90 protein-coding genes and 3 tRNA genes (1 of these 93 running past the window's edge) are annotated in these 115,343 nt (G+C 74.1%); 53 read left to right on the top strand and 40 right to left on the bottom strand.

The features are described from left to right. Positions 1–185, top strand: partial view of an AfsR/SARP family transcriptional regulator gene (locus tag AB0E83_RS01925; RefSeq protein ID WP_362104425.1) — the 3' end only. 829 nt of this gene lie to the left of the window's left edge; only the last 185 of its 1,014 coding nucleotides appear in the window; its start codon lies beyond the left edge, outside the window; the stop codon is at positions 183–185. A gap of 155 nt (positions 186–340) precedes the next feature. Then, entirely contained in the window at positions 341–2,386 is a 2,046-nt protein-coding gene (locus AB0E83_RS01920) for a helix-turn-helix domain-containing protein (protein ID WP_362104423.1), read from the top strand. Positions 2,387–2,494: 108 nt separating this feature from the next. On the opposite strand, the gene AB0E83_RS01915 is transcribed toward AB0E83_RS01920, so the two are convergent. Then, the gene (locus AB0E83_RS01915) at positions 2,495–3,754 is read right to left on the bottom strand and encodes a transposase (protein WP_362104421.1); all 1,260 of its coding nucleotides are present in this window, start codon (positions 3,752–3,754) and stop codon (positions 2,495–2,497) included. Positions 3,755–4,248: 494 nt separating this feature from the next. On the opposite strand from AB0E83_RS01915, the gene crcB (AB0E83_RS01910) reads away from it, so the two are divergent. Beyond that, a complete protein-coding gene (gene crcB, locus AB0E83_RS01910; RefSeq protein ID WP_362104609.1) occupies positions 4,249–4,662 on the top strand; it encodes a fluoride efflux transporter CrcB in 414 nt (137 codons plus the stop codon). After that, a complete protein-coding gene (gene crcB / locus AB0E83_RS01905) occupies positions 4,659–5,006 on the top strand; it encodes a fluoride efflux transporter CrcB (RefSeq protein WP_362104420.1) in 348 nt (115 codons plus the stop codon). The genes crcB (AB0E83_RS01910) and crcB (AB0E83_RS01905) overlap by 4 nt, the downstream gene beginning before the upstream one ends. 12 nt (positions 5,007–5,018) lie before the next feature. On the opposite strand, the gene pucL is transcribed toward crcB (AB0E83_RS01905), so the two are convergent. From pucL to AB0E83_RS01890, 3 genes are all read right to left on the bottom strand, one after another. After that, on the bottom strand, positions 5,019–5,939 hold the full coding sequence (gene pucL / locus AB0E83_RS01900) for a factor-independent urate hydroxylase (RefSeq protein ID WP_362104418.1): 921 nt from the start codon (positions 5,937–5,939) through the stop codon (positions 5,019–5,021). A gap of 283 nt (positions 5,940–6,222) precedes the next feature. Then, positions 6,223–7,395: a winged helix DNA-binding domain-containing protein gene (locus tag AB0E83_RS01895; RefSeq protein WP_362104416.1), complete on the bottom strand. Its 1,173-nt coding sequence runs from the start codon at positions 7,393–7,395 to the stop codon at positions 6,223–6,225. 87 nt (positions 7,396–7,482) lie between these two features. Then, positions 7,483–8,697 (bottom strand): saccharopine dehydrogenase C-terminal domain-containing protein, encoded by a 1,215-nt coding sequence (locus AB0E83_RS01890; RefSeq protein ID WP_362104607.1) that lies wholly within the window; start codon positions 8,695–8,697, stop codon positions 7,483–7,485. 128 nt (positions 8,698–8,825) lie between these two features. On the opposite strand from AB0E83_RS01890, the gene AB0E83_RS01885 reads away from it, so the two are divergent. Beyond that, entirely contained in the window at positions 8,826–9,584 is a 759-nt protein-coding gene (locus tag AB0E83_RS01885) for a TetR/AcrR family transcriptional regulator (RefSeq protein WP_362104414.1), read from the top strand. Here the strand turns inward: AB0E83_RS01885 and AB0E83_RS01880 are convergent. Beyond that, positions 9,517–11,526, bottom strand: coding sequence for a heavy metal translocating P-type ATPase (locus AB0E83_RS01880; protein WP_362104412.1), 2,010 nt, complete (start codon positions 11,524–11,526; stop codon positions 9,517–9,519). The two genes, AB0E83_RS01885 and AB0E83_RS01880, sit on opposite strands and share 68 nt — an antisense overlap. A 94-nt stretch (positions 11,527–11,620) precedes the next feature. Here AB0E83_RS01880 and AB0E83_RS01875 point away from each other — a divergent pair, with 94 nt between their 5' ends. Together AB0E83_RS01875 and AB0E83_RS01870 are read left to right on the top strand one after the other, a co-directional pair. After that, a complete protein-coding gene (locus tag AB0E83_RS01875) occupies positions 11,621–12,004 on the top strand; it encodes a metalloregulator ArsR/SmtB family transcription factor (RefSeq protein WP_362104410.1) in 384 nt (127 codons plus the stop codon). Positions 12,005–12,120: 116 nt separating this feature from the next. Continuing rightward, entirely contained in the window at positions 12,121–13,386 is a 1,266-nt protein-coding gene (locus AB0E83_RS01870; protein ID WP_362104409.1) for an ABC transporter substrate-binding protein, read from the top strand. A 94-nt stretch (positions 13,387–13,480) separates the two neighbouring features. Here AB0E83_RS01870 and AB0E83_RS01865 read toward each other — a convergent pair. After that, positions 13,481–13,553: transfer RNA gene (locus AB0E83_RS01865), tRNA-Arg, on the bottom strand. A 297-nt stretch (positions 13,554–13,850) separates the two neighbouring features. Between AB0E83_RS01865 and AB0E83_RS01860 the strand changes: the two genes are divergently transcribed. The 7 genes from AB0E83_RS01860 (at position 13,851) to AB0E83_RS01830 (ending at position 22,798) form a co-directional block, all read left to right on the top strand. After that, positions 13,851–15,479: a dynamin family protein gene (locus AB0E83_RS01860; RefSeq protein WP_362104408.1), complete on the top strand. Its 1,629-nt coding sequence runs from the start codon at positions 13,851–13,853 to the stop codon at positions 15,477–15,479. A 49-nt stretch (positions 15,480–15,528) separates the two neighbouring features. Then, positions 15,529–17,358, top strand: coding sequence for a GTP-binding protein (locus AB0E83_RS01855; protein WP_362104605.1), 1,830 nt, complete (start codon positions 15,529–15,531; stop codon positions 17,356–17,358). Positions 17,359–17,592: 234 nt separating this feature from the next. Further along, positions 17,593–18,141, top strand: a complete 549-nt coding sequence (locus AB0E83_RS01850) for a single-stranded DNA-binding protein (protein ID WP_362104406.1) — start codon at positions 17,593–17,595, stop codon at positions 18,139–18,141. Positions 18,142–18,365: 224 nt separating this feature from the next. Then, positions 18,366–19,832, top strand: a complete 1,467-nt coding sequence (locus AB0E83_RS01845; protein WP_362104404.1) for a Cys-Gln thioester bond-forming surface protein — start codon at positions 18,366–18,368, stop codon at positions 19,830–19,832. Positions 19,833–20,041: 209 nt separating this feature from the next. Further along, positions 20,042–21,706 (top strand): energy-dependent translational throttle protein EttA, encoded by a 1,665-nt coding sequence (gene ettA, locus AB0E83_RS01840; RefSeq protein WP_362104402.1) that lies wholly within the window; start codon positions 20,042–20,044, stop codon positions 21,704–21,706. Positions 21,707–21,713: 7 nt separating this feature from the next. Then, positions 21,714–22,139, top strand: coding sequence for a thioesterase family protein (locus tag AB0E83_RS01835; protein ID WP_362104401.1), 426 nt, complete (start codon positions 21,714–21,716; stop codon positions 22,137–22,139). Next, positions 22,136–22,798, top strand: a complete 663-nt coding sequence (locus tag AB0E83_RS01830) for a hypothetical protein (RefSeq protein WP_362104399.1) — start codon at positions 22,136–22,138, stop codon at positions 22,796–22,798. The genes AB0E83_RS01835 and AB0E83_RS01830 overlap by 4 nt, the downstream gene beginning before the upstream one ends. Positions 22,799–23,046: 248 nt before the next feature. Here AB0E83_RS01830 and AB0E83_RS01825 read toward each other — a convergent pair whose 3' ends face one another. The 19 genes from AB0E83_RS01825 to AB0E83_RS01735 form a co-directional block, all read right to left on the bottom strand. Further along, positions 23,047–23,655 (bottom strand): hypothetical protein, encoded by a 609-nt coding sequence (locus AB0E83_RS01825; protein WP_362104397.1) that lies wholly within the window; start codon positions 23,653–23,655, stop codon positions 23,047–23,049. Positions 23,656–23,701: 46 nt separating this feature from the next. Beyond that, positions 23,702–24,649: an ABC transporter ATP-binding protein gene (locus AB0E83_RS01820; protein WP_362104396.1), complete on the bottom strand. Its 948-nt coding sequence runs from the start codon at positions 24,647–24,649 to the stop codon at positions 23,702–23,704. Next, positions 24,646–27,516, bottom strand: a complete 2,871-nt coding sequence (locus AB0E83_RS01815) for an FtsX-like permease family protein (protein WP_362104394.1) — start codon at positions 27,514–27,516, stop codon at positions 24,646–24,648. Before AB0E83_RS01815 ends, AB0E83_RS01820 begins: the two co-directional genes overlap by 4 nt. Further along, the gene (locus tag AB0E83_RS01810; protein WP_362104392.1) at positions 27,516–30,860 is read right to left on the bottom strand and encodes an FtsX-like permease family protein; all 3,345 of its coding nucleotides are present in this window, start codon (positions 30,858–30,860) and stop codon (positions 27,516–27,518) included. The genes AB0E83_RS01815 and AB0E83_RS01810 overlap by 1 nt, the downstream gene beginning before the upstream one ends. Before the next feature lie 224 nt (positions 30,861–31,084). Continuing rightward, positions 31,085–31,492, bottom strand: a complete 408-nt coding sequence (locus AB0E83_RS01805) for a globin (RefSeq protein ID WP_362104391.1) — start codon at positions 31,490–31,492, stop codon at positions 31,085–31,087. 83 nt (positions 31,493–31,575) lie between these two features. Further along, a complete protein-coding gene (locus tag AB0E83_RS01800; protein WP_362104389.1) occupies positions 31,576–32,130 on the bottom strand; it encodes an FHA domain-containing protein in 555 nt (184 codons plus the stop codon). A gap of 1,560 nt (positions 32,131–33,690) precedes the next feature. After that, a complete protein-coding gene (locus AB0E83_RS01795) occupies positions 33,691–35,016 on the bottom strand; it encodes a VWA domain-containing protein (protein ID WP_362104387.1) in 1,326 nt (441 codons plus the stop codon). A gap of 58 nt (positions 35,017–35,074) precedes the next feature. Next, a complete protein-coding gene (locus AB0E83_RS01790) occupies positions 35,075–36,457 on the bottom strand; it encodes a PP2C family serine/threonine-protein phosphatase (RefSeq protein WP_362104385.1) in 1,383 nt (460 codons plus the stop codon). Beyond that, entirely contained in the window at positions 36,454–38,994 is a 2,541-nt protein-coding gene (locus tag AB0E83_RS01785; RefSeq protein WP_362104383.1) for a tetratricopeptide repeat protein, read from the bottom strand. Before AB0E83_RS01785 ends, AB0E83_RS01790 begins: the two co-directional genes overlap by 4 nt. Next, positions 38,991–40,268, bottom strand: coding sequence for a hypothetical protein (locus AB0E83_RS01780; RefSeq protein ID WP_362104604.1), 1,278 nt, complete (start codon positions 40,266–40,268; stop codon positions 38,991–38,993). Before AB0E83_RS01780 ends, AB0E83_RS01785 begins: the two co-directional genes overlap by 4 nt. Positions 40,269–40,321: 53 nt before the next feature. Then, entirely contained in the window at positions 40,322–41,353 is a 1,032-nt protein-coding gene (locus tag AB0E83_RS01775; RefSeq protein ID WP_362104382.1) for a glutamate ABC transporter substrate-binding protein, read from the bottom strand. An 11-nt stretch (positions 41,354–41,364) separates the two neighbouring features. Beyond that, positions 41,365–42,660: a hypothetical protein gene (locus AB0E83_RS01770; RefSeq protein WP_362104602.1), complete on the bottom strand. Its 1,296-nt coding sequence runs from the start codon at positions 42,658–42,660 to the stop codon at positions 41,365–41,367. 576 nt (positions 42,661–43,236) lie between these two features. Next, a complete protein-coding gene (locus tag AB0E83_RS01765) occupies positions 43,237–44,214 on the bottom strand; it encodes a BadF/BadG/BcrA/BcrD ATPase family protein (RefSeq protein WP_362104380.1) in 978 nt (325 codons plus the stop codon). After that, positions 44,205–45,470 carry a 6-phospho-beta-glucosidase gene (locus tag AB0E83_RS01760; protein ID WP_362104378.1) on the bottom strand — a complete coding sequence of 422 codons (1,266 nt, stop codon included), beginning with the start codon at positions 45,468–45,470 and terminating at the stop codon, positions 44,205–44,207. Before AB0E83_RS01760 ends, AB0E83_RS01765 begins: the two co-directional genes overlap by 10 nt. Before the next feature lie 7 nt (positions 45,471–45,477). Next, complete coding sequence (locus AB0E83_RS01755; RefSeq protein ID WP_362104376.1) at positions 45,478–46,350, bottom strand: carbohydrate ABC transporter permease; 873 nt, start codon at positions 46,348–46,350, stop codon at positions 45,478–45,480. A gap of 3 nt (positions 46,351–46,353) precedes the next feature. Continuing rightward, positions 46,354–47,352 carry a sugar ABC transporter permease gene (locus tag AB0E83_RS01750; protein WP_362104374.1) on the bottom strand — a complete coding sequence of 333 codons (999 nt, stop codon included), beginning with the start codon at positions 47,350–47,352 and terminating at the stop codon, positions 46,354–46,356. Between the two features lie 16 nt (positions 47,353–47,368). Beyond that, positions 47,369–48,715, bottom strand: coding sequence for an ABC transporter substrate-binding protein (locus AB0E83_RS01745; RefSeq protein WP_362104373.1), 1,347 nt, complete (start codon positions 48,713–48,715; stop codon positions 47,369–47,371). 50 nt (positions 48,716–48,765) lie between these two features. Further along, a complete protein-coding gene (locus tag AB0E83_RS01740) occupies positions 48,766–49,974 on the bottom strand; it encodes an ROK family transcriptional regulator (protein WP_362104371.1) in 1,209 nt (402 codons plus the stop codon). A gap of 215 nt (positions 49,975–50,189) precedes the next feature. Further along, positions 50,190–51,254, bottom strand: coding sequence for a mechanosensitive ion channel family protein (locus tag AB0E83_RS01735; RefSeq protein ID WP_362104369.1), 1,065 nt, complete (start codon positions 51,252–51,254; stop codon positions 50,190–50,192). Between the two features lie 258 nt (positions 51,255–51,512). Here AB0E83_RS01735 and AB0E83_RS01730 point away from each other — a divergent pair, with 258 nt between their 5' ends. Then, on the top strand, positions 51,513–52,076 hold the full coding sequence (locus tag AB0E83_RS01730) for an HNH endonuclease (protein WP_362104367.1): 564 nt from the start codon (positions 51,513–51,515) through the stop codon (positions 52,074–52,076). 60 nt (positions 52,077–52,136) lie between these two features. Here the strand turns inward: AB0E83_RS01730 and AB0E83_RS01725 are convergent, their stop codons facing one another. Continuing rightward, positions 52,137–55,346 (bottom strand): beta-N-acetylglucosaminidase domain-containing protein, encoded by a 3,210-nt coding sequence (locus tag AB0E83_RS01725; RefSeq protein WP_362104600.1) that lies wholly within the window; start codon positions 55,344–55,346, stop codon positions 52,137–52,139. 345 nt (positions 55,347–55,691) lie between these two features. On the opposite strand from AB0E83_RS01725, the gene AB0E83_RS01720 reads away from it, so the two are divergent. Genes AB0E83_RS01720 through AB0E83_RS01710 form a run of 3 tightly spaced genes read left to right on the top strand, consistent with a single transcriptional unit; the run spans position 55,692 to position 58,232 of the window. After that, entirely contained in the window at positions 55,692–55,892 is a 201-nt protein-coding gene (locus AB0E83_RS01720; protein ID WP_362104598.1) for a hypothetical protein, read from the top strand. 1 nt (position 55,893) lies between these two features. Continuing rightward, positions 55,894–57,981 (top strand): 4-alpha-glucanotransferase, encoded by a 2,088-nt coding sequence (gene malQ, locus AB0E83_RS01715; RefSeq protein WP_362104365.1) that lies wholly within the window; start codon positions 55,894–55,896, stop codon positions 57,979–57,981. A gap of 20 nt (positions 57,982–58,001) precedes the next feature. After that, positions 58,002–58,232 carry a hypothetical protein gene (locus AB0E83_RS01710; protein WP_169084754.1) on the top strand — a complete coding sequence of 77 codons (231 nt, stop codon included), beginning with the start codon at positions 58,002–58,004 and terminating at the stop codon, positions 58,230–58,232. 68 nt (positions 58,233–58,300) lie between these two features. On the opposite strand, the gene AB0E83_RS01705 is transcribed toward AB0E83_RS01710, so the two are convergent. After that, positions 58,301–58,834, bottom strand: coding sequence for a MarR family transcriptional regulator (locus AB0E83_RS01705; RefSeq protein ID WP_362104363.1), 534 nt, complete (start codon positions 58,832–58,834; stop codon positions 58,301–58,303). Between the two features lie 178 nt (positions 58,835–59,012). On the opposite strand from AB0E83_RS01705, the gene AB0E83_RS01700 reads away from it, so the two are divergent. From AB0E83_RS01700 to alc, 4 genes are read left to right on the top strand one after another with little or no spacing between them, the layout of a single operon-like run. Then, positions 59,013–59,954, top strand: coding sequence for an EamA family transporter (locus tag AB0E83_RS01700; protein WP_362104361.1), 942 nt, complete (start codon positions 59,013–59,015; stop codon positions 59,952–59,954). A gap of 5 nt (positions 59,955–59,959) precedes the next feature. Then, positions 59,960–60,901: an EamA family transporter gene (locus tag AB0E83_RS01695; RefSeq protein ID WP_362104359.1), complete on the top strand. Its 942-nt coding sequence runs from the start codon at positions 59,960–59,962 to the stop codon at positions 60,899–60,901. A gap of 10 nt (positions 60,902–60,911) precedes the next feature. Further along, positions 60,912–61,838 carry a LysR family transcriptional regulator gene (locus AB0E83_RS01690; protein ID WP_362104357.1) on the top strand — a complete coding sequence of 309 codons (927 nt, stop codon included), beginning with the start codon at positions 60,912–60,914 and terminating at the stop codon, positions 61,836–61,838. A 58-nt stretch (positions 61,839–61,896) separates the two neighbouring features. After that, positions 61,897–63,021, top strand: coding sequence for an allantoicase (gene alc, locus AB0E83_RS01685; protein ID WP_362104355.1), 1,125 nt, complete (start codon positions 61,897–61,899; stop codon positions 63,019–63,021). Between the two features lie 70 nt (positions 63,022–63,091). Here alc and pepN (AB0E83_RS01680) read toward each other — a convergent pair whose 3' ends face one another. Both pepN (AB0E83_RS01680) and AB0E83_RS01675 read right to left on the bottom strand, forming a co-directional pair. After that, positions 63,092–65,671 (bottom strand): aminopeptidase N, encoded by a 2,580-nt coding sequence (gene pepN / locus AB0E83_RS01680; protein ID WP_362104353.1) that lies wholly within the window; start codon positions 65,669–65,671, stop codon positions 63,092–63,094. 143 nt (positions 65,672–65,814) lie between these two features. Further along, a complete protein-coding gene (locus AB0E83_RS01675) occupies positions 65,815–66,831 on the bottom strand; it encodes an aspartate-semialdehyde dehydrogenase (protein WP_362104351.1) in 1,017 nt (338 codons plus the stop codon). 174 nt (positions 66,832–67,005) lie between these two features. Here AB0E83_RS01675 and AB0E83_RS01670 point away from each other — a divergent pair, with 174 nt between their 5' ends. Together AB0E83_RS01670 and AB0E83_RS01665 are read left to right on the top strand one after the other, a co-directional pair. Further along, entirely contained in the window at positions 67,006–67,476 is a 471-nt protein-coding gene (locus AB0E83_RS01670) for a sigma-70 family RNA polymerase sigma factor (protein ID WP_362104596.1), read from the top strand. 1 nt (position 67,477) lies between these two features. Next, positions 67,478–68,182, top strand: coding sequence for a hypothetical protein (locus AB0E83_RS01665; protein WP_362104349.1), 705 nt, complete (start codon positions 67,478–67,480; stop codon positions 68,180–68,182). A gap of 54 nt (positions 68,183–68,236) precedes the next feature. On the opposite strand, the gene AB0E83_RS01660 is transcribed toward AB0E83_RS01665, so the two are convergent. Continuing rightward, on the bottom strand, positions 68,237–71,557 hold the full coding sequence (locus AB0E83_RS01660) for a S8 family serine peptidase (protein ID WP_362104347.1): 3,321 nt from the start codon (positions 71,555–71,557) through the stop codon (positions 68,237–68,239). Between the two features lie 204 nt (positions 71,558–71,761). Next, complete coding sequence (locus AB0E83_RS01655; RefSeq protein ID WP_362104346.1) at positions 71,762–72,304, bottom strand: CGNR zinc finger domain-containing protein; 543 nt, start codon at positions 72,302–72,304, stop codon at positions 71,762–71,764. Positions 72,305–72,439: 135 nt separating this feature from the next. On the opposite strand from AB0E83_RS01655, the gene AB0E83_RS01650 reads away from it, so the two are divergent. The 5 genes from AB0E83_RS01650 to AB0E83_RS01630 all read left to right on the top strand — a co-directional run bounded on the left by AB0E83_RS01650 (position 72,440) and on the right by AB0E83_RS01630 (position 76,235). Then, entirely contained in the window at positions 72,440–72,895 is a 456-nt protein-coding gene (locus AB0E83_RS01650) for a VOC family protein (protein ID WP_362104344.1), read from the top strand. 42 nt (positions 72,896–72,937) lie between these two features. Then, positions 72,938–73,819, top strand: coding sequence for a pyridoxamine 5'-phosphate oxidase family protein (locus AB0E83_RS01645; RefSeq protein WP_362104342.1), 882 nt, complete (start codon positions 72,938–72,940; stop codon positions 73,817–73,819). A 54-nt stretch (positions 73,820–73,873) separates the two neighbouring features. After that, positions 73,874–74,446, top strand: a complete 573-nt coding sequence (locus tag AB0E83_RS01640; RefSeq protein ID WP_362104340.1) for an HPP family protein — start codon at positions 73,874–73,876, stop codon at positions 74,444–74,446. Between the two features lie 38 nt (positions 74,447–74,484). Beyond that, positions 74,485–74,952 carry an NUDIX hydrolase gene (locus tag AB0E83_RS01635; RefSeq protein WP_362104338.1) on the top strand — a complete coding sequence of 156 codons (468 nt, stop codon included), beginning with the start codon at positions 74,485–74,487 and terminating at the stop codon, positions 74,950–74,952. 131 nt (positions 74,953–75,083) lie between these two features. Continuing rightward, positions 75,084–76,235, top strand: coding sequence for a serine hydrolase domain-containing protein (locus tag AB0E83_RS01630; RefSeq protein WP_362104336.1), 1,152 nt, complete (start codon positions 75,084–75,086; stop codon positions 76,233–76,235). Between the two features lie 3 nt (positions 76,236–76,238). Here AB0E83_RS01630 and AB0E83_RS01625 read toward each other — a convergent pair whose 3' ends face one another. Continuing rightward, complete coding sequence (locus AB0E83_RS01625) at positions 76,239–77,246, bottom strand: hypothetical protein (protein ID WP_362104334.1); 1,008 nt, start codon at positions 77,244–77,246, stop codon at positions 76,239–76,241. Positions 77,247–77,439: 193 nt separating this feature from the next. Continuing rightward, entirely contained in the window at positions 77,440–79,986 is a 2,547-nt protein-coding gene (gene pepN, locus AB0E83_RS01620; protein ID WP_362104332.1) for an aminopeptidase N, read from the bottom strand. A 140-nt stretch (positions 79,987–80,126) separates the two neighbouring features. Between pepN (AB0E83_RS01620) and AB0E83_RS01615 the strand changes: the two genes are divergently transcribed. After that, on the top strand, positions 80,127–80,762 hold the full coding sequence (locus tag AB0E83_RS01615) for a DsbA family protein (RefSeq protein ID WP_362104330.1): 636 nt from the start codon (positions 80,127–80,129) through the stop codon (positions 80,760–80,762). 113 nt (positions 80,763–80,875) lie between these two features. Here AB0E83_RS01615 and AB0E83_RS01610 read toward each other — a convergent pair whose 3' ends face one another. Continuing rightward, positions 80,876–81,523 (bottom strand): superoxide dismutase, encoded by a 648-nt coding sequence (locus tag AB0E83_RS01610; RefSeq protein WP_362104328.1) that lies wholly within the window; start codon positions 81,521–81,523, stop codon positions 80,876–80,878. Between the two features lie 187 nt (positions 81,524–81,710). Between AB0E83_RS01610 and AB0E83_RS01605 the strand changes: the two genes are divergently transcribed. Further along, positions 81,711–82,673: a hypothetical protein gene (locus AB0E83_RS01605; protein ID WP_362104326.1), complete on the top strand. Its 963-nt coding sequence runs from the start codon at positions 81,711–81,713 to the stop codon at positions 82,671–82,673. A gap of 72 nt (positions 82,674–82,745) precedes the next feature. Here the strand turns inward: AB0E83_RS01605 and AB0E83_RS01600 are convergent, their stop codons facing one another. After that, positions 82,746–84,167, bottom strand: a complete 1,422-nt coding sequence (locus tag AB0E83_RS01600; RefSeq protein ID WP_362104324.1) for an amino acid permease — start codon at positions 84,165–84,167, stop codon at positions 82,746–82,748. Positions 84,168–84,283: 116 nt separating this feature from the next. Further along, complete coding sequence (locus AB0E83_RS01595) at positions 84,284–85,678, bottom strand: amino acid permease (RefSeq protein WP_362104322.1); 1,395 nt, start codon at positions 85,676–85,678, stop codon at positions 84,284–84,286. A gap of 260 nt (positions 85,679–85,938) precedes the next feature. Here AB0E83_RS01595 and AB0E83_RS01590 point away from each other — a divergent pair, with 260 nt between their 5' ends. Next, entirely contained in the window at positions 85,939–86,571 is a 633-nt protein-coding gene (locus AB0E83_RS01590; protein ID WP_362104320.1) for a biotin transporter BioY, read from the top strand. 74 nt (positions 86,572–86,645) lie between these two features. On the opposite strand, the gene AB0E83_RS01585 is transcribed toward AB0E83_RS01590, so the two are convergent. Then, complete coding sequence (locus AB0E83_RS01585; protein WP_362104318.1) at positions 86,646–88,079, bottom strand: amino acid permease; 1,434 nt, start codon at positions 88,077–88,079, stop codon at positions 86,646–86,648. 209 nt (positions 88,080–88,288) lie between these two features. Between AB0E83_RS01585 and AB0E83_RS01580 the strand changes: the two genes are divergently transcribed. Both AB0E83_RS01580 and AB0E83_RS01575 read left to right on the top strand, forming a co-directional pair. Then, positions 88,289–88,783 (top strand): ribose-5-phosphate isomerase, encoded by a 495-nt coding sequence (locus AB0E83_RS01580; RefSeq protein ID WP_362104316.1) that lies wholly within the window; start codon positions 88,289–88,291, stop codon positions 88,781–88,783. After that, a complete protein-coding gene (locus AB0E83_RS01575; RefSeq protein ID WP_362104314.1) occupies positions 88,783–89,589 on the top strand; it encodes a DNA-formamidopyrimidine glycosylase family protein in 807 nt (268 codons plus the stop codon). The genes AB0E83_RS01580 and AB0E83_RS01575 overlap by 1 nt, the downstream gene beginning before the upstream one ends. A 13-nt stretch (positions 89,590–89,602) precedes the next feature. Here the strand turns inward: AB0E83_RS01575 and AB0E83_RS01570 are convergent, their stop codons facing one another. Continuing rightward, on the bottom strand, positions 89,603–90,832 hold the full coding sequence (locus tag AB0E83_RS01570) for a GNAT family N-acetyltransferase (protein WP_362104312.1): 1,230 nt from the start codon (positions 90,830–90,832) through the stop codon (positions 89,603–89,605). 106 nt (positions 90,833–90,938) lie between these two features. Here AB0E83_RS01570 and AB0E83_RS01565 point away from each other — a divergent pair, with 106 nt between their 5' ends. Continuing rightward, on the top strand, positions 90,939–92,084 hold the full coding sequence (locus AB0E83_RS01565; RefSeq protein ID WP_362104310.1) for a PP2C family protein-serine/threonine phosphatase: 1,146 nt from the start codon (positions 90,939–90,941) through the stop codon (positions 92,082–92,084). 159 nt (positions 92,085–92,243) lie between these two features. Further along, the gene (locus AB0E83_RS01560; protein WP_362104308.1) at positions 92,244–92,438 is read left to right on the top strand and encodes a hypothetical protein; all 195 of its coding nucleotides are present in this window, start codon (positions 92,244–92,246) and stop codon (positions 92,436–92,438) included. 72 nt (positions 92,439–92,510) lie between these two features. Here AB0E83_RS01560 and AB0E83_RS01555 read toward each other — a convergent pair. Beyond that, a tRNA-Gly gene (locus tag AB0E83_RS01555) sits at positions 92,511–92,581 on the bottom strand. A 131-nt stretch (positions 92,582–92,712) separates the two neighbouring features. On the opposite strand from AB0E83_RS01555, the gene AB0E83_RS01550 reads away from it, so the two are divergent. From AB0E83_RS01550 to clpX, 5 genes are all read left to right on the top strand, one after another. Beyond that, a tRNA-Pro gene (locus AB0E83_RS01550) sits at positions 92,713–92,789 on the top strand. A gap of 176 nt (positions 92,790–92,965) precedes the next feature. Then, complete coding sequence (gene tig, locus AB0E83_RS01545; RefSeq protein WP_362104306.1) at positions 92,966–94,351, top strand: trigger factor; 1,386 nt, start codon at positions 92,966–92,968, stop codon at positions 94,349–94,351. A gap of 262 nt (positions 94,352–94,613) precedes the next feature. Further along, on the top strand, positions 94,614–95,231 hold the full coding sequence (locus AB0E83_RS01540; protein ID WP_362104304.1) for an ATP-dependent Clp protease proteolytic subunit: 618 nt from the start codon (positions 94,614–94,616) through the stop codon (positions 95,229–95,231). Positions 95,232–95,293: 62 nt separating this feature from the next. After that, a complete protein-coding gene (locus AB0E83_RS01535) occupies positions 95,294–95,956 on the top strand; it encodes an ATP-dependent Clp protease proteolytic subunit (RefSeq protein WP_132914107.1) in 663 nt (220 codons plus the stop codon). Between the two features lie 165 nt (positions 95,957–96,121). Then, positions 96,122–97,405, top strand: a complete 1,284-nt coding sequence (gene clpX / locus AB0E83_RS01530) for an ATP-dependent Clp protease ATP-binding subunit ClpX (protein WP_030494070.1) — start codon at positions 96,122–96,124, stop codon at positions 97,403–97,405. A gap of 71 nt (positions 97,406–97,476) precedes the next feature. On the opposite strand, the gene AB0E83_RS01525 is transcribed toward clpX, so the two are convergent. After that, positions 97,477–98,418, bottom strand: a complete 942-nt coding sequence (locus AB0E83_RS01525) for a hypothetical protein (RefSeq protein WP_362104302.1) — start codon at positions 98,416–98,418, stop codon at positions 97,477–97,479. A 138-nt stretch (positions 98,419–98,556) separates the two neighbouring features. Here AB0E83_RS01525 and AB0E83_RS01520 point away from each other — a divergent pair, with 138 nt between their 5' ends. The 12 genes from AB0E83_RS01520 to AB0E83_RS01465 all read left to right on the top strand — a co-directional run bounded on the left by AB0E83_RS01520 (position 98,557) and on the right by AB0E83_RS01465 (position 115,241). Beyond that, positions 98,557–101,184 (top strand): valine--tRNA ligase, encoded by a 2,628-nt coding sequence (locus AB0E83_RS01520; protein ID WP_362104300.1) that lies wholly within the window; start codon positions 98,557–98,559, stop codon positions 101,182–101,184. A 159-nt stretch (positions 101,185–101,343) separates the two neighbouring features. Then, positions 101,344–102,486: an ATP-binding protein gene (locus tag AB0E83_RS01515; protein WP_362104298.1), complete on the top strand. Its 1,143-nt coding sequence runs from the start codon at positions 101,344–101,346 to the stop codon at positions 102,484–102,486. A 347-nt stretch (positions 102,487–102,833) separates the two neighbouring features. Further along, the gene (locus AB0E83_RS01510; RefSeq protein ID WP_362104296.1) at positions 102,834–104,354 is read left to right on the top strand and encodes a folylpolyglutamate synthase/dihydrofolate synthase family protein; all 1,521 of its coding nucleotides are present in this window, start codon (positions 102,834–102,836) and stop codon (positions 104,352–104,354) included. 6 nt (positions 104,355–104,360) lie between these two features. Beyond that, positions 104,361–104,729 (top strand): DUF4233 domain-containing protein, encoded by a 369-nt coding sequence (locus tag AB0E83_RS01505; protein ID WP_362104294.1) that lies wholly within the window; start codon positions 104,361–104,363, stop codon positions 104,727–104,729. A 64-nt stretch (positions 104,730–104,793) separates the two neighbouring features. Beyond that, positions 104,794–105,207: a nucleoside-diphosphate kinase gene (gene ndk, locus AB0E83_RS01500; protein ID WP_362104292.1), complete on the top strand. Its 414-nt coding sequence runs from the start codon at positions 104,794–104,796 to the stop codon at positions 105,205–105,207. A 257-nt stretch (positions 105,208–105,464) separates the two neighbouring features. Next, positions 105,465–106,484 carry a rod shape-determining protein gene (locus tag AB0E83_RS01495; RefSeq protein WP_019886273.1) on the top strand — a complete coding sequence of 340 codons (1,020 nt, stop codon included), beginning with the start codon at positions 105,465–105,467 and terminating at the stop codon, positions 106,482–106,484. Between the two features lie 77 nt (positions 106,485–106,561). Further along, complete coding sequence (gene mreC, locus AB0E83_RS01490) at positions 106,562–107,620, top strand: rod shape-determining protein MreC (protein WP_362104290.1); 1,059 nt, start codon at positions 106,562–106,564, stop codon at positions 107,618–107,620. Then, on the top strand, positions 107,617–108,285 hold the full coding sequence (gene mreD / locus AB0E83_RS01485; protein ID WP_362104288.1) for a rod shape-determining protein MreD: 669 nt from the start codon (positions 107,617–107,619) through the stop codon (positions 108,283–108,285). The genes mreC and mreD overlap by 4 nt, the downstream gene beginning before the upstream one ends. Positions 108,286–108,304: 19 nt before the next feature. After that, positions 108,305–110,497 (top strand): penicillin-binding protein 2, encoded by a 2,193-nt coding sequence (mrdA, locus tag AB0E83_RS01480; protein WP_362104287.1) that lies wholly within the window; start codon positions 108,305–108,307, stop codon positions 110,495–110,497. Between the two features lie 4 nt (positions 110,498–110,501). Further along, positions 110,502–111,701, top strand: coding sequence for a rod shape-determining protein RodA (rodA, locus tag AB0E83_RS01475; RefSeq protein ID WP_362104285.1), 1,200 nt, complete (start codon positions 110,502–110,504; stop codon positions 111,699–111,701). Positions 111,702–111,733: 32 nt separating this feature from the next. Beyond that, complete coding sequence (locus AB0E83_RS01470) at positions 111,734–113,260, top strand: CYTH and CHAD domain-containing protein (protein WP_362104283.1); 1,527 nt, start codon at positions 111,734–111,736, stop codon at positions 113,258–113,260. A 52-nt stretch (positions 113,261–113,312) separates the two neighbouring features. Then, positions 113,313–115,241: a TIGR03960 family B12-binding radical SAM protein gene (locus tag AB0E83_RS01465; RefSeq protein ID WP_362104281.1), complete on the top strand. Its 1,929-nt coding sequence runs from the start codon at positions 113,313–113,315 to the stop codon at positions 115,239–115,241. The last annotated feature ends 102 nt before the right edge of the window (positions 115,242–115,343 follow it).

Below are 115,343 nucleotides of genomic sequence, written 5' to 3'. Positions count from 1 at the left end.
GCTCCTTCGCCGGGGGCGTCTTCGGGGACGGAGCCGGACACGGGACCGGGTACGGATCCCCCGCCGCGCCCGCCGACGGGACGCCGACCGTCACCTGGTACGGCTCCGCCCTGCCGCGCGTCCCCGTCCAGCAGCAGCCCGGCCGCGCCGAACCGGTGACGACGGGCGTGGCCGTCGCCGTCTGACGCCCCGTCGGCTCTCCCGGTGGCGGGAACCCGACCTCGGGGAATGAAGTGCCGCACGTCACCGTTGACCCGCTCCCGGGACCGAATTAGTTTCGGCCGTCAGGACGGGTTTCCTCCGAGGTGCCCGATTTAAGCTCGACGACGGGGGTGGGGCCATGGAGACGCACGACGCCGACGCGGGCGCCGACGCGCTGCTCGCGGTCCTGGAACTGCTCGCCGGGCAGGGCCCGCCCGGCCAGTTCGAGACCCTGCTCGACGAGGCCCGGCTCGCCGGACTCGACGAGGCCGGACTCGGCAGGCTGGAGCGGGCCGTCACCCTCGCCCGCTCCCTCCACGACGAGCGCGCCGCGGACCGCGCCCGGGCCGCCCACAGCGGCGCCTCCCTCGCCGTCCTCACCGACACCGCGCGCGATCTGACGCTCAGCTACGACCTGGACGGCCTGCTCCGGATCGTCACCCGCCGGGCCCGCCACCTCCTCGGCCTCGACATGGCGTACGTGACCCTCCGCGGCCCCGAAGGGGCCTGCTACATCCGCGTCACCGAGGGCTCCCGCACCGGCGGGGACACCGGCGACGCCGCGGGACCCGGGCTCAGCGTGGGACTGCGCATCGGCACCGGCAACTGCCTCGGCGGCGTCGTCCAGCGCGCCGGCGAACCCGTCTGGACCCCCGACTACCCGGCCGACGAGCGGTTCTCCAACGGCGAGGCGCCCGACCCGGCCGCCGCGCTCGACGGCGCCGAGGTCGTCGACCCCGGGGACGAGGCCGTCCGCGCCGAGGGACTGCGCGCCATCGTCGCCGTACCGCTCCGCAGCGGGGACTCCGTCATCGGCGCCCTCTTCGGCGCCGACCGCCGGGTCCGCGACCACACCCCGCAGGAGATCGCCCTGCTCGGCGCCCTCGCCGACCTGGCCGCCCTCGCCGTCGAGAAGGCCGGCCTCCTCGACCGCACCCGCGCCGAACTCCTCGAACTGGAACGGGACAGCGCGCGCGTGCGCACCAGCCTCGCCCGGATGCGGCACGTCAGCGAGGCCCACGGCCGGATCATGAACCTGGTCCTCGCCGGCGGCGACCTCCCGCACGTCGCCAAGGCCGCCGGCGACGCCCTCGACGCCACCGTGATGGTCCGCGACCCCGGCGGCCGCCGCCTCGCCGCCAGCGACGACTTCCCCGGCCTCGACGAGGACGCCGTCGCCAAGGCGTCCCTCGACGCCCACGCCCGCCGCCGCCCCGTCCCCGCCGCCGACTCCGTCTGGGTCGCCCCCGTCATCGCCGGCTCCGAGGACCTCGGCGGCCTGGTGGTCCGCGCCGAGGGCGGCCTCACCGACGAGGACGAACGGCTCCTCGAACTCGTCGCCCAGTCCGTCGCCCTGCTCCTCCTCATGCAGCGCTCCACCGCCGTCGCCGAGGGACCCGTCCGCGACGAACTCCTCGACGACCTCATCGCCGACCCGCCGCACGCCCCGCAGCAGATCGCCCGGCGCGCCCGGCGCCTCGGCGTGGACCTGCGCAAACCGCACGTCCTCGTGGTCGCCCGGCCGGAGGGCGGCGAGCAGGGCCGGGCCGTGGTCTGGGCGTCCTCGTACGCGTACCGCCTCTCCGGCCTCAAGACCGTGCAGGGCGGCTGCATCGTGCTGCTGCTTCCCGGCGTGGACGCCTCCGCCGCGGCCTCCGCCGTCTCCGAGGAGCTCACCCCGCTCCTCGGCCACCCCGTCTCCGTCGCCGCCGCCGGCCCCGGCGGCAGCCCCGACGCCGTCGGACCGCTCTACGCGGAGGCCCTGCGCTGCCTCGACGCGATGAGCGCCCTCGGCGGCACGGGCTCCGCCGCCGCCGTCGCCGACCTCGGCTTCCTCGGGATGCTGCTCTCCGACGACCACGACGTGGACGGCTTCGTGGAGAACGCGATCGGACCCGTCCTCGACTACGACGCCGAACGGCTCACCGACCTCACCCGCACCCTGGAGGCGTACTTCGCCTCCGGCTCCAGCCCCACCAACGCGGCCGAGGCCCTGCACGTCCACCCCAACACGGTCTCCCGCCGCCTGGAGCGCATCGGCGAACTCCTCGGACCCTCCTGGCAGAAGCCCGGCCAGGTCCTGGAGGTCCAGCTCGCCCTGCGGCTCCAGCGCACCCGCGAGGTCCTGGCCCGCCGCCGCGCCGCCACCGCCCCGCCCCGCCCCGCGGCCGGCCCCGCAGACTGACCCCGCCCCGCGCGCGTACGTCACGGAAACCGGTGCGCACCCGCCACGCGCGCGTGCGCGAGGCCGCCCGCCCGCGGACCGCGGACGGGCGCCCCCGGCGGGAAGGGGTCAGCCGGCCGCGCGGCCCGTGCCGTACCCCGCCGCCTCCCACGACGCCCCCAGCACCGTCGCCGTGTGCGCCGCCGACGCCAGCGTGATGTGCCGGTGCCAGCCCCGGTACGAGCGGCCCACGAAGTCCCGCAGCCCCGCCTCCTCGCCGACCGCGGCGAAGTCCCGGTCCACCCGCTGCGCCAGCTTCGTCAGCCGCAGCAGCGAACCGACGGTCGCCTGCGTCAGATCGCTGATCCACACCCGGGCCGGACCCCGGCGCGGGTCGTCCCACTCGCCGAGGAGCATCAGCGGCCGCATCCGCTCCCCGCCGGGGGAGGGCAGCGCGACCCGCACGGCGGTGGCCAGCGAGGTCCGCGAGGTCCGCGCGCCGCCGACCGTGTCCACCCAGCTCACCGGCCTGCGCAGTCCCTTCAGGGACTCCAGTATCTGCGCCGCCGGCAGCGGGCCCGCGCCGAAGCCGGGCAGCGAGCGGTCCGCGATCGCCAGCCGCGAACCGGTCCCGATCCGCGCCACCACCGGCACCCCGGCCGCCGCGAGCCGGGACAGCGCCGCCCGGCCCGCGCCGCCCCGGATGTCGAGGAGCACCGGCTTGCGGGTGATGTCGGTCCAGCGGGCGGTGTCGAGCGCCGCGGAGACCGCGCACTCCTCCAGCGTCTCCTCGGCGGCCTCGTCGGGGACCTCCGCGCGGTCGCGCCGCGTGCGGTCCTTCACCCACGGATCCGGCAGGAACAGCCGCCAGTTGACCGGCGCGCTCAGCTCCTCGCCCGCGAACCACACGCCGAACGCCTGCTGGCCCTGGAAGACCTGCCCGCGCTCCGGGTCGAAGCGCCGGTCGACGCCCACCGAGTGCTCGCCTGCCTTCGGGATCGGCATCGGCCGCACCACCCACGCCTGCGGGTGCCCGCCGCGCTCCAGGAACCGCCCGAGCGAGGCCCGCATCGGCTGCCAGTCCCAGGTGGAGCTGGAGATGAAGTGGTGCAGGCTCTGCTCGGCCGCCGGACCGCCGATCTGCGCGGCGATGTTCCGGATCGACTTGCGGCCCTGCGCGGTCAGCAGCCCGTGGAGGTACTGCTCGGCCTTCATCCGCTGGTCGCGGCGGGCGAAGCCGGAGAAGAGGGCGGAGGTCAGCTCGGTGTAGACGTCCTCGCCGGGACGCGGGGCGGCGGCCCGGGGCAGGGCGCGGACCCGGGGCCGCGGCACGGTCGGCGGGACGGCCACGCCGGCCGGCCCGCGCTTGATTGCGACGGATGTACTCACGACACTCCTGCCCGTCCTGCCCGAAGGATGCGCAGCTGCCTCCCGCTGCCCCTCCACGGTCGCCCGTCACCACCCCTCCCGACGAGGTGGACCCGGCACCCGAAACGGCCGCCTGATGGTGGCCGGACCACCGCCCCGCCCCTGACCTGCGCTTCCGGCCCGCGCGGAGGGGCCGCGACGGCCCCCGGAACCGGCCCCCGGAGGCCCCCGGGAGGCTCCGCGCACCCCCTCCCGGGGCCGGGACGGTGGTCCGGCCACCTCCCCTCCGCCGGGACCGGGGTGGCCGGTACTCACCCTCGGGGCGACCGGTTCCGGACAGCTCCCGGACGCCTCGCAGGGGAACTGACAGACTCGCCGGACGGGCTTTGACCCGTCGCGCTCCGTCGCCGGACCATCGCGGAGCGAGGCGACACGGGCAGGCCCGGTTAATGCCCCAGGCCGGGACCGCGCCCGTGCGCCTCGCTCCGACGGCTCCCCCGTACCCTGGAGCCGTGATGTCGCGCGGTCCGCTGCCGGTCGCCCTGGCGGTCTCCGCGGGGGGCGCGATCGGCGCTGCCGCGCGCTACGGGGCCTCGCTCCTGTGGCCCGTCCCGGGCGCCGGCTTCCCCTGGACGGTCCTCCTCGTCAACGTCTCGGGCTGCGCCCTGCTCGGCGTCCTCATGGTGCTGTTCACCGAGACCCGCGCCGCCCCGCACCCGCTCCTGCGGCCCTTCCTCGGCACCGGGTTCTGCGGCGGGTTCACCACCTTCTCGACCTACGCGCTCGACACCCAGCGGCTGCTGGACGCGGGCCACACGGCGCGCGGGCTGCTCTGCCTCGGCGGGACGCTCCTCGCCGCCCTGGCCGCCGTCGGGGCCGGGACCGCCGCCGCGCGCGGCCTCGTCCGCGACCGGGCGGAGCCCGCGTGAACTGGCTGCTCGTCGTCGCCGGCGCCGCCGTCGGCGCGCCGCTGCGCTGGTACGCGGACCTCGCCGCGAGGAGGCGCTTCGGGCCGGGCTTCCCCTGGGGCACCCTGGCGGTGAACGTCGCCGGCTCCCTCGCCCTCGGCCTGGTGGCGGGCCTGGCCTCGGCGCGGGCCCAACTGTTCCTCGGCACCGGCCTGTGCGGCGCCCTCACCACGTACTCGACGTTCTCGTACGAGACGCTGAAGCTGTACGAGGACGGCGCGAAGGCCCGCGCCGTCCTCTACGTGCTGGTCAGCCTGGCCGCTGGGCTCGGAGCCGTCTGGCTCGGCGTGGCGGCCGGGCGGTGACCGGGGGAGCGCTCAGGCGGTGATCCAGTCGCTGGTGGCGATCACCGGCTGGACGCCGTCGCGGTGCACGGTGCCCTCGATGAGGCCGTACATGCGGTCCGCCGCGAAGTACACCTCGTTGTCGTTCTTCAGGCCGAAGGGCTCCAGGTCCACCAGGAAGTGGTGCTTGTTCGGCAGGTTGAGCCGCACCTCGTTGACCGTCGGCACGTGGTCCAGGACCCGGCAGGCCATCGCGTGCAGGGTCTGCTGGAGCGAGTAGCTGTACGTCTCCGCGAACGCCTCCAGCATGTGGCGGCGGGCCTTGGCGTACGAGCGGTCCCAGTCGTGCTCCGGATCCGCCGCCGCCGTGGCCGAGTTGGCCCAGCGGGCGGTGACCTTGGTGGCCAGGATCCGGTCGTAGGCCTCCTGGAGCGTCGTGTACTCGTCCTTGATGAAGCCGTGGAACTCGGAGTTGGTCGAGTTCATCACCGTCAGGTCCTTCAGCCCGGACAGCACCTGGAGGCCGGTGGTCTCGCTGTAGGTGACCTGCGCGGTGCGCACCTCCTGGCCCTTGCGGACGAAGGAGTGCTGCTCCTTGCGGGTCGGGACCGGGATCCGCTCCCAGGCGAACTCCTCGACGCGGATCTGCGCCTCGCGGATCACCGACTGGGAGGTCACGAAGTGCTTCGCGAGGAGGATCGCGAACGCCTCGGGGGAGGCGATGCCGTGCTCCTTGGCGAAGGCGTAGACCGTGTTCTTGGTGGTGTCGGTCGGCAGGCAGTTGGCGTTGTCGCCGGTCAGGTGGACGTCGCGGTACTCGCCGCGCAGCGCCACCGACACGTTCAGGTCGCGGATCTCGTGCCAGGCGCCGTCCTCGCCGCCCTTGCGGGCGATCCTGACGATGCGGTTCTCGGCCTTGCCGTACTGGTTCTGGGCCAGGACGTGCTTGCTCATGCGGTTCAGCTCCTGCGGGTACGCGGATACGGATATCCCGTACGCCCGGCGTCCAGCGCGCCCGCGTCCCGCGGTGGTGCGCTCCCCGCCGTCCGGCCCGTGAACGGCGGACCGCCCCGGGACTGACGAGCATCCCGGTCCGTAGGTGTGGCTCGAAGATAAGTGGCTTCCAGGTGACTGGCAATGGGGGAGGCCCGCGGGGCCCGCCCGTACGGGACGCGCCGGGGCGGGCATTCGCCGCGTCAGGGGCATACCGGCGCCGGCCGCGGGCCGGCGGGCGGGCTCAGCAGGGCAGCACCCGGGTCTCGACCGCGGGGAGGCCCTTCGCCCACCAGTGGTCGTACCGGCCGTACACCCGCGGGTCGCGGTCGGCGAGCAGTCTCCCCAGCGACGCCGCCTCGGCCGCGAGCCCGTCCCAGTCGCCGGCCGTCAGCGGGTGGAAGGCCGCCGCCTCGATCCCGCCCCCGACCGGCCGCCAGGCCCCGGCGACGTACCCGTCGACCAGGAGCGTCGGCAGCACGTCGCCGTTGACCCGTATGACGTGCTTGCGGTGGGCGGCCGGGACGATCCGGCCGCGGTCCGCGTACGCCAGCAGGGTGCTGTCCCACATCGCCATCAGCCGGGGCGGGGCCGGCGTGTCGCCGTCCGGGCGGGCCGCCCCCGGCAGGTCGTACAGGACCGTCCCGTCCGGGCCCGCGAGCACCTCCGCCTCGTCGCCGAGCGCCGCCAGGGCCGCCCGCGCCCGGCCGCGCTGCACCAGGGCGAACCGGGCCAGGTCCGCCGCCGACGCGGGGCCGAAGCCCGCGAGGTAGCGGCGGGCCAGCGCCTTCAGGCCCTCGGCGGCCGTCTCCGGGTCCGTCCCCACCGGCTCGGGGCCGGCCGCGACGAGATCGGGGGAGGTGCCGTACTGCCACGGCGGGCCGTCCGGCACGTGCCACAGCGGCGCGTACTGCCGCAGCAGCCGCCACGCCGTGGGGGTGAGGCTCCCGCCGCCCCAGAGCTCCTCCGCCCGCGCCCGCAGCACTTCCCCGCGCCGGGGCCAGGCGGCGCGGGCCAGGAGCTCCGGCAGCAGCGCGTCCGCGTCCTCCGGCATGATCCCGGTCTCCGTGAACCTCCGGTCCCGCAGCCGGCTCCCGCGCAGCGTCGGCTCCACCGCCGCCCGGAACGGCGGGTAGTCCTCGACGTGCACCAGGTGCAGGGTGATCCGCATCAGCGTCGAGCGGACCAGCCGGAACCCCTCGACCGCCGCGTCCAGTCCGGCGGGATCGAACTCCGCGATCCGGTTCCACAGCGCCACGTACGGCGAGCCGGGGAGCTGCGCCTGGAGCGCCACCACCCGCCGGACCGCCTCCTCGACGCCGACCGGCTCACGGGCCAGCAGCAACTGGCGGGCGAGCGTGGCCCGGTTGAGGGCGCGGGCGGTGAGGACGGGCGGGGGCGGCGCGGTCGCGGTCATGGCTCCGATTGTGGCGCGGGGGTCCGACAACGGGCCCCGCGCCGCCTCCAGGGCGGGCCGGCGAGGGAGCCCGCCCCCGCCGTCCGGTCACTGCTCGCGCAGCCCCCACGGGGACCCGTACGCGGTGAGGAGGTCCAGGAAGGGGCGCGGGTCGAGGGCCTCGGGGCCGAGGACGCCCGCGCCGGACCAGACGCCGGTGGCGAGCAGTTCCAGCGCGACGACCGGGTTGACGGCGGTCTGCCAGACCACGGCCTGCGAGCCGTACTCGCGCATCGACCACTCGTTGTCGACCACGTGGTACAGGTACACCTCGCGCGGCGCCCCGTCCTTGACGCCCTTCACCCAGGTGCCCGCGCAGGTCTTGCCGCGCATCCGGTCGCCGAGCGCGGCCGGGTCGGGCAGGCAGGCCGCGACCACGTCGCGCGGGGAGACCCGCGTCCCGTCCGGGAGCGTCACCGGCTCCGTGCGGTCGAGCCCCACCCGGCGCAGCTCCTTCAGGGTCCGGATGAAGTCCTCGCCGAGGCCGTACTTGAAGGTCACCCGGCGGGCGTCCACCCAGCGGGGGATCAGCAGCACCTCCTCGTGCTCCACGTTGACGCACTCCACCGGCCCGATGCCCTCGGGGAAGTCGAAGACCTCCGGCTCGCTGAACGGCGGCGTGGTGAACCAGCCGCGGTCCGCCTCCCAGACCACCGGCGGGTTCAGGCACTCCTCGATCGTCGTCCAGATGGAGAACGAGGGCGCGAAGCCGTGGCCTTCGACGGTGAGGTTCGCGCCGTCGCGGACGCCGATCTCCTCGATGGTGTCGAAGAGTTCCTCGGCGGCGTAGCGGGCGAAGACGTCCGACAGGCCCGGCTCGACGCCGAGGCCGACGAGCGCCAGCCGGCCCGCCTCCTCCCACTCCGCGGCCCGCTCGAACTGGGCGTCGCCGAGCTTCACCCCGCACTCCTCGTACGGGCGTTCCGGGTGCGGCCGGGACAGCGACATCGCCATGTCGAGGTAGTGCGCGCCGGCGGCCAGCGCCGCCTCGAAGAGCGGCATCACGAACCGCGGATCGGTCGCGTTGAGGAGCACGTCGCAGCGCTCGCGTTCGAGGAGCGCGGTGACCGCCTCCCGGTCGGCGGCGTCGATCCGGGCGGCGCCGAACCGGCCGCCGGCCTCCCCGCCGAGCGCGGCGACGGCCGCCTCCGCCCGGGACGGGTCGTGGTCGGCCACCACCATGTGGTCGAAGAAGGAGCGGCGGGCGGCGATCCGGGTGACGGCGGTCCCCACGCCACCGGCCCCGACGAGCAGGATGCGCATAACCGATAAACCAGCTTTCATCAGCGCGAACGTGACGGTTCCCGGGAGTGCGCCCATGAAAGCCGCCCGCCGGGGAAGGGGTCAACGGCGTTGACATAACCTCGGAAGGGAAGGGGAAAGGGCCGCTCATGGCTAAGAAAGTGGTGCCGGAGGCGGAGCGCCGCCGTAGAAAGCCCGTCAAGGTGGGAGGGGTCGTGCTCTCGGAGCGGCTCTACATCGAGACCGCCCTGCGGATGCTCCAGGAGCACGGGAGGGACGGGCTGACCGTGCGCCGGCTCGGCGCGGCCCTCGGCGCCGACCCCAGCAGCCTCTACCGCTACTTCCGCTCCACCGACGACCTCCTCCTCGCCGTCGGCGACGAGCTCATCGGCCGCGCCCTGCGCGGCTGGACGCCCGCCGGCGACTGGCGGGCCGACCTGCGCGACCTCGGCCTGCGCATCCACTCCGCCTACCTGGCGCACCCGCAGGCGGCGATCCTCACCGCCAGCCGGGTCAGCGGCCGGTCCCACGAGATCGCCGCCGACGAGGCGATCCTCGGCGTCCTGCGCACCGCCGGCCTCCCCGACGCCGAGGCGGCCCGCGTCTACCACGCCTTCATCGACCAGGCCCTCGCCTTCGCCGCCCTCGACGCGGCGGCGCTCGCCCTCCCGCACACCGCGCGCGCCGCCGACGAGGCCGTCTGGCAGGCCACGTACGCCCGCCTCCCCGCCGCCACCCACCCGCACATCGCGGCCACCGCCCCCCGCCTGGTCGCCCGCATGAAGGACAGCGCCTATCCGACGGCCCTGGACATGCTCCTGGAGAGCGCGGCGGGGGTCCTCACGCGCGTGAGGGGGCGGACGCCGGACCCGGCCAGGCCGCGGAGCGGAGGAGACGCAGGCCGTTGAGGCCGACGAGGACGGTGGAGCCCTCGTGGCCGGCGACCCCGAGGGGGAGGGGGAGGGTGCCGAGCAGGTCCCAGGCGACGAGGACGGCGATGAACGCGCCCGCGATCACCAGGTTCTGGACGACCAGCCGGCGCGCGGCGCGGGAGAGGGCGACGACCGCGGGGACGGCGGCCAGTTCGTCGCGCACGACGACGGCGTCGGCGGTCTCCAGGGCGAGGTCGGACCCCGCCCGGCCCATGGCGATCCCGCTGTGGGCGGCGGCCAGCGCGGGCGCGTCGTTGACGCCGTCGCCGACCACGAGCACCCGGCGGCCCTCCGCCTCCCACGCGCGCACGGCGGCCACCTTCTCCTCGGGCAGCAGTCCGGCGCGCACGTCGGTGATGCCGACCCGCTCGGCCACGTGCCGCGCGGCCCGCTCGTTGTCGCCGGTCAGCAGGGTCGGGGCGCGGCCGGTCAGCCGGGTCAGCGCGGCCACGGTCGCGGCGGCGTCGGGCCGGAGCCGGTCGGCGACGCCGAGGACGCCCACCGGCTCCCCGTCGCGGACCACCGCCACCGCGGTCCTCCCCGACTCCTCCAACTCCCGCACCACGCGCGCGTGCTCACCGCCGGACAGCAGCCGGGCGGGCGAGCCGACCTCGATCCGCCGGCCGTCGACGGTGGCGGTGACGCCCCGGCCGGGGGCGGCGGCGAAGTCCTCGGCGGCGGCCAGGACGAGGCCGCGTTCCCGGGCGGCGCCGACGACGGCGCGGGCCAGCGGGTGCTCGCTGGGGTGCTCGGCCGAGGCGGTGAGCCGGAGCAGGGCGTCGGCGTCGAGTCCGCTGCCGGGCAGCGGGCGGAGCTCGGTCAGGCGCGGGGTGCCCTCGGTCAGGGTGCCGGTCTTGTCGAGGGCGACGGCGTCGACCTGCCCCAGGCGCTCCATGACGACGGCGGACTTGGCGAGGACGCCGTGCCGGCCGGCGTTGGCGATGGCGGAGAGCAGCGGCGGCATGGTGGAGAGGACCACCGCGCACGGCGAGGCGACGATCATGAAGGTCATCGCCCGCAGCAGCGCGGACGTCAGGTCGTCGCCGAGGGCGAGCGGCACGCCGAAGACGGCGAGGGTCGCGAGGACCATGGCCAGCGAGTACCGCTGCTCGACCTTCTCGATGAACAACTGGGTGGGCGCCTTGGTCCGCGACGCCTCCTCGACCATCCGCACGATCCGGGCGATCACCGAGTCCGCCGCGTCGCGCCCGACCCGCACGCGCAGGGCGCCGGTGCCGTTGACGGTCCCGGCGAACACCTCGTCGCCCGTCTCCTTGACCACCGGCAGCGGCTCGCCGGTGATGGTGGCCTGATCGACCTCGCTCGTCCCGCCGACGACCCGCCCGTCCGCGCCGATCCGCTCCCCGGGCCGCACCAGGACCGTGTCCCCGACCGCGAGCAGCCCCGCGTCGACGGTCTCCTCGGAGCCGTCGGCGAGCAGCCGGGTCGCGGTGGCGGGCGCGAGGTCGAGCAGACCGCGCACCGAGTCCGCGGTCCGCGCGGTCGCGACCGCCTCCAGGGCGCCGGAGGTCGCGAAGATGACGATGAGCAGCGCGCCGTCGAGGACCTGCCCGATCGCGGCGGCGCCGAGCGCCGCGACCACCATCAGCAGGTCCACGTCGAGCGTCCGCTCCCGGAGCGCCTTCAGTCCCTCCCACCCCGGCTCCCAGCCGCCGGTGGCGTAGGAGGCGGCGAAGAGCGTCCCCCACAGCCAGGCGGGGCCGCCGGCCAGGTACGGGAGGAGGGCGAGGAGGAACAGGCCGAGCGACGCCAGCGCCCAGCGGACCTCCGCCAGCGCGAGCGCGCGGGTACGGCGGCGGGGCGGGGGCGCGGGGGTCGCCGTGGGCGGGGGCGCGGACGCGGGTTCGGGGGAGGGGTGCCGGTCCTGCCGGGTCGGACGGTCCAGGGGAGTGGGCATGACGGAGCGACCCTTCGCGGGGCGGGGGCATCGACACGTCCACCATACTGGAACATCTGAAGAGGTCTTCATATGTCATCCGTATGATGGGCGCATGGGCCACGGAATCGACACCACCACCGGTGCCACCTCCCGCGAGCGACTCGACGCCGTCGGCACCGCCGACGTCGCCGCCACCCTCCAGGCCCTCGCCACCCCCTCCCGCCTGTACATCCTCGCCAGGCTCCAGGAAGGCCCCTGCTCGGTCGGCGACCTCGCCGAGGCCGTCGGCATGGAACCCTCCGCCTGCTCCCACCAGTTGCGCCTGCTGCGCAACCTCGGCCTGGTCACCGGCGAGCGCCACGGCCGCTCGATCGTCTACGCCCTGTACGACAACCACGTCGCCGAACTCCTCGACCAGGCCCTGTACCACGTGGAACACCTCCGCCTCGGCGTCCGCGACGCCCTCCCCGAGGCCCCCGGGGGCCGGTCCTCCTGACAGGGGGCGGCGCCGCCCGCGGCCCCTCGGCCGGCAACCGCCCCGCGGAGGGCGGGACATGGACGAGAATCGAGCGGTCCGCGCACCCCGTCGACCGCCTCCGGGAGGCCCCGCCCATGCGTACCCGACCCGCGTCCCCCGTCCGGATCGGCGCCCTCGCCCCGCTGACCCGCCCCGGCTGGACGGAGGCGGGCCGGCACCTGCTCGCCGGCCTCGAACTGGCCGTCGCGGAGGTCAACGGCGCCGGCGGGATCGACGGACGCCCGCTCGACCTGGTGGTCAGGGACACGGCGGCCGACCCGCGCCGGGCCGAGGCGGCCGTGGACGAACTGGACCGCCTGGGCGTGACCGCCCTGGTCGGCGAGTACCACAGCGTCGTCGCCCGCGCCGCGGCCGCCCGGGCCGACGCCCTCGGCCTGCCCTACCTCTGCTCCTCGGCGGTCCTCGACGCGCTCACCGAACGGCCCGCGGAACGGGTGGCGCGCCTGGCCCCGGCCCAGTCCCACGGCTGGCGCGTCTACGCGGACTTCCTCCTCGCCGCGGGCCACGCCCACATCGCGGTGGCCGCCGAACCGAGCGCGTACTGGACGGCGGGCACCCGCCTCCTCCGCGACCACCTGACCCCCCACGGCGGCACCGTCACCGAACTCGCCGCCCGCGACCTCACCCCCGAGGAACTCTGCGACGCCCTGGCGGGGCGGCCCGCGACGCCCGGAGGGGACGGGCCGACCGGAGGGGACGGAGGACCGACCGGAGGGGACGGCGCGCCCGGCGGCGGACCGGCCGATGGGGGACCGGCCGGCAGCGGACAGGCCGGCGGGGGACCGACCGGCGGGGAACCGGTCGGCAGCGGACAGGCCGGCGGGGGACCGACCGATGGGGGACCGACCGCGCTCCTCCTCCTGACCGGTTTTCCGGACCCGGCGGTCCCGATCGTCAAGGCCGTCCGCCGGGACCCCCGCCTCGCCGGGCTGCTGATCGGCGCGCCGGCCGGGCAGCCGGAATTCGCGGAGTGGGAGGCCCTCCTGGGCGGCGACGGCGCCGCGGTCCCCTTCCTCCGCTACCTCCCCGCGCGCCCGGGCCCCCTCGGCGCCCGCGTCGAGCGGGCCCTGCGCGCCCGCCTGGGCGAGGAACCCTCCTTCGTGGCCTTCGAGGGCCACGACACGATCACCGTCCTCGCGGCCGCCCTCCGCGCCCGTGGCACGGACCGCGGGGCCCTCGCCGGGGCGTGGTCCGAGGTGACCGTCGAGGGCACCCGGGGCGAGATCCGCTTCACCCGCCCCCAGGGCAGCCCGGTCCACCAGTGGGCCTGGCCCCCCGTCCAGGTGGCCGACCGCGACCCGGCCGCCCCCACTCGCTTCCGCACCCTCCGCACCGGCTGACGCCCACGACCGCACGGCCGACCGCCCCGCCACCGGCCACCGAACACCCCTCGACCAGCAAAAAGACCCTCCCGAAGGAGGGTCTTCCGTCGTGCGCCCCCGGCAGGACTCGAACCTGCGGCCAAGTGCTTAGAAGGCACCTGCTCTATCCGCTGAGCTACGGGGGCCCGGTGGGCCCGGGGCCGGTGGCCCGGGTGGGTGGGGTGGGCTTGCGGGGACAAGGATAGGGGTCTTGTCGCCGCGGCCCGGTTGCTTCACCTGCGTGGCACGATGTGGAGGTTCGGTGAAGCGAACCGATAATCGCAGGCAGGTGCGATTCGCGCAGCGCTTTTCGCACCGCTCGCGGCGGGTGTTGTGCAGTCGTTATGCCCGGGGCCGCGAGCCCCCTCCCCTTCTTCGGCGCGCAGGGCCCCCATACGCTTCAAAAACGCTCATAAATTGGGCATTCTTCGCATGTGGTGACCTTGGACGAACGGCCTCAGCTGATCGACGCACTCTCCGCCCTGCGCGACCGAGTCGCGGCCGTGCGTCTGCCCCTGCCCCTGCCGGACGCGCCGCGCGCCCGGCAGACCCGGGCCGAGCTGCTCGCCCAGCTCGACGACTACCTGGTGCCGCGGCTGAAGGACCCGGACGCGCCGCTGCTCGCCGTCGTGGGCGGGTCGACCGGGGCCGGGAAGTCCACGCTGGTGAACTCGCTGGTCGGACGGCGGGTGAGCGAGGCGGGGGTGCTGCGGCCGACCACCCGGACGCCGGTGCTCGTCTGTCACCCGCAGGACCACCACTGGTTCGCGGGGCTGCGGGTGCTGCCGCAGCTCACCCGCGTCTGGCTGCCGCAGGCCGACGAGACCGACGAGGACCACCCCGCCAGGGACGTGGAGGCGGGGGACAACGCCCTGCGGGTCGAGACCGCCGCCACCCTGCCCCGGGGGCTCGCCCTCCTCGACGCCCCCGACATCGACTCCCTCGTCGTCGAGAACCGGCTGCTCGCCGCCGAGTTGATGTGCGCCGCCGACATCTGGGTCATGGTCACCACCGCCTCCCGGTACGCCGACGCCGTGCCCTGGCACCTGCTCCGTACCGCCAAGGAGTACGACGCCACCCTCGTCACCGTCCTCGACCGGGTGCCCCACCAGGTCATCGGCGAGGTCTCCCGGCAGTACGCGGCGCTGCTCGACAAGGCCGGGCTCGGGGACGTACCGAGGTTCACCATCCCCGAGCTGCCCGAGTCGACCGGGGACGGGAGCGGGCTGCTGCCCGAGAGCGCCGTCGCCGCGCTCCGGGGCTGGCTCGCGCACCGCGCCGAGGACCCCGCCGCGCGCCAGCAGGCCGTCTCCCGCACCGCCACGGGCGTCATCGACTCCCTCGACACCCGGCTCCCCGAACTGGCCGGGGCCGTCGCCGCGCAGTACGCCGCCGCCGTACGCCTCGGGGGCGCCGTCGAGGACGCCTACCGCCGGCAGGGTGCGCGGGTGCGCAAGGAGCTCGGGAAGGGGGCCGTGCTCGCCGGGGACGCCCGGACCCGCTGGCGCGCCTATCCCCGCGACAGCACCGGCGACGAACTCCTCGACGCCCTCACCGAATCCCTCGCCGCCCTCCTCCACTGCGCCGTCTCCGCCGCCGAGGAGGCGATCCGCGAGGTCCACCGCCGGGAGCCCGCCGCCGGCGCCCTCCGGGGCGCCCCCGCCGTCGGCGACCGCGAGGTCGCCGAGCGGATCGGCCTGGAGGCGCGGCGCTGGCGGCGCGTCCTGGAGGAGCTGGCCGAGGAGGAGGTGCGGAACGTGGAGAAGCCCGCCGGGCGCGGCGCCGCCCGCGCCGCCCTCCCCGACGCCGAGACCGTCGCCGCCCTGCTCGCCGCCTCCCTCCTCGGCGGCCGGCGCGCCCGCCCGGCCGGCGAGCGCCTCGCCGAACTCCTCGGCGCCCAGGCCGCCCTGCGCCTGCGCGACCGGGGCGGCGACCTCGTCCTCACCCACGTCGACCGCGTCCTGCACGCCGAGCGCGACCGCCGTCTCGCGCCCCTCGACGCCCTCGACGTCACCCCCGAGCCGCAGGCGGAGCTGATCGCCGCGCTCTCCGTACTGCAGAAGGAGAAGTGACGTGGCCCAGAAGCCGGAGAAGGCCGTCCGGGAGCAGGAGCGGGACCGGATGCGCGACCGGGGCCGCGAGCGCGGACGCGAGCGGGAGCGGGACCGCGACCGCGACCGGGAGCGGTGGGACGACGGGCTGATCGCCCGGCGGGCCGCCCGGCGGGCCGCCCCGGACGAGCCGCCCGCGGCGGAGGACGAGGGCGGGGCGGAGGAGACCGAGAGGTTCGGGGGGAGCTACGGCAGCGGGCTGCGGACCCGGCTCGACGCCCTCCACGAGCTCGTCGGACTCTCCCGCACCCGGGTCGAGAGCGAGGCCCTCGCCGAGGCCGGGCGGGTGCTCGACGAGGCCGCCGCCCGCCAGCGGCTCTCCTCCCGGCACACCGTCGTCGCCCTCGCCGGCTCCACCGGCAGCGGCAAGTCGACCCTCTTCAACGCCCTCGCCGGCGTCGCCGTCTCCGAGACCGGGCTGCGCCGCCCCACCACCTCCGCGCCGCTCGCCCTCACCTGGTCCGAGGGGGCCGCGGGGCTCCTCGACCGGCTCGGCGTGCCCGGCCGGCTGCGACGGCGCCCCCTCGCGGGCGGGGCCGCCGACGCCGAGCTGCAGTCCCTCGTCCTTATCGACCTGCCGGACCACGACTCGGCCCTCACCGCCCACCGCGACCAGGTCGACCGGGCGCTCGGCCTGGTCGACGCCGTCATCTGGGTGGTCGACCCGGAGAAGTACGCCGACGCCGCCCTCCACGAGCGCTATCTGCGGCCGCTCGCCGGGCACGCCGAGGTCACCTTCGTCGTCCTCAACCAGATCGACCGGCTCGGCACGGAGGCCGCCGAGCTCGTCCTCGACGACCTGCGCCGGCTGCTCGACGAGGACGGCATGGCCCTCGGCGAGCACGGCGAACCCGGCGCCACCGTGCTGCCGGTCTCCGCCCTCACCGGCGAGGGCGTGCCCGAACTCCGCGAGCTCCTCGCCCGGTTCGTCCAGGAACGCACCGCTCCGGAGCGGCGCATCGCCGCCGACATCGACGCCGCCGCGGCCAAGCTGCGGCCCGCCTACGTGGCCGACGGCCGGCCCGGGCTCGGGGAGCGGAGCCGCGAGCAGTTCGCGGGCCGGCTCGCCGTCGCCGTCGGCGCACAGGCGGCCGGCGAGGCCGCCGAGCGGGTCTGGCGGCGGGGCGCCATCCGCGCCTGCGGCTCGCCCTGGCTGCGGCTCCACCGCTGGTACGAGCGGAAGCGCGCGCACGGCTCCACCGACCCCCGGCTCGAACCGCCCGTCGAGGACGAACTGACCGCCCGGCAGCGCGTCGAGCAGGCGGTGCGGATCGTGGCCGACGAGGCCTCGCGCGGGCTTCCCGCGCCCTGGGCCCACGCCGTGCGGGAGGCCGCCGCGCGCGGCGCCGAGGGGCTGCCCGAGGCGCTCGACGAGCTGACCGTCACCCTCGGCGACCCGGCCGCCCGGCCGCCCCGCCCCGCCTGGTGGCCGGCCGCCGTCCTCGCCCAGGCCCTGATGACGCTCCTCCAGCTCTTCGGCGCCCTGTGGCTGGTGGGCCAGATCGTCGGCGTCGTGGAGCCGGGGCTGCTGCCGCCGGTGCTGATCATGGTGGCCGGCATCGCCGGCGGTCCGCTCGTCGAATGGGCCTGCGAGAGCGCGGTGAAGGGGCCGGCCCGGCGGTACGGGCAGGAGGCCGAGCGCAGGCTCGCGGAAGCGGCCGCCGCCTGCGGCCGGGCCCGGGTCCTCGACCCCGTCTCGGCCGAACTGCTGCGGTACCGCGAGGTGCGCGAGCAGTACGCGAAGGTGGCCGGGCCCCGGCCCTCGCCGCGGATCGTCGGCGGCGGCCGCGGCGGCGCCCTGCGACTGGGCGCGACCCGGACGGGGGCCCGCGTCCGCTAGGAGCGCGGCCCCGGGCCACCTCCCCGGGCCACCTCCCCGGGCCACCTCCCCGGGCCACCTCCCCGGGCCACCTCCCCGGGCCGCCTCCCCGGGCCGCCTCCCCGAACCACCCTCCCGGGTGAGCGAGTTGTCCACAGTCCGTCGGTCGTCCACAGGCGCCGGCGGGCTTCTCGCCGCCCCGCCAGCATGGTCCTCACCAGGACGGGAGCAGGACTCGGGGAAGGGGTACGAGGGATGAACGACACGACGGTGACGCTGGTGGGGAACGTGGCGACGGCGGTGGAGTACCGGGACACGGCGGCCGGGGCGGTGGCCCGCTTCCGGTTCGCGGTGACCGCCCGGCGGTGGGACCGCGAGCGCGCGGTGTGGGCCGACGGGGCCACCAGCTTCTACACGGTCTCGGCCTGGCGGACGCTCGGCGCCAACCTGGCCGCCTCGGTCTCGGTGGGGGAACCCCTGGTGGTGCACGGCCGGCTGAAGGTCCGTGAGGACGAGCGGGACGGGCAGCGCAAGACCTTCGTCGACGTCGACGCGCTCGCCGTCGGCCACGACCTGACCCGCGGGACCTCGGCCTTCCGCCGGACGGTACGGGCCGAACCGAGGCCCGGGACGGAGGCTCCTCCCGGCGCCCCTCCGGGCACCCCGCCGGACGTCCCCCCGGGTGCCTCCCCGGGCGCGGGGGAAGGCGACTTGACGGATCGACGGGAGGCCCCGCGGCTCGTCCCGGCGGACGGGACGGACCCCTGGACGGCCGCGGCGCACCAACTGGTAACCGCTTCCTGACCTTGTGTTGTGGGGATTTGTCGACCAACTCGCCAGGGGTATAACGATTTCGAGACGGAATGGTTATCTCACCGCAGGACCGGGGACCGGACTCTTCCGTCTCCCTAGGATTCCCGAGTACTCATGAGGCACATGAGCCCATCGAGTCAGTGAGTCTGCAGGCGGGCGCTCCCCCCACGCGAATCGACCACGTTCGCGGAGCGACTCGCCCGGAGGGGAAAGCAATGTTTTCAGTTCGTGGGCGCGGTGCTGCCCGTTCGGCCGCCGTGGCGCTGGTCTCGGGTCTGGTCGCCTCCAGCGCGATAGCCCTCGCCGGCCCGGCGATGGCCGAGGACGGCGGCGGCGCCGCCGCGACGCTGGGCGGCCTCAAGGAGTCCGGCAAGATCCAGATCCAGAGCGACCGGGGCGACTCGACCGAGCGGGGCGGCCTCTTCGAGCTGACCGTCGAGGGCGGCGGCTCGCTCCAGGCGTACTGCATCGACCTGTGGACGTCCACCGACGCGGGGACGAAGTACCGGGAGACCGACTGGGACAAGTCGACCCTGCACGAGAACCCGAACGCGGGCAAGATCCGCTGGATCCTGCAGAACTCCTACCCGCAGGTGAACGACCTCAACGCGCTGGCCGGCAAGGCCGGCGTGCCCGCCCTGACGGGCGACGAGGCCGCCACCGCGACCCAGGCCGCGATCTGGAAGTACTCGGACAACGTCACGGCCACCCCGGAGGACCCGGAGGCCAAGAAGCTCGCCGAGTACCTGGTCGCCGAGGCCGCCAAGGCGCCGGACCAGGAGGAGCCGAAGGTCTCCCTGGCCGCCTCCCCGGCGTCCGTCGCGGGCAAGGCCGGCGAGAAGCTCGGCCCGGTCAAGGTGGCCACCACGGCCGCCGACGGCGCCGTCAAGATCGCCCTGCCCGCCGACGCCCCGGCGAACGTCAAGGTCGTGGACAAGGACGGCAAGGCCGTCACCTCCGCGGGCAACGGCACCGAGCTCTTCCTGGACGTCCCGGCCGGCACCCCGGACGGCTCGACCAAGATCGCCCTTCAGGCCGAGACCGAGGTCGCGATCGGCCGCGTCTTCGGCAGCGTCGAGGGCCACGAGCAGACGCTGATCCTGGCCGGCAGCAGCAAGTCCTCGGTCAACGCCGAGGTCACCGCCGCCTGGGCGAAGAAGGGTGCGGTCCCGGCCGTCACCGTCGCCGAGAACTGCGCCAAGGGCGGCCTGGACGTCACCGCCTCCAACGAGGGCGACGAGCCCTGGACCTTCGAGGTGAAGGGCGTCTCCTTCACGATCGCCGCCGGCGAGACCAAGACCGTCACGGTCCCGGTGCCCGAGGACACGGCGTACGACTTCACCATCACGGGTCCGAACGGCTTCTCGAAGACCTTCCAGGGCGTCCTGGACTGCAAGACCGCCCCGAGCCCGGAGCCGTCCACCGGCACCCCGTCGGAGACCCCCTCCACCGGCACCCCGTCCGAGACCCCCTCGGCGAGCCCGTCCACCCCGGCGCCCGGCACCACCACGGAGGCCGGCACGACCGGCTCCACCGGCTCCACCGGCTCCACCGGCGGTGACCTGGCCGAGACCGGCAGCTCCAACGCCACCCCGATGATCGCCGGCATCGCCGTCGCGCTCGTCCTGGTCGGCGGCGGCGCGGTGTTCTTCCTCCGCAAGAAGAAGGCCGCCGGCCAGTGAGCCGCTCCGCGTGACGTCACGGGGTGACCGCACCCCGTGACCACGACGGCCCCGGACGCACCCGCGTTCGGGGCCGTCGCGCGTCCGGGGCCCCGCGGCCCCCTCCGCCGTCCCGGCGGCCCGCGCCCGGGGTACTGGTTTCCGCCTGGGGGCGGCGGTGCGGCAAGATGGGTGTATCTGCCCACTCACTCTTTGCCGGACGGTTTCCTTTGGCTGAGTACATCTACACGATGCGCAAGACGCGCAAGGCGCACGGCGACAAGGTCATCCTCGATGACGTGACGCTGAGCTTCCTGCCCGGTGCGAAGATCGGTGTGGTCGGCCCGAACGGTGCCGGTAAGTCCACCGTTCTCAAGATCATGGCCGGCCTCGAGCAGCCGTCCAACGGCGACGCCTTCCTCGCCCCCGGCTACTCGGTCGGCATCCTCATGCAGGAGCCGAAGCTCGACGAGAACAAGACCGTCCTGCAGAACGTCGAGGACGGCGTCGCGGAGATCAAGGGCAAGCTCGACCGGTTCAACGCCATCGCCGAGGAGATGGCCACGAACTACACGGACGCGCTCATGGAGGAGATGGGCAAGCTCCAGGAGGACCTGGACCACGCCGAGGCGTGGGACCTGGACGCCCAGCTGGAGCAGGCCATGGACGCCCTGGGCTGCCCGCCCGGCGACTGGCCGGTCAACAACCTCTCCGGTGGCGAGAAGCGCCGCGTGGCGCTCTGCAAGCTGCTCCTGGAGGCCCCCGACCTGCTGCTCCTCGACGAGCCCACCAACCACCTCGACGCCGAGTCGGTGAACTGGCTGGAGCAGCACCTCGCCAAGTACAAGGGCACCGTCGTGGCCATCACCCACGACCGGTACTTCCTCGACAACGTGGCCGAGTGGATCCTGGAGCTCGACCGCGGTCGCGCCCACCCGTACGAGGGCAACTACTCGACCTACCTCCAGAAGAAGGCCGAGCGCCTCAAGGTCGAGGGCAAGAAGGACGAGAAGCGCCAGAAGCGGCTCAAGGAAGAGCTGGAGTGGGTGCGGTCCAACGCCAAGGGGCGTCAGGCCAAGTCCAAGGCGCGCCTCGCCCGCTACGAGGAGATGGCTGCCGAGGCCGAGAAGATGCGGAAGCTGGACTTCGAGGAGATCCAGATCCCGCCGGGCCCCCGCCTGGGCTCCGTCGTCGTCGAGGTCAGCAACCTCAACAAGGCCTTCGGCGACAAGGTCCTCATCGACGACCTCTCCTTCACCCTGCCCCGCAACGGCATCGTCGGCATCATCGGCCCGAACGGCGCCGGCAAGACCACGCTGTTCAAGATGATCCAGGGCCTGGAGAAGCCGGACTCCGGCGAGATCAAGATCGGCGAGACGGTCAAGATCTCCTACGTCGACCAGGGCCGCGCCAACATCGACCCGAAGAAGACCCTCTGGGCGGTCGTCTCGGACGAGCTGGACTACATCAACGTCGGCCAGGTCGAGATGCCGTCCCGCGCCTACGTCTCCGCGTTCGGCTTCAAGGGCCCGGACCAGCAGAAGCCGGCCGGCGTGCTCTCCGGCGGCGAGCGCAACCGCCTCAACCTCGCGCTCACCCTCAAGCAGGGCGGCAACCTGCTGCTCCTCGACGAGCCCACCAACGACCTCGACGTCGAGACCCTCTCCTCGCTGGAGAACGCGCTCCTCGACTTCCCCGGCTGCGCCGTGGTCGTCTCCCACGACCGCTGGTTCCTCGACCGGGTCGCCACCCACATCCTGGCGTACGAGGGCGACTCCAAGTGGTTCTGGTTCGAGGGCAACTTCGAGTCGTACGAGAAGAACAAGGTCGAGCGGCTCGGCCCGGACGCCACCCGTCCGCACCGCGCCACCCACAAGAAGCTCACCCGGGGCTGAGGACGCCGTGGCGAGACACCTCTACAGCTGCCCCCTGCGCTGGTCGGACATGGACGCCTTCGGGCACGTCAACAACGTGGTCTTCCTCCGCTACCTGGAGGAGGCCCGGATCGACTTCATGTTCCGGCTGGCGCCGGGGGACGGCAGCCCGTCCTTCTCCGGCGGGTCCGTCGTGGCCCGCCACGAGATCGACTACCTGCGCCCGCTGGTCCACCGGCACGAGCCGGTGACCATCGAGTCGTGGGTCACGAAGATCGGCGCGGCCTCGCTGACGATCGCGTACGAGATCAAGGACCCCGACGTCACCTACGTCCGGGCGTCCACGGTCGTCGTGCCGTTCGACCTGGAGGCGCAGCGGCCGCGCCGCATCACCGAGGAGGAGCGCCGCTTCCTCCAGGAGTACGTCGACGACGGGATGACGTCCGCCGCATGACCGTGCTCGCCCCGCTGCACTTCGCCGACCCCAGGGAGGCGGCGGCCCTCGCCGCCTTCCTGGGCCGGCTCGTGCACTACGACCGCGCCGCCGCCGTCCGCCTCCAGGCCGGGGGCGGCGCGCTCGCCGTGTTCGGACGCCCGCCGTCCTTCGAGGTCCTCGCGATCCGCACGGCCCGGCTGGAGGACGCCGTCGACCTCGACGTCACCGTCTCCGCCGGAGAGTTCCTCGACGGCATCGAGGAGACGGCCGGCAAGGCCGCCGTCCCCGGCGCCGTCACCGGCCCGCCCTGGGCCGGCGTCCTCCCGCCGCGCACCGGCTGGCGGCCCGTCGAGGGCCTGCCGGACGCCGGCGAGCTGCGCGGGGCGGTCGCCGCGGCCGTCGCCGAGTTCCGCCGACGCGACGCGGAACTGCCCGAGGAACGGCGCACCCGCGCCGAGCGCGACCGCATCGGCCGCGAGATCTGGTCCCGCGTCCTCGGCGCCACCGGCCTGCCGCTGCGGGCCGTGCACGCCGCCCAGTCGCTGGGCTTCCTGCCCCCGCGGGACGTGCCGGTCGCCCTGCTGGCCGCCGGCCCGTGGCTGCGGCTGCGCACCCCGTACGGCTCCGTCGCCCTGCGCACGGCCCCCACCGCGCTCACGGTCACCCCGGCCGGTTAGGCCGTTTCTTCCGGATCAGGCCGGGCTCGCGACTCCCCCGGCTACCGCTGGGAGGTGCCCCCATGCGCACGCACTCCCCCAGAGGGGGGACCCCAGCCGCGTTGTCGTCGGTCGCCGATGTCCCCCGGCTACCGCCGGGAGGTGCCCCCACCGCATGGACTCCCTCCTCCGCCTTGCGAGCGCACGCACCAGACGCCGCTCCCTGACCCGGCCTGATCCGGAAGAAACGGCCTAGCCGAAACCCGCCCTCACGGGATCCGCGGGCCCCTCCCGGTGAGCTCGTGCCTCAGCGAGGCGACCGAGAGGGCCGCCGCGAGCAGCAGCAGGCCCGCCGGGACGTGGAGGGCGCCCCGGGCGACGTTCTCGTCGGCCGGGACCGGGTCCATCCGCCCCGCCGGGTCGTACGCGATCCGGACCGGCGCGCCCGCCGCGCCCAGCTTCCGCTCCCAGGAGAACTCCTTCGGCCGGCCGCCCGGGCAGTCCAGCACGTGGTGGTACAGCCGCTTCGCCGCCGGGGCGCCCTCGCCGAAGGTGGGATGGTCGGTGACCCGCACCTTCCCCACCACGACACAGCTCACGGTCGCCCCGCGCACCCGCGAGTCCCGGGCCTCGACCCACACCGCGCCGAGCCCCGCGAGCAGCACCACCAGCGCCAGGACGCCGCCGCCCCGCCGGAAGAGCGCGTCGTGCGCCAGCGCCGCCGCCCCGGCCAGGACCAGCCCGACGAGGACCGCGAGCGCGGTCGGCACGCCCAGCGGGTTCCGCGTCGACCAGCCCGCCCACAGGTGCAGCAGTACGCCCGCGCCGAGCGGCACGGCCACCGCCCCCGCGTACGACAGAGCCTTTCCGTACCCCATCGGGACCACCCCCGTCCTGGGACGTGGCGGCCGCGGAGCCGGTTCCTCAGCGGTCGGCGTCGTCCGGCCACACCCCGATGTGGTCCTGCTCCAGTTCGAGCGCCACCCGGTGCTCCATCCCCAGCGCCTCGGTGTAGTCCGCCGGCAGCTGGAGCCGGCCCGCCCGGTCGAGCATCGCGTACTCCCGGGCCACCAGCGACTCCCGGCCCGCCTCGTCCACCTCCGTGCGGCGCAGCACCTCGGAGGAGGTGCGGCCGTCGCGGATCGCGACCGTGCGGCGCACCTCGGTGGCGACCGCCTGGTCGTGGGTGACGATCACGATCGTGGTGCCCAGCTCCTCGTTGGCCCGGCGGAACGCGGCGAAGACCTGCTCGCCGGTGGCCGAGTCCAGTTCGCCGGTCGGCTCGTCGGCGAGGAGCACCGACGGGGCGTTGGCGAGGGCGACGGCGATGGCGACCCGCTGCTGCTGGCCGCCGGAGAGCTGGTGCGGCCGCCGGTCCGCCAGGTGCGCGATGTCCATCATCGCGAGCAGCTCCCCGACCCGCTCCGCCTTCTTCTTCCGTCCGCCCGCCAACTGCATGGGCAGCGCCACGTTCTGAGCGGCCGTCAGGTAGGGGAGGAGGTTGCGGGCGGTCTGCTGCCAGACGAAGCCGACCACCTCGCGCCGGTAGCGCAGCCGGTCCTTCCCGGTCATCGCCAGCAGGTCGCAGCCCGCGACCCGGGCCGCGCCCGCGGTGGGCACGTCCAGGCCGGCCAGGATGTTCATCAGGGTCGACTTGCCGGAGCCGGACGCCCCCACCAGGGCCATCAACTCGCCCTCCTTGACGAGGAGGTCGAGCCCCTGGAGCGCCTGCACCTCCACCCCGTCGGTGGTGAAGATCCGCACCAGGCGGTCGCAGGCGATCAGCGCGTCGTGGCCGTACGAGGGCCGGTCGCGGTGCGCGTTCGCCCGCCGCTCCAGCTCCTCCAGGGTCGCGTTCGCGGTCGTCGTCATCGTGCGTCTCCTGCCCTGAGTTCCTTCACCGAGCTCTTCCGGCCGGTCCACCACGCCTGTACGCCCGCCGCCGCCCCGGTCAGGAGCACCACGGCCACCGCCGGCAGCACCAGCGACCACGGGTCGACCCGCAGCGGGGCGCCGCCCAGCGCCGCCCCGCCCTCCGCCGTGGCCAGCGCCAGCCGGCGCAGGTCGACGCCCGGCGCGAGCAGCGGCACCGTCGCCCACCCGGCCAGCGCCCCGCCGAGCGCGGCGAACACCGCCGGCGGCAGCGCCTCCAGACCGAGCAGCCGCCGGCCCTGCTTCCGGGTCAGGCCCATCGTCCGCAGCCGGGCCAGCAGCGTCGCCCGCTCCGGCCCGCTCCGCGTCAGCGACAGCAGCACGGCGACGACCGCGTAGGCCGCGCCCGCCCCGATCGCCGCCGCGTACAGCCCCTCGGCGCCGGACTGGAGCGGCGAGTCCACGTACGCGCCGCGCGCCTCCGCGCTCAGCGACACCGCGAAGTCCGGGGACTTCCCGGCGACCGCCGCCCGCAGCGCCGTGCCGTCGGCCGCGCCGCTCACCAGGACGGTGGTCGGCCGCCGGTTGGTGACGTCGGCGGCGTTGACCACCAGGAAGTCCTCGCCGCGGACCGCCGGCGTGGACTCCCGCACCGCGACCACCTTCACGTGGAAGCCGCCGGCCGCCGCGAGCAGCAGCTGGGGCTGGTCGCCGAGGCGCGCGGCGACCTCGGGGGAGGCGATCGCGGGCAGCACCCGGTCGGTGTCGCCGACCGCCTCCGGGCCGCCCTTCCCGGTCGAGGCCAGCAGCTCCGGCGGGAAGGCGCCGTTGTCGGTCCGCCGCGCGAGACCGGCGTAGACGGCCGGGTCGACGGCGACGAGCGGGGCGCTCATCGGCTGGTCGGTGGCGACCGGCGACGGCAGCGAAAGCCCGTACTCGATCTGTACCGGCTGCGCCTCCCGGACGCCCCGCACGTCCCGTACCGCCTCGGTGAGGCCGGGCGGCAGCGGCACGCCCTCGGTGCGGCCCTCGATCCGGGCGTCGGCGCCGGTGGCGAGCGTCGCCGCCCGGTCGCGGGCCTCGGCGACCCCGGCCAGGACCGATCCGCCGAAGGCGGCCGTGGTCAGCGCGAGGACGAGCGCCAGCAGCGGCAGCACGCCGGCGGCCGAGGAGCGTCCGGCGCGGGCGATGGCCAGCGGGCCGACGACGCCGCGCATCCGGCGGGCCGGACGGGCCAGCCAGCGCAGCGGCAGCGGCTGGAGCCGGACGAGCGCGAGGGCGGCGATCACGCCGATGAACACCGGGGCCGCGCTGACCAGGTGGTCGCCGGCGTCGCCGGTGCCGCGCAGCCGCAGCGAGCCGATCGCGCCCGCCGCCAGGACCAGGAGGGTCAGCTCGGCGACGGTGCGGCGCCGGGACGGCTTGGCGTCCACCAGGTCCTCGCGGACCCCGTGCAGCCGCGGCCTGCGGTGCCGCAGCACGGCCCGGACCGGCAGCACGAGCGCCGCGACCAGCGCCACCAGGGCGGCGCCGAGGACCGACGGGAGGAGCGGCGCGGAGCCGGTGAGGGCCGGGGCGCCGGGGGTGTCCGGGCCGCGGACCAGGGCCACCGCGGCCACCAGGCCGAGCGCGGCCGCCGGGACGGCGACCGCGGCGGTCTCGCCCAGCAGCCGCAGGCCGATCCCGGGCAGGGAGGCGCCGCGGGCCCGCAGCAGGGTCAGCTCGCCGTCCCGGCGGGAGAGGAAGAGCCCGCCGGTCATGGCGACGACGACCGCCGCGACCGCGCCGATGCCGAAGACGGCGACGGCGACGACGGGCGAGATCGCGTCGCCGGCCGCCCGGTGGGCGGCGACGACGTCGTCGAGACCGGTGAAGATCTGGCCGGTGGGGCCGGTGACCTTGGTGGCCGCCACCCGGGCGGGGCCGCCGGTCAGCGAGCCGAGGGCGGCGGCGAGCGGCTCGGCGTCCCGGGCGGTGAGGTGGTCGGCGAGCGGCGGGAAGCGCCAGTAGACCTCCGGGCTGCCCGTGGTGGAGGCGAGGACGGACCCCGACTCCGGGGAGAGGAGGAGACCGGCCTGCCAGTAGTAGGTGAGCTGCGTCGGGTCCGGCTTCAGCGCGAGGACGGGGGCCCGCAGCAGCGGTTCCACGACCCAGTACGGCCGCCGGGGGTCGCGCGGCTCCACGACGCCGGTGACGGTGATGCCGATCGCCTCGCCGCTGATGCCCGGCACGTGCACGACGGAACCGGGCTTGATCCCGAGCGACTTGGCGGTCGCCGCCGTCACCGCGGCCTCCGGCCGCTCCGGGCTGCCGGCGGGCATCCGGCCCCGGCGCAGGGCGGAGTGCGCGGCGAGGTCCGAGGGCGAGGCGAGGGAGAACTCCGGGGCCTCGTTGTCCGGCTTGGGCAGCCAGGGGTCGAGCCCCTGGACCCGGAGCATCGTCCGGATGCCGTGCACGGTCTGCCCGCGGTCGGTGCGCAGCGGCGCGGGCAGCAGCTCCCGCAGCTCCTCCTGGTCCTCCCGCAGCGACTCCGGCGCGACCGTGGAGCCGTGGACCAGCGGGAAGGTGATCTCGACCATGGAGCGGTGGGCGGGGGCGGTACGGATGCCGTGCCGCAGCCCCTCCGTCTCGTACCCGTCCACCACCCGCGGCAGCGCGGCGGCGAGCAGCGCGGTGACGAACACCAGCAGCGCGAGTCCGGCCGCGGCGCCGGGCGCGGCCCGCAGCCGGGTCCGCACCCAGGGCGCGACGGCCCGGCCGCGGGGCTTCTCGGACCCGCCGCCCGCCGCCGGGGGCGCGGGCCGGGGGTCGGGGGACTCGCCTGCGGGCTGCATCGGGCGGGACTCCTCGCGCGGGACGTCGGACATCAGTTGTCTCCCTGGTGGCGCAGGGACACCGCCGGGTCGTTGCGGCGCAGGGCGATGCCCGCGACGACCGCCAGCGGCAGGGCGGCGACTCCGGCGAGGAGCAGGGCCACCTCGCCGAGCGGCAGTTCGACCAGGACCGGCGGCACGGGCCGGGTGGCCCGGCCGGTGAGCACCACCAGCGGGACGACCACCCGGGCCAGCAGGGCGCCGAGGGCGGTGCCCACCAGCAGGCCCACCCCGATCAGGACGCCCTGTTCGGCGGCGAGGAGCCGGGCGAGCCGGCGGCGCGGGGCGCCGAGGGCCCGCAGAATCGCGAACTCGGCGGCCCGCTCCCGTACGGAACCGGCCGAGCCGACCGCGAAGCCGACCGCGGCCAGCGCCGCGGCGGCGGCCGCCACCGCCATCAGCGCGGTGTTGGGGCCCGCGCCCAGCGGGTCGCCGAGCAGGTCGCCGGCGATCGCGTCGCGGACGACGATCTCGCCGGGTTCGTCGTCGGCGCGTTCGCGCAGCGTCCGCGCGACGGCGTCGGCCCGGCCGGGCTCGGGGGTCAGCCACCACTCGGTGGGCGCCACCGACGCCGTCGGGTCGGCCGGCGCCGCCGTGTCGGCCGTGGTCAGGAACCGGTTGACGGTCGTCAGGTCGACGAGCACGCCGCCGCCGTCCCCCGGGACGCCGCCGGCGGCCTCCGCGTCGGTGGTCCGGCCCGAGGTCCCGGTGGTCGGCAGGTCCGGCACGACCCGGGTGACGACGGCGTCGACCCGGCGGCCGCCGAGCGAGAGCTGGACGGGGTCGCCCGGCTTCGCCCCGGACGCCGCCATGAACGCGGCGGAGGCGATCGCCGGGACGCGGCCGGGCCGCTCCCCCACGGGCGCGGACAGCCGCACCGAGTAGCGCTCGACCGGGGGAGCGAAGGGGCGGGAGAAGGAGCCGGCCAGCCCGTACCGGACGGTGAGGGGCGCCGCTCCGCCGCCGGCCGCGGGGGTCCCGGCCGCCGGCACCAGCGGCGTCGGGTCCTGCTGGCGGCCTTCCGCGGTCTGCTCCGCGGCGGCGGTCCAGCGGGCCAGTTCGCGCGCCGGGTCGGCGGCGCGCAGCGCCCCGTCCGCCCCGGTGGTGCCGAGCAGGTCGACGTGGAGGGCCTGCGCGCGGTCCTCGCCCTCGGAGAAGTCGGCGGCGAGCTCGATGTGGGTGAGGACGAAGCCGGTGCCGGGGCGGGTGCCGTCGGCGGTCAGCCCCGCGAGGTCGAGCGTCAGCCGGTGGGTGCGGCCGTCGGCGGGCAGCCGCCCCGCGTACTGCCGGTACGCGACCCCGTACCCGTCCTCCAGGACGAGCGTGATCCTCGCGTCGGAGGTGCCGGGCGGCGCCTCGCCGCGCAGGCCGACGACGACCGCGCGGCTGTCCTTCGGCACCGCGAACCCGGGGCGGGGGCCGCTCTTCGGCGCGAGCGGGGCGAGCAGTCCTGCGGGCGTGCCGCCCGCCAGGTCCTCCCGCGCCAGCAGACCGGAGCCGAGCCGGCCGGTGGCGGCGGCGAGGACGGTCGCGTTGCGGCCGGCGACGTCCATGTCGGTCCGGAAGACCGGCGCGACCTCCCGCACCCCGGGGACGGCGGCGAGCCGCGCGGTCCGGACCGGGTCGCCGGGGCCGACGCCCAGCACCCGCACCGCCGTGCCGGCCCGGAAGTCGGCCTGGTCGTGCTGCGACCGCTCCCAGGAGTTGCTCTGGCCGATCGCCAGCATGCCCATCGCCACCGCGAGGACCAGCAGCAGCACCGGGCCGGCGCCGCGCAGCGGGCGGCGGCTGAACTGCCAGCCGGCCAGGGCGGCCGACAGGCCCCGGCCGCCGGCGGCCCGCCGCTCGGCCAGCTTCGCGGCGGGCGGCAGCAGCCGCAGCGTCAGGACGGTGCCGGCGAGCAGCGCGAGCGCGGGCGCCGCGACGAGCACCGGGTCGACCGAGGAGCCGTCGGCGGCGGCCTCCGGCTGCCGCTGGAGCTGCCAGAGCGCGATGCCGGCGACGAGCAGCAGCGCGAGGTCCGCGCCCGCCCGCACCGGCCACGGCAGGGTGCCGCCGCGCGCCCTGCGCAGCGAGACGGCGTCGCCGTCCCGGGCGGCGAGCGCGGGGGCGACGACGGCCGCCGCGCAGGCCAGCGCCACTCCCGCGGAGACCAGCCAGACCGTCGCGCCGGGCGAGGTGTCGAGCCGCACCCCGAGCGAGGAGAGCGCGGACCGCTCGGCGAAGAGCCGGGTCAGCGGGCCGGTGAGTAGCGGGGCGAGGAGTGCGGCGGGCAGTGCGAGGAGCAGCGCCTCGGCGCCGGCGAGCCCGGCGATCCGGCGCCGGGAGCCGCCGCGGGCGCGCAGCAGCGCGGTCTCGCCGGAGCGTTCGGTGCTCAGCAGCCGGGCGACGAGCAGCAGCGCGTAGGCGGCGAGCATCACCAGCTGGACGGCGACGACGAGGAGGGTGGAGCGGGAGACGGCGAGGGCGCGTTCGGTCTGGGCGAGGACGGTCGGCAGACCGGTGGCGACGTCGACCGTCGTCCCGAAGGCCGTGGTGTCGGCGAGCAGCCGGGCCGGTTCCCGGGTCGCCGCCTCGCGCAGGGACGCGATGCCGCCGGTGTCGAGGCGGGAGAAGTCGGCGGTGCCGAGCCAGGCGGTCCCGCCGGCCGCGAGCGTGCCGGAGGCGAGGACCGAGGGGTCGGCGAGCAGCGGGCCGTACGTGGTGAAGGAGACGGTCCGCACGCCGAGCCCGCCGGTCTCGTCGAGCAGCCAGTAGGGGTCGGCGGGGTCGACCGCCTTGTAGACGCCGGTGATCCGGGCCCGCACCTTCTTCTCGGTGAGCCGGTCGGTGAGGTCGAGGACGGTGCCGGGACCGGTCCGCAGCCGCTTCGCCGCCTCCTCGGGCAGCGCCGCCTCCAGGACGCCGCCGGGGCGGGCGGCCGTCGGCCAGGCGCCGCGGACCAGGGCGAGCCGGGAGCGGTCGAGCGCCGCGAAGTACGTCAGATCGGGGTCGCCGTCGCGGGCCCCGGGCGGCCGGAGCGGGCGGGGCAGCCCGTACCGCCCCGAGGTCTCCAGGCGCCGTACGGTGACGGGCAGTCCGTCGAAGGTGCGCCGGGCGCCCTCCGTCACGGCCCGGTCGGCGGCGGCCCGCCGCTCGGGCGGCACCTGCCCGGAGACGCGCAGGGTGGCGGCGTGGGCCGAGCGGTCACGCAGCCCGGCCTGGAGCGCCGCGTCCCCGATGGAGCCGGAGAACCCGGCGAGGGCCGCGAGCACCGTCGTGGTCAGGACGACGGCCAGCAGTGCGGCGCCCAGCAGCAGCCGGTGAGCCCTGACGCGCAGAAGTACGAACCCCGTCACCCATCCCCCTGGCCGCTCCACGCGCGTCCGCGCACCCCTGGACGCTGTCGAACCCTCGAAACGTTCTGGGAATGCTTTCATCGGCCACGGGTCGCTGGAAACCGCTTGCGCACCGACCTTGATGCGATCGTGACCGTTATCCGGTGAGCGGTCCCCGGAATGTGTTCATCCGGTGGCGCGGAGTGGTCCGGACCTCACGGGAGGGCGGGGCGGGCGGGGCGGGTTCAGCCCGCGGTGTTCACCATCGAGGCCGCCGCGTACGTCAGGTAGCGCCACAACTGGGCGTCGTGCTCCGGCGCGAGGGCGAGGTCGTCGAGGGCGGCGCGCATGTGGCGGAGCCAGGCGTCGTGCGCGGCCCGGTCGACCGCGAAGGGGGCGTGCCGCATCCGCAGCCGGGGGTGGCCGCGGCGCTCGCTGTAGGTGCCGGGGCCGCCCCAGTACTGCATCAGGAAGAGCGCGAACCGCTCCTCGGCGGGGCCGAGGTCCTCCTCGGGGTACATCGGGCGCAGCAACGGGTCCTCGGCGACGCCCTCGTAGAAGCGCCGGACCAGGCGGCGGAACGTCTCCTCGCCGCCGACCTGCTCGTAGAAGGTCTGCTCCCGCACCGTCTCGTCCCCGGAAATCTCGTTCACCCGTCCATCGTCTCAGACGGACCGGACGAGGGCCGGAGGTCTAGGACCTCCGGCCCTCCCGGGACGGGTGCCGGCCGGTCGGCTCAGCCGCGCCGGACGGTGATCGTCGTCCAGGCGCCGACGTGCACCCGGTCGCCGTCCTGGAGCTGGACGGGCACGTACGGCTGGATCGGCTCCTCGCCGCCGTTGACCGTGGTGCCGTTGGTGGAGTTCTGGTCCACCACCGCCCACGAGCCGTCGGGCTGCTGCACGAGCACGGCGTGCTGGTGCGAGACGCCCGGGTCCTCCGGCGGCACCGCCAGGTCGATGTCGGGGGACTCGCCGGTGGAGTGCCGGCGGCGCCCGATGGAGACCTGGTTGCCCTGGAGCGGCACCTGCTTCGGCGGCGCGTACGCGGGCAGGTTGAGCCCCGCGGCCTCCGGCCCGCTGCGGCGCATCATCGCCATGAAGTAGTCGCGGTCCGGCCCGACGTGGGCGGTCCACCCCCGCGGGGCCTGCGGCGGCTGCGGGGCCTGCGGCGGCTGGGCCTGGGACGGCGGGGAGAGCACCCAGTCGTCGTCGGCGGCGCGCGGCTGCGGGCGCGGCGGTGCCTGGTGGTGGGTCGGTTTGGCCCCCAGCGGCTCTGCCGGCCGGTTCACCTGCGAAGGCCGCGAGTCGTGGTACCCGAACGGGTCCTGCCCCCCGGGCCCCGGAGGCGCCGGAGGCGCCGGGAACCCCGGCGGCGGGTTCGCCCCCGCGGGCCGGTTCGGCTGCGGAGCCGGCGCGATCGGCGTGTACGAGGTCGCCGTCCCCGTCAGGAAGTTCCAGCGGCACTCCTCGCAGTACGGCGCCATGTGCTCCCGCGGCGTACGACACTGCGGACACAGCTCCGCCTGCGCGGTCGCATTCGGATCCCCCCCGACCCCGAACCCACCGGGCCCACCGGGACGGCCGGACATGCCGGGCCCACCCGGGGCACCGGGGCCGCCGGGCGCGCCGGGGCCGCCGGGGAACGAGGGGCCGCCTGCGTGGGCGGGATCACCAGGACGACCGGGACCACCGGGTCCGCCGGGTCCACCGGGTCCGCCCGGGAACGAGGGGCCGCCCGAGCCGCCGGGCGCGCCGGGGCCGCCCGGGGCACCGGGACCGCCGGGGAAGCCGGGACCGTTGCCCGCGCCGGGACCGCCGGGGGCACCAGGAGCTCCCGGGGCACCGGGGTACCCGGCACCGGGGCCGGGACCACCGGGCCCACCGGAGAACCCGGGGCCGCCCTGAGCACCGGAAAAGCCGGGGCCACCGGCACCGCCGGGACCGCCGGGAGCATCAGGGAAACCGGGCGCGCCGGGGCCACCCGGGGCGCCGGGCCGACCGGAGCCGTTCGGGCCGCCGGGCCCACCGGAGAACCCGGGACCACCCGGGCCACCGGCTCCGCCGGGACCGTCGGGGAAGCCGGGGCGACCGGGGCCGCCGGGCGCACCGGGACCGCCCGGGCCGCCGGGGCCGCCGGGGAAGCCAGGTCCGCCCGGGCCACCGGCTCCGCCGGGACCGTCAGGGAAGCCGGGTCGGCCGGGGCCGCCGGGCGCACCGGGGCCACCCGGGGCGCCGGGAAAGCCGGGACCACCCGGGCCGCCGGGCGCGCCGGAACCGCCCGGGGCGCCGGGGAAGCCAGGACCACCGGGGCCACCCGGGCCACCCGGGCCGCCGGGACCGTCAGGGAAACCGGGGCGGCCGGGACCGCCCGGGGCACTGTCGTTGCCCGGAGCTCCGGGTACGCCGGAGCCACCCGGAGCCCCAGGTCCGTCGGGGAAGCCGGGCCCGCCAGGGCCACCGGCCCCACCGGGTCCGTCGGGGAAGCCGGATCGGCCGGGCCCGCCCGGGCCGCCGGAGAACCCGGGGCCACCGGGGCCGCCCGGGCCACCGGGGCCGTCAGGGAAGCCGGGGCGGCCGGGGCCGCCAGGGGCGCCGGGGTTGCCCGGGCCGGGGGGCGTGTTCGGGTGGGGGTAGCCGTAGGCGGGCGGCGGCGGGCCGGGGGGGCCGGGCGGGGCCGGGGGGCCGGGGGGCGGCGGGGGAGGCGGCGGTACGGCACCCGCCGGCGCACCCGCCCCGGTCATGCGGTGTCCGCAGACCTCGCACCAGTCGTCGGAGACCGACTGGTGTCCGTTCGGGCAGGTCGGCATGTCGGTGCTTCCCCCTCTCGTCGTCCGGCCCGGCGGGCCGGGCTACCTCTTGACGCGAACGGTCTTGGTGGAACGGGTCTCGAGTGTCATCTCGTCCGCCTCCGCGACCTTCGCCTTCAACCGCACAGTACCCGCCGCCGCGTCGACCACGTCCACCACCTTCGAAAGGAGTTTCGCGGTATCCGCGTTCCCGGAGGCCGCCGCCAGCTGCACCGCGCGGCCCAGTTTCGCCGTCGCTCCGTCCTGATCGCCCGATTTGCGGGCGTCCAGGCCCTGCTGGATGGCGTCCGCGAGCTCCGCCTGGCCCGTGTAGTGCGCGACCTGCGGATTGATCGCCGTGGTCATCGCCACGTCGTGCGTCCACACGGCCCGTACCAGTCCTTGGGACACCGGCCGGGCGTCGCCGCCCAGCGGGTCGGGGACGACGAGGGAGACCCGGGCGGCGAGCATCTCCTGGCCGACCGCGTTCGCCGGCACCCGGACGCGCACGTGGTAGTCGCGGGACTCGTCGCCCCAGGAGCCGGTCGGGTAGTCCCCGGCGCGCGGCCCGGCGTCGGTCCGCCGGCCGGTCAGGTCGGCGACCGCCGGCGCGACCTGCTTGACGAAGACGACCTCCGCGCCGACCGGGGTCCACAGCCGCAGCGCCACGTCGGCGACGCCCTTGCCCATGACGTTCTCCATCATGGCCGTGAAGTCGGCGGCGAGCCCGGCCGGGTCGGCGACGATGTCGGCGGAGCCGAGCAGCGCCGCGGCGATCCCGGTGACCTCCTTGACCTCCCAGTCGGTGCCGACGCCCCGCGCGTCGCAGGTGAAGCGGCCCGCGCAGGCGTCGAGCGCGGCCCGCAGCGCCTCGGGGGCCTCGTGCTCGTTGCGCCCGTCGGTGAGGAGCACGCCGTGCCGGATGGCGAGGTCCTCGCCGTCGAGCAGGGCGCCGGCGAGCCGCAGCCAGGTGCCGATCGCGGTCCCGCCGTCGGCGGTCAGCCGCTCCAGCGCCTCCTTGGCCTCGGCGCGGGTCCGGGCGCCCGCGACGGCGAGCCGCCCGTGCGCCGGGTAGAGCGGGAGGGCGGTGTGGTTGCCGGCGACGACGGCGAAGGAGGTGCCGTCGCGGAGGGTGTCGATCGCGGCGGCGGTGGCGGCCCGGGCGCCCGCCATCTTGGCCGGCGGGTAGTCCATGGAGCCCGAACGGTCGACCATGATCACCACACCGGCGGGGCCCCCGGCCGGGACGCCCGCCGCGCCGCTGGTGCCGCCGCCGGTCGCCGTGACGGTGACGATCGCGTCCACGTCCCGCCCGCCGTCCGGCAGGTACTCGTTCTGGTAGACGTCCACCGAGAACTGCGGCACGGACGGCTTGGCGAAGTTCGCCATCTGGTTTCGGCTCCTCGGCGGTGGTGCGGGCGGGACGGGGACGGCGGGTGACGGGGCGTCAGGAGGAGCCTGCCCCCGCGGGCGGCGGGACGAACGGCGTCAGCGCGACCGTGACGTTGTCGTGTCCGCCGCCGTCGAGGGCGTGGCCGACGAGGACCCGCGCCGCGTGCAGCGGCCGGAGCGCCGCGTCGGCGGGGACGGCCCGCGCCATCGCCTCGGCGGCCTCCGCGTAGTTCCACAGCCCGTCCGTGCAGACCACGACGACCCCCGGCCGGTCCGGCTTGAACGCGGCGGTGTGCGGCTCCAGTTCGTACGCGTCGGCGCCGAGCCAGCCGGTGATGGCGTGGGCGCGCTCGTCCGCGTACGCCTGCTCCTCGCTCATCAGGCCCGCCTTGACCATCTGGGCGGCCCAGGAGTCGTCCTCGGTGAGCCGGGCGGCGGGCGCGGTGCGGTCGTCGGGCACCCAGTAGGCGCGGCTGTCGCCGACCCAGCCGATGACGAGCAGGTCGTCGGTGACGACGGAGCCGACGATGGTGCAGGCGGGGGAGTTGCCGCCGTGGAGGGAGTCGGCGCCCCCGTCCTCCGGCCCGCCGGTGCGGGCCAGGGCGGTGACGGCCTCGGCGGCGGCGACGATCGCCTCGTGCATGGCCTGCTGCGGGTGGGTGCCGCGGGGCAGGGCCTCGTCGAGCACCCGGCCCGCGGCGCGGGCCGCGGCGGCGGACGCCTCGTCGGGGCGGTGGGCGGAGGAGACGCCGTCGCAGACGATCGCGACGGTGGCCGGCCGGCCGCCGGGCAGGGCCGTCTCGACGACCGCGAACGAGTCCTCGTTGCGGTGGTGGCGCAGCCCGCGGTCGCTGACCGCGGCGACGCCGCCGAGCTCCCGCTCCATGTGGTCGCGCTCCCGGGGCTGGGCGTGCCCGCAGTTCTCGCAGTAGCCGTCCCCGTCGACCCGCCCGGCCCGGCAGGCCACGCAGATCCCCTCGGGCACGTCGCCGGACGCCTCGGCGGCGGGCTCCGCCCGCACGGCCGCCCGCGGGTCGGGCGCGGCCAGCTCGAAGTCGCCGCCGCCCCGCACGGTCTCCCCGCGCGGCGGCACCGGCCCGTCGGTCCGCACCGGACCGGTGCCGGGCCCCGCCGGGGGCACGGCCACCGGCACCGTCGGCAGGTCCCGCCCGCCCGAGTCCGTCCCCGGCAGGTCGCCGGGGTGCTGGGTCATCGTCGACAGCGAGCCGGGGTCCCGGGGCGGCGCCTCGGGCCAGACGGGCGCGGCGATCGGCATCGTCGGCCGGTCCTGCCCGGGCGGCGGCTCCGCGGCGGCCGACAGGTCGTATCCGCAGGCCCCGCAGTAGCGGTCCCTCGGGTCGACCGGTTCGCCGCACTCCGGATTCGGGCAGGCGGCGAGTCCGTGCGACGGCGGCTGGGGCTTCTGGGACATCCTCACACCCACGTCCGGGGGCGGTAGCGGTTGGCCCGCTCCACCAGTTCGATCCTCTCCTCGCCCCGCTGGGCGAGCCGGGCCAGCACCCGGTAGGCGCGCTCCAGGCCGAAGCGGAGCCCGTTCTCGTCCAGCGCGCTCCCGAGCAGCGGCTCCCCGCCGCCCGGCGCGGCACCGGGACTCCCGGAGAGTACCCAGTCCAGGGCCGTACCGAGCACCTCCGCCGACAACCGCTCCCGGCGCACCGGGTCGAGGCCGAAGCCGCCGAGCGCCGAGACCTGCGCGGCGGCCGCGGTCAGGTCGGCGCCGAGCGGCTCGTGCGCCGGGCGCCGCCGCAGCCGCGCCCGGACGGCCGCGACCCGGGCCGCCGTGTAGTGGATGGAGGACTCCGGTACGGATTCGAGGGCGGCGACCGCCCCCGTCCGGTCCCCGGCCGCCAGCCGCACCCGGGCGAGCCCGAAGGCGGCGCTCACGAAACCGGGGTCGGCCGTCCACACCAGGTGGTAGTACTCGGCCGCGTTGTCGAGCTGGCCGAGCACCTCCGCGCAGACGCCGAGCGCCAGCTTGGGCGCGGGCTCGCCGGGGAAGGCGTCGTAGACCGCGTCGAAGGCGAGCGCCGCGTGCGTCAGGTCGCCGCTCACCAGCGAGGCCACGCCCCGGTGCCACACCACCCGCCAGTCGTCCGCGTCCCACTGCTCCAGGGCGCCCAGCGTCTGCCCGGCCGAGACCAGATCCCGCAGGTCGAGCTGGGCCCGCAGGGCGCGCAGCCGCAGCTCGGGGGTGTCGGCGGGCGCGGCCCGCAGCGCCCCGAGGAGTTCGGCGGGGGCGGCGGCCTGCAGACCGGCGAGGAAACCGGCGTTGGCGTCCGCCGGGTCCACCCGCGGCACCGGCAGCGCCAGCGCGGTCGCCGCCACGTCGAGCGGGGCGAGCAGCGAGCCGAGGCCCTGCCCGGCCGGCACGCCCGTGGCGGCCGGGGGAGCGGAGCGCCGGGCCCGGCCGGTGCGCCGGGCGCCGAGCACCGACACGTCCCCGGAGTCCTCCGCGAAGAGCACGGTGTCGGTGACCCGCACCTCCGCGCCGAAGAGGGTGGAGAGCGCGGGCCGGGGCCGCCCCGACTGGAGGGCGACGACCTCCCGCAGCACCCCGGTCAGCTGCTCCGCCATCTCCTCGGCGGAGGCGAAGCGGCGCGCCGGGTCCGGGTCGGTGGCCCGTACCAGGAACCGGTAGAACGACTCGTACCGCCGGAAGACCTCGATGTGCTCCGGCTCCGGCAGCGAGGCCGCGAAGACGTTGGTGTAGCCCTGGAAGTCGAAGGTGAGCACGGCGAGCGTGCGGGCCACCGTGTACAGGTCGCTGGCGACCGAGGGGCCGACCTCGGCGACCTCCGGCGCCTGGTAGCCGACCGTGCCGTAGATCGCCGACTCGTCGTCGTCCATCCGCCGGACCGCGCCCATGTCGATGAGCTTGAGCTGGTCCTCCGTCTGGAGGGCGTTGTCCACCTTGAAGTCGCAGTACAGCAGGTTGCGGCTGTGCAGGTGGCCCAGCGCCTCCAGCGCCTCGATGCCGTACGCGCACGCCTGCTCGACCGGCAGCGGGTCGCGCCGGCCCTCCGGGGTCCGCCGGTCGTTGGCGATCTCCTTGAGCGACTTGCCGCCGACGTACTCCATGACGATGTAGCCGTCCAGGGAGCCGGTGCGCGGGTCGAGGTGCTCGACGAAGTTGTAGATCCGGACGATGTTGGCGTGCTCGATCTCGGCGAGGAAGCGGCGCTCCGAGATCGCCGCCGCCATGGCGTCCTGGTCGCCGGTGTCGAGCAGGCCCTTGAGGACCACCCACCGGTCGGAGACCGCCCGGTCGACGGCGAGGTAGATCCAGCCGAGGCCGCCGTGGGCGAGGCAGCCGGCCACCTCGTACTGCCCGTGCACCACGTCCCCGGCCCGCAGCTTCGGCACGAAGGAGTACGGGTGCCCGCACGAGGTGCAGAAGCCCTCGGTGCGGCCCGGCCGGTCGCCGCGCGAACGCCCCACCGGCGCCCCGCAGTCGGACCGGGAGCAGAATCGCTTCCGCTCCGGCACCTCGGGGTCGGCCATCACCGCGGCGCGCGGGTCGGGGCGCGGCACCTCCGGGATCGTGACGAGCCCCGCGCCGAGCCGCTTGCGGGCCGACCGCTCGCCGGCCGAACCGGAGCTGCGCACCGACACCGAACGGCCGGTGGCCCGCCCCGACAGCGACCGCGAAAGGCGTCCGGAGACCGAGCGGCGCGAGGACGAGGAGCGGGACGAGGCCCGCGCGGACGCCCGCGAACCGCTGCGCGCCGACGACGAGTCGGGTCCCCAGCCCGCCGCCTCGGACGGCGTCCCGAAGCCCGCGCCCGTGCCGCGCTTCCCCGGCACCGCGACCCCGGTCGGGTTGGCCTGGAGGTGCCCGCTGGGCGCCACCACCGGCGCGAGGCCGCAGGTGTCGCAGTACAGCTCGCCGCCGCCCACGTCCTCGTACGCGCCCTCGCACGTGGGCCGCTGACACTTCCCCGCCCGGCCGCTCACCACTGTCGTCCTCCCGTCTCCGACGGGCCGGACGCCAGGTCCGCCACCGCCCGCTGGTAGCGCAGCACGGCCTGCTCCGCCGCCCGCAGGTCGCAGGGCGCGCTCCACAGCATCCGGCGCGCCGTGTCGTACCGCTCGGTCAGGAACGGGTCGTCCGCCCCGCCGAGCCGGGTCGCCTTCGCCCGGTACGCGTCGAGCCGGCCGCGCAGCTCCGCCCGCACCGCGAGCGGCGCCGTCACCGCCGTCAGCGAGTCGCGGGCCCGCAGCAGCTCCTCCTCGGCCTCCCGCTCCAGCGCGTCGAGCAGCGGCGAGAGCCGGTGCCACCGGGCGTGCCGGCGGTGGTCGGCGGCGGCCTGGAGCCGCTCCTGGAGCGCCGTCGGCGGGCCGCTCACGGCCGGCACCTCGGAGGCGGCGATCTTCGCGAGCACCTCGCCGCGCGCCACCCGCGCCTCGGCGAGGGTCCGGTCCGCCCGGGACAGCACGTCCCGCAGCCGCAGCAGCCGCTCCTCGGAGTCCTGCCGGACCGCGAGGACCGCCTCGATCTCCCGCCGCACGTCCTCCAGGGCGAGCGCCGCCCGGTCGTACCGCGCGGTGTCCGGCCGGCCGCCGCCCGGCGCCGAACTGCCCCCGGCCGGGCGCCAGTAGGCCAGCGGGTCGGTGACCACCGACTCCCGCAGCTCCGTCAGCTCGGCGGTGATCGCCTCCAGCGCGTCACCGGCCGGGTGCTCGCCCGGCCGCACCCCGACCGAGTGCGCCAGCGAACGGGTCCGGCCCAGCTCGGCGGCGAGGAGGTCTATCCGCGCGGGCAGCGCCGACCACACGGCGTCCGCCGTCACCACCACGTCGAGCGAGGCCGCGTACAGCTCGTTCATCCGCCGCACCAGCCCGTCGAGGGTGAACCGCTCGGCGAGCAGCGCCTCCTCGCCGGCGCCTCCGGGCACGTGCACGGCCTCGCCGCACAGCCGCTCGGTCAGCTCCGCCAGCTCCTCCCGGTTCGGCCACTTGCGCCGCGCCCGCAGCTCCCGGGCCTCCCGCAGCGCCGCCGTGTAGGCGTCGAAGCAGCTCCAGAGCACGGTGATGGTCCGCTCCGTCGACGCCCAGCGCTCCCGGGTGGTGCCGGTCAGCGCGGCCCCTTCGAGGAGCCGCCGCCCGGCGTGGTCCTGGAGCGCGAGGAGCGAGTCCTCGACCGCCTTGTGCTCCGCGCCGAGGCGCGCCAGCGCACGGTCCACCTCGTCCCGGTCCATCACCGGACCGGGGGGTCCCGCGACGCCCATCGCTCTCCTCATCTCCTTCTGCTCGTCCAGCGGGCTCCACCTGCGCACGGGCTCTACCGGTACAGCGGGGCGGGCGGCCCGGCCTTCCCGAGCCCCGCCTCCAGCCAGGTCCCGTACGCCTCCTGCCAGCGGCCCTTCCGGTAGTCCTCCAGGACCTTGTTGACCCGGCGCACCAGGTCGTCGTTGCCCAGCTTCGCCGCCACCCCGTAGTACTCCTCGGTGAACGGCTTCCCCTTCAGCTCCACCGCCGGGTCCTGCGCGGCCTGGCCGGCCGCCAGCGCGTTGTCGGTGACGATCGCGTCGACCTCGCCCATCTGGAGCCGGGCCAGGCAGTCCAGCTGGTTGGGCACGGTCAGCAGGTTCCGGTCGGCGGGGGTGCCGTCGCCCTCGTCCTCGAAGACGGCGCCGAAGGACCGCTCCTCCAGCGCCTCGTAGGCCGTGGAGCCCTCGGCGGTGCAGACCCGGCGGCCCTTCAGCGAGGCGTCGTAGCCGGTGATCGGGGAGGTCTTCGGCGCCAGCACCTGCTGTCCGGCCCGGAAGTAGGCGGTGGAGAACGCCACCTGCTTGATCCGCTTGCAGTTGATCGTCATCGTGCGGACCACGAGGTCGACCTTGCCGCTGTCGAGGGCCGCGATCCGCTGGTTGGTGGGCACGGTCCGGAAGACGACCGCGTCCTCGCTGCCGAGGAGGTCCCCGGCGATGGCCCGGGCCAGCGCGATGTCGAAGCCCTCCAGGGTGCCGGTCTCCGGGTCGCGGAAGCCCCAGCGGTAGCTGGACTGGTCGACGCCGACGATCAGCTTGCCCCGCTGCTTGATCGCCGCGACCGAGGCCCCGTCCGCGGTCGAGGGCCGCAGACTGGCCTCCGGGCGCTCGCAGGTGTCGGCCTTGACCTGGAGGCCGGTGCCCACCCCCGGGCCCGCCCCGAAGGGGCCGGCGGGCGCCGCCGCGCCCCCCGCCTCCCGGCTCAGCGGCAGCAGGGTCAGGGAGGCGGTGAGCGCGCAGGCCACGCCCATCGCGGCCACGCCGCCCCAGCCCCGCAGCCGCCGGGCCGCCCGTCGCGCCGCCGGCTCGCCGTCGTGTGCCATCCCGCCCCCTCTCACCGGTACTCCGACAGTCTTCGGTTGATGCCGAGCACCGCGGCCAGCGCGCCCAGCGCGCCGAGCGCGGCCGCGCCCGCCGGCAGCCCGGTCAGCGCGTTCACCGCGCCCCGCGCGGAGCGGGTGAACTCGGCCTGTTCGTGGGCGAGGGCGCGCTCCAGGGCCGCGTCGACCTGGTCGAAGGACCAGCCCGCCGACTCCTTCGGCTCCGCCTCGCCCTTCGGCCCGACGATCAGGTCGAGGGCGGCCTGGTAGTCGCCCGCCTCGCCGAGCTCCCGCGCGGCGGCGTGCCGCTTCCGCCACTCGGCGGCCCGGGAGGTGGCCTCGGCCAGCGGCGCCCGCCCCGCCTCGTCGTCGGCGAGCCGCGTCGCCCGGCCGAGCGCGTCGGTGAGCGCGGCCATGCCCGTCGCGTACTCGGCCTCGTACTTGTCGTTCTTGCCGTCCTCGGTGAGGACCGCGCCCCGGGCGACCTGCGTCAGGTTCTCGTTGGCGCGGGCCTTGAGGGAGCTGATCCGGGCCTCGTTGAGCAGCTGGAGGGACTGCTGGCCCTCCGACCGCGCGGCGCCGAGCCCGGCCCGGGCCGCGGCGTGGGCCCCGGTCAGCCACAGCAGCACCACCACGGAGGCGGCGGTGGCGGCGAGCAGCCCCCGGCTGAACACCCGGTTCGTCCGCCGGTACTCCCGCCGCTGCGCCCACACCAGCGCGCCGAGGGCGAGCACCCCGGCGCCGAGCGCCAGGTGGGGCCAGGCGCGGGCGTCGTCGTCGTCCTGGTGCAGCCGGGCGGTCTCCGCCGCGTACAGCCGCTCGGCGGCGGGCAGCAGCCGGGTCGTCATCTCCTGGTTGGCGTACCGCAGATAGGCGCCGCCCAGCGGCAGCCCCTGCCGGTTGGCGGCCCGGGCCCGCTCGATCAGGCCGGCGTAGCGCGGCAGCAGTTCGTTGAGGGCGGTGATCTCGCGGGCCGACTCGCCCGAACCGTCGGTGCCGGCCGCGGCCTTCACCAGGAGCCGGGAGGCGGTGGCGAGGTCCCGGTCGTAGCGGGCGCGGGACTCGGCCGGTTCCTGTGTCCCGGCGAGGAAGCCGGCCGCGGCCGTCGAGTCGGCGTCGGCCAGCGAGCGGTAGATCGCGGCGGCGTCCGCGCTCAGCGGCTGGCTGCGCCCCACGACGTCCTCGGCGGAGGAGGTCCGGTCGGCGGCCTCCAGGCCCGCAACCGTGCCCAGCACCAGCACCAGCAGCGCCAGGACGGCCCCCAGGATCCGCAGCCGCCCCGGCTCGGTCGTCGCGGCGACCCGCAGCACCTCGCGTCCGGTGGCCCACGCCCCCCGCGCGGGCGGCGGGGCGGCGCCGGCGGCGGCGCGCGAGACCTGCCCCGGCACCACCGGCCGCGCGGGCGCGGGCGCCGGGCCCTGCGCCGCGGCGGGCGCGCTCGGCGGGTGTGTCACGTGACCTCCCCCTCGGTCTCGACGTCGATCGACCCCGGCGAGCAGTATGGCCGCAGGCGGCCCGCCCGCACACCGGGAATGACACGATCTTGTGCCTATCGTGCCCCACTCCCACGGGACTTCCCCGGGCGAGCCCCCCTTCACCGCTCCCGCACCGCCCCCTCCGCGGCCCGTCCGCGTCCTCCTCGCCCTCGCCCGATCCTTCCTCGGGCCCTCCTCGGCCCCTCCTCGCCCTCTCCTGCTCCCCCTGCTCCCCTCCTCGAACCCGCTTCGAACTCTTCTCGAACCTGCCTCGAACCCTCTTCGAACGACCTTCACTCTGAATACGCCGGCCACCCCGGATCGGTTCCGTCTCCGGGGGTCGCTCGAACAGGTGAACATGCCCGTGGGGCGCCTCCCGTCCGGGAGACGCCCCACCGGCGCCGGCACGCGTCAGGCCGCGTAGTGCGCCCGCAGCCGCTCCGCCGCCCCCGGCTCCGCACCACCCCGCTCGTCGAGCGCGAGCAGCCCCGCGCCGAGCACCGGCGGCGCGGTCACGAACCGCACCGCCGCCTTCGGCGCCCGCTCGGCGAGGAGTTCGAGGATCCGGGACTCCAACTGCGAGTGCCGGGCGGCCAGCACGCTGCCGCCGAGGACCACCGGCGCCTCCTCGTCGAGGAGCCCGAGCCGCCGCAGCGCCACCGTCGACAGCGCCACGACCTCCTCGGCCATCCGGTGCACCAGGGCCAGCGCCACCGGGTCGCCCCCCGCCGCCACCCGGAACAGCACCGGCGTCAGCTCGTGCCGCCGCGCGTGCGGGATCCGGCCCAGGTGCACGGCCTCGATCAGCGCGTACATCGTCTCCAGGCCGAAGTGCGCGGGCAGCGCCCGGGCCAGCTCCGTCGGCTCGCCCCGGCCGTCCTCGGCGCGGGCCGCGAACCACATGGCCTCGTCGGCGAGCCCGCCGCCCCCGCCCCAGTCCCCGGAGATCTTCCCGATCGCCGGGAAGCGGGCCGTCCGCCCGTCCGGGGTCATGCCCACGCAGTTCACCCCGGCCCCGCAGACCACCGCCACCCCGCGCGGCTCGTCGAGCCCGGCCCGCAGGATCGCGAAGGTGTCGTTGTGGACCCGTACCGAACGGCTCCACCCCCGCCCCAGCAGCTCCTCCTCCAGCGCGGCCTCCTCGACCGGCAGGTCCGCGTTGGCGAGACAGGCGGTGACGTGGGCGAAGGACAGCGGGACGCCGGCGTCCGCCGCCGCCCGCCCCACGACCTCCGCCAGCCCGTCGACCGCCGCCGCCACCCCCACCACCGGCGGCTGGAACCCCCCGCCGCGTGCCGCGCCCAGCACCGTCCCGTCCGGCGCGAGGACCGCCGCGTCGGTCTTGCTGTTGCCCGCGTCGATCGCGAGCAGCCCCCCGTTCACGCCCACGCGAAGTGCTCCCGGTTGTGCGCGATCAGCCGGTCCGTCAGGCCCTCGGCGTACGCGTACTGCCCGACCAGCGGGTGCGCGAGCAGCGCCTTGAAGACCCGCTCCCGCCCGCCCCGCAGGGCCGCGTCGAGCGCCAGGTCCTCGTAGGCCGTGACGTTCGCGATCAGACCGGCGTACAGCGGGTCCACCGGCGCGACCGGCAGCGGCACCGCCCCGCCGGGGCCGACCGCCGCCTGCGTCTCGATGACGGCGTCGTCCGGCAGGAACGGCAGCGTGCCGGCGTTGAAGGTGTTCACCACCTGGTACGGCGAGCCCGCGCCGCCCAGCAGCGAGGCCGCCAGGTCCACGGCCGCCTCCGAGTAGAAGGCGCCGCCGCGCTTGCCGAGCAGCGCCGGCTTCTCGTCGAGCGCCGGGTCCCCGTACATCTCCAGGAGTTCCTTCTCCATCGCGGCGACCTCGGCGGCCCGCGACGGCCTGGTGCGCAGCTCCTCCACCACCTCGTCGTGCGCGTAGTAGTAGCGCAGGTAGTACGAGGGGACGACGCCGAGCCGGTCCACGACCGGGCGCGGCAGGTGCAGGTCGGCGGCGATCGCGTCGCCGTGCTCGGCGAGCAGCCGGGGCAGCACGTCCTCGCCGTCGGGGCCGCCGAGCCGGACGCCGGTCTCCCAGGTGAGGTGGTTGAGGCCGACGTGGTCGAGGTGGACCTCGGCCGGGGCCACGTCGAGGAGCTTCGCGAACTTGCGCTGGAAGCCGATGGCGACGTTGCACAGGCCGACGGCCTTGTGCCCGGCCTTCAGCAGGGCGCGGGTGACGATGCCGACGGGGTTGGTGAAGTCGATGATCCAGGCGTCCGGGTTGGCGCGCCGGACCCGCTCCGCGATGTCGAGGACGACGGGGACCGTGCGCAGCGCCTTGGCGAGGCCGCCGGCGCCGGTGGTCTCCTGGCCGACGCAGCCGCACTCCAGCGGCCAGGTCTCGTCCTGGTTCCGGGCGGCCTGGCCGCCGACGCGGAGCTGGAGGAGGACGGCGTCGGCGCCCTCGATGGCGGCGTCGAGGTCGGTGGTGGTGGTGATCCGCCCCTCGTGCTCCTGCTTGGCGAAGATCCGGCGGGCGAGTCCGCCGACGAGGTCGAGCCGGTCGGCGGCCGGGTCGACGAGGACGAGTTCGGTGAGGGGCAGGGTGTCGCGCAGCCGCGCGAATCCGTCGATCAGTTCGGGGGTGTAGGTCGAACCGCCCCCCACGACAGCGAGTTTCATTCTCGTATCAGCCCTTCACTCCGGTCAGGGTGACTCCCTCGACGAACGCCTTCTGCGCGAAGAAGAACACGAGGATCACGGGGGCCATGACCAGGACGGTCGCGGCCATGGTCAGGTTCCAGTCGGTGTGGTGCGCGCCCTTGAAGGACTCCAGGCCGTAACTGAGCGTCCAGGCGGCCGGGTTCTCGGAGGCGTAGATCTGCGGCCCGAAGTAGTCGTTCCAGCAGTAGAAGAACTGGAAGAGGGCGACGGCGGCGATGCCGGGCTTCGCCATCGGCAGCACGATCCGCAGCAGGGTGCGCAGTTCGCCGCAGCCGTCGATGCGGGCCGCCTCGACGTACTCGTCGGGGATGGTGAGGAGGAACTGGCGCAGCAGGAAGACGGCGAAGGCGTCCCCGAAGGCCAGCGGGACGATCAGTGGCCACAGCGAACCGGAGAGGTCCATCTGCTTGGCCCAGAACAGGTACATGGGGATGATCACGACCTGCGGCGGCAGCATCATCATCGAGATGACGAGCAGCAGCGACAGGTGCCGGCCGCGGAAGCGGAACTTGGCGAGCGCGTACGCGACGGGGATCGACGACACCACGACGAGGACGGTGCCGAGCCCCGCGTACAGCAGCGAGTTCTTCCACCAGGTGAGGAAGCCGGGCGTCTCGAAGACCTTGACGTAGTTCTCGAAGTGCCAGGTGTTCGGGGTGAGGTCGCGGGTGAGCGCCTGCTGGTCGCTCATCAGCGAGGTGAGGACGACGAAGACGAACGGCAGGACGAAGAAGAGGGCCGCGGCGATCCCGAGGGAGTGCACGGCGATCCAGTGCAGCAGGGCCTTGCGGCGGGCGCGCGTCGCGGCGGCGCCCGGAGAGGGGGCGGTCAGGGTCATGGTTCAGTCACCCGAGCCGATCAGGCCGCCGCGCCGGCGCATGAGCAGCGCGGTGAAGGCCATGGAGAAGGCGAAGAGCACGAGCGCGATCACGCAGGCCGCACCGTAGTTGAACTGGCTGAAGCCGAGGTTGTGGACGAGCTGCGGCAGGGTGAGCGTGGAGTCGTCCGGATAGCCGGGGACGAAGGTCTCGCCGGAGCCGCCCATCTTGCCCGAGGCGACCTTGGCGGCCACGATCGGCTGCGTGTAGTACTGCATCGCGCCGATGACCCCGGTGACCAGGGCGAAGAGGATGATCGGCGAGATGTTCGGCAGGGTGATGTGGCGGAACCGCTGCCAGGCGTTCGCGCCGTCCAGTTCGGCGGCCTCGTACTGCTCCTTGGGGACGTCGAGCAGGGCGGCCATGAAGATGACCATGAGGTCGCCGATGCCCCACACGGCGAGGACGGTGAGGGCCGGCTTGGCCCAGTCCGCGTCGTTGAACCAGGCGGGGGCGGGCAGGCCGACGGCGTCCAGGAGCGAGTTGACCGGCCCGGTGCCGGGGTTGAGCAGGAAGACGAAGGCGAGCGTCGCCGCCACCGGCGGGGCCAGGTACGGCAGGTAGAAGAGGGTCCGGAAGACCCCCGCGCCCGTCTTGATCTTCGTGATCAGCAGGCCGATGCCGAGGCCGAAGACGACCCGGCAGCTCACCATGACGACGCAGAGCCAGAGGGTGTTCTGGAGGGCCGGCCAGAACTGCGGGAAGGACGTGAAGACGTACGTCCAGTTGTCCAGGCCCCGCCACTCGGGCGGGTTGAGGCCGTCGTACTTCATCAGCGAGAAGTAGACGGTCGAGACGAGCGGGTAGGCGAAGAAGAAGCCGAAGCCGATCAGCCACGGCGACATGAAGGCCAGGGTGCGCAGCGCGTTGCGGCGGCGTCTGGCCCGCAGCGTGTTGCGCGCCCCGGGGACGGAGGCGGCCGGGGCGGCCGCCTCCGTCGCGGGCAGGGTGTCCGTGCTCATGGGCGGTGTCCGGCCGTCACTTCGCCGCGGCGATGTCGCGGTCGATCTGGGCGGCGGTCTCGGCGAGGCCCTTCTTCAGGTCGGTGACCTCGCCCTTCTCGTACCGCTGGGCGAACTTCTGGAGGGTGTCCTGGTAGGCGGAGCCGTTCACCGCGCCGTCCGAGGTGGTGGACTTCGGGTGCCGGGCGATGTCGAGGAAGGTCTGGAAGCGGGCGTCGAACTTCAGGTCCGGGGACTTGAGGGCCTCCAGGGTGGAGGGGACGTTGCCGATGGCGTTGGCGAAGCCCACTACGGCCTCGGTGTCCGTGGTCATGTACTTGACCAGCTCCCAGGCGGCGTTCTGCTTCTTCGACTGCGGCGCGATGCCCATGATCGTGCCGGAGAGGTAGCCCTTGCCGTACTCGGCGACCTCGTCGTCGGCGACCGGCAGCGGCGCGACGCCGACCTCGAACGGGACCTTGGCCTCCTTGATGAAGTTCAGCCGCCACTCGCCGTCCAGCTGCATGGCGACCTGGCCGGTGTGGAAGGGGTGCTTGGCGCCCCACTCGTCGCCGAAGGTGGTGCGGTACTTGTCCAGCTTCTGGAAGCCGCCGAGCGCGTCCACCAGCGACTTCTGGTACGTCATCATCTCGGCGAACGCCGGGTCGGTGCCGACCGTCGACCTGCCGTCCGCGCCGAAGTAGCCGCCGTGGCTCCACTGCGACATGTAGTGGGAGACGACCGTCTCGTAGCCGAGGTAGTTCGGCATGAAGCCGAGCCGCTCGTACGAGTCCCCCTTGGCCTTCGTCAGCTTCTTGGCGACCCGGGTGAACTCGGACCAGGTCTTCGGCGGCGCCTCCGGGTCGAGGCCGGCGGCCTTGAAGGCGTCCTTGTTGTAGTAGAGCCCGTACGCGTCGGAGAGCAGCGGCAGCGTGCAGCGCTTGCCCTCGAACTGCGTGTAGTCCTGGAGGACCTTCGGGAAGACCTTGTCGAGGTCCAGCCCGTCCTTCTCGATGAAGGGCTTCAGGTCGGCGAGCGCGCCCGTGTGGCAGAACTTGCCGACGTTGGCGGTGGTGAAGGACGCCACCACGTCGGGTCCGTCGGAGCCGCCCGCGCGCAGCGCCTGGCCGAGCTTGTCGTCGTTGATGTTGCCGACGACCTTCACCTTGATGTTCGGGTGGGCCTTGGTGAACCGGGCGACGTTCTCCTCGATCGCCTTGACCTCGGAGGGGGCCGTCCAGCCGTGCCAGAAGGTCAGGGTGGTCTCGGCCTTGGGGTCGTCGGAGGCCGCTCCGCCCGCGGAGCCGGTACAGGCGGTGGCGAAGAGGGCGAGCGAGGCGGTGGCGGCGAGCGCGGCTGCGGCGGCGCGCGGGCGTGCGGGCATGGCGATGTCTCCCTGGAGGGGGTGAGCGGAAGGAGGGGTGGTGACGCGGGTCAGCGGGAGGTGTCGAAGACCTCGTCGCGGGTGGTGGCCAGCGCGCTCTCCAGCGCGCCGCGCAGCACCGGTTCACGGGGGACGGCGGTGAGGACGAGCCGCGGGCGGGAGGCCGCGAGTTCGGCGAGCTCGGCCTGGACGCGGGCCCGCAGGGGTTCGCCGCCGGCGACGAGGACGTCTCCGGACAGCACGATCAGTTCGGGGTCGAGGACGGCGACGAGGGAGGCGAGACCGGTGGCGAGCCGTTCGGCGTACCGGTCGAGCAGCTCCGCGTACGGCCCCTCGTCCGGGGTCTCGGCGGCCCGGGCGAGCAGTCCGGTCGCCACCGCCACGTAGGGGCGGTCGGGGGTGTCGAGCCCGGCCGCGCGGGCGAGCCGGGGCACCGACTGGACGCCGGCGAGCTCTTGGAAGCCGCCGGAGTTGGCCTTGGCGACCTGGCGGACCAGCGGGGTGCCGGGGACCGGCAGGAAGCCGACCTCGCCGGCGCCGCCGGTGAAGCCCCGGTGCAGCCGGCCGCCGAGGACGAGGGCGGCGCCGAGGCCCTCCTCGTTCCACAGCAGGACGAAGTCCTCGTGGCCGCGGGCGGCGCCGAGGGCCCGCTCGGCGACGGCCACCAGATTGACGTCGTTCTCGTACTCGAAGGGCATGGGCAGGACCGCGGCCAGCTCCGCCAGGAGGGTGGGGGAGTGCCAGCCGGGCAGGTGGGAGGCGTACCGGAGCCGCCCGGTGGCCGGGTCGAAGGCGCCGGGGGTGCCGATGACCAGGCGCCGCACGTCGGCGGGGACGAGCCCGGCGGCCCGGACGGCCCCGTCGAGGGCCGCGGTGACCTGCCGGACCACGCCGTCCCCGGTACGGCCCCCGGTGCGGAGCTCGTACTCGCCGGCGACGGCGCCGGTGATGTCGGCGACGGCGGCGCGGATGCGGTGCTGGTTGACGTCGAGCCCGGCGGCGTACCCGGCGGTCGGGTCGAGCGCGTACAGCTGGGCGCCGGGGCCGGGGCGGCCCTCGGTGGTGCCGGTGACGCGGACCAGGCCGGCGGCCTCCAGGCGGGCGAGGAGCTGCGAGGCGGTCGGCTTGGAGAGGCCGGTGAGCTTGCCGATCCGGGTCCGCGAGAGGGTGCCGTGCTCCAGGAGGAGGTCGAGCGCGGCGCGGTCGTTCATGGCCCGCAGGACGCGCGGGGTGCCAGGGGTTCCCTGGATGCCTGCCATGCCGTTCGCACCTGCCCTTCGACGCTGGTCGGGCCCATTGTGGCGCCTGGCGGCCACCGTTTCCCCCACCACACTGTTAGGAAAGTTTCCTATTCGGTGGGAGGACGGTAGGACGGCCGCCACCGGCCCGTCAATACCCGGGAACGCGAGACGCCCCCGGCGGCGACCGAAGCGTTGCCGACGGGGGCGTCGAGGCCCGGGAGGTGGGGGAGCGGTCAGGACTTGCCGAGGTCCGGCCGCGGCAGCGGGGTGGCCGCCGCCGACTGCGGCGAGGTGGCGTTCGCGAAGACCGAGGGGGCCGCCATGCCCGCCGTCGGATCGGCCGCGACCTCCTCCGCCTGAGCGGGCAGCCCGCCGACGATCCGGATGCCGGCCTCGTCCAGGCCCCGCTTGATCCGCCACCGCAGCTCGCGCTCCACGCCCAGCTTCTTGCCCGGCATGGTCTTCACCGAGACCCGGATCGTCATCGAGTCGATGAGCACCTCGGTCAGACCGAGCACCTCCACCGGGCCCCACAGCCGCTCGTTCCACGGCTCTTCCTCGGCCATCGACTCGCCCGCCGCGGCGATCACGGCCCGCACCTTGTCCAGGTCCTCGGTCGGCCGGACCGTCACGTCCACCGCCGCCGTCGCCCAGCCCTGGGAGAGGTTCCCTATCCGCTTGATCTCGCCGTTGCGCACGTACCAGATCTCGCCGTCGATCCCGCGCAGCTTCGTCACCCGCAGCCCCACCTCGACGACCTCGCCGGAGGCCACGCCCGCGTCGACCGAGTCGCCGACGCCGTACTGGTCCTCCAGGATCATGAAGACGCCGGAGAGGAAGTCCGTCACCAGGTTCCGCGCGCCGAAACCGATCGCCACACCGGCCACACCGGCCGAGGCGAGCAGCGGCGCCAGGTCGATGTCGAAGGCGCCCAGGACCATCAGCCCCGCGGTGCCCAGGATCAGGAAGGACGCCACCGACCGCAGCACCGAGCCGATCGCCTCGGACCGCTGCCGCCGGCGCTCCGCGTTGACGAGCAGCCCGCCGAGCGCCGTCCCCTCCACCGCCTGGGCGGAGCGGTTCATCCGCTCGATCAGCTTCGTCAGGGCACGGCGGACGGCCCACCGCAGCAGCAGGGCGACGACCACGATCAGCAGGATCCGCAGACCGGTGTTCAGCCAGGTGGACCAGTTCTGCTCCACCCAGCTCGCCGCGTTGGTGGCCTTCTCCGCCGCCTCGTCCAGAGTCACCGGGATGGGCTCGGGTTCGGTGGCGGCCGTCAGGACGGACCAGGACACGGGACAACCTCCAGGCTTCGCGTACGCAGGCCATCCACACTAACGGGGCGTCGGACCGGGTCCCGCTGTCCTGTTCGAGGGAGAGACCGACCTCACCCGGGCACATACCCGGGAGACATGCCGATGTGGCCGGGAACACGTCGGGCACGCCCCCGGCGATCGCGGGAACGTGGTGGCGCTCCGGCCAGGCATGAGGAGAGACTGAGAGCAGTTCGTCCCGGCGCGAGCCACGCGCCGCCGGCGCCATAGGAGGCATCCGTGCCGCATGTCCTGGTCCTCAACGCGTCGTACGAGCCCCTGGGCGTCGTACCGCTCCGCCGCGCACTCGTCCTCGTCCTGGAGAACAAGGCCCTCTGCATCGAGGAGTCCGGCGCCTTCCTGCACAGCGAACGCCAGATCGTCCCCGCGCCCAGCGTGGTACGGCTGAAGCGGTTCGTGCGGGTCCCCTACCGGGGGCCCGTTCCCCTCACCCGCAGGGCCCTCTTCGCACGCGACGGAGGGCGCTGCATGTACTGCGGGGGAGTGGCGACCAGCGTCGACCACGTCGTCCCGCGCAGCCGGGGCGGAACCCACGCCTGGGAGAACGTGGTGGCGGCCTGCCGCCGCTGCAACCACCTCAAGGCCGACAAGCACCTGCGGGAGATCGGCTGGCGGCTGCGCCACCAGCCCGCGCCGCCGACCGGCCTGGCCTGGCGGATCATCGGCACCGGCCACCGGGACCCCCGGTGGCTGCCCTACCTCAGGCCGTACGGCGCCGAGGACGCGATGGCCCGGATCGACTCCGTCGCCGACACCCCCGCAGGGGTGCTGACGACCGGCTGAGGTCCGGGCCTTCCGCGTCCCCGGCCCGCCGCGGACCGGACCCGGAGGGGAGGGCGCCGCTCAGGGGGCGGCGCCCTCCTCCGGCGCGCCCCGGACCGGGGCCTCGGGGGCCTTCGAGGACTCCGGGGCCGCCGGAGCCCCCGGGCTCTCCGGGCTCTCCGGGCTCTTCGGGCTCTTCCCGGCGGCCGCCGGCTCCGGCGCCACCGCGTACGCCTCCACCGACCAGAGCGAGTAGCCGTACGGGGTCGCCCGCTTCTCGCCCTGCACCCGCAGGAAGCGGGTGTCCGCCGCGTCCATCCGCACCGACTCGGTGCCGCCCCGGCCGTCCGTCACGGTCGCCGCCGTCCGCCAGTTCCGGCCGTCGGCCGAGACCTGCACCCGGTAGCGGGCGGCGTGCGCGTCCTGCCAGCGCAGGACCACCCGCCCTATCCGGGCCGGCTCGGCCAGCTCCAGCTGGAACCAGGCCCCGTCCTCGGCCGGCGAGGACCAGCGGGTCCCCGGATCGCCGTCCACCGCCAGCGCCGCCGGGAAGTCCGCCGTCTCGTCGCCGGAGGAGGAGGCCGTCGCCGACCGGGCCAGGTCCGGGCCGCCCGTGCGCGGGAAGACCCGCACCGTCAGCACCCGCTCCTCGCCCGCGAAGGAGACCGGCACCCGGTGCTCGCCGGTCGCCGTGCCCGGCGCCGCCGACACCTCCACCGGCACCGTCGTCGTGCCGCCGCGCTCCACCGCGGCCTCCTTCGGCAGCCGTACGGTGATCCCCTCCGGCGCCCGCGCGGTCAGCGGGCCCCGGACCTCGGCCGCCCGCCGCCCGGTCAGCCGCAGCTCCACCCGGGCCGCCGGACCGCCGGCCTCCAGGTCGGTCTCCGCGCGGTCCAGTTCCAGACCGGCCCGCGGCCCGTCCGCGAACCACGGCACGAGCGACCGCACGTCGGGCGCGGGCCCCTCGCCGTCCCAGACGATCCGCAGCGCCTCGGCGCGCAGCCCCTTCAGCTCGGTCTGCGTCCAGCCGGTGGCGGACAGCGGCCCCAGCGGCCGCCAGCCCTCGCCCGTCACGTACGCCTCCACGCGCGCGTGCGTCCCGCCGGCCGGCTTTCCGGAGCGGTCCCCGGAGCCCGCCCCGGGTGCCTTCCCGTCCGCCGGGGGGCCGGTCAGCACCGTCACCGTCTCCACCGGCCGCGCCCGGTCCAGCCGCAGCGTGTACGAACCGGCGGCCCGGTCCACCTGGCGCTCCGGCTCCCGGTCGGTGCCCGTCCAGGCCGCCGCCTCCTTCGCCGCCCGGTCCAGGAACGGGTCGAGGACCCCGGCGCCGACCGTCACCCCGCTCGCCGCGAGCCGGGGACGCAGCGGCTCCAGGCGCAGCTGCGCCTGCCAGGCCGCGGGACCGTCCCCGCGCGCCTGCGCGAGCAGCGTGTCCACGGCCGCCTCGCCCGCCGCCCCGTACCGGGACAGCTGCTCCAGCCAGGGCCCCGACTCGGCGCGCAGGGCGCCGTCCGCCGTGTCCGCGAGCCGCCCCGGCGCCTGGCGCATCACGGTGAACGCGGCCCGCAGCTCGCGGCCCGCCTTCTCCCGCGCCGCCGCCGTGCCCGAGGCCCGGGCCGACCAGAAGGCGCTCATCAGCGGCTTCAGCCCGGCCGACTCGGCGTCCGGGGCCAGGATCGAGGAGGCCGCGTTCCCGGCCAGGGCGCCGAGCGCCGCCCGCGCGGCCGGATCGGGCCCCGCCAGGTCGGCGACCGCCGCCCGCCAGGACTCCCCGGGCCGGTAACCGCGCGGGTTCCAGGCGAAGTCGGCGGTGGTGAAGAGCGGGATCCGGGAGGCGGCGGGCTGCTCCATGGCGTGCGCCAGATAGGCGGCGGACCCCACCGCCACGGCCGGCTCCCGGCCCGTGGCCGGCCCCAGGAAGAGCCGGTCCTGGGCGTAGTCGTTCACCGGGTAGTTGTCCATGGTGACCAGCGGGCGCTGCCCGAGCGCCGCCCGCACCCGGGCGAGTTCGGAGCCGGTGACGGTGCGCGGCACGACCCCGACGCCGGTCCACGCCACCCGCACGCGCGCGTCGAGCGCCCCCGCGAGCGCCGACCGGTACTCGCTGGTGCCCTCCTGGTAGTACTCCGTCGGCAGCACGGTCAGCGGCTCGGCGTCCGGGTGGTGCTCGGCGAGGTGCCGGGCCACCGTGTTCGCCACGCGCGCGTGCGCCCGGGCCGCGCCCGCCGCGTCCCGCCCGAACGCGTCCGCGTCCTCGTCGCACGTCCACTCGCCGTACCCGGCGTCCGGGAACTGGAGCTGGAAGGAGCGGAAGCCGAGCTCCCGCATCGCGTCCAGCTTCCGGGTCAGCGCCGCCACGTCCGCGTCCGACGACAGGCACATGGACTGGGCCGGGGCCACCGCCCAGCCCAGCGTCACGTGCCGGGCCCGGGCCCGCTCGGCCAGCGCGCGGAACCCGGCCCGCTGCGCCTCCGGGTAGGGGTCGCGCCACCGCGCCGTGCGGTACGGGTCGTCACCGGGCGCGTAGAGGTAGCGGTTCTGCTTGGTGCGGCCCAGGAAGTCGACCGTCGCCAGACGCTGCTCCGTCGTCCACGGGGTGCCGTAGAAGCCCTCCACGACGCCCCGCTCGGCGGTGCCGGGCCAGTCCCGGACGACGACGCCCGGCACCCGGTCGCCGACGCCGCCCGGCCCCTCGCCGAGGAGCTGGCGGAGCGTCTGCACCGCGTGGTACAGGCCGTCCTCGCCCGTCCCGTCGAGGACCACGGTGTCCCGGCCGCCGAAGCGCCCGGTGGCCAGCCGGTAGCCGCCGGACGGCAGGTCGGCCCGCTCGGCCACCCCGAAGGAGGCCAGCGCCTCCCCGGCGGCCTCCCCGGACGGCCCCGAGACCCGCAGGACCGGGCCCGCGCCCGGCAGCCCCTCGTGCACGGTCCGCACCCCGGCGTCGGCGAGCAGCCCCCGCAGCGCCGCCAGGGCGTACGGGTCGGCGTCCCCGTCCGCCACCAGGGTCACCCGCTCCCCGAGCCGCACGGCGGGACCGGCGGCGGTCAGCGACTGCGGCCGGGGCCACACCGCGGGCACGGCGGGCGCCTTCGCGGGCGTGCCGGCGCGGGGCGCGGGCACGGCGGGGAGCGCGGCCGGGCCGACGGGGGCCGCGGGCGAGGCGGCCAGGTCGGGCACCGCGGCGGGCGGCGGGACGGCGGCCGCGGAGCCGGACACGGCACCGCCGAGGAGTCCGCCGATGACGGCGGCGGCGACCGCGGTCGCCGTCCGCGGTCCGCGGCCCGGACGCACGGGGGTCACGGGGGTCTCCCTTCACCGGGGCCGGGGCCCGCCGGGGCGTCAGGGGCGGGTCCTGCCCGGCCGGTTGGTCACGAGCGGGTCACGAGCCCACCACCCGTCGCACTGAGGTGTCAATGCGAGGGGGCGAAGTGTCGGCTTTGCCCGGTGAACCACCGGCGAGCTGTCGTCCTTTCGCCGTGTTCCCCCGGTAAAAGGGGCAAAGGGAGGCGTGGTGGGTAGGGCTATCACCCGTCGCATCCCGCGGCCGCCGGCCACCAGCCGGCCGGCCGACCCGCCGAGACGAACCGGGAGACCCCCGTGACCACGACCGCCCGCCCCCTGTCCGGACGGATACGGATCCCGCAGCAGACCGCCCCCGGCGCGCCCGCGCCGGCCGGTGAGCCCTCGTGGACGGCGGCCGCGCCGCTGACCAGCGAGCCGCCCCTCGCCACCGCCACCCCCCTCACCAGCGAGCCGCCCCACCCCGGCGCGGCCCCCCTCACCAGCGAGCCCACCGCCCCAGGTGCCTGGGGCGGCCCGGAGTCCCCCGGAGTGTGAAGTGACCCTGGCCCGCCTCGCCGAACGACACGGCGTCGCCACCGCGTTCAGCCCGTCCGAGGGCGTCACCGTGCCCGTCCCCGAGGCCACCGTGGTCGCGGTCCTCGGCGCCCTCGGGGTCGACGCCACCACCCCGGAGGCGGTCGCCGCCGCCCTCGACGCGGCGGAGCGGGCCGACCGGGAGCGGCTGCTCCCGCCCACCCTCGTCCGGCACACCGGCGCGGAACCGCTCCGCCCGCCCGCCGGACTGCCCGACGGCACCCTGCTGCGCGTCACCACCGAGACCGGTGCCGTCCACACCGGCGACGACTGGACGGCGCTCCCCCTCGGCGTGCACGCCGTGGAGGCCGAGGCGCCCGACGGGCGCACCGGCCGCGCCACCCTGATCGTCGCCCCCGCGCGGGTCCCGGCCCCCGCCACGCGCGCGTACGGCCTGCTCGTCCAGGTCTACTCGCTGCTCTCCGAACGCTCCTGGGGCATGGGCGACCTCGGCGACCTGCGGGAGCTCGTCTCCTGGGCGGGCCGCGCGCACGGCGCCGGCTTCGTCCAGGTCAACCCGCTGCACGCGGGCGTGCCCGGGGCGCCCTCGGACCCGTCCCCGTACCGCCCCTCCTCGCGCCGCTTCCCCGACCCCGTCCACCTGAGGATCGAGCGGATCCCCGAGTACGCCCACCTGGACCCCGGGGCGCGCGAGGAGATGGACCGGATCGTCGCCTCCGCCGCCGAGCTCCGCGAGGGCGTCCTCGCCAAGGGCACCACCGTCGACCTGGACGCCGTCCGGGCGCTCAAGCTCCGCGCCCTGGAGCTCCTGGCCGGCGTCGAGCCCGGCCCCGGCCGCCGCGCCGAGTACCACGACTTCCTCGCCGAGCGCGGCCGCGCCCTGGAGGACCACGCCACCTACCAGGCCCTCGCCGAACGGCACGGCCCCCACTGGCGCTCCTGGCCGGAGGAGCTGCGCGCCCCGGAGGGCGCCGCGGCGGCGGTCCGCGCCGACGCGGGGCTGGCCGCCCGGGTCGACTTCCACTGCCGGCTGGCCTGGCTGACGGACCGGCAGCTCGCCGAGGCCGCCGAGGCGGCCCGGGAGGCCGGGATGGCGGTCGGGATCGTCCACGACCTGGCCGTGGGCGTGCACCCGGAGGGCTCCGACGCCTGGGCCCGGCAGGGCGACTTCGCGGCCGGGATGTCGGTCGGCGCGCCGCCCGACGCCTTCAACGCCCGGGGCCAGGACTGGGGCCTGCCGCCGTGGCGCCCCGACGCCCTCGCCGCCGCCGGGTACGCCCCGTACCGCGGTCTGCTCCGCGAACTCCTGCGGCACGCCGGGGCCCTGCGCATCGACCACGTGATGGGCCTGTTCCGGCTCTGGTGGGTGCCGGAGGGCCGCGAGCCCACCGAGGGGACCTACGTCCGGTACGACGCGGAGGCGATGCTCGCCGTCCTCGTCCTGGAGGCGCACCGGGCCGGCGCCCTCGTCGTCGGGGAGGACCTGGGCACCGTCGAGCCGGGCGTCCGCGAGGCCCTCGCCGGGCGCGGGGTGTTCGGCACCTCGGTGCTCTGGTTCGAGCGGGACTGGGACGGCGGCGGCGCCCCGCTGCCGCCGGAGGCGTGGCGGGCCGGCTGCGTGGCCACCGCGACCACCCACGACCTGCCGTCCACCGCGGCCCGGCTCTCCGGCGACCACGTGCTGCTCCGCCACCGCCTCGGGCTGCTCGGCGGCGACCTGACGCGCGAGCGGGCCGCGGACGCGGCGGAGACGGCCGAGTGGCTCGGGCTCCTCCAGCGGCTCGGGCTGCTCCCGGAGGGGCCGGGGGACGAGGAGGCCGAGGTCCGGGCCGTCCACCGCTTCCTGGCCCGCACCCCGGCCCGGATGGTCGGGGTGTGGCTGCCGGACCTGGTGGGGGACCGCCGGCCGCAGAACCTGCCGGGCACCTGGGACGAGTACCCCAACTGGCGGCTGCCGGTCGCCGGTCCCGGCGGGCAGCCGCTCACCCTGGAGCGGATCGCCGCCTCGCCCCGGGCGCACGCGCTGCTGCGGACCGTCGCGGAGGAGGTGGGGGCCCGTACGGCACCCCCGGGCGCGCGGGCCGTTTAGGTGTTCGCTACTTTTGCACCGTGGACAAGAAGAACGCCCTGCGCGCCGGCGCCGTCGCGGCCGGTACGACGCTGATGATGCTGCTCATGTCGTCCCCCGCGCTCGCGCTGACCCGCGACGACGGTGACGACCCGGCCCCCAAGCTGGAGGTCATCGAGACCCTCGGCCTGTTCGTTGCGGCTCCGCTGGTGCTGTTCCTGGTCATCGCCGGCCTGGTGATGGTCCTCGACAAGTCCCGCAAGAAGGCGTAACCGCCTCCTCCGCTCGTCCCTGAGGGCGCCGCACGGCCACGCCGGCCGTGCGGCGCCCTCGCGCGTCCTCAGGCGGTGGCCGCGAGGAGCTTGCGCAGCAGGTCGTTCAACTGGTGCGCCTCCTCGGGGGTGAGGGCCGCCTCCAGCGCGGCGCGCTGCCGCTCCAGACCGGCGCCGACGGCCTGGTCCACCAGGGAGCGGCCCTCCTCGGTGAGCGTGACCCGCAGGCCGCGCCGGTCGTTCGGGTCGGGGCTGCGGGTGAGCAGCCCGGCCTTCTCCAGCTTGTCCAGCCGGCCCGTCATCCCGCCGGTGGTGATCATCAGCGTGGCGGTCAGCTCGCGCGGCGAGAGCGTGTACGGCTCCCCGGACCGCCGCAGCGTGGCGAGCACGTCGAACTCGCCGAGCGACATCCCCCCGTACGGCGCGTACGCCTTGTCCACCTGGGCGCGCATGGCGGCGGCGAGCCGGTAGATCCGTCCGAAGACCGCCATGGGGAGGGTGGCCAGGTCGGGGCGGACCGCGAACCACTGGTCGGTGATGGCGTCGACGGCGTCGTGTCCGGGGCCGGGGACGTGTCCGGCCCCCGGGATGTGCTTCTCCATGGCCTCAGTCTCCCCGCTCCTCCGGCTCGACGGCAAGAAAGCCACTTGCAAGTAAGTAGCTTAGTGCTAAGTTAATTACCGCAAAGCAAGCCCGGTCGTCCGCACCGTCCGCACCGGCCGGTCGCGCCCGCCGGCCCCGGTCCGCCGGCGCCGCACCGCTCCAGGGGGGAGTCCTGTCATGTCCCGCAAGGCCGCCGTCGTCGCGCTCACCGCCCTCGCCCCGATCTCCTGGGGATCGACCTACTTCGTCACCACCGAGTTCCTGCCGCCCGACCGGCCGCTCTTCACCGGCCTCGTGCGGGCCCTGCCGGCCGGACTCCTGCTCCTCGCGCTGACCCGCAAGCTGCCGACCGGAGCCTGGTGGGGGAAGGCGGCCGTCCTCGGCGCCCTCAACATCGGGGCCTTCTTCCCGCTGCTCTTCCTCGCCGCCTACCGGCTGCCCGGCGGGGTCGCCGCCGTCGTCGGCTCGGTCGGCCCGCTCTTCGTCGTCGGCCTCGCCGCCCTCCTCCTGGGCGACCGGCCCACCGTCAGGACCCTGACCACCGCCGTCGCCGCCGCCTTCGGCGTCAGCCTGGTCGTCCTCAAGGCCGGGGCCGCGCTCGACCTCGTCGGGGTGGTCGCCGGACTGCTCTCCGCCCTCTCGATGTCCGCCGGCGTCGTCCTCACCAAGCGCTGGGGCCGCCCCGAGGGCGTCGGCGCCCTCGCCCTCACCGGCTGGCAGCTCACCGCCGGCGGCCTGGTCGTCCTGCCGGTCGCCCTCCTCGTCGAAGGCGCCCCGCCCGCCCTCACCGGCACCCACCTGGCCGGCTACGCCTACCTCGCCCTCGGCAACACCGCGATCTCGTACTTCCTCTGGTTCCGCGGCATCGAGCGGCTGAGCGCCGCGTCGGTCACCCTGCTCGGCCCGCTCTCCCCGATCACCGCCGCCGTCATCGGCTGGGTCGCCCTCGGCCAGTCCCTCGGCCCGGTCCAGCTCCTCGGCATGGCCATCGCCTTCGGCGCCACCCTGGCGGGCCAGCTGGCCCCCGCGAAGCCCCGGCCGGCCGAAACGTTCACTTCTCCTGAAGGGAACGGTCAGAAAGTTTCGATGGACCTGGAGGTTTCGGGGGTGCGACGGTAAGCGGCATGACCCTCAGGACAGCCCGCCGCCCGACCGCCCCCGCCACCCCCGCCACCGGCACCACCCCGGGACCGGCCCCCGCCAAGGGCGCCGGTCCCGGCCTGCTCCTCGCCCTCCTCGCCACCGTCGTCTGGTCCGGCAGCTTCGTCGCCACCCGTGACATGGCCGACTCCGTCCCGCCCGTCCAGGCGGTCTTCTGGCGCTGGGTCATCGCCCTCGCCGCGGTCGCCCCCTTCGCCGCCCGCCCGCTCTGGCGGCAGCGCGCGGTCCTCCGCCGGCACCTCGGCTTCACCGTCCTCGCCTCGCTGTTCGGCGTCACCCTCTACAACACCCTCGTCCACCAGGCCGGCCTGACCACCTCCGCCACCAACATGGGCATGATCATGGCCGCCTCTCCGGTGATCATGGCGGTCTACGCCCGGCTCGGCGGCGAACGGCTCGGCGCCCGCCGCCTCCTCGGCACGGCGATCGCCGTCCTCGGCGTCCTCCTCCTCGTCGGCGAGGGCTCCCTCGCGATCGACCTCTCCGCCGGCGACCTGTGGATGGGCGCGGCGGCCCTCTCCTTCGCCTCGTACAGCGCGCTCCTCAAGCGCCGGCCCGCGGAGATCGACGGGCTCGCCTTCCTCCTCGCCACCTTCGTCCTCGGCGCGCTCATGCTCGCCCCCGCCTACGCCGTCTCCCTCGCCGTCCAGGGCGGCTTCCCCGCCGCGCCCGCCACCGTCGGCCCCCTGCTCTACGTCGGCGTGTTCTCCTCCGCCGTCGCCTTCTTCGCCTGGAACAGGGCGATCTCCCTGATCGGCGCCGCCCGCGCCGGAGTCGTCTACTACCTCCAGCCCGTCTGCGTCGCCCTCCTCTCCTACGTCCTGCTCGGCGAGGAGCTGGGCGTGACCGGCGGCGCCTGCATGGCCCTCATCCTCGGCGGAGTGGCGCTGAGCTCCGCCCGGTAGGTTGCGCCCCATGACCGAGTGGGACATCAAGAAGCTGCACATCCTCCGCACCCTGCGCGACCGGGGCACCGTCACCGCCACCGCCCAGGCCCTGCTCATGACCCCCTCGGCCGTCTCCCAGCAGCTCACCAACCTCGCCAAGCAGCTCGGCGTGCCGCTCCTGGAGGCCCACGGCCGGCGCGTCCGGCTCACCGACGCCGCCCACCTCGTCCTGCGCCACGCCGAGGCGGTCTTCGCCCAGCTGGAGCGCGCCGACGCCGAACTCGACGGCTACCTCCGGGGCGAGGCCGGCCAGGTCCGGGTGGCGGCCTTCCCGACCTCCGTGCCCGCGCTCCTCGTCCCCGCCGTCCGGCAGCTCCGCACCGCCCACCCCGGGCTCGACGTCCGGATCCGGGAGGCCGAGGCGGCGGAGGCGTACGAACTGCTCACCGCCGGCGAGGTCGACCTCGCCCTCTCGCTCGCCGCCCACGCGCCCACCGCCCGCGACCCCAAGTACACCCGGCTGCCGCTGCTCACCGACCCCCTCGACGTCGCCCTGCCCGCCGGCCACCCGCTCGCCGACGCCCCCGGCCTGCGCCTCGCCGACCTCGCCGCCGAGCCCTGGATCTTCGGCGGCTCGGGGCCCTGGTCCGAGATCACCACCGCCGCCTGCGAGGCCGCCGGCTTCGTGCCCGAGCAGGCCCACAGCGCCTCCGGCTGGACCGCGATCCTCGCCATGGTCGAGGCCGGACTCGGCATCGCGCTGGTGCCCCGGATGGCCTCCGCCGACCGCCGGGGCGGCGGAGGCGTCGTCATGCGGGTCCTCTCCGCCGACCAGCCGCGCCGGCACGTCGTCGCCGCGGTGCGGCGCGGCGCCGAGGAGGGCCCGGCGGTGGCCCGGGTGCTCGCCGCGCTGCGCCAGGCCGCCGTCCAGCGGGAGAACGTTCAGCGGAGCTGAAAAGACCTGTCGAAAACATTCGATGGACCCCGGGCTTCCGACGCGGGACAGTCGGACCATGACCGCCATCGAGGACACCCAGGACCCGCACGCCAACGACGCCGCCCCGTACGCCGGGGGCGACCCGTACGCCGACTACCGCACCGGTGACTTCCCCTTCACCGAGCTGGTCGACCTCGCCGACCGCCGTCTCGGCGGCGGTGTCGTCGCCGCCAACGACGAGTTCTTCGCCGAGCGCGAGAACCTCCTCGTCCGCGAGCGGGCCGTCTTCGACCCGGAGCACTTCGGCCACAAGGGCAAGATCATGGACGGCTGGGAGACCCGTCGCCGCCGCGGCGCCGATGGGGAGCACCCCTTCCCCGCCCCCGAGGACCACGACTGGGCGATCGTCCGCCTCGGCGCCCCCGGCGTCATCCGCGGCCTGATCGTCGACACCGCCCACTTCCGCGGCAACTACCCGCAGAAGGTCAGCGTCCAGGCCACCGCCGTCGAGGGCAGCCCCAGCCCCGAGGAGCTCCTCGACGCCAAGTGGGAGGAGCTCGTCCCGCCCACCCCCGTCCGCGGCCACGCCGCCAACGGCTTCACGATCGACAGCGACCGCCGCTGGACCCACGTCCGCCTCTGCCAGCACCCGGACGGCGGCGTCGCCCGCTTCCGCGTCCACGGCGAGGTGCTGCCCGACCCCGAGTGGCTGGACCTCCTCGGCACGATCGACCTGCTCTCCGTCCTCAACGGCGGGTCGTACGAGGACGCCTCCGACAAGTTCTACTCCTCGCCGACCCAGATCATCCTGCCCGGCACCTCCCGCAAGATGGACGACGGCTGGGAGAACCGCCGCCGCCGCGTCCGCGGCACCAACGACTGGGTCCGCTTCCGCCTCCCCGCCCAGGGCGCCGTCCGCGCCGTCGAGATCGACACCGCCTACCTCAAGGGCAACTCGGCCGGCTGGATCGCCCTCCAGGGCCGCAACGGCGAGAACGGCGAGTGGTTCGAGATCGTGCCGCGCACCCGCCTCCAGCCCGACACCCTGCACCGCTTCAAGCTCCCGGCCCGGGCGGTCGTCACCCACGTCCGGCTCGACGCCTTCCCCGACGGCGGCGTCGCCCGCATGCGGCTGCACGGCTCCCTGACCGAGGAGGGCGCCGCCGACCTGCGCGCCCGCTTCGACCGCGCGAGCCGGTAAGGGTCCGAAGACCGGCGAAGGGGCGCCTCCGTGGGGGAGGGCGCCCCTTCGTCGTACCCGCTCGGGGCGACTACCTCGCGGCGGCCGCGTCCGCCGCCCGGGCCTTCAGGGCCCGCTCGACGCCCGCGCGCGACTCCGTCACCAGGCGCCGCAGCGCCGGCACCGGGTCGTTCGCCGCGATCCACGCGTCCGTCGCGTCCAGCGTCTCCTGGGAGACCTGGAGCGTCGGGTAGAGACCGACCACGATCTGCTGGACGATCTCGTGGCTGCGGGTCTCCGACACGCGCTTGATCGACGCGAAGTACTTCTCCGTGTACGGCGCCAGCAGCTCGCGCTGGTCGGCCTGGACGAAGCCGCCGATCACCGCCTCCTGCACCGCGTTGGCCAGCTTGTCGTCCTCGACGACCGACGCCCACGCCTCGGCCTTGGCGGCCTCGGTCGGACGCGCCGCGCGGGCCGTGGCGGCGTGCCGCTCACCGGCGGCCGTACGGTCCCGCTCCAGCTCGGCGGCGATCTCCGGCTCGTCGTAGACGCCGGTCGCGGCGAGCCGCTGCACGAACGCCCAGCGCAGCTCGGCGTCGACGGCCAGGCCCTCGATGGTCTCCCGGCCGTCCAGGAGCGCGGCGAGCAGGTCGAGCTGCTGCGGCGTCCGGGCGGCCGCGGCGAAGGCCCGCGCCCACGCCAGCTGGTGGTCGCTCGCCGGCTCGGCCGCCTTGAGGTGGGTGAGCGCCGCCTCGGTCCAGCGGGTCAGGCCCGCGTCCCGCCACTCCGGCGCCGCGTACAGCTCCAGGGCCGCCTTCACCTGGCCCTGGAGCGACTGCACCACGCCGATGTCCGACTCCTTGGCGATGCCGGACAGCACCAGCTCCAGGTAGTCGCGGGTGGCCAGCTCGCCGTCCCGGGTCATGTCCCAGGCCGAGGCCCAGCACAGCGCCCGCGGCAGCGACTCGGCGAAGTCGCCCAGGTGCGCGGTGACGTTCTGCAGCGACACCTCGTCGAGGCGGACCTTGGCGTACGACAGGTCGTCGTCGTTCAGCAGCACGACCGCCGGGCGGGACTTGCCGATCAGCGCCGGCACCTCGGTGCGGCCGGTCGCCGTCAGGTCCAGCTCCAGGCGCTCGGTGCGGACCAGCTTGCCGGCCGCGTCCAGGTCGTAGAAGCCGATCGCGATCCGGTGCGGGCGCAGCACGGCCTCGCCCTTGGCGCCGACCGGCAGCGCCGGGGCCTCCTGCCGCACCGCGAAGGCGGTGATCGAGCCGTTCTCGTCGGTCTCGATCTCCGGGCGCAGGACGTTGATGCCGGCCGTCTCCAGCCACGCCTTCGACCAGGTCTTCAGGTCGCGCCCGGAGGTCTCCTCCAGGGCGTCGAGCAGGTCGCCCAGACGGGTGTTGCCGAAGGCGTGGCGCTGGAAGTACGCCTGCACGCCCTTGAAGAACTCGTCCTGGCCGACGTAGGCGACGAGCTGCTTGAGGACCGAGGCGCCCTTGGCGTACGTGATCCCGTCGAAGTTGACGAGCACGTCCTCCAGGTCGTTGATGTCGGCCATGATCGGGTGCGTCGACGGCAGCTGGTCCTGGCGGTAGGCCCAGGTCTTCTCCGCGTTGGCGAAGGTGGTCCAGGCGTTCGGCCAGCGGGTGCCCTCGACGGCGGCCTGGCAGGCGACCGAGGTGTAGGTGGCGAACGACTCGTTCAGCCACAGGTCGTTCCACCACTCCATGGTCACGAGGTCGCCGAACCACATGTGGGCCAGCTCGTGGAGGATGGTCTCGGCGCGCCGCTCGTAGGCCGCGTCCGTCACCTTGGAGCGGAAGACGTACTGGTCGCGGATGGTGACCGCGCCCGCGTTCTCCATCGCGCCCGCGTTGAACTCCGGCACGAACAGCTGGTCGTACTTGGCGAACGGGTAGGCGTACGCGAACTTCTCCTGGAACCAGCCGAAGCCCTGCCGGGTCACGTCGAAGATGTGGTCCGCGTCCAGGAACTCCGCCAGCGACGGACGGCAGTAGATGCCCAGCGGCACGACCTGCCCGTCCGGGCCCTCGTACGTCGAGTGCACCGAGTGGTACGGGCCGGCGATCAGGGCCGTGATGTACGTGGAGATCCGCGGCGTCGGCTCGAAGGCCCACACGCCGTCCTTCGGCTCCGGGGTCGGCGAGTTGGAGATGACGCTCCAGCCCTCCGGCGCCTTCACGGTGAACCGGAAGGTGGCCTTCAGGTCCGGCTGCTCGAAGGAGGCGAAGACGCGGCGCGCGTCCGGCACCTCGAACTGGGTGTACAGGTACGCCTGGCCGTCGACCGGGTCGACGAAGCGGTGCAGGCCCTCGCCCGTGTTGGTGTACGCGCAGTCCGCGACCACCCGCAGCTCGTTGCGCCCCTGCTTCAGGTGCGGCAGCGCGATCCGCGCGTCCCGGAAGACGGCGGCCACGTCCAGCGAGCGGCCGTTGAGGACGACCTCGTGGACGGCCGGCGCGACGAGGTCGATGAAGCTCTCGGCGTTCGCCTCGGCGGAATCGAAGCGGACGGTGGTGACGGACCGGTAGGTGCCGCCCTCCTGCGCACCCGTGAGGTCCAGTTCGACCTCGTACGCGTCCACGCTCAGCAGCTTCGCCCGCTGCTGGGCCTCTTCACGGGTCAGGTTGGTCCCAGGCACCCGGTCAACTCCTCGGTTTCGTGACGTTTGGGCCATCTTTCCACGGGGTCCTCGGCGAACGCATCGCGCATTTCCCAGGGCGGACGCGCGAAGAACGGCGGCCACCCGGAAGGATGACCGCCGTTCTTCGCGTGGACGCGGGATCAGCCCTTGAGCTCGGCCGCCACCAGCTCCGCGATCTGCACCGCGTTCAGCGCGGCGCCCTTGCGGAGGTTGTCGTTGGAGAGGAAGAGCGCCAGGCCGTTCTCGACGGTCTCGTCGACGCGGATGCGGCCCACGTACGAGGCGTCCTTGCCGGCCGCCTGGAGCGGGGTCGGGATCTCGGACAGCTCGACGCCCTCGGCGCCCTTCAGCAGCTCGTAGGCGCGCTCGACGCTGATCGGACGCTCGAAGCGGGCGTTGACCTGGAGCGAGTGGCCGGAGAAGACCGGGACGCGGACGCAGGTGCCGGAGACCTTCAGCCCGGGGATCTCCAGGATCTTGCGGGACTCGTGGCGGAGCTTCTGCTCCTCGTCGGTCTCGAAGGAGCCGTCGTCGACGATCGAGCCGGCCAGCGGCAGCACGTTGAACGCGATCGGGCGCTTGTAGACGCCGGGCTCCGGGTACGCCACGGCCTCGCCGTCGTGCGTGAGCTCGGTGGCGCGCTCGGCGACGGCCCTGACCTGGCCGTCGAGCTCGGCGACGCCGGCCACGCCCGAGCCGGAGACGGCCTGGTAGGTGGTGGCGACCAGCGCGGTCAGGCCGGCCTCCTGGTGGAGCGGCTTGAGGACCGGCATGGCGGCCATCGTGGTGCAGTTCGGGTTGGCGATGATGCCCTTGGGGCGGTCCTTGACCGCGTGCGGGTTGACCTCGGAGACCACGAGGGGGACCTCGGGGTCGCGGCGCCAGGCGGAGGAGTTGTCGATCACGACGGCGCCCTGGGAGGCGACCTTCTCGGCGAGGGCCTTGGAGGTGGCGCCGCCGGCCGAGAAGAGCACGATGTCCAGGCCGGTGTAGTCGGCGGTCGAGGCGTCCTCGACCGTGATGCCGTCCACGACCGTGCCCGCCGACCGGGCGGAGGCGAAGAGCCGCAGCTCGTCGACCGGGAAGTTGCGCTCGGCCAGGATCCTGCGCATGACTGTGCCGACCTGACCGGTGGCTCCGACGATTCCGACCTTCACGGGGACTCCTCCGTACGTGTGTGCAGGTGCTGCCGCTCCCCATCATGCGTGCCGCCTGCCGTTCCTTGTCCAATCCATTGTCCGAGGGGCGGGACGCGGCGCCCGGACGAACGTTTCGGGGCGGCCGTGCGTCGAAGGGGGGAACCGACGGAGGAAGGGGGCGGGGTGGAGCTGATGGACGCGGCGCTCGTGGACCGGGTGCGGGCGGTCCTCGCGCTGGGCGGGGTGCCGTACGCGGAGCTCCAGGACGGGGTGCAGCAGGTGGGCCTCCGCCTCCTGGAGGCCCGGGCGAAGGGGGACCCGCCGCGCTCCCCGGCCGCCTGGTGCGCGGTCGTCGCCACCCGCGTGGCCGCCGACTGGCACCGGGCCCGGCGCCGGGACGAGCGGCTCGGCGAGCGGCTGACCGCGCTGCCGGAGCCGCCGGGCGGCGGGGAGGAGGCCCGCGTCCTGGCGCTGGCCGTGGCGGAGGGCCTGGACGCGCTGCCGGAGAAGCAGCGGCAGGTCCTGGTGCTGCGCTTCTACGCGGACCTCCCGGTGGCCCGGATCGCCGAGGAGCTGGACGTCCCCGAGGGCACGGTCAAGAGCAGGCTGCACGCCGCCGTCCGCGCGATGCGGCAGCGGCTCCGCACGGACGAGGTGGTGTGAGGTGGACGACAAGGAGCGGGACCCGCTGGCACTGGCCCTGTTCCCGGAGGACGGGGAAGGGGCCGGGGCCGGCGCCGGGGACGACCCGGAGGTCGCCCGCGCCCTGGCGGACGTGGCCCTGATCCGCGCGCAGCTGGGCGTCCTCGCGGACGCCCTGACGGCGGAGCCCGTACCGCCGCCGGCCCCGGTACGGCCCCGGCGCCGCGGCCGGATCGCGGCCTGGGCGCTCGCCGCCTGCCTGGCGCTGGGGGTGCTCGGGACCGGCGGGGCGTGGCTGGCCGCGCGGCCGGACGGCGGCCTCGACGACGCCGGGGGCAGCGCGAAGCTCACGCCGGGCGGGATCGTCGCCTGCGCCACGGACGTCGCCGAGGGCACCGTCGCGCGGGTCGAGCCGCTGGAGGGGGAGGGCGAGTACCGGGTGGTGCTCCGGGTGGAGCGCGCGTACAAGCCGGCCGGCGGTGGCGCCCGGGAGCTGGTCTTCCGGAGCTGGGCGGGGGAGCCGTCGTACTACCGGCCCGGCGTCCGGATGCTCGTGGTCGTCTCCCGCTTCCCCGAGGAGGGGGTGCTCTCCTTCCGCCAGGACATGGAGCCGCCCGGCGAGCTCGGCGAGGACGTCGGCCCGGTCCGCGACGAGCTGGAGTACGGCCGCGCGTGGGTGGCGAAGGGGCTGCGGGAGGGGGCCGGGGACTGCCCCGGCCGGGGCTGAACGCGCGAGGGGCGGGCGCCCGTACGGACGCCCGCCCCCCTTCGTGCCGGGGTGTTACGGGGTGACGCTGCCGATCAGGACGCTGCCGGAGCCCGCGACGGTGCCGCGCGCGTTGACCAGCTGGACCTGGCCGAAGAACTGGCGTCCCTCGGGGGCCGGGCCGCCGACGACGACCTCGGCCGCGACCTCGGTGCTCGCGCCGTTGGCCAGCGGGTAGGTCCGGGCCTCGTCGACCTTCACGGTGCCGAGCGCCGCCGAGTAGTACACGTCCTTGTAGTCGTAGGTCGTGCCGCCCTCGGCGTGGACCGCGTAGCCGTCGACGACGACGGTGTAGGTGCCCGCGGCCGGCTTGACCAGGGAGACGGACTCCTCCGAGTCGCCGTCGGCGGACTGGCCGACCTGCTTGCCGTTCAGGAGCACGGTCAGGTCGAGGTCGGCCGCCTTGTCGGAGGTGTTGCCGATCGCGATGTCGAGCCGCTCCACGCCCTCACCGATGGTGACGGTCTTCGTCTGCTGCTCGTGGTGCTGGATGGTCGGCGTCTCGGACTTCTGCGAGCCGAGCGGGCCGCCCTTCAGCTTGCCGTCGAGCGCGGCGAAGCCGTTGGTGACGGTCCACTCGACGCCGGCCGGGGTGCCGACCTTCGCCTCGGCGACCGTCTGGACGGCCGGGTCGAAGGAGGCGCCGAGGACGGAGACGTCCAGCTTGTAGGGGTTGTCCAGGTCCGGCGAGGTGCGCCGCGACTCGACCTCGATCTCCCACACGCCCGGCTGCGGGTCGGTGTAGGAGCGCAGGTCCGGACGGCAGGTGTTCGCCGGGTTGTAGTGCGGGTAGCAGCCGGTGGTCGCGGTCGGGTCGACCGGGACGCCGTACGGGTGGATGGCGATGAACCGGGTCTGGCTCTTCTCCTTCAGGCCGCCGATCGCGACCTCCAGGGACTTGGCGCCCCGCGGCACGGTCACGAAGTACGACTTCGTGCTGTTGCGCTGCACGCTGCCGGTGGCGGAGAAGGTGTAGCCGGGGGCGACCAGGTCGTTCGCGACGACGACGGTCGACATGATCTGCTTGTCGACGCCCTCGGTGCGCTCGTCGTCGGCCTCCAGGAGCACGCTGTGCGCGCCGGCGGTGCGCGGGCGGGCCTCCAGCTTGACGGTGACCGGCTTGTTCAGCGGCAGGTCGATCTCGTCGTCGCCGAGGATCCGGAAGGTGCCGTCGTTGTACTTGAGGTCCAGCTCGTGCTCGACGGCGCGGTCCGGGCCGCTGGTGCGGGTGACGGTGACGTCGTAGACCTTCTTCTGGCCGACCTTGAGGCCGCCCTCGCGGTCGTACACGCCGGTGCCGGTGCGCGGGGCCGGGAAGATCGCGGTGTCGACCGGGGCCTCGACCTTGTAGGAGTGGGCGGTCGCCCCGTCCTTGATCGAGTCCCAGGCCTCGACGACGTCGACGAGACCGGCGCCCTGCTCGTGGGCCGCGACGCCCGGGATCCGCTTCGCGGTCGAGGTCAGCGCGGTGCGCAGGGTCAGCGGGGAGAGCTCGATGCCGCGCTGCTTGGCGGCCGACAGCAGCAGCGCGCCGACGCCCGCGACCTGCGGGGACGACATCGAGGTGCCGTTGAGCATGCCGTAGCCGGCGGGCAGGCTGTAGCCGGCCTCGGCGACGCCGGCGCCGGCCTGCCAGGTCGGGATGGTGTTGACGGCCGAACCCGGGCCGGTGACCAGCGGGGCGGCGCCGCCGTCCTCGCGCGGACCGCGCGAGGAGAACGGGAACATGGCGTACTTCTTCTCGACGGCCGAGCCGTAGTTGGCGGCCCAGGTCGACTGGGAGACCGCCGCGCCGACCGAGAGGACCTTGTCGGCCAGGCCGGGGTCGCCGATCGTGTTGGTGCCCGGGCCGGAGTTGCCGGCCGAGATCACCAGCTGCACGCCGTACTCGTCGATGAGACGGGTGTAGAGGCGGGCGCGGACGTTGTCGCCGTCGTTCAGCGCGGGCAGGCCGCCGATCGACATGTTGACGATGTCGACGCCGCGGTTGACGACGAGGTCGACCATGCCCTCGGTGAGGGCGGTGTTGGTGCAGCCGCCGGTCCAGGTGCAGGCGCGCGAGGAGACGATCTTCGCGCCGGGCGCGGCGCCGTTCATCTTCCCGCCGAAGAGGCCCTTGGCGGCGGTGATGCCGGCGACGTGGGTGCCGTGCGAGGACTCGACGAGGCCGATGTTGACGAAGTCGCGCTTCTGGCCGACCCAGGAGCCGCCGTACGGGTCCATCGGGACGTCCTTGCGGATCTCCACGACGAACGGGGTGCGCTCGACGACGTCGGTGGCCGGGTCGTCGGTGCCGAAGTAGCCGATCTGGTAGCCGTCCTTGTACGGCTTCATCGGCTCGTTGTCCGTGAAGTCGAAGTCCTGGTCGGTGTCGACCCGGACGGTGCCGGCGGCGGCGTCGTACAGCATGCCGAAGGTGTCGGTGGTGTCGCCGTCGCGGTTGATGTCGCCGGCCGGGTCGCCGCCCGCGGTGACGGACTCGCTGAAGCGGCTCCACTGGTAGGAGCCCGCGGGCGCCTTCCAGGACTGCGCGGCGGCGGTGAAGACCGGGCCCGCGACCGGGGTGACCTGGGCGCGCCAGGTGGCGTCGCTCTCGGTGATCGGGTCGGTGGCGGTGACCCAGTCGACGATCTTGCGCTCGCCGGTGGTGGTCTTCTGGAGGGCCGGGTGGCCCAGGTCGACGCCCGAGTCGAGGATGCCGATGGTCACGCCGCGGCCGTCGGCCTTCGGGTGGTCCTCGACGAACTCGACGGCGCCCGTCTCGTGGGACGGGTTGTACGGGTTCTTCGCCGGGGTGGACTTCGACGGCGCCGGGTACGTCCGGGTCACCGTGGTGCCCTCGACGGCGCCGGCGGCGGTGTCCGCGGCGGGGGTCGGGTCGTCCAGCTGGATCTCGGCCTGGAGGTCGAGCGACTGGACGGAGGAGAGCTTGGCGGCGGCCTTGATCGCGGCCTCGGCCTTGCCGGTCGGCAGCGTCGCGCGGACGTAGCCGAGCGCGTCGTTGCGGTTGCCGACGGAGCCGCCGGGGACGGCGTCGAGCTGGCCGGCGACCTGCTCGGTCGCGCCGGGCGCGGTGGCGACCAGGACGGTGACGTGCGGCTCGCCGGCGGCCTCGGCCTCGGCGAGGCGCTGGGCGTCGAGGGCGCCGAGCTTGTCGGCGGGCTCCGCGGTCTTCACCGGGGGGTTCGTCGCCGGGTCGTCGGCGGCGAGGACCGGGGCGGCACCGGTCGCGACGAGCGCGGTCACCAGGCCGGCGGCGGCGGCGATCCGCGCCGCTCGTCTGCTCCCGGCGGTCGAGCGCCCGGGTATGGAGCTCTGCGTTTCGGGGGTGGTCATTTACATCCCTGTTTGTGAAAGAGAGGGTCCGGATTTCGGTACCGGATGACCGCTCAGCCTTTCGTAAGTGACAGGGTTTTGTGGAGAGTTCCTGAAGGGCGGGTTGTGGCGGTGGCGTACATCCGCCACCGCGCCCCATGCGCCACACGAGACGAATCGCCCCCAAGAGGGGCGATTCGACGGGGCGGTGAGCTCCTCCGGCGCCTACTGGTCCTTGGTGCGGGCGTAGTGCCGGGACGCCTTGGCCCGGTTGCCGCAGGTCGCCATCGAGTGCCAGCGCCGGGTGCCGTTCCGCGAGGTGTCGAAGAAGTGCAGGACGCACGCCTCGTGCGCGCAGACCCTGATCCGGTCCGGGGCGGTGCGCAGCAGGTCCAGGTGGCCGCGGACGGCGGTCCAGGCCGGCCCCCACGCCGGATCGGCGAACTCGGCCCGCTCGCCGGGCCCCTCGGCGGTGAGCACCGCGCGGATCCGGCCGTGTTCCAGGACGGCGTCGGCCCGGGCGATCGCGTCCGGGTCGCCGGGCCGGTCCACCAGCCCCTTCAGCGCCTCCCGGCCGGCGCGGGTGCGGCGGAGCGTGGCCTCGTCGGCGGCGAAGCGCCCGTCGAGCCCGTTGGCCGCGAGCCAGACCGCCAGCCCCGCCGTGTCGGCGAGGAGGTCCCGGGGCTCGCCCTCGTCCATCCAGCGGGTGTTGAGCAGGTCCAGGGAGACCGGCTCGCCGGTCAGCGGCCGCGGGTCGGCGACGGTCATGACGGGCGTCCTCCTCGGTCCTGGGCGTTCTAACCCCTCAAGCGTACGTGACAGGTTGCAGCCGGATGTTTCTAACCCCTAAAGTCGAATTAGACGGTTAGCCCGAAGGGGGCGACCGACGACGAGGGGACCGTCATGTCCGCGATCGGCACGCTGAACACGGCGCACATCGGCATCAACGTCACCGACCTGGACCGCTCGCTCCGCTTCTACGGAGACGTCCTCGGCTTCGAGGTGATCGGCTCGGGCGATGCCGACGGGCGGCGCTACGCCTTCCTCGGGCAGGACGGCAGGCTCGCCGTCACCCTCTGGCAGCAGGCCGGGGGCGGTTACGACGCGACCCTGGCCGGCCTGCACCACCTGGCCTTCGAGGCCGAGTCCATCGAGAAGGTCCGCGAGGCCGAGGCCGCCCTGCGGGAGCGGGGCGTCACCTTCGCCCACGAGGGCGTCGTCGCCCACCACGAGGGCGCGGCCTCCGGCGGCATCTTCTTCCACGACCCCGACGGCACCCGCCTGGAGATCTCCGTCCCCCAGGGCGCCGAGGGCGCCCCGGCCCCCAGCGCCACCGCCCCGACCTGCGGCTTCTTCTAGCCGACCCGGCGCATTTCGCCCGTACCCGCCCGGAGGCCCGTCATGACGACCGCGTACCACCACGGCTCGCTCGCCGTCCAGCGGAGGCTCGGCGTCCAGCAGGCCGCCGCCCGCATCGCCCCCAGCGTCCGTCCCGGCATCCGCCCCGTCGCCGCCGCCTTCCTGGAGGCCCAGCCCATGCTGGTCCTCGGGGCGGCGGCCCCGGACGGGCGCGTCTGGGCGGGCCTGCTGACGGGCGAGCCCGGCTTCGCCCGCGCCACCGGACCCCACACGGTCGCGGTCGCGGGCGCGCCCGGCCCCGGCGACCCGCTCGCCGGCGCCCTCGCCGACGGGGCCCGCGTCGGCACGATCGCCCTCGACCCCCGCACCCGCCGCCGCATGCGCCTCAACGGCACCGTCCGGACCGGCGCCCGCGGCTTGCTGATCGAGGCCGAGGAGATCTTCTCCAACTGCCCCAAGTACCTCCAGAAGCGCGAGCTGTACGGCGCCGCCCCGGCCGGCCCGCCCGCCGGGGCCGCCCGCCGGGGCGAGGTCCTCACCGAGGCCCAGCTGGCCGCCGTCCGGGCGGCCGACACCTTCTTCGTCGCCACCACCGGACCGGACGGCGCCGACGTCAGCCACCGCGGCGGCAACCCCGGCTTCGTCCGCGCCGACGGCCCCCGCGCGCTCCTCTGGCGGGACTACCCGGGCAACGCGATGTTCCTCACGCTCGGCAACCTGGAGACCGACGACAGGGCCGGTCTCCTCTTCCTGGACTGGGAGAACGGCACGACCCTCCAGCTCAGCGGCCGGGCGCGAATGGTATACCATCTGGGGGAGCGGTACGTCCGCTTCCGGGTCGACAGCGTCGTCGAGACCCCGGGCGCCAGCCCCCTGCGCTGGTCCGCGCCCGAGTACTCCCCGGCCAATCCGACCACCCCGTGAACCGCACCACCCCCGCCCGCACGCGGACTCCCGAACCACGCTCCCGAGGAACCCGTGACCCCTGCCGCCCAGGCTCCCGAGACCACCGTGCCCGCACCGTCCGCGCCCCCCGCCCCCGCGGCTGCGTCCGCGCCCGCATCCACGCCCGCCCGTCCCGGCCCGCCGCCCCGCCCCCGCCTCACGGCGGTCCTGGCCGCCACCGCGCTCAGCACCACCGCCCTCCTCCTGCTCGTCGCCCTCGGCACCGTCCTGCACCACCCGCTGCTCATCCCGCCGCTCGCCGCCTCCATGGCGCTGGTCGCGGCCTCCCCGGACCTGCCGCTCTCCCAGCCCCGCTCGGTCGTCGGCGGCCAGTTCCTCTCCGCCCTCACCGGCTTCGCCGTCCTCGCGGTCGCCGGCCCCGGCCCGTGGGCCGCCGCCGTCGCCGGCGGACTCGCCCTCGGCGTGATGACGCTCGCCCGCGCCCCGCACTCCCCGGCCGCCGCCACCGCGGTGATCGTCGTCCTGGGCGGGGTGCCCTTCTGGACCTTCACCGGCCTCCTGCTCGTCTCCTGCGCGCTGCTCGTCGCGGTCGGCGTCCTCGCCGCCCGCGTCACCCGCCGCACCTACCCCCGCTACTGGTTCTGACCGGTCCGGCCGTCACCCCCGTCCCCTAACCTCTCCTCATGAAGCAGGAGTTGAGGGTGGCGGCCTACGCCGTGTGCGTCCGTGACGGCGAGGTGCTCCTCGCCCGCTGGGTCGCCAAGGACGGCACCAAGCGGTGGACCCTGCCCGGCGGGGGCATGGACCACGGCGAGGAGCCCCTCGCGACCGTCGTCCGCGAGGTCGAGGAGGAGACCGGGTACGCCGTCGAGCCGGTCGCCCTCCTCGGCGTCGACTCCGTCCTGCGCGACTGGCTCCCGCGCCTCGGCGCCCGCGGCTCCTGGCAGGGGCTCCGCCTCCTCTACGAGGCCCGGATCACCGGCGGCGAACTCCGCCCCGAGACCGGCGGCTCCACCGACCTCGCCGCCTGGCACCCCCTCGACGCCGTCCCCGCCCTGCCCCGGGTCCACCTCGTCGACATCGGCCTCGACCTGTGGCGCGACCGGCCCCCGCTCGGCCGCTCCCGCCTCGCCGACGAGAACCGCAACTGACCCGCGCCCCGCCCCCCTTCCGCCGAACGGCCGAAAAACGCTCAACCGGCACGACCCCGCTCAACCCGCCCGCCCCGCCCGTGGTCCTCCCCGCCGACCGCACCACCGGACCACGGAGACAGGGGATCCACATGACCGCCGTCCGCACCGCCCGCGCCGCCGTCGCCGCGGCCCTCGCCGCCGGCCTCGTCACCACCGCCCTCGCCGCTCCCGCCCTCGCGGCCGGACCCGCCGCCCCCGCGCAGCGGGACCACGCCGCCACCCAGGCCGCCCTCCGGGCCGCCGTCGACGCCGGCGTCCCCGGCGCCGTCGCCCAGGCCCGCGTCGACGGCCGCTCCTGGACCGGCACCGCCGGCGAGCGCGGCGGCGACGACCGCTACCGCGTCGGCTCCATCACCAAGACCTTCGTCGCCACCGTCCTCCTCCAGCTCCAGGCCGAGGGCCGCGTCGACCTCGACGACCCGGTCGAGAAGTGGCTCCCCGGCCTCGTCCGCGGCAACGGCCACGACGGACGGAAGATCACCCTCCGCCAGCTCCTCAACCACACCAGCGGCGTCTCCAGCTACACCGAGGACCCCGCCTTCCAGCAGAAGGTCTTCGGTCCCGGCTTCCTCCAGCACCGCTACGACACCTGGAACCCGCGCGACCTGGTCGGCATCGCCATGGAACACGCCCCGGACTTCGCCCCCGGCACCTCCTGGAACTACTCCAACACCAACTTCGTCCTGGCCGGCCTGGTCATCGAGAAGGTCACCGGCCGCCCCTACGGCAAGGCCGTCGAGAACCGGATCGTCAAGCCCCTCAAGCTCCGCGCCACCAGCGTCCCCGGCACCGGGGTGAACGTCCCCCGGCCCAGCAGCCGCGCCTACTCCACCCTCGTGCCCGACCCGTCCGCCCCCGTCCACGACGTCACCGAGCTCAACCCCTCGCTCGCCCACGCCGCCGGCGAGATGATCTCCGACTCCGCCGACCTCCAGACCTTCTACCGCGCCCTCCTCAAGGGCCGGCTCCTCCCGAAGGCCGAGATGCGCGAGCTGACCACCACCGTGCCGGTCTCCCCCCAGCACCCCCGGTTCCGCTACGGCCTCGGCATCTCCTGGCAGGAGCTGAGCTGCGGCACCGAGATCTGGGGCCACGGCGGCGGCATCCACGGCTCGCTCTCGGAGGCGTACGCCACCCGCGACGGCCGGCACACCCTCGCCGCCAACATCAACGCCGACTGGACCGGCGACACCCAGGCGGTGATCGAGGCCGAGTTCTGCGGCACCGCGCCGAAGGAGTAGCCGTCACCGGGGCAGGACGACCACGTACGCGGCGGGCCGCCGCTCCGACGCCGCCATCAGCGCCGTACGGACCACGGTGGCCTGCTGCTCCGCCGACTCCCGCAGCTTGCGCGGGGTCAGGTGGACCACCGTGATGCCCAGCCGCTCCAGGTGCTCCCGCTTGCGGGTGTACTCGGACCACAGCGCGTCCTCGTCCTGCCGCGGCGCCCGGGTGTCCAGCTCCACCGCCACCGCCTGGTCCGGCCAGTAGGCGTCCACCCCGCCCAGGTGCGGGCCGCCCGGCAGCCGCAGGTCCACGTTCCACAGCGGGTCCGGCAGCGCGAAGTCCCGCACCATCTCGTACAGCCGCTCCTCCGACAGCGCCCGCCCCTCCACCAGGAGCGAGTCCACCGCGTCCACCACGTGCGGCCGGGTCAGCAGCCGTGCCCGGCTCAACTCGCGCACCAGCACCGGGGGTTCGCAGTGACCGCCGCGGACCGCCTCGGTCAGCAGCCGGCGGACCGTCCCGGCGTCGTGCAGCCCCGAGACGGCGTCGGCCAGCGCCCGGGCGACCGGCGCGACCGGCAGCCCGGACAGCTCCACCGGCTCCGGCGACTCCGGCGCCCGCACCACCCGCACGAAACCGGTCGACCGCAGCCGCCGGGTGCGCCCCACCAGGACGTCGATCCGCTCCAGGGCGGCCGGCGGGGGAGCGGAGGAGAAGCCGTGCAGGGCGAGCCCGGCGAGCCCGGTGATCATCGCGCCCGGCCCGTGCGCCGCCGCCCCGCCGTCCCGGCGGGCGTAGAGCAGCGCGGCCCGCAGCCGGTCGTCGCCGGTCGGGGCGGAGGGGCGGAGCAGGAAGACGCCGGGCAGCAGCTGCTGCCAGTCGCCGCCCGCCGCCGACCGCCCGGCGACCTCGGCGGCGGGCACGCCCATGGCCCTCAACTGCTGGGCGGAGGCGAGCCGTTGCGTGGTGCCGGCCGGGGAGGAGAGGCGGCGGGGGCGGGGGGTGATGGGGGTGTTGTGGTTCATGCCGGGGGTCTTCCGCTCCCCGCCCCGCCCCTAACGGCCTGTTACAGAGCGGTGGCCGAACCCGGACAACCCCGCACTAAAGTACGCGCGTTCGACTGCCGAGAGAGGCCCGCGCCGGGAAGGGCCCGCGCGTTCGCGGTCCGCCGCGGCCCCCTCGGCCGCCGCGGCCGTCGCGGGCCCCTCCCGGCGTCGCTCACCCCTCCAGCGCGTCGCACTCCTGCGCCCGCAGCGCCCGCGCCAGGTCGTCGCGGGACTCCAGGACGAGCCGGCGCAGCGCCGGGGCGGCGTCCGCGTGCTCCGCCAGCCAGGCGTCGGTCGCCGCCAGCGTTTCGGGACGGTCCTGGTAGGCGGGGAAGAGGCCCTGCACCACGTCCATGCCGATCTGGATCGACCGCTCGGCCCAGATCCGCTCGATCGCCGCGAAGTACTTCTCCGCGTAGGGCGCGGTCAGCTCCCGCTGCGACGGCGGGGCGAAACCGGCGATCACCGCGCCGGCCAGCGCGTTCGACAGCGCGTCCGACTCGACGACCTGGGCCCACGCCTGGGCCTTGACCGCCGCCGAGGGCCGCGAGGCGAGCAGCCGCACCTGGTGCCGCTTGCCGCTGGCGGTGTCGTCCCGGGCCAGCTCCTCGTCGATCCGCGCCTCGTCGGCCCGCCCGTGCTCGGCGAGCGGCGAGAGCAGCGCCCAGCGCAGCTCCTGGTCGACGTCGAGGCCGTCGATCCGGGCGGTGCCGGCGAGCAGCCCCTCCAGGAGCTGGAGGTCGGCGTCGGAGGAGGCCGTCGCGGCGAAGAAGCGGGCCCAGGTCAGCTGGGCCTCGCTGCCCGGCTCGGCGAGCCGCAGCTCGCGCAGCCCGCCCTCGGCGAGCAGCCGCCCGCCCTCCTCGCGCCACGCCGGGGCCGCGTAGCGGGTGACCGCGGTCCGCGCCCAGGCGTGCACCATCTGGAGGACGCCGATGTCGGTCTCGCGGCCCGCGAAGGCGAGCACGACGGCCACGAAGTCGCGGGCCGGCATCAGCCCGTCCCGGGTCAGGTTCCACAGCGCCGACCAGCACACCGCGCGGGCCAGCGGGTCGGTGACGTCGCCGAGGTGGGCGCGGAGGGTGTCGAGCGAGCCCTCGTCGAAGCGGACCTTGCAGTAGGTGAGGTCGTCGTCGTTGACGAGGATCAGGTCCGGCCGCTCGCTGCCGGCCAGCTCCGGCACGACGGTCCGGAGGCCGGCGACGTCCGTCTCGGTGCGCGCGTACCGCGTCAGCTCCCCGTCGGCGAGCCGGTAGAGGCCCACGGCGATCCGGTGGGGGCGGAGCGCGTCGCCCTCCTGGAGGACGGCGAGCTCGGTGATCCGGCCCTCGGCGTCGTAGGTGACCTCGGGGGCGAGCACGTTGACGCCGGAGGTCTGGAGCCAGGACTTCGACCAGGCCCTCATGTCGCGGCCGGAGGTCTCCTCCAGAACCGCCAGCAGGTCGTTCAGGCGGGTGTTGCCGTAGGCGTGGCGCTTGAAGTAGCGGCGGGCGCCCTCCAGGAAGGCGTCCCGGCCCGCGTAGGCGACGAGCTGCTTGAGGACGGAGGCGCCCTTGGCGTACGTGATGCCGTCGAAGTTCAGCTTGGCGTCCTCCAGGTCGCGGATGTCGGCCGTGACCGGGTGGGTGGAGGGCAGCTGGTCGGCGCGGTAGGCCCACGCCTTGCGGTTGTTGGCGAAGGTGACCCAGCTGTCGGTGAAGCGGGTGGCCTCGGCGAGCGAGAAGGAGCCCATGAAGTCGGCGAAGGACTCCTTCAGCCACAGGTCGTCCCACCAGACCATGGTGACCAGGTCGCCGAACCACATGTGGGCCATCTCGTGCAGGATCGTGTTGGCGCGCCGCTCGTAGGACGCCCGGGTGACCTTGCCCCGGTAGATGTACTCCTCGGTGAAGGTGACCATGCCCGGGTTCTCCATGGCGCCGAGGTTGTACTCGGGCACGAAGGCCTGGTCGTACTTGCCGAAGGGGTACGGGTAGTCGAAGGTGTCGTGGAAGAAGTCGAAGCCCTGCTTGGTGATCAGGAAGACGTCGTCCGCGTCGAAGTGCTTCGCGAGCCCCTTGCGGCACATCGCGCCGAGCGGGATCTCCAGGTCGCCGCGCCGGTAGGTGTCGGTGACGTAGTGGTACGGACCGGCCACCACGCAGGTGATGTACGTGGAGATCGGCGCGGTCTCGGCGAACCGCCACACCCCGTCCTCGCCCCGCTCGCCGGCGCCGTTGCTCCACACGGTCCAGCCCTCGGGCGCGGTCACCTCGAAGCGGTACGGGGCCTTGAGGTCGGGCTGCTCGAAGTTGGCGTAGACCCGGCGGGCGTCGGCCGGCTCGTACTGGGTGTACAGGTACACCTCGCCGTCCTCGGGGTCGACGAAGCGGTGCATGCCCTCGCCGGTCCGGCTGTACGCGCACCGCGCGTCGACGACCAGCACGTTCTCGTCGGCCAGGCCGTCCAGGGCGATCCGGGCGCCGTCGAAGACGACCGCCGGGTCGAGCGCCCGCCCGTTGAGGGTGACGGAGGCGACCGACGGCGCGACCAGGTCCACGAAGGTGGAGTCGCCCTCGCCCGTGCGGCGGAAGCGGATCGTCGTCACCGAACGGAAGGTGCGCACCGCCTCCGTCGAGTCGCCGACCGCCGATCGCAGGTCGAGGGCGACCTCGTAGCCGTCGACGGACAGCAGCGCGGCCCGCTCGTGGGCCTCGTCGCGGGACAGGTTCTCACCGGGCACGGTCACTCCTTCGTGGCGCGTTCGAAACAGCACCGATCCTCCCATGCGCTCCTTTCGCGGGCGCACGGGAATGCCGACACGGCCCGGGGCGTTGCGGCAGGTCGGTGCACGCCGACCGACCGACCCCCTTGAGGAGCGACATGTCCGAGACCAGGACCACCGCCGAGTTCTTCTTCGACCCGCTGTGTCCCTGGGCCTGGATGACCTCCCGGTGGATGCTGGAGGTGGAGAAGGTCCGCCCGGTGGACGTGCGCTGGAAGGTGATGAGCCTCGCGGTCCTGAACGAGAACCGGCTGGACGAGCTCCCCGCCGAGTACCGGGAGATGCTGGAGACCCAGGCGTGGGGCCCGGTCCGCGTCGTCGTCGCGGCCCGGCAGCAGCACGGCGACGAGGTCGTCGGCGAGCTCTACACCGCGCTCGGCACCCGCTTCCACAACAACGGCGAGGGCCCCACCCGCGAGGCGATCGTCGCCGCCCTGAAGGACGTCGGCCTGCCCGAGTCCCTGGTGGAGTACGCCGACAAGGACACCTACGACACCGAGCTGCGGGCCTCCCACGCGGAGGGCATCGACAAGGTCGGCCAGGACGTCGGCACGCCGGTGATCGCGGTCCCCGGCCCGGACGGCGCCGAGGTCGCCTTCTTCGGCCCGGTCGTCACCCCGACCCCGCGCGGCGAGGCCGCGGCCCGGCTGTGGGACGGCACGCTGCTGGTGGCCTCGACCCCCGGCTTCTACGAGATCAAGCGCACCCGGACGGCGGCGCCGAGCTTCGAGTAGTCGCCCCGGACACGGAAAGGGCCCCCGCGATTCACGTCATCGCGGGGGCCCTTCCTCCATCCGCCTGCCCGGTGACGGTTGAGAAGACGATCACGAGCAGGACGAGCGGGGGGTCAGAACGAGATCAGCGGGACGCTGGCCTTCGCGGCCAGGTAGCGCCTGTGCACGTCCTGCCAGTTGACGACCTGCCACATGGCCTCGATGAAGTCGACCTTCTGGTTCTTGTACTGGAGGTAGAAGGCGTGCTCCCAGGCGTCGAAGACCAGGACCGGGATCGAGCCCTGGCCGACGTTGCCCTGGTGGTCGTAGACCTGCTCGACGATGAGGCGGCCGCTGACCGGCTCGTAGGCGAGGACGCCCCAGCCGGAGCCCTGGGTGGTCGCGGAGGCCTTGGTCAGCTGGGCCTTGAACTTGGCGAAGGAGCCGAAGGACTCGGCGATCGCGTCGGCGAGCTCGCCGACGCCGTCGGCCGCCAGCGGCTCGCCGCCGCCCTCGCCGCCCTTCGGGGAGGCCATGTTGTTCCAGTAGATGGAGTGGAGGATGTGGCCCGAGAGGTGGAAGGCCAGGTTCTTCTCCAGGCCGTTGACCGAGCCCCACTGCTCCTTGTCGCGGGCCTCCTCCAGCTGTTCCAGGGTGTCGTTCGCGCCCTTGACGTAGGCGGCGTGGTGCTTGTCGTGGTGCAGCTCGATGATCTGCGGGTTGATCACCGGTTCCAGCGCCGCGTAGTCGTACGGCAGCTCCGGAAGTGTGTAGATCGCCATGTGTGCCGAGCCCTTCGAGCGACTGCTTATTGCAACCAATATGCAAGTGCAGGCTAACAGCACCTGCGGGAGAAGTGGATCAGCCCCTGGTCCTAGGTCCGTCCTGTCGCCGACTGCTTCCACGCGCTCCCGCGAACGGCGCGATCCAGCCTGTCCGCGGCCGGTTCAAGATCCCTAACGTGCGGGCATGAAGCTCCCCCTGAGACTCGCCGCCGCCGGTGTCCTGGTCGCCCTGCTCGCCGGCACCGCCCAGGCCGCCGCCCCCGGACGGCCGGCCGGCACCCACCGGGAAACCGCCGCGCGGCAGACCGGCACCGACCGGGCCGCCTCCCCCTGGCGCCAGGTCGGCACCGACGCCCGCAGCGGCGTCAGCGGCCTCGCCGCCGAGCCGGGCGGCACCGCCCTCGTCGTCCACGACAACAAGCGCGCCGGACAGCCGCGGCTCTCCCGGATCGCGTACGGCGCGGACCCCGTCACCGTCACCCCGCTGGTCTGGGAGGGCGCCGAACCCGTCGACCTGGAGGCGGTCGAGGCGATCCCCGGCGCCCCGGGGGAGTACCTGGCGCTCGCCTCCCGCGGGATCGTCTACCGCCTGAAGGTCGCCGGCGCCACGGCCACCGTCGTCGACTACGCCCCGCTGCCGGCGATCGGTCCGGGCGACGACTTCGAGGGCTTCGCGCTCGTCGCCCGCGACGGCCGGTACGCCGCCCTGTGGGCGGACCGCGGCGCGGGGCCCGACCGGCCCGCCACGCTCTACGCCGCCCCGCTGACCTTCGCCGCGTGGGGCGAGCCGAAGTTCGGCGCCGTCACCCGGCGCTCCTTCACCGCCCCGTACCCCGTGGACGCGGGCGCGCGGCACGTCTCCGACATCGCCGTCACCGACTCCGGCCGGATCCTGGTGGGCTCGGCCTCCGACGCCGGCGACGACGGCCCCTTCGACTCCGCCGTCACCGACGCCGGGCGGGTCGTCCTCACCGCCACCGGCCGGGTGCGGATCTCCCTCGCCGCCCGCCCGGTCCCGCTCGGCACCTTCCCCGGCCACAAGATCGAGGCCGTCGAGTGCCTCCCCGGCACCGGGGACGCGCTCCTCGGCACGGACGACGAGAACCGGGGCGGGTACGTCCGCGCCCTGCCGTACTGCGGGACCTGACCGGCCCCGCACGCGCGAACGCCCCGCCGGGCACACGGGCCCGGCGGGGCGTTCGTACGGGAGCGGGGAGGGTCAGCCCTTCCCGGCCTCCTTCTCGCGCGCCTTCTGGAGGACGAAGCCGCCCGCGGCGAGGACCACCGTCAGCGCCCCCGTCGCGTACAGCTGCACCCGGGTGCCCTCCTCACGGGCCATCAGGACGAAGATCGCGGCCATGCCCAGCAGCGCCACCCACGTCAGGTACGGGAAGGCCCACATCCGCACGACCAGCTTCTCCGGCTCCTCGCGCTCGGTGCGGCGGCGCAGCACCAGCTGGGAGGCGGCGATGAAGAACCAGACGACGAGGATGATCGCGCCGATCGTGTTGAGCAGCCAGACGAACGCCTTGTCCGGCGACCAGTAGCTCAGCAGCACGGCGCCGAAGCCGACGACCGAGGAGAGCAGGACGGCCGGGCGGGGCACGCCGCCGAAGGTCCGGCCGAGCGCCTCCGGGCCCTGACCGCGGGCGATCAGCGAGCGGGCCATGCGGGAGGCGCCGTAGATGTTGGCGTTCATCGCGGAGAGCAGGGCGACCAGTACGACCACGTTCATGATCTGGCCGGCCGCCGGGATGCCCAGGAAGTCCAGCGTGGCGACGTACGGGCCCTTCTCGACGACCGCCGGGTCGTCCCAGGGGACGAGGGTGACGATGACCGCCATGGAGCCGATGTAGAAGAGCGCGATCCGCCACATCGCGGTGCGGACCGCCTTGGCGACGCCCTGCACGGGGTGCTCGGACTCGGCCGCCGCGATGGTGACCGTCTCCAGGCCGCCGTACGCGAAGACGGAGGCGAGCAGGCCGACGATCAGGCCCTCGGAGCCGTTCGGGAAGAAGCCGTGGTCGCCGATGAGGTTCGAGGTGCCGGGGATGTCGTCGGTGCCGGGCAGCAGGCCGGCGATGGCGAGGACGCCGATGCCGAGGAAGAGGACGATCGCGCCGACCTTGAGCGCGGCGAACCAGAACTCGAACTCGCCGAAGTTCTTCACCGCCGCCAGGTTGGTGCCGCAGAAGACCAGCATGAAGAGCGCCACCCAGGCCCACTCGGGGGTGCCGGGGAACCAGCCGGTCATGATGTTCGCCGCGCCGATCCCCTCCAGGCCGACGGCCACGCAGAGCAGGAACCAGAAGGCCCAGCCGGCGGTGAAGCCGGCCCACGGGCCGAAGGCGCGCTCGGCGTGGACGGAGAAGGAGCCGGAGGCGGGGTTGGCGGCCGACATCTCGCCGAGCATCCGCATCACCAGCATGACGAGCACGCCGGAGATCGCGTACGCGACGACGATCGAGGGCCCGGCGGCGGCGATGCCGGCACCGGAGCCGACGAAGAGGCCGGCGCCGATGACGCCGCCGAGGGCGATCATCGACAGGTGGCGCTGCTTGAGGCCGTGGGAGAGGCCCTCGGCGGGAGCGGCGGTGCCGTCCCGCCGGTCGGCCTGCGCGGGCGCGGTGGTCCGAGACATGGGCAACCCTGTTCATAGGCTGAGACGGGGGAGGGAGCCCACAGTCTGGGCGCCCGCACCGCTCAGAGGGAACGGGTGTCCGCTATACGGTCACCACCTTCACGCAAGGTGAAGATTCAGTTCCGTTTCGTCGTGGACGAGCGTACCTCCCGGAGCCGGGCCACCATCAGCACGGCCGCCGTCGCCCCCGCCGACCACAGCACCTGCGGCCGCGCCGCGTCGTCGGTCAGCATCAGGACCAGCACCGCGCCCATCGCCGCCAGCGCCGTCCACGTCAGCCACGGGAAGCCCCACATCCGCAACGTCAGCGTCTGCGGCGCCTCCCGCTCGATCCGCGGCCGCAGCCGCAGCTGCGAGACCGCGATCAGCGCCCACACGAAGAGCAGCACCGCGCCGACCGCGTTGAGCATGTAGAGGAAGACCGAGTCCGGCCACTTCAGATTGAGCAGCACGGAGACGAAGCCGAAGGCCACCGAGGCCAGCACCGCCCGCCGCGGCACCCCTCCCGCCGACACCCTGAGCAGCCCCTTCGGCGCCTCGCCGCGCTCGGCCAGCGAGAAGACCATCCGGGAGGAGCCGTACAGGTTGGCGTTGAGCGCCGACAGCAGCGCCACGAAGACCACCACGTTCATGATCTGCCCCGCGCCCGGCACCCCGATCGCGTCGAGCACCGCCACGTACGGCGACTCGCCCGGCACGATCGACGTCCACGGCAGCAGCGTCACGATCACCAGCATCGAGCCCACGTAGAAGAGCAGGATCCGCCACACGGCGCTGCGCACCGCCCGCGCCACGTTCCGCGCCGGGTCCTCCGTCTCGGCCGCCGCGATGGTGACGACCTCCAGGCCGCCGAAGGCGAAGACCACCGCGAGCACCCCGGAGACCACCCCGGACCAGCCCTGGGGCAGGAAACCGCCCTGTCCGGTCAGGTTGGCGAGCCCCACCGGGTCCGTGTCGGGCAGCCAGCCCGCGATCGCCAGCGCGCCCAGCACCAGGAAGAGGACGATCGCGCCGACCTTCAGCGCGGCGAACCAGAACTCGAACTCGCCGAAGTTCTTCACCGCCGCCAGGTTGGCCGCCGTGAAGACCAGCATGAAGAGCAGCACCCAGCCCCACTGCGGGACCCCCGGCACCCAGCCGTGCGCGATCCGCGCCGCGCCCGTCGCCTCCACGGCGAGGACCACGACGAGCAGGAACCAGTACAGCCAGCCCACCGAGAACCCGGCCCAGCGGCCCAGCGCCCGCTCCGCGTGCACCGAGAACGCGCCGGACGCCGGCATCGCCGCCGACATCTCGCCCAGCATCCGCATGACCAGCATCGCGAGCGCGCCCGCGATCAGGTACGAGAGCACGATGGCGGGCCCGGCGACGGCGATGCCCGCCCCCGAGCCGACGAAGAGGCCGGCGCCGATGACCCCGCCGAGCCCGAGCATCGTCAGGTGACGCTGCTTCAGGCCGTGGGAGAGGGGCTCGGGTTCGGCGAGGGAGGAGGGCGGGGCGGCGTCGCGCATGGTGGGGGCTCGCGCTCTGGGAGAAGTGACACTTTATGGAGACCCCACAGTCTCCCCGGTGACCGGCCCTTGACGCAAAAGGGGCGTCACGTGCCGACTCGCCAGTGACAAGCATCACGTGGCGTCCGGCGTCCTCACCGTCCTTTGTTGGAATCCCATGAAGCCCCGACCGGTGGCTTTGTCGGCGGCTGATGGTGATCGGGCGTTCGCTCCTGACATAGCGTCGACCCGTCCTGCCCCCTCACCCCCGCGGAGTACCGATGAGCACCGCCGCCGCCCCCGCCCGCGCCCTCCGCCCGGGCACCGTCCTGGCCGACCTCCTCCCCTCCCCGAGGCTCTCGGCTTCGCTCGAGCGGGGCGGTGCCCCCAGCCGCGTCCGCGACATCGCCCTCGTCGCCGGCGGCGCCGCCCTCACCGGCCTGGCCGCGCAGATCGCCGTCCCGGTCCCAGGCTCCCCGGTCCCGGTCTCCGGCCAGACCTTCGCCGCCCTGCTCGTCGGCACCGCCCTCGGCGCCCGCCGCGGCTTCCTCTCCCTCGCCCTCTACGCCGTCGTCGGCATGGCGGGCGTCCCGTGGTTCGCGCAGGGCTCCTCGGGCTGGGCGATGCCGTCCTTCGGCTACGTCCTCGGCATGCTGCTCGCCGCCACCGTCGTCGGCGCCCTCGCCCGCCGCGGCGCCGACCGCTCGGTCCTGCGCACCGCCGGCACCATGGCGCTCGGCTCCGCGATCATCTACGCGGTCGGCGTCCCCTACCTGGCCCTCGCCACCGGCATGACCCTCGGCCAGGCGGTCGCCGCCGGCCTGACCCCCTTCCTCCTCGGCGACGCCCTCAAGGCCGCCCTGGCCATGGGCGTCCTCCCCGCCGCCTGGAAGCTCGCCGGCCGCAAGGGCTGACCCCCTCGGCGCCGTACGCGAAAGGGCCCGCCGTTCCGAGCAGGAACGGCGGGCCCTTTCGCGCGTGCGCCCGGCTAGCCGCGGGAGGCCTTCGCCACCCGGTCGCGGACCAGCGCGATCGCCAGCACCAGCGCGGCCACGAGCAGCGAGAGCACGACCTGCTCCCGGGCGCTGCCGCCGTCGTAGATCATGTAGCCGAGGACGAAGACGATCATGCCGATCGTCGCCCAGGTCAGGTACGGGAAGAGCCACATCCGCACCACCAGCTTCTCGGGCGACTCGCGCAGGATGATCCCGCGCATCCGCAGCTGGGTCACGCAGATGACCAGCCAGACGAAGAGCGCCACCGCGCCGGAGGAGTTCAGCAGGAAGGCGAAGACGGTGTCCGGCCACTCGTAGTTGAAGAAGACCGCGACGAAGCCGAAGACGACCGAGGAGAGGATCGCCGCCCGCGGCACGCCCCGCTTGTCGACCTTGGCGAAGGACTTCGGCGCGTCCCCGCGCCGCCCGAGCGAGAAGGCCATCCGGGAGGCCGTGTAGAGCCCCGAGTTCAGGCAGGACAGGACGGCGGTCAGGACGATCACGTTCATGATCTGGCCGGCCGCCGGGATGCCGATCGAGTCGAGCGCGGCGACGTACGAGCCCTTCTCGGTGATCGACGCGTCGTTCCACGGCAGCAGCGTCAGCACGACGAAGATCGAGCCCAGGTAGAAGACGCCGATCCGCCAGATCACGCTGTTGGTCGCCTTGGTCACGGCCCGCTGCGGGTCCTCCGACTCGCCGGCGGCCAGCGTCACGATCTCGCTGCCCATGAACGAGAAGACCACCATCAGGACGCCGGTCAGGATCGCGCCCGCGCCCATCGGGAAGAAGCCGCCCGTGTCGGTGAGGTGCGCGAAGCCCGCGCCCGGGTTGTCCGAGCCCGGCAGCACGCCGAAGACGGCGAGCAGGCCGATCGCCACGAAGGCGCCGATCGCGACGACCTTGATCCCGGCGAACCAGAACTCGAACTCGCCGTACGAGGCCACCGAGGCCAGGTTGGTCGCGGTGAGCACCACCATCACGATCAGCGCCCACGCCCACTGCGGCACCGCCGGGACCCAGCCCTCCAGGATGACCGCGCCCGCGGTCGCCTCGACGGCCAGCACGACCACCCAGAAGAACCAGTACAGCCAGCCGATGGTGAAGCCCGCCCAGCGGCCGAGCGCCTGGTCGGCGTAGGCCGAGAAGGAGCCGGAGGAGGGCCGGGCGGCGGCCATCTCGCCGAGCATCCGCATCACGAAGACGACCATCGCGCCGACGAGCGCGTACGAGAGGAGGATCGCGGGCCCGGCGGCGGCGATGCCGGAGCCGGAGCCGACGAAGAGGCCGGCGCCGATGACGCCGCCGATCGCGATCATCGACAGATGGCGGTTCTTGAGCCCGGCCTTGAGGCCGTCGGACGACGGGGTCTGACCGGTGGTGCCGGTGCTGCCGCCTTCCTTGGCGAGGGTCGGCTGCGTGTTCATGAACGCTTCCTTCGGGTGTGGGGGCACGGCTCGGATCGCGAGCCGGAGCCATGAAACCTGGCGACCGGCCAGTACGGAAGAGCTGATTCCGGATCGTGATTCGGGGCATAAGGTCCGGACCAGACGGGGCGGAGGTCCCTGACCCGCCGGGACCGAGGTCCCGACCCCGCTGACGCCTGCCCCGTCCCGGCCGTGCCACACTCGGAACCATGCGCGTCTACATCGGTTCCGACCACGCCGGCTACGAACTCAAGACCCACCTCGTGGAGTGGCTCACGGCCCACGGCCACGAGCCCGTCGACTGCGGCCCCCACATCTACGACGCCCTCGACGACTACCCGCCGTTCTGCCTGCGCGCCGCCGAGCGCACGGCCGCCGACCCGGACGGCCTCGGCATCGTCATCGGCGGCTCCGGCAACGGCGAGCAGATCGCCGCCAACAAGGTCAAGGGCGTCCGTGCCGCCCTCGCCTGGAGCGAGCAGACCGCCGCCCTCGGCCGCGAGCACAACAACGCCAACGTCGTCGCCGTCGGCGCCCGCATGCACACCCAGGAGGAGGCGACCAAGTTCGTCGAGGTCTTCCTCTCCACCCCGTACTCCGGCGACGAGCGCCACACCCGCCGCATCGAGATGCTGAGCGCGTACGAGACCACCGGCGAGCTCCCCCCGATCCCGGCCCACCACCCGCAGGAGCCCACCGCCTGATGCCCGAAGGGCACACCATCCACCGGCTGGCCGCCGACCACCGCGAGCGGTTCGGCGGCCGGCCCGTGCGCGTCTCCAGCCCCCAGGGCAAGTTCTCCGACTCCGCCGCCCTCCTCGACGGCGCCGTCCTGGAGACCACGGAGGCGCACGGCAAGCACCTCTTCCTCGGCTTCCCGCGCGACGAGTGGATCCACATCCACCTGGGCCTCTTCGGCAAGGTGGCCTTCGGCGACGCCCCCGCGCCGCCGCCCGCCGACACGGTCCGCCTCCGCCTGGCGAACCCCGAGTCGTACGTCGACCTCCGCGGCCCCACCACCTGCGCGCTGATCACCGACGCCGAGAAGCGGGCGGTCCACGCCCGCCTGGGCCCCGACCCGCTCCGCGCCGGCGACGACCCCGACCGGGCCTGGCGCCGGATCGCGAAGTCCCGCACGACGATCGCCGCCCTGCTCATGGACCAGAAGGTCATCGCCGGCGTCGGCAACGTCTACCGCGCCGAGGTCCTCTTCCGCCACGGCATCGACCCCTACCGCCCCGGCAAGGACCTCACGCCGGGGGAGTGGACCGCGATCTGGGACGACCTGACCGGGCTGATGCGCGAGGGCGTCCGGCTCAACCGCATCGACACCGTCCGCCCCGAGCACACCCCCGAGGCCATGGGCCGCCCGCCCCGCGTCGACGACCACGGCGGCGAGGTCTACGTCTACCGCCGCGCCCACCTCCCCTGCCACCTCTGCGGCACCGGCATCCGCACGGCCGACCTGGCCGCCCGCAACCTCTTCTGGTGCCCCACCTGCCAGTCCTAGGGACGGACGCCCCCTAGAACCCGTGCGGCAGCCAGGGCGCCACGGCGGACCCGAACGCGAGCGACGCCTCCGCCAGCGCGCCCTCCCGCAGCTCGGTCACCCGCCCCGCGGCGGCCAGCGCCGCCAGCGGCGTGCCGCCCAGGTACGCCGCCCCCAACTCCCGCACCGACAGCGCGAGATCGGCCGCGTCGGACGTCCTGGCGCAGGTCGCGCCCTTCGCGTCGCCCGACAGCCGCCACCGCCCCGCGTTCCACGGACAGAACGCGTCCGCCACCTCGAGGACCACGTCCACCGGCGCCTGGTACGTCCGCGCCTCCAGCGCCGCGCCCACGTCCACCAGCCGGACGAACAGCCCCTCCCGCACGGTCGGTTCGCACCGCCGCACGTCCGACACCAGGTGCTGCCACGCGTCGTCCACCGGCCGGCTGTCGAACCGCACCTTCGTCGTCAGGTCCACCGAGCACAGGAACCGCCACAGCGCCGCCTCCGCCACCGGATCCAGTCCCCGCAGCTCGCGCACGTTCACCGACCCGTCCGCGCCCGCCCAGCTCCAGTCCGGCCTGATCGTGTAGTACGCGTACCCCACGACCCCGCCGTCCCGCTCCGCCAGCACGCACAGCAGCGGCGAGGCCCCGTCCCGCGAGCCCGGCGGATCCAGCACCGGCAGCCGCTCCCACCCCGGCGCGCGGGCCGTCGTCCCCGGCCGGAGCGGCACCATCCGGGCGTACACCGCCTCGGTCGCCGCCGAGGACTCCGCCGCCGGCACCATCCGCAGCGCCACCCCGTCCGTGCCCTCCGGCACGTCGAGCCGCACCCGCGTCGTGTCGATCGTCCCGCGCTGCGACCAGGTCGCCGCCCCGTACCCGAACCGCCCGTAGATCACCGGCTCGGAGGCGGTCAGCACCGCCAGCGGCTCGCCCAGCGCCCGCACGTCGTCGAGCTGCCGGCGCATCATCGAGGTCAGCAGCCCGCGCCTGCGGTGCGTCCCGGCCACGCTCACCATCGTCACCCCGGCCGCCGGCACCGACGCCCCGCCCGGCACCGTCAGCCGGAACGAGAACGCCCCCGCCGTCCCCACCGCGCGGTCCCCGTCCCAGACGCCCAGCGACCGCCCGCACTCGGTCAGCTCGCGCCACAGCGCCCGCTCCTCCGGTTGCTCCGCCAGACCCCCGAAGGCCAGCTCCAGCGCCGCGAACCAGCGGTCCCACTCCGACGGGTCGAGCACCCGCAGTTCAGTCGTCATATGCCATCGATAGCAGCGGACCGCGCCCGGGGCGACCCGTTTTCAGGCACCTTGTCACCGGGGTACCCCTGCACGGGAGCGGCCGGGGTGGATAGGGTCCAGGCCAATGGGTAACCGCGCGGGAGTCGACACGTACGCGGCCCGGCTGCGCAGGCGCGCCCACCGGGCCCGCCTCGCGCTGCGCAGGACCGGCGTCGAGTACTTCCGCGGCGGCGCCTCCGACCGCCTCGCCCTCGCCGGGCTGCTCCTGACCGTCCCGGCCATCGTCTGCGGCACCGTCCTCGACCCGGTCTGGTGCTCGCCCGCCGCCCTCGTCCTGCCGATCGTGGCCGGCGGCCTGCTGCTGCGGCCCGCCAGCCTCCTCGGCCTGTACGCGGCGGCGGCCGGCGGCCTGATCGTCGAGTCCTCGATCCTCGGCCCGTACGGCGAGGGGCCCGCCCGCGTCACCCCCGGCACCGTCCTGGTGGTCGCCGCCTGCGGCCTCTTCGGCCTGCTCATCGCCCAGTTCCGGGCCCGCGTCGGGGTGCCCTGGCGGCGCGGCGGCACCATGCTCTTCGACCTGCGCGAACGGCTCCGGGTGCAGAGCGCGCTGCCCCGGCTGCCGCGCGGCTGGCACCGCGAGATGGCGCTCCGCCCGGCCGGCGGCCAGTCCTTCTCCGGCGACTTCGTCGTCGCCGCCCGCACCCACGGCGGCCGCACCCTGGAGGTCGTCCTCACCGACGTCTCCGGCAAGGGCATGGACGCCGCCTCCCGCTCCCTGCTGCTCTCCGGCGCCTTCGGCGGCCTCCTCGGCTCCCTCCCGCCGCACGGCTTCCTGCCCGCCGCCAACGGCTACCTGCTCCGGCAGAACTGGGACGAGGGCTTCGCCACCTCCATCCACCTCGTCCTCGACCTGGACTCCGGCGACTACGAGCTCTTCTCCGCCGGCCACCTGCCCGCCCTCCAGCTCCACTCCGGCACCGGCCGCTGGGAGCAGAAGGACGCCGAGGGCCCCCTCCTGGGCGTCTACGACGGCGCCGAGTTCCACCCGGTCAAGGGCTCCCTGCTCCCCGGCGACGTCCTGATGCTCTTCACCGACGGCCTCGTGGAGGCCGCCGACCGCGACCTCGACGAAGGCATCGACCGCCTCACCGGCGAGGCCGACCGCTGCGTCGCCGAGGGCTTCGAGGGCGTGGCCCGCCACCTCATCGAGGCGGTCGCCAAGGACGTCAACGACGACCGGGCCCTCCTGCTCATCTCCCGCCCGGCCTGAACCGGCCGCCGCCGCGCGGCGTCCTGACCGGTGTCACCGTTCCACGATTCGTCACCCGTCCCCGGGGGCAACGGGGTTGGTGGCACGATAGGGACCGCGGGGGGTGTCCGGTGCACGCGCCCCGGGGCCAGGTGGGACCGACCGAGGGTGTGATCTGTTGTGGCGATTTCGTTGTCCGTGGTGCTGCTGTTGGCGATCGTCCTCGTGGTGCTGATCCGCGGGGGCAGCCTCAAGGGCGGGCCCGCCGTGGTCGCCGTCCTCTTCGGCTTCTTCCTCGCCTCCACGGGCATGGCCGACGACATCCAGCGCTTCCTGGATTCGATAACCCGGACGATCGGCGCCATCAAGTTCTGACCGGGGCACCCGGCGGAGAACGGCTCCGGGCCCGGTCCCTCGACGAGGAACCGGGCCCGGAGCCGTACACAGAGCGGGCGACGGGAATCGAACCCGCGTAGCTAGTTTGGAAGACTAGGGCTCTACCATTGAGCTACGCCCGCACGGAACGCGCCGCAGGTCGGAACCGGTGCGGCACGGAAGCATCGTAGCCGGTCCGGAGCCGTCCGTGCACGCCCCTCGAAACGGGGGGCGTCGCAGCGTCTCCGTACATGTACCCTACGTGTCGCACCGACGGGGTGTGGCGCAGCTTGGTAGCGCGTCCGCTTTGGGAGCGGAAGGCCGTGGGTTCAAATCCCGCCACCCCGACCATCATGATCCTCCGCGGCCCCGACCTCGCGGGTTCTTGATCACGTTGTGGGCCCGATCCCGCGTGCGGTTACTATGCAAGCTGCGTGCCCGTGTGTCTTTCTGACCGGGCCCATCGGCCGGAACCGCCCCGTGCGGCTCCGCCGGAATCCAGGAATCAGCCACAAGGAGACCGAACCGTGAAGAGCGCCGTGGAGACCCTGAACCCGACCCGGGTTCGGCTCACTGTCGAGGTGCCCTTCGAGGAGCTCAAGGACAGCCTCGACGCGGCGTACAAGAAGATCAACCAGCAGGTCACGGTCAAGGGCTTCCGCAAGGGCAAGATCCCCGCGCGCGTCATCGACCAGCGCTTCGGCCGCGGCGCCGTGCTGGAGGAGGCCGTCAACGACGCGCTCCCGAAGTTCTACACCGAGGCCGTGAACGAGGCCGAGGTCAACCCGCTCGGCCAGCCCGAGGTCGACATCACGGAGCTGAAGGACGGCGAGCTGCTGGCCTTCACCGCCGAGGTCGACGTCCGCCCGTCCATCGAGATCCCGGACTACTCCGGCATCGAGGTCGAGGTCGACGCGATCGAGGTCACCGACGAGGACGTCGAGAAGTCGGTGGAGCAGCTCCGTGAGCGCTTCGCCTCCACCAAGCCGGTCGAGCGCGCCGCCGCCGAGGGCGACGTCGTCACGATCGACCTGACCGCCAAGGTCGACGGCGAGGTGCTGCCCGACGGCGTCGCCGACGGCGTCTCGTACACCATCGGCTCCGGCGAGCTGCTCGACGGCATCGACGCCGCCGTCACCGGCCTGGAGGCCGGCGGCGAGGCCACCTTCACCTCGCAGCTGAAGGGCGGCTCCGCCGCGGGCAAGGACGCCGAGGTCACCGTCAAGGTCACCGCCGTCGCCGCCCGTGAGCTCCCCGAGCTGGACGACGAGTTCGCGCAGATGGCGTCGGAGTTCGACACCCTCGACGAGCTCAAGGCCGACAGCCGCAAGCGCCTCGAGAACATGAAGCAGTTCGACCAGGCCACCCAGGCCCAGGAGCGCGTCCTGGAGAAGTTCCTGGAGCTGGCGGAGATCCCCGTTCCCGAGAAGCTGCTCGAGGACGAGGTCAACACCCGCAAGCACAACCTGGAGCACCACCAGCTCGGCCAGATGGGCCTGACGCTGGAGAAGTACCTGGAGCTCCAGGGCAAGACGGTCGAGGAGTTCGAGGCCGAGACCAAGGAGCAGGCGGTCAAGGGCATCAAGACCCAGTTCCTCCTCGACGAGCTCGTCTCCAAGGAGGAGCTGAACGTCGAGCAGGACGAGCTCACCGAGCACCTGTTCCGCCGTGCCGCCTCCTCCGGCATGTCGCCCGACCAGTTCGCCCAGGCCGTCGTCCAGGGCGGCCAGGTGCCGATGCTGGTCGGCGAGGTCGCCCGCGGCAAGGCCCTCGCGGTCGTCGTCGAGGCCGCCAAGGTCGTCGACACCAACGGCGAGGTCGTGGACCTCTCCGACGACGAGGACGAGGTCGAGGCCGCCGCCGAGACGGTCGAGGCCGTCACCGGCGAGGCCGAGGTCGCCGAGGAGAAGTAAGCCCCACCCGGCTGACCGCCGAGGCCCGCGCCTCGCGCTTCACCATCGCGCCACGGGCCCGGACGCACAGCAGTGCGTCCGGGCCCGTGGACGTACGCGGACCTTTCATGCGCCGCCAACTACCTTGCGCTCCCAGCGAACAGTTCGGGAACCGGGATGGCGTTGTCCCACCTGCGCGTTAGGGTCCATGAATACGGGGGCACTGCCCTCAGAACGAGACGCTGAGACGGCCCGGGGCCGTCGGAGACGAGCAGGTGGATACGTGACGAATCTGAAGCCTTACGCCGCGGGTGAGCCGTCCATCGGTGGCGGCCTCGGCGACCATGTCTACAACCGGCTGCTCGGCGAGCGCATCATCTTCCTCGGCCAGCAGGTCGACGACGACATCGCCAACAAGATCACCGCCCAGATGCTCCTCCTGGCCGCCGACCCGGAGAAGGACATCTACCTCTACATCAACAGCCCCGGTGGCTCGGTGACGGCCGGCATGGCCGTCTACGACACCATGCAGTACATCCCCAACGACGTCGTCACCATCGGCATGGGCATGGCGGCCTCGATGGGCCAGTTCCTGCTCACCGGCGGCACCCCCGGCAAGCGCTTCGCGCTGCCGAACACCGACATCCTGATGCACCAGGGCTCCGCCGGCATCGGCGGCACCGCCTCCGACATCAAGATCCAGGCCGAGTACCTCCTCCGCACGAAGAAGCGCATGGCCGAGATCACCGCGCACCACTCCGGCCAGACCGTCGAGACGATCATCCGCGACGGTGACCGCGACCGCTGGTTCACCGCGCAGGAGGCCAAGGAGTACGGCCTCATCGACGACATCATCACACACGCCGCGGGCGTTCCCGGCGGCGGCGGCACGGGCGCCTGAGCCCGGCACCGCCGAAGAGCCCCCAGCCCCCGCCGAACGCCACCAGGACGGTGAACACCCACATGCAGAACAACCTCTCCCCGAGCGGCCTGTACACCGGCGCGCCGATGGACAACCGCTACGTCGTCCCGCGCTTCGTCGAGCGCACCTCGCAGGGCGTGCGCGAGTACGACCCGTACGCGAAGCTCTTCGAGGAGCGCGTGATCTTCCTCGGCGTGCAGATCGACGACGCCTCCGCCAACGACGTCATGGCGCAGCTGCTGTGCCTGGAGTCGATGGACCCGGACCGCGACATCTCCATCTACATCAACAGCCCCGGCGGCTCCTTCACCGCGCTGACGGCCATCTACGACACGATGCAGTTCGTGAAGCCGGACATCCAGACCGTCTGCATGGGCCAGGCGGCCTCCGCCGCGGCCGTGCTGCTCGCCGCCGGCACCCCCGGCAAGCGGATGGCCCTGCCGAACGCCCGCGTGCTGATCCACCAGCCCTCCGGCGGCACCGGCCGTGAGCAGCTCTCCGACCTGGAGATCGCGGCCAACGAGATCCTGCGCATGCGCAGCCAGCTGGAGGAGATGCTGGCCAAGCACTCCTCGACGCCGATCGAGAAGATCCGCGACGACATCGAGCGCGACAAGATCCTGACGGCCGAGGACGCCCTCGCGTACGGCCTGATCGACCAGATCGTCTCGACCCGCAAGAGCACGGCCGCCGCGGCACACTGACGTCCGACCTTCCCTCGGCACGGTTCGAGCGGCTCGCGTGGCCGAATCGCGACCATGTGAACCGTGCCAAGGGGGGCCCGAACGGGGGGCCCGGCAAGGTACCGTCGAATATGAGGCACCAGGAGTCGCTGAACCAAGCGCTCCCAGGCGAAGGGGAAGCACCTCGTGGCACGCATCGGTGATGGCGGCGACCTGCTCAAGTGCTCGTTCTGCGGAAAGAGCCAGAAGCAGGTGAAGAAGCTCATCGCGGGACCCGGTGTGTACATCTGCGACGAGTGCATCGACCTCTGCAACGAGATCATCGAAGAGGAACTCGCGGAGACGAGCGAGGTGCGCTGGGAGGAACTCCCCAAGCCCCGCGAGATCTACGAGTTCCTGGAGGGCTACGTCGTCGGCCAGGAGCCGGCGAAGAAGGCCCTCTCGGTCGCCGTGTACAACCACTACAAGCGCGTCCAGGCCGGCGAGAACGGCGGCGCGCAGGGCCGGGACGACGCCATCGAACTGGCCAAGTCCAACATCCTGCTGCTGGGCCCCACGGGCTCCGGCAAGACGCTCCTCGCGCAGACGCTGGCCCGCATGCTCAACGTCCCGTTCGCCATCGCCGACGCGACGGCGCTGACGGAGGCCGGCTACGTCGGCGAGGACGTCGAGAACATCCTGCTCAAGCTGATCCAGGCCGCGGACTACGACGTCAAGAAGGCCGAGACCGGGATCATCTACATCGACGAGATCGACAAGGTCGCCCGTAAGAGCGAAAACCCGTCGATCACGCGCGATGTCTCCGGCGAGGGCGTGCAGCAGGCCCTCCTGAAGATCCTGGAGGGCACCACCGCCTCCGTCCCGCCGCAGGGCGGCCGGAAGCACCCGCACCAGGAGTTCATCCAGATCGACACGACGAACGTGCTCTTCATCGTGGGCGGCGCCTTCGCCGGCCTGGAGAAGATCATCGAGTCGCGGGCGGGCGCCAAGGGCATCGGCTTCGGGGCGACCATCCGCTCCAAGCGCGAGATCGAGGCGAGCGACCAGTTCCAGGAGGTCATGCCGGAGGACCTGGTGAAGTTCGGGATGATCCCCGAGTTCATCGGCCGCCTCCCCGTCATCACCTCGGTCCACAACCTGGACCGCGAGGCGCTCCTGAAGATCCTCGTCGAGCCGCGCAACGCGCTGGTGAAGCAGTACCAGCGCCTCTTCGAACTCGACGGCGTCGAGCTGGACTTCGACCGCCCCGCCCTGGAGGCCATCGCCGACCAGGCCATCCTCCGCGGCACCGGCGCGCGCGGCCTGCGCGCCATCATGGAGGAGGTCCTCCAGTCGGTGATGTACGAGGTCCCCTCCCGCAAGGACGTGGCCCGCGTCGTCATCACGGCGGACGTCGTCCGCAACAACGTGAACCCGACCCTGGTCCCCAGGATCGTCAAGAACGACGGCCGCCACGAGAAGTCGGCGTAACGTCCACGAGAACACCGAAGGGGCGCCCCACCGGAATCCGGCGGGGCGCCCCTTCGCGTGTGCCCGGCGCGTCAGATCTTGACGCGGACCTCCTTGCGGAGCTTGGCGGCGATGGCGGCGACGTCGTCGATGGTGCCGCCCTTGCCGGCCATCACGTCGGCCAGGTTGAAGTGCATCACGTAGCCGAGCGTGCTGTGGTCGCCCCAGACGCAGACCGGCATGGTGACCTCCTTGGGGCCGATGCCCCCGGACTCCTCGCCGGTCTTGGACTTGACCTCCTGGCACTTCATGACGGCGCCGTCGAGGCCCTCGGGCGTGACCGTCTTCGGGTCGCCGATGAGCTCGCCCTCGTTCTTGTCCTTCTCGGCCTCCATCTCGGCCTTCATGCCGGCGAAGACGTTGTCGACCGTCTTCTCGGGGTCGTCGATCTCGCCGTACGCCCCGCCGAACATCAGCATCTTGCCCGCGAGGGGGTTGCTGGGGTCCTTCACCTGGTAGGCGCCGTTGGCCCGCTGGGGGTTCTTGACGCCGTACTTCTCCGCGTCCTTGATGAAGTCGTCCTCGTCGGACTGCTTGCCCTCGTCCGGCGTCTTCTTGTACTCGCCCAGCACCGTCTCCGGCGTCACCAGCTTGTGCGGGCCGTCGTTCGCGACGGAGGCGCCCGCGCCGCCGCCGATCAGGAAGTACGCGCCGACCGCGATGGCCGCGACGACGGCGACCGCGCCGATGATCAGCGGGGTCTTGGACTTCTTCGGGGCCGGCGGGTGGGGCACGTAGCCGCCGGGGCCCTGGGGGGCGCCGTACTGCGGCTGCTGGCCGTACGGGTTCGGCTGCTGCTGCGGGTAGCCGTACGGCGGCTGCTGCGGCGGCACGCCCTGCGGGGCCTGCTGGGGGTAGCCGTAACCGGGCTGCGGGGCCTGCGGCTGCTGGCCGTACGGGTTCGGCTGCTGGCCGTAGGGCCCGGGCTGCTGGGGCTGCTGGCCCCCGTACGGGCCCGGCTGGTTGTAGCTCATCGACTGGTTCCCCTCACAGGATGTTTATGCGTAGCGAACATCCTGTCGGAAGCCGCCCGGCGGTGGGGCGGCGGGGGTCACACCGTTACCGAACAATCGCGTTTCGGGACACGGCGGCCACACCCCTAAACTGGGCCCGTGACCGAGAACACTCAGCAGCAGACAGCAGCCCCCACCGAACTGCCGACCCAGTACACGCCGGCCGAGGTAGAGGGGCCGCTGTACGAGCGCTGGGTGGAGCGGGGTTACTTCGAGGCCGACGCGAAGAGCGAGAAGCCGCCGTACACCATCGTCATCCCGCCGCCGAACGTCACCGGCGCCCTGCACCTGGGCCACGCCTTCCAGGTGACGCTCATGGACGCCCTCACCCGCCGCAAGCGCATGCAGGGCTTCGAGACCCTGTGGCTGCCGGGCATGGACCACGCCGGCATCGCGACCCAGAACAAGGTCGAGCAGCAGCTCGCCGAGGAGGGCAAGTCCCGCCACGACCTGGGCCGCGAGCAGTTCGTCGAGCGCGTCTGGCAGTGGAAGGAGGAGTACGGCGGCCGGATCCTCGGCCAGCTGCGCCGCCTCGGTGCCGGTCTCGACTGGACGCGCGAGCGCTTCACCATGGACGAGGGCCTGTCCAGGGCCGTCCAGAAGATCTTCAAGGACCTCTACGAGGACGGTCTGATCTACCGCGCCGAGCGCATCATCAACTGGTGCCCGCGCTGTCTGACCGCCCTCTCCGACATCGAGGTCGAGTACCAGGAGGACGCCGGCGAGCTGGTCTCCATCCGGTACGGCGAGGGCGAGGACAGCCTCGTCGTCGCCACCACCCGCGCCGAGACGATGCTCGGCGACACCGCCGTCGCCGTCCACCCCGAGGACGAGCGGTACAAGCACCTGGTCGGCAAGCAGATCAAGCTGCCGCTGACCGACCGCACCATCCCGGTCGTCGCCGACGAGCACGTCGACCCGGAGTTCGGCACCGGCGCCGTCAAGGTGACCCCGGCGCACGACCCGAACGACTTCGCCATCGGCCAGCGCCACGACCTGCCGACCCTGACGGTCATGGACGAGCACGGCGTCATCACCGTCCACGGCCCCTTCCTCGGCCTGGACCGCTTCGAGGCCCGCTCGGCGATCGTCGGCGCGCTCAAGGAGCAGGGCCGGATCGTCGCCGAGAAGCGCCCGTACATGCACTCCGTCGGCCACTGCTCGCGCTGCAAGACCACGGTCGAGCCGCGCCTGTCGATGCAGTGGTGGGTCAAGGTCGGCCCGCTGGCCAAGGCCGCCGGCGACGCCGTCCGCGACGGCTCCGTCGAGATTCACCCGAAGGAGCTCTCCCGGCGCTACTTCGACTGGGTCGACAACATGCACGACTGGTGCATCTCGCGCCAGCTGTGGTGGGGCCACCGCATCCCGATCTGGTACGGCCCCGAGGGCCAGGTCGTCTGCGTCGGACCGGACGAGGAGCCGCCCGGCACCGAGGCCGAGGGCTGGAAGCAGGACCCCGACGTCCTGGACACCTGGTTCTCCTCCGGCCTGTGGCCGTTCTCCACGCTCGGCTGGCCGGAGAAGACCCCGGACCTGGCGAAGTTCTACTCGACCGACGTCCTGCTCACCGGCCACGACATCATCTTCTTCTGGGTCGCCCGGATGATGATGTTCGGCCTGTACTCCATGGACGGCCAGGTCCCGTTCAAGACGGTCGCCCTCACCGGTCTCGTCCGCGACGAGTTCGGCAAGAAGATGTCGAAGTCCAACCCGAACGCGGTCGACCCGATCACCTGGATGGACGCGTACGGCTCCGACGCCGTCCGCTTCACCCTGGCCAAGGGCGCCAACCCGGGCGCGGACGTCCCGATCGGCGAGGACTGGGTCCAGGCGTCCCGGAACTTCGCCAACAAGATCTGGAACGCGACCCGCTTCGCGATGATGAACGGCGCCACCATCGAGGGCCCGCTGCCGGACGCCTCCGCGATGTCGGCGACCGACCGCTGGATCCTGTCGCGCCTCAACGAGACGGTCGCGCAGGTCGACGCGCTCTACGACGACTTCCAGTTCGCCAAGCTCAGCGAGTCGCTCTACCACTTCGCGTGGGACGAGGTCTTCGCCTGGTACGTCGAGCTGTCGAAGACCACGTTCTTCGCCGGCGGCGAGGGCGCGAAGGTCTCCGGCCGGGTCCTCGGCGAGGTCCTGGACGTCATGCTGCGCCTGCTGCACCCGATCGTCCCGTTCGTCACCGACACCCTGTGGACGACCCTCACCGGCGGCGAGTCCCTGGTGATCGCCGACTGGCCGAAGGACTCGGGCTTCCGCGACGAGGCCGCCGAGAAGGAGATCGAGCTGGTCCAGCGGGTCGTCACCGAGGTCCGCCGCTTCCGCAAGGAGCAGGGCCTCCAGGACGCCCAGAAGGTGCCGGCCCGCCTGGACCTGAGCGGCACCGCGCTGGTCGCGCACGAGGCGGCCATCCGCCAGATCCTGCGCCTCCAGCCGGAGGGCGAGGCCTTCGAGGCGACCGCCTCCCTGCCGGTCGCCGGCGCCACGGTCTCGCTCGACCTGTCCGGCACCATCGACGTGGCCGCCGAGCGCAAGCGGCTCGCGAAGGACCTGGCCGCCGCCGAGAAGGAGAAGGCCCAGGCCGAGGCCAAGCTCGGCAACGAGGCCTTCCTGGCCAAGGCCCCCGACAACGTCGTGGACAAGATCAAGGGCCGGCTCGCCAAGGCGGACGAGGACATCGCCCGCATCCAGGCCCAGCTGGACCGCCTGCCGCAGGCGTGACGCCTCCGCGGAAGGGCCCGGGACCGTCATGGTCCCGGGCCCTTCCGCGTTCCCGGCCTCCCGGGGACGGTACGGAAAACGGGACGAAGTGCCCGATCTCACAGCGGACGGGACTTCGGGTCCACGGCGTCGGGACCAAGGACCCTGGATGATGGAGGCATGCTCCGCCTCCCCGCCGTGCCCGCGCTGCGCCGCCGCGCGGACCGGTGGGCCGGCTCGCCCCGGGCCCTCGACGCCGTCGCCGCGCTCAGCGCCTTCGCGCTCATGCTCCTGGACGTGCCGGGGCTCGCCCGCGCCGACAACTCGCTGACCGGCGTCACCGCCCCCCTCGTCCTCGCCGCCGGCGCCGCGACCCTGGTGGTGCGCCGGAGGGCGCCCTGGGTGCCGTACCTCGTGGCGCTCGGCCTGATGGGCTGGCTGCACGAGGTGACCCTGATCCAGTTCGCGCTCTACTCGATCGGCCGCTTCCGGGGGCGGCGGGCCGCGGTCGCCGCGACCCTGCTCTACCTCGGGGTGGCGTTCGCCTACTTCCAGGTGCCCGGCTGGCCCGCCCCGCACCACGGCGACTCGCTCAGCGACTACCTGAGCCTGGTCGTCCCGGTCGGCGTCCTCGCGGCCGGCGTCGGCATCGCCGCCCACCGCCACGACCTGGTCCGCGCCCTGGAGGCCCAGCGGCGCGAGGCCGCGGCCCGGCAGGCCGTCCAGGAGGAGCGCATCCAGGTCGGCCGGGACGTCCACGACCTGGTCGGCCGCGAGCTGACCGTGCTCGCGGTGCGGGCCGAGGTGCTGGCCGTACGGGCCAGGGGAGAGGCGTACCGGAAGGACTTCGAGGAGCTCGCCGACACCGCCCGGCGCGCCCACCTGATGCTGAACGAGACGATCGTCCGGCGCGCCGACCGGGAGGGCGCCACGCCCGGCCTGGAGAGCCTCGCGGACCTCGCCGCCGAGAGCGAGCGGATGGGCAGCCCGGTCGAGCTGCGGATCGCGGGGGAGGCGAAGGCGTTGTCGCCGCTGCGGCAGACGGCCGTCCACCGGGTGGTCCAGGAGTGCCTGACCAACGCGGCGAAGCACGCGCCGGGCCTGCCGGTGCGGGTCGTGGTCGGCGTCGAAGGACCGGACCTGCGGATCGAGGTCCGCAACCCGCTGCCGAAGACCCCGCCGGACCGCGCGCCCGTCTCCACCGGCACCGGCCTCGTCTCGATGGACGAGCGGGTCGCCAGCATGGGCGGCACCCTCACGGCCGGCCGGCGGGACGGCGCGTACGTGGTGGAGGCCCGCTTCCCCGCCGGCCTCACCCCCTGAGACCCGCCGCCCCCTCCGCACGGCCGCGCCCCCTGGGGCCCGCCCGTCCCCTCCGCGCGGCCTCACCCCCTGGGGCCCGCCCGTCCCCCGTACGGCCCAACGTGCCGGCTCCGCCTCGCCCCGACGCGCCGGAAGGTCGCCGGAGGCCGCCGGAGGGCTCCACGCGGCGGTCCGAGCCGAGGGGCACGCGGTCCGGCGGGTCGCCCGCCGTTCGACCGGGGACCCCGCTCGGCACGGGGAGCCGGGCGCCCGGCCGATCGCCTCCTCGGCCCGGCGGACGGCGGACCGAAGGTCCCGAAAGGGGTGGGTACGAGGTCCTGTCGGCGGGTCTCCGTAGACTTGGGGGCGTGAGTGACCCGAGCGATCCGCGCGACTTTGCCGACGAGCCCGCCGACGCCTTCGACGACATCGTCGACGCCGAGACGAACCGAGACCCCGACCTGGCGGTGATCGAGGCCGGCAGCCGCACCCTGCGCGCCCAGGCCGGACCGCCGCAGGGCGACCCCGTGCCCACCCGCCCCGAGGACCCGGAGCTGGACAAGGCGCTGCGCGAGGTCGAGACCGAGCTCTCGACCCGCTGGGGCGAGACCAAGCTGGAGCCGTCGGTCAAGCGGATCGCGGCGCTCATGGACGTGCTGGGCGAGCCGCAGCGCGCGTACCCCTCGATCCACATCACGGGCACCAACGGCAAGACGTCCACGGCCCGCATGATCGAGTCCCTGCTCGGCGCCTTCGAGCTGCGCACCGGCCGCTACACCTCGCCGCACGTGCAGACGATCACCGAGCGGATCAGCCTGGACGGCGCCCCGATCTCCGCCGAGCGGTTCATCGAGACGTACCAGGACGTCAAGCCGTACGTGGAGCTGGTCGACGCCCGCGAGGAGTACCGCCTCTCCTTCTTCGAGGTCCTCACCGGGATGGCGTACGCGGCCTTCGCGGACGCCCCGGTCGACGCGGCCGTCGTCGAGGTCGGCATGGGCGGCACCTGGGACGCGACCAACGTGATCGACGGCTCCGTCGCCGTCGTCACCCCGATCGACCTGGACCACACCGACCGGCTCGGCTCGACCACCGGCGAGATCGCCGGCGAGAAGTCCGGGATCATCAAGCAGGGCGCGACCGTCATCCTGGCCCAGCAACCGGTGGACGCCGCCCAGGTGCTCCTGAAGAAGGCCGTCGACGTCGACGCGACCGTGGCCCGCGAGGGCATGGAGTTCGGCGTCGTCTCCCGCGAGGTGGCCGTCGGCGGCCAGCTGCTGACCCTGCGCGGCCTCGGCGGCGAGTACCCCGACGTCTTCCTGCCGCTGTACGGCGCCCACCAGGCGCACAACGCGGCCGTGGCGCTCGCCGCCGTCGAGGCGTTCTTCGGCATCGGCGCCGAGCACGCCCGCACCCTCGACGTCGACATCGTGCGCCGGGCCTTCGCCCAGACCTCCTCGCCCGGCCGGCTCGAAGTCGTCCGCTCCTCCCCGACGGTCATCCTCGACGCCGCGCACAACCCGCACGGGGCCCGCGCGACCGCCGAGGCCGTCTCCGAGTCCTTCGGCTTCTCCCGGCTCATCGGCGTCGTCTCCACCAGCGGCGACAAGGACGCCCGCGGGCTCCTGGAGGCCTTCGAGCCGATCTTCGCCGAGATCGTCGTCACCCAGAACTCCACCCCCCGCGCCACCGACGCCGACGCGCTCGCCGCGGTCGCCGTCGAGGTCTTCGGCGAGGAGCGGGTCGTCGTCGAGCCCCGGCTGCCCGACGCCCTGGAGGCGGCGATCACGCTCGCCGAGGAAGAGGCCGAGTACGGCGGCGCCGGCGTGCTGGTGACCGGTTCGATCTTCACGGTCGGCGACGCCCGGCTGCTGCTCAAGAGGGGCTGACCCGGCATGCGCACGCTCTGCTCGTCCACGCTCATCGGCGAGTTCTTCGTCATCGGCTTCGCCGGTCTGGTCGCCATGAAGGACGACTCCCTGACCACCTCCACCGTCTGGTGGGTGTGCGGCGTGGCCATGGTCCTGTCGGTGCTGCTCTGCGGGATGATCACCCGTCCCGGTGGCGTCCAGCTCGGCTGGGCGCTCCAGATCGGCCTGATCGTCAGCGGCTTCTTCGTCCCCGTCATGTACTTCCTCGGGGCGGTCTTCGCCGTGCTGTGGTGGTGCTCGGTGCACTACGGGCGCAAGGTGGACGAGATCAAGGCCCGCTGGGCCGCCTCGGACGGAGCCGCCCAGGGCTCCGCAGGGCCTGACGCTGCGTGACGGAGGGCGGTGCGGGCCCTGTAGATTCAGAGGCCCGCACACCTCTCCCGAAGGAGTTCCCCCCGTGAGCCAGCGCACGCTCGTCCTGCTCAAGCCCGACGCGGTCCGCCGCGGCCTCGTCGGCGAGATCATCGGCCGCATCGAGCGCAAGGCCGGCTGGACCCTCGCGGCCCTGGAGCTGCGCGAGCTGGACCAGGAGACGCTGGAGCAGCACTACGGCGAGCACAAGGGCAAGCCCTTCTACGAGCCGCTGATGGGCTTCATGTCCTCCGGTCCGGTCGTCGCGCTCGTCGTCGAGGGCGAGCGGGTCATCGAGGGCGTCCGCCGGCTGGCCGGCCCGACCGACCCGATCGCCGCCGCCCCGGGCTCCATCCGCGGCGACTACGGCACCATCGTCCGCGAGAACCTCATCCACGCCTCGGACTCCGAGGAGTCCGCCGCGCGCGAGCTGAAGATCTTCTTCCCCGGCCTCGCGTGACCTCCGGCGCGACCGCCGGAGCGACCGCCGGAGCGACCCCCGGCTGACTCCTCGTCAGCCGAACAGCAGCCACATGTGGGGCGACCGAAGGAATTCGGCCGCCCCCAGGCATATGAACGCCAATCCCGGGAACGGATCGCCGCGTCCTACCGTCACCTAGTACAGAGGTGGACCAGCGCGCGCCATCCGCGTGAGCGGCACTACGATGAAAACTCTTCGCCGCACCACCCTCAGCCATGGGAAACAAGGGGAACTTCATGTCGTTCATCGGCCGTGACATGGCTGTCGACCTCGGGACCGCCAACACGCTGGTGTACGTCAGGGGTCGAGGCATCGTCCTCAACGAGCCGTCCGTCGTCGCGATCAACACCAACACCGGCGGAATCCTCGCGGTGGGTGCCGAGGCGAAGAAGATGATCGGCAGGACCCCCGGCAACATCGTCGCCGTCCGCCCGCTGAAGGACGGCGTCATCGCCGACTTCGAGATCACCGAGCGGATGCTCCGCTACTTCATCCTCAAGATCCACAAGCGGCGCTACCTCGCCCGCCCCCGGGTCGTGGTCTGCGTGCCCTCCGGCATCACCGGCGTCGAGCGCCGCGCCGTCATCGAGGCGTCCACCCAGGCCGGCGCCCGCCAGGTGCACATCATCGAGGAGCCCATGGCGGCGGCCATCGGCTCCGGCCTCCCCGTCCACGAGGCCACCGGCAACATGGTCGTCGACATCGGCGGCGGCACCACCGAGGTCGCCGTGATCTCCCTCGGAGGAATCGTCACGGCACAGTCCATCCGGGTGGCCGGCGACGAGCTGGACAACGCGATCATCCAGCACATCAAGAAGGAGTACTCGCTCCTCCTCGGCGAGCGCACCGCCGAACAGATCAAGATCACCATCGGTTCGGCCTACGACCTGGAGCAGGACGAGCACACCGAGATCCGCGGCCGCGACCTCGTCTCGGGCCTCCCCAAGACCGTCGTCATCTCGGCCGCCGAGGTCCGCAAGGCCATCGAGGAGCCGGTCAACGCGATCGTCGACGCGGTGAAGACCACCCTCGACAAGTGCCCGCCGGAGCTCTCCGGTGACGTCATGGACCGCGGCATCGTTCTCACGGGTGGCGGCGCCCTGCTGCGCGGCCTCGACGAGCGGCTCCGCCGCGAGACCGGCATGCCGATCCACATCGCCGAGGACCCGCTGGACTCGGTCGCCCTCGGATCCGGCAAGTGCGTCGAGGAGTTCGAGGCGCTCCAGCAGGTCCTGGACGCCCAGCCGCGCCGCTGACCCATCGGCCGGGCCCGAGCCCGTACGGTACGGAACACCCGCACAACGAACCACGAGGAAGGGCACGGCCGCCGCACGTGAGGGACACACGAGAGAGCCGGCTTCTCCTGGTGCTGCTGGTCGCCGTCGCGTTCGCGCTGATCACGGTGGACATCCGCGGCGGCCAGGAGTCGCCGGTCGACGGCGCCCGGCAGGCCGCCGCCGCCGTCTTCGGACCCGTCGAGAACGGCGTCGCGACGGCGGTCGACCCCATCGGCAACGCCATAGGCGCGGTCCGGGACTCCGGCGAACGGCACAACCGGATCGCCGCACTGGAGAAGGAGAACGCCGCGCTCAAGGCGGAGCTCGGCAGCGACGACCGCAACCGCAGCCGGCTGCGCGAGCTCGACTCCCTGCTCAAGACCGCCGGCGCCGGCCAGTACGGCATCAAGGGCGCCCAGGTCATCGCCATAGGAGCGGCCCAGGGCTTCTCCTGGACCGTCACCATCGACATCGGCGCCCGCGACGGCGTCCAGCGCGACATGACCGTCCTCAACGGCGCCGGGCTCGTCGGCCGCGTCACCACCGTCGGTCCCTCCACCTCCACCGTGCTCCTCGCCAACGACCCCGACTTCACCGTCGGCACCCGCATGGAGAAGACCGACGAACTCGGCTTCGCCACCGGCCAGGGCGACCGGCCGCTCCTCGTCCAGCTCCTCAACGGCAAGGCCAAGGTGAAGCCGGGCGACCGCCTCGTCACCTTCGGCTCGGCCGGCGACCGGCCCTTCGTGCCCGGCGTGCCCGTCGGCGAGGTCGTCCGCGTCGACCCCTCGGGCGGCGGCCTCACCCGCAACGTCTACGTCCGCCCGTACGCCGGCTTCACCAAGCTCGACATCGTCGGCGTCGTCGTCCAGGCGCCCCGGTCCGACCCGCGCGACACGGTGCTGCCGCAGAAGCCGAAGCCCGCGCCGACCGTCACCGTCACGGTCACCGCGAAGCCGCCCGCCGACGGCGAGCAGGCCGGCGAGCAGCCCCAGGGCCAGGCGGCCGAACAGCCCGTCCGGGGCGAGGCCGAGAAGCCCGCGCAGGACCAGGAGCAGGACCAGGCACAGGCGCAGGAAGAGAACCCGAACGACCAGGGGGACGCGACACCGTGAAGTTCAACCGCATCCTCCTCTCCGCGACCCTGATCGTGGTCGCCCTCGTCGTCCAGGTCTCCGTCCTCGCCCGGCTCCAGCTCCCCGGCGCCGTCCCCGACCTCGTCCTCCTCACGGTCGTCGCCCTCGCCCTCGTCCACGGCCCGGTCACCGGCTCCCTCGTCGGCTTCTCCGCCGGCCTCCTCGCCGACCTGGCCCCGCCCGCCGACCACGCCGCCGGCCGCTACGCCCTCGTCCTCTGCGTCGTCGGCTACCTCGTCGGCCTCGTCCGGCCCGAGAGCGGCCGGTTCACCTCCGCCGTCGGCCCGATGGCCGCCGTCGTCGGCGCGGCCGTCGGCTCCACCCTGCTCTACGCGGGCGTCGGCGCCCTCGTCGGCGACACCGCCGCCCGCCACGTCGGCCTCGGCTCCCTGCTCTTCACCGCCGTCGTCTACGACCTGCTGCTCGCCCCCTTCACGGTGCCGCTCATCATGGCCCTGGCACGGCGGGCCGAGAACGACCCGGTCGCCGACGCCACGGGGGCGGGCGCCGGCGACGTCGCCTCCGGCTGGCTCGCCTCCGGCACCGGCCTGAGGATCGGCACCCAGCGCGGCGGCCTCCGGGTCAAGGCCGCCCGCACCAGGGCCACGCGCGCCGGACGCATCAAGGGAGTCAAGCGACTGTGACCGAGGGGGCACCGGCAGCATGACCAATATCCCCGAGACCGGACGGACCCCCCGGGTCCAGACCCGGCTCGTCGTCATCCAGATCCTCGTCTTCTCGCTGCTGCTCACCCTGGGCGGCCGGCTCTGGTACCTCCAGATCCGCAACGGCAAGGAGTACGCGGAGGAGGCCAAGAGCAACAACATCCAGCAGGTCGTCCAGCCGGCGGTCCGCGGCTCCATCCTCGACGCCCGCGGCGTCCCGCTCGCGGACAACGAGACCCGGCTCGTGGTCTCCGCCTCGCGCACCGAGCTGATGAAGATGAAGGACAAGGGCAAGGACGTCCTGACCCGGCTCGCCGGCGTCCTGGAGATGAAGCCCGAGGACGTCGTCAACAAGATCCGGCTCTGCGACTCCCAGACGCCCAAGCCCTGCTGGAACGGTTCTCCCTACCAGCCGATCCCGGTCACCGACGAGGCGACCACCCAGCAGGCGCTGACCATCCGCGAGAGCGCCGAGGACTTCCCCGGCATCACCGCCGAGCCCACCGCCGTCCGCCGCTACCCGGCCCCCGGCAAGGCCCGGACCTCCCAGGTCCTCGGCTACCTCTCGCCCGTCACCGACGGCGAGATCGAGAAGGCCAAGGACACCGACTCGCCGTTCCTCCGCTCCGACCAGGTCGGCCGCTCCGGCATCGAGCGCACCTACGACAAGGAGCTGCGCGGCAAGGCCGGGGTGACCCGCTACGAGGTCGACAACCTCGGCCGCGTCATGGGCCAGACCAAGTCCGACCCGGGCGTGGCCGGTTCCACCCTCGTCACCAGCATCGACGCCCGCGTCCAGGCCGTCGCCGAGTACGAGCTGGCCCAGGCGATGAAGACCGTCCGGGGCGAGACCGACAAGATCACCGGACGGAAGTACGAGGCCGACTCCGGCGCCGTCGTCGTCATGGAGACCAGGACCGGCCGCGTCGTCGCCATGGCCTCCCAGCCGGACTACGACCCCAACGTCTGGATCGGCGGCATCTCCGCCAAGGACTACGCGGGCCTCACCAGCAAGAACTCCAACTACCCGCTGCTCAACCGGGCCATCCAGGGCCAGGCCCCGGCCGGCTCCATCTTCAAGGTGATCTCCGCGAGCGCCGCCGTCCGGGCCGGCTACGACTTCAACGACAAGTACAACTGCAGCGCCTCCTACAGCCTCGGCAGCCGCAGCTTCGCCAACTTCGAGTCCCAGGGCCACGGCCCCATCACCCTCGGGGACGCCCTCAAGTACTCCTGCAACACCGTCTTCTACGCCCTCGGCCACAAGGAGTGGCAGAAGGACGGCGGCATCACGCCGAACAAGGACGCGCACGACTGGTTCTACACGACCGCCCGCGACTTCGGCCTCGGCTCGGAGACCGGCATCGACCTGCCCAACGAGGTCCAGGGCCGCATCCCCGACCGCCAGTGGAAGCAGAAGTTCTGGGAGGCGAACAAGGACGCCTGGTGCAAGCAGGGCAAGAAGGGCGGCAGCTACGTCGAGCAGATCGCGTACGAGAGCTGCCTGGAGGGCAACCAGCTGAAGGCGTACGACAGCATCAACTTCGCCATCGGACAGGGCGACGTCCTCGTCACCCCCATCCAGATGGCCACCATCTACGCCGCCATCAGCAACGGCGGCACCCTCTACGACCCCACCGTCGGCAAGGCCGTCATCAGCCCCGACGGCAAGCGGGTCCGCGAGATCAAGCCCAAGGCCCACGGCCGGCTGCCGGTCGGCCCGGAGACCATCCGCGACCTCGACAAGGGCCTGCGCTCCGTCGTCGAGCCCGGCGGCACCGCCGCCTGGCGCTTCGGCGGCTGGCCCCAGGACAAGATTCCGATGCGCGCCAAGACCGGCACCGCCCAGGTCTACGGCAAGCAGACCACCTCGTGGCTCGCGACCTACACCGACGACTTCACCATCGTCATGACCATCTCCCAGGGCGGCACCGGCTCCGGCGCCTCCGGCCCCGCCGTGCGCAACATCTACGACGCCCTCTACGGCCTCGACGACGCCGGCAACCAGGACCTGAAGCGCGCCCTGCTGCCCGAGCCGCAGAAGGCGCTGCCGAAGGTCAACGCCGACGGCACGATCGACGCCCCGGCGATCAAGGCGTACGACCCCAAGTCCCAGCTGGTCGACCCGGCGGAGCAGAACGGCGCCGCGCCGCCGCCGCTCGCGGGCACGCCTCCCAACAGGAGGGACTGACCCGATGACGACACGGTCGAACTTCTCCGTCTCCCGGTACGCCCCCGACCGCGGCCCGGTCGCCCGGCTGACCGCCCGCGACTCGGTGCTGCGCCGGCTGGACTGGCCGATCCTGCTCTCGGCGCTCGCGCTCTCCCTGATCGGCTCGCTGCTGGTCTGGTCGGCGACCCGGGGCCGCACCGAGCTCAACAACGGCGACCCGTACTACTTCCTCTTCCGCCACCTGCTGAACACCGGCATCGGCGTCGCCCTGATGATCGGCACCGTCTGGCTCGGCCACCGCACCCTGCGCGGGGCCGTGCCGGTCCTCTACGGCCTGTCGATCGTGCTGATCCTCGCCGTCCTCACCCCGCTCGGCGCCACCATCAACGGCGCCCACGCGTGGATCGTGATCGGCGGCGGCTTCTCGCTCCAGCCCAGCGAGTTCGTGAAGATCACCATCATCCTGGTGATGGCGATGCTGCTGGCCTCGAAGGTGGACGCGGGCGACCAGCTCCATCCGGACCACGGCACCGTCGCCAAGTCGCTGGTGCTCGCCGCCCTCCCCATGGGCATCGTCATGCTCATGCCCGACCTGGGCTCGGTCATGGTGATGATCGTGATCGTGCTCGGCGTGCTGCTCGCCTCGGGCGCCTCCAACCGGTGGGTCCTCGGCCTGATCGGCGCCGGCGTCGCCGGAGCGGTCCTCGTCACCGCCCTCGGCATGCTCGACGAGTACCAGATCAACCGCTTCGCCGCCTTCGCCAACCCCGACCTCGACCCGTCCGGCGTCGGCTACAACACCAACCAGGCCCGCATCGCGATCGGCTCCGGCGGCCTCTACGGCGCCGGACTCTTCAACGGCCACCAGACCAGCGGCCAGTTCGTCCCCGAACAGCAGACCGACTTCGTCTTCACCGTGGCCGGCGAGGAACTGGGCTTCGTCGGCTCCGGCTTCATCCTGCTGCTGCTCGGCGTCGTCCTCTGGCGCGCCTGCCGGATCGCCCGCGAGACCACCGAGCTGTACGGCACGATCGTCGCCGCCGGCATCATCGCCTGGTTCGCCTTCCAGTCCTTCGAGAACATCGGCATGAACCTCGGCATCATGCCCGTCGCCGGCCTCCCGCTGCCCTTCGTCTCCTACGGCGGCTCCTCCATGTTCGCCGTCTGGGTGGCGATCGGACTCCTCCAGTCGATCCGGGTGCAACGGCCGATGACCGCCTGACGCCCCCCTCCCGCAGGGACTAGATTCGAGGTATGGCGGAGACCAAGCGCGAGATCGAGCGGAAGTACGAAGCCACCGCGGAGACCCGGCTGCCGGACCTCACCCGCGCGGCCGGGGTCGCGGCGGTGACGGACGAGGGCGTCACCGACCTCGACGCGGTCTACTACGACACGGCCGACCTGCGGCTCGCGGCCGACTCCCTCACCCTGCGCCGCCGCACCGGCGGCCGGGACGCCGGCTGGCACCTCAAGTTCCCCGTCGCCGTCGGCGTCCGCGACGAGATCAGGGCCCCGCTCTCGGAGGCGCTCCCGCGCTCCCTGGCGAAGCTGCTGCGGTCCCGGCTCCGCGGCGCCGAGGTCGTCCCCGTCGTCCGGCTCCGCTCCTCCCGCGACGTGAAGCACCTCCGGGACGGGGACGGCACGGTCCTGGCGGAGCTCTCCGTGGACACCGTCCACGCCGACCGCCTCCTCGCCGGCGACTCCACCGCCGCCTGGACCGAGATCGAGGTCGAGCTCGCCGACGACGCCGACCCGGCGGTCCTCGACGCCGTCGAGAAGCGCCTGAAGAAGGCCGGCGTCCACCCCTCCGACGCCCCCTCCAAGCTGGCCCGCGCCCTCGACGAGACCGGTCTCGCCCCCGAGCCGCCGCACGACCCCGCGGAGGCGGCCGGGGACGGCACGGCGGGCGCCGCCGTCCTCGCGTACGTACGGAAGCAGATCGACGCCCTCGTCCGACTCGACCCCGCCGTCCGCCGCGACCTGCCCGACGCCGTCCACCAGATGCGGGTCGCCTGCCGCCGCCTGCGCAGCGCCTTCAAGACCTACCGCAAGGTCCTCGACCGGGAGGTCACCGACCCGATCGGCGCCGAGCTGAAGTGGCTCGCCGGCGAGCTCGGCCACGCCCGCGACCAGGAGGTCCTGGAGGCCCGGCTGCGTGCCGCGCTCGACGGGCTGCCCCGCGCACAGCTCCGCGGCCCCGCCCGCGGCAGGCTCCGCACCTGGGACAACGCCCGCTCCCGGGACGCCCGGCACCGCGCCCTCGACGCCCTCGACTCGCCCCGCCACCTCGCCCTCCTCGACACCCTCGACGGACTGCTCGCCGACCCGCCGCTGCGGCCCGCCGCCCGCAAGAAGGCCGCCAAGGCGCTGCCGAAGGCGATCGCGCGCGACCACGGCCGGCTCGCCGACCGGATGGGCCCCGCCCTCGGCCTCGACCCCGGCCCCGAGCGGGACGCGGCCCTCCACGAGGCCCGCAAGGCCGCCAAGCGGGCCCGGTACGCCGCCGACGCTGCCGCACCCGCCCTCGGCAAGCCCGCGAAACGGTTCGCCAAGAAGGTGAAGGCCGTCCAGAGCCTCCTCGGCGACCACCAGGACACCGTCGTCGCCCGCACCGCCCTGGACGACCTCGCCACCCGCTCCGAATCGGCCGGCGAACCCTCCTTCACCTGGGGCGTTCTCCACGCGAAGCAGGAAGCAGCCGCGGCGGCGGCACGGCGCGAGCTGCCGGAGGTGTGGGAGCGGGCGGCGGCCCCGGAGCTCCGGGCGGCACTGAGCCGCTGAGCACCGGGGTACGCTTGAGAGTCGCCCCCCTGCCAGCTCACGAAGGTTCGAGATGTCTGCTGCCGAGTCTGTCTTCCCGCAGCTCGAAGCTCTGCTCCCGCACGTGCAGAAGCCGATTCAGTACGTCGGTGGAGAGCTGAACTCCACGGTCAAGCCGTGGGAGTCCGCCGACGTCCGCTGGGCGCTGATGTACCCGGACGCGTACGAGGTCGGCCTGCCCAACCAGGGCGTCATGATCCTCTACGAGGTGCTGAACGAGCGCGAGGGCGTCCTCGCCGAGCGCACCTACAGCGTGTGGCCGGACCTCGAAGAGCTGATGCGCGAGCACAAGGTGCCGCAGTTCACGGTCGACAGCCACCGCCCGGTCGGTGCCTTCGACGTGTTCGGCCTGTCCTTCTCCACCGAGCTGGGCTACACCAACATGCTCACCGCCCTCGACCTGGCGGGCATCCCGCTGGAGTCGAAGGACCGCACCGTCGACCACCCCATCGTGCTCGCCGGCGGCCACGCCGCCTTCAACCCCGAGCCGATCGCGGACTTCATCGACGCGGCGATCATCGGCGACGGCGAGCAGGCCGTCCTCGACATGACCGAGATCATCCGCGCCTGGAAGGCCGAGGGGCGGCCCGGCGGCCGCGAGGAGGTCCTCCTCCGCCTCGCCAAGACCGGCTCGGTCTACATCCCGGCGTTCTACGACGTCGAGTACCTGCCGGACGGCCGCATCGGCCGCGTCGTCCCCAACCGCTCGGGCGTGCCGTGGCGCGTCTCCAAGCACACCGTCATGGACCTCGACGAGTGGCCGTACCCCAAGCAGCCCCTCGTCCCGCTCGCGGAGACCGTCCACGAGCGCATGTCCGTCGAGATCTTCCGCGGCTGCACCCGCGGCTGCCGCTTCTGCCAGGCCGGCATGATCACGCGCCCCGTGCGGGAGCGAAGCATCACCGGCATCGGCGAGATGGTGGAGAAGGGCCTCAAGGCCACCGGCTTCGAGGAGGTCGGCCTCCTCTCGCTGTCCTCCGCGGACCACTCGGAGATCGGCGACATCGCCAAGGGCCTCGCGGACCGGTACGAGGACGACAAGATCGGCCTCTCCCTGCCCTCGACCCGCGTCGACGCCTTCAACGTCGACCTGGCCAACGAGCTGACCCGCAACGGACGCCGCTCCGGCCTCACCTTCGCCCCCGAGGGCGGCTCCGAGCGCATGCGCAAGGTCATCAACAAGATGGTCTCGGAAGAGGACCTCATCCGTACCGTCTCGACGGCCTACGGCAACGGCTGGCGCCAGGTGAAGCTGTACTTCATGTGCGGCCTGCCGACGGAGACCGACGAGGACGTCCTCCAGATCGCCGACATGGCGATGAACGTGATCGCCGAGGGCCGCAAGGTCTCCGGCCAGAACGACATCCGCTGCACCGTCTCCATCGGCGGCTTCGTCCCCAAGCCGCACACCCCCTTCCAGTGGGCCCCGCAGCTGTCGGCCGAGGAGACGGACGCGCGCCTGCTGAAGCTCCGCGACAAGATCCGCGGCGACAAGAAGTACGGCCGCTCGATCGGCTTCCGCTACCACGACGGCAAGCCCGGCATCGTCGAGGGCCTGCTCTCCCGCGGCGACCGCCGCGTCGGCGCCGTCATCCGCGCGGTCTACGAGGACGGCGGCCGCTTCGACGGCTGGCGCGAGCACTTCAGCTACGACCGCTGGATGGAGTGCGCCGAGAAGACGCTCCCCGAGTACGGCGTGGACGTCGCCTGGTACACCACCCGCGAGCGCTCCTACGAGGAGGTCCTGCCCTGGGACCACCTGGACTCCGGCCTCGACAAGGACTGGCTCTGGGAGGACTGGCAGGACGCCCTCGACGAGACCGAGGTCGAGGACTGCCGCTGGACCCCGTGCTTCGACTGCGGCGTCTGCCCGCAGATGGACACCCACATCCAGATCGGCCCCACGGGCAAGAAGCTGCTGCCGCTGACCGTGGTCAAGTAAGCCCGCACGCACGAGAGGGGCGCCCGGACGGATCTCCGTCCGGATCGCACAGAGAGCACGCCACACCCCCCATGGTCCACAGCCCTGTCCCGGCCCCCGGAC

Source organism: Streptomyces sp. NPDC035033 (assembly GCF_040636735.1).
In the GTDB taxonomy this organism is placed as follows: domain Bacteria; phylum Actinomycetota; class Actinomycetes; order Streptomycetales; family Streptomycetaceae; genus Streptomyces.
This window is presented reverse-complemented; position numbering and strand designations above follow the sequence as displayed.

What these genes read in the sequence shown, in the direction of transcription:
- AB0E83_RS01885 (WP_362104414.1), top strand. Translation starts at nt 8,826, where the DNA reads ATGGCTAAGAAAGTGGTGCCGGAGGCGGAGCGCCGCCGTAGAAAGCCC.
- AB0E83_RS01525 (WP_362104302.1), bottom strand. Translation starts at nt 98,418, where the DNA reads ATGAGCTACAACCAGCCGGGCCCGTACGGGGGCCAGCAGCCCCAGCAG.
- AB0E83_RS01645 (WP_362104342.1), top strand. Translation starts at nt 72,938, where the DNA reads ATGACGACCGCGTACCACCACGGCTCGCTCGCCGTCCAGCGGAGGCTC.
- AB0E83_RS01470 (WP_362104283.1), top strand. Translation starts at nt 111,734, where the DNA reads ATGGCGGAGACCAAGCGCGAGATCGAGCGGAAGTACGAAGCCACCGCG.
- AB0E83_RS01745 (WP_362104373.1), bottom strand. Translation starts at nt 48,715, where the DNA reads ATGCCCGCACGCCCGCGCGCCGCCGCAGCCGCGCTCGCCGCCACCGCC.
- AB0E83_RS01605 (WP_362104326.1), top strand. Translation starts at nt 81,711, where the DNA reads ATGAAGCTCCCCCTGAGACTCGCCGCCGCCGGTGTCCTGGTCGCCCTG.
- AB0E83_RS01590 (WP_362104320.1), top strand. Translation starts at nt 85,939, where the DNA reads ATGAGCACCGCCGCCGCCCCCGCCCGCGCCCTCCGCCCGGGCACCGTC.
- AB0E83_RS01615 (WP_362104330.1), top strand. Translation starts at nt 80,127, where the DNA reads ATGTCCGAGACCAGGACCACCGCCGAGTTCTTCTTCGACCCGCTGTGT.
- AB0E83_RS01830 (WP_362104399.1), top strand. Translation starts at nt 22,136, where the DNA reads ATGACCGTGCTCGCCCCGCTGCACTTCGCCGACCCCAGGGAGGCGGCG.
- AB0E83_RS01630 (WP_362104336.1), top strand. Translation starts at nt 75,084, where the DNA reads ATGACCGCCGTCCGCACCGCCCGCGCCGCCGTCGCCGCGGCCCTCGCC.
- AB0E83_RS01595 (WP_362104322.1), bottom strand. Translation starts at nt 85,678, where the DNA reads ATGCGCGACGCCGCCCCGCCCTCCTCCCTCGCCGAACCCGAGCCCCTC.
- AB0E83_RS01920 (WP_362104423.1), top strand. Translation starts at nt 341, where the DNA reads ATGGAGACGCACGACGCCGACGCGGGCGCCGACGCGCTGCTCGCGGTC.
- AB0E83_RS01495 (WP_019886273.1), top strand. Translation starts at nt 105,465, where the DNA reads ATGTCGTTCATCGGCCGTGACATGGCTGTCGACCTCGGGACCGCCAAC.
- AB0E83_RS01575 (WP_362104314.1), top strand. Translation starts at nt 88,783, where the DNA reads ATGCCCGAAGGGCACACCATCCACCGGCTGGCCGCCGACCACCGCGAG.
- AB0E83_RS01690 (WP_362104357.1), top strand. Translation starts at nt 60,912, where the DNA reads ATGACCGAGTGGGACATCAAGAAGCTGCACATCCTCCGCACCCTGCGC.
- AB0E83_RS01850 (WP_362104406.1), top strand. Translation starts at nt 17,593, where the DNA reads ATGAACGACACGACGGTGACGCTGGTGGGGAACGTGGCGACGGCGGTG.
- AB0E83_RS01825 (WP_362104397.1), bottom strand. Translation starts at nt 23,655, where the DNA reads ATGGGGTACGGAAAGGCTCTGTCGTACGCGGGGGCGGTGGCCGTGCCG.
- AB0E83_RS01580 (WP_362104316.1), top strand. Translation starts at nt 88,289, where the DNA reads ATGCGCGTCTACATCGGTTCCGACCACGCCGGCTACGAACTCAAGACC.
- crcB (WP_362104609.1), top strand. Translation starts at nt 4,249, where the DNA reads ATGTCGCGCGGTCCGCTGCCGGTCGCCCTGGCGGTCTCCGCGGGGGGC.
- AB0E83_RS01780 (WP_362104604.1), bottom strand. Translation starts at nt 40,268, where the DNA reads ATGGGCGTCGCGGGACCCCCCGGTCCGGTGATGGACCGGGACGAGGTG.
- AB0E83_RS01635 (WP_362104338.1), top strand. Translation starts at nt 74,485, where the DNA reads ATGAAGCAGGAGTTGAGGGTGGCGGCCTACGCCGTGTGCGTCCGTGAC.
- AB0E83_RS01660 (WP_362104347.1), bottom strand. Translation starts at nt 71,557, where the DNA reads ATGACCACCCCCGAAACGCAGAGCTCCATACCCGGGCGCTCGACCGCC.
- AB0E83_RS01515 (WP_362104298.1), top strand. Translation starts at nt 101,344, where the DNA reads ATGCTCCGCCTCCCCGCCGTGCCCGCGCTGCGCCGCCGCGCGGACCGG.
- AB0E83_RS01570 (WP_362104312.1), bottom strand. Translation starts at nt 90,832, where the DNA reads ATGACGACTGAACTGCGGGTGCTCGACCCGTCGGAGTGGGACCGCTGG.
- AB0E83_RS01875 (WP_362104410.1), top strand. Translation starts at nt 11,621, where the DNA reads ATGGGCCACGGAATCGACACCACCACCGGTGCCACCTCCCGCGAGCGA.
- AB0E83_RS01610 (WP_362104328.1), bottom strand. Translation starts at nt 81,523, where the DNA reads ATGGCGATCTACACACTTCCGGAGCTGCCGTACGACTACGCGGCGCTG.
- AB0E83_RS01600 (WP_362104324.1), bottom strand. Translation starts at nt 84,167, where the DNA reads ATGTCTCGGACCACCGCGCCCGCGCAGGCCGACCGGCGGGACGGCACC.
- AB0E83_RS01815 (WP_362104394.1), bottom strand. Translation starts at nt 27,516, where the DNA reads ATGTCCGACGTCCCGCGCGAGGAGTCCCGCCCGATGCAGCCCGCAGGC.
- AB0E83_RS01585 (WP_362104318.1), bottom strand. Translation starts at nt 88,079, where the DNA reads ATGAACACGCAGCCGACCCTCGCCAAGGAAGGCGGCAGCACCGGCACC.
- AB0E83_RS01705 (WP_362104363.1), bottom strand. Translation starts at nt 58,834, where the DNA reads ATGGAGAAGCACATCCCGGGGGCCGGACACGTCCCCGGCCCCGGACAC.
- AB0E83_RS01855 (WP_362104605.1), top strand. Translation starts at nt 15,529, where the DNA reads ATGCGCGACCGGGGCCGCGAGCGCGGACGCGAGCGGGAGCGGGACCGC.
- AB0E83_RS01890 (WP_362104607.1), bottom strand. Translation starts at nt 8,697, where the DNA reads ATGCGCATCCTGCTCGTCGGGGCCGGTGGCGTGGGGACCGCCGTCACC.
- AB0E83_RS01670 (WP_362104596.1), top strand. Translation starts at nt 67,006, where the DNA reads ATGGACGCGGCGCTCGTGGACCGGGTGCGGGCGGTCCTCGCGCTGGGC.
- alc (WP_362104355.1), top strand. Translation starts at nt 61,897, where the DNA reads ATGACCGCCATCGAGGACACCCAGGACCCGCACGCCAACGACGCCGCC.
- AB0E83_RS01695 (WP_362104359.1), top strand. Translation starts at nt 59,960, where the DNA reads ATGACCCTCAGGACAGCCCGCCGCCCGACCGCCCCCGCCACCCCCGCC.
- AB0E83_RS01535 (WP_132914107.1), top strand. Translation starts at nt 95,294, where the DNA reads ATGCAGAACAACCTCTCCCCGAGCGGCCTGTACACCGGCGCGCCGATG.
- AB0E83_RS01760 (WP_362104378.1), bottom strand. Translation starts at nt 45,470, where the DNA reads ATGAAACTCGCTGTCGTGGGGGGCGGTTCGACCTACACCCCCGAACTG.
- AB0E83_RS01845 (WP_362104404.1), top strand. Translation starts at nt 18,366, where the DNA reads ATGTTTTCAGTTCGTGGGCGCGGTGCTGCCCGTTCGGCCGCCGTGGCG.
- AB0E83_RS01650 (WP_362104344.1), top strand. Translation starts at nt 72,440, where the DNA reads ATGTCCGCGATCGGCACGCTGAACACGGCGCACATCGGCATCAACGTC.
- AB0E83_RS01775 (WP_362104382.1), bottom strand. Translation starts at nt 41,353, where the DNA reads ATGGCACACGACGGCGAGCCGGCGGCGCGACGGGCGGCCCGGCGGCTG.
- AB0E83_RS01750 (WP_362104374.1), bottom strand. Translation starts at nt 47,352, where the DNA reads ATGAGCACGGACACCCTGCCCGCGACGGAGGCGGCCGCCCCGGCCGCC.
- AB0E83_RS01655 (WP_362104346.1), bottom strand. Translation starts at nt 72,304, where the DNA reads ATGACCGTCGCCGACCCGCGGCCGCTGACCGGCGAGCCGGTCTCCCTG.
- AB0E83_RS01625 (WP_362104334.1), bottom strand. Translation starts at nt 77,246, where the DNA reads ATGAACCACAACACCCCCATCACCCCCCGCCCCCGCCGCCTCTCCTCC.
- AB0E83_RS01740 (WP_362104371.1), bottom strand. Translation starts at nt 49,974, where the DNA reads ATGGCAGGCATCCAGGGAACCCCTGGCACCCCGCGCGTCCTGCGGGCC.
- pucL (WP_362104418.1), bottom strand. Translation starts at nt 5,939, where the DNA reads ATGAGCAAGCACGTCCTGGCCCAGAACCAGTACGGCAAGGCCGAGAAC.
- AB0E83_RS01895 (WP_362104416.1), bottom strand. Translation starts at nt 7,395, where the DNA reads ATGACCGCGACCGCGCCGCCCCCGCCCGTCCTCACCGCCCGCGCCCTC.
- AB0E83_RS01870 (WP_362104409.1), top strand. Translation starts at nt 12,121, where the DNA reads ATGCGTACCCGACCCGCGTCCCCCGTCCGGATCGGCGCCCTCGCCCCG.
- AB0E83_RS01820 (WP_362104396.1), bottom strand. Translation starts at nt 24,649, where the DNA reads ATGACGACGACCGCGAACGCGACCCTGGAGGAGCTGGAGCGGCGGGCG.
- AB0E83_RS01565 (WP_362104310.1), top strand. Translation starts at nt 90,939, where the DNA reads ATGGGTAACCGCGCGGGAGTCGACACGTACGCGGCCCGGCTGCGCAGG.
- AB0E83_RS01505 (WP_362104294.1), top strand. Translation starts at nt 104,361, where the DNA reads ATGCGCACGCTCTGCTCGTCCACGCTCATCGGCGAGTTCTTCGTCATC.
- AB0E83_RS01795 (WP_362104387.1), bottom strand. Translation starts at nt 35,016, where the DNA reads ATGGCGAACTTCGCCAAGCCGTCCGTGCCGCAGTTCTCGGTGGACGTC.
- AB0E83_RS01700 (WP_362104361.1), top strand. Translation starts at nt 59,013, where the DNA reads ATGTCCCGCAAGGCCGCCGTCGTCGCGCTCACCGCCCTCGCCCCGATC.
- rodA (WP_362104285.1), top strand. Translation starts at nt 110,502, where the DNA reads ATGACGACACGGTCGAACTTCTCCGTCTCCCGGTACGCCCCCGACCGC.
- mrdA (WP_362104287.1), top strand. Translation starts at nt 108,305, where the DNA reads ATGACCAATATCCCCGAGACCGGACGGACCCCCCGGGTCCAGACCCGG.
- AB0E83_RS01465 (WP_362104281.1), top strand. Translation starts at nt 113,313, where the DNA reads ATGTCTGCTGCCGAGTCTGTCTTCCCGCAGCTCGAAGCTCTGCTCCCG.
- AB0E83_RS01880 (WP_362104412.1), bottom strand. Translation starts at nt 11,526, where the DNA reads ATGCCCACTCCCCTGGACCGTCCGACCCGGCAGGACCGGCACCCCTCC.
- AB0E83_RS01755 (WP_362104376.1), bottom strand. Translation starts at nt 46,350, where the DNA reads ATGACCCTGACCGCCCCCTCTCCGGGCGCCGCCGCGACGCGCGCCCGC.